Annotated in this window: 104 protein-coding genes, 3 pseudogenes and 1 CRISPR repeat array (2 of these 108 cut by a window edge); of the genes and pseudogenes, 36 read left to right on the forward strand and 71 right to left on the reverse strand. The window is 50.3% G+C overall.

All coding sequences use genetic code 11. The annotated features are described in order from the left end of the window. From CO251_RS13785 to CO251_RS13810, 6 genes are all read right to left on the reverse strand, one after another. Window positions 1-1,276, reverse strand: partial view of a peptide ABC transporter substrate-binding protein gene (locus CO251_RS13785; RefSeq protein WP_103376399.1) — the 5' portion only. Its footprint begins 452 nt before the window's first position; 1,276 of the gene's 1,728 nt are visible here — the first part of the coding sequence; it begins with the start codon at window positions 1,274-1,276; its stop codon lies beyond the left edge, outside the window. An 83-nt stretch (window positions 1,277-1,359) separates the two neighbouring features. Next, window positions 1,360-2,697, reverse strand: coding sequence for a metallopeptidase TldD-related protein (locus CO251_RS13790; RefSeq protein ID WP_103376400.1), 1,338 nt, complete (start codon window positions 2,695-2,697; stop codon window positions 1,360-1,362). Next, window positions 2,694-4,103 (reverse strand): TldD/PmbA family protein, encoded by a 1,410-nt coding sequence (locus CO251_RS13795; protein ID WP_103376401.1) that lies wholly within the window; start codon window positions 4,101-4,103, stop codon window positions 2,694-2,696. Before CO251_RS13795 ends, CO251_RS13790 begins: the two co-directional genes overlap by 4 nt. 646 nt (window positions 4,104-4,749) lie before the next feature. Then, on the reverse strand, window positions 4,750-5,250 hold the full coding sequence (locus tag CO251_RS13800; protein ID WP_146039090.1) for a GNAT family N-acetyltransferase: 501 nt from the start codon (window positions 5,248-5,250) through the stop codon (window positions 4,750-4,752). 106 nt (window positions 5,251-5,356) lie between these two features. Next, window positions 5,357-6,556 carry a CaiB/BaiF CoA-transferase family protein gene (locus tag CO251_RS13805; protein ID WP_242968616.1) on the reverse strand — a complete coding sequence of 400 codons (1,200 nt, stop codon included), beginning with the start codon at window positions 6,554-6,556 and terminating at the stop codon, window positions 5,357-5,359. Between the two features lie 4 nt (window positions 6,557-6,560). Then, window positions 6,561-8,042 carry an amino acid permease gene (locus CO251_RS13810; protein ID WP_103376403.1) on the reverse strand — a complete coding sequence of 494 codons (1,482 nt, stop codon included), beginning with the start codon at window positions 8,040-8,042 and terminating at the stop codon, window positions 6,561-6,563. Window positions 8,043-8,573: 531 nt separating this feature from the next. Here CO251_RS13810 and CO251_RS13820 point away from each other — a divergent pair. Continuing rightward, on the forward strand, window positions 8,574-9,677 hold the full coding sequence (locus tag CO251_RS13820; protein ID WP_255398173.1) for an acyltransferase: 1,104 nt from the start codon (window positions 8,574-8,576) through the stop codon (window positions 9,675-9,677). A 174-nt stretch (window positions 9,678-9,851) separates the two neighbouring features. Here CO251_RS13820 and CO251_RS13825 read toward each other — a convergent pair whose 3' ends face one another. The 8 genes from CO251_RS13825 to CO251_RS13865 form a co-directional block, all read right to left on the reverse strand. After that, on the reverse strand, window positions 9,852-10,763 hold the full coding sequence (locus tag CO251_RS13825; protein WP_242968617.1) for a GNAT family N-acetyltransferase: 912 nt from the start codon (window positions 10,761-10,763) through the stop codon (window positions 9,852-9,854). Between the two features lie 371 nt (window positions 10,764-11,134). After that, window positions 11,135-11,602, reverse strand: a complete 468-nt coding sequence (locus CO251_RS13830; protein WP_103376407.1) for a DivIVA domain-containing protein — start codon at window positions 11,600-11,602, stop codon at window positions 11,135-11,137. Between the two features lie 15 nt (window positions 11,603-11,617). Further along, window positions 11,618-11,908, reverse strand: coding sequence for a YggT family protein (locus CO251_RS13835; RefSeq protein WP_103376408.1), 291 nt, complete (start codon window positions 11,906-11,908; stop codon window positions 11,618-11,620). Beyond that, window positions 11,905-12,342: a cell division protein SepF gene (locus CO251_RS13840; RefSeq protein ID WP_103376409.1), complete on the reverse strand. Its 438-nt coding sequence runs from the start codon at window positions 12,340-12,342 to the stop codon at window positions 11,905-11,907. The genes CO251_RS13835 and CO251_RS13840 overlap by 4 nt, the downstream gene beginning before the upstream one ends. Before the next feature lie 12 nt (window positions 12,343-12,354). Further along, window positions 12,355-13,038, reverse strand: a complete 684-nt coding sequence (locus CO251_RS13845; protein ID WP_242968618.1) for a YggS family pyridoxal phosphate-dependent enzyme — start codon at window positions 13,036-13,038, stop codon at window positions 12,355-12,357. Further along, entirely contained in the window at window positions 13,023-13,820 is a 798-nt protein-coding gene (pgeF, locus tag CO251_RS13850) for a peptidoglycan editing factor PgeF (RefSeq protein ID WP_103376410.1), read from the reverse strand. The genes CO251_RS13845 and pgeF overlap by 16 nt, the downstream gene beginning before the upstream one ends. Before the next feature lie 161 nt (window positions 13,821-13,981). Further along, entirely contained in the window at window positions 13,982-14,587 is a 606-nt protein-coding gene (locus CO251_RS13855; RefSeq protein WP_103376411.1) for a spore coat protein, read from the reverse strand. Window positions 14,588-14,944: 357 nt separating this feature from the next. Then, window positions 14,945-15,244, reverse strand: a complete 300-nt coding sequence (locus CO251_RS13865; protein ID WP_146039091.1) for a helix-turn-helix domain-containing protein — start codon at window positions 15,242-15,244, stop codon at window positions 14,945-14,947. 241 nt (window positions 15,245-15,485) lie between these two features. Here CO251_RS13865 and CO251_RS17800 point away from each other — a divergent pair. Next, window positions 15,486-15,725 (forward strand): annotated as a pseudogene (locus tag CO251_RS17800) (transposase); the annotation flags it as partial. 83 nt (window positions 15,726-15,808) lie between these two features. On the opposite strand, the gene CO251_RS17930 reads toward CO251_RS17800, so the two are convergent. Next, entirely contained in the window at window positions 15,809-15,943 is a 135-nt protein-coding gene (locus tag CO251_RS17930) for a hypothetical protein (protein WP_255398176.1), read from the reverse strand. A 395-nt stretch (window positions 15,944-16,338) separates the two neighbouring features. Further along, on the reverse strand, window positions 16,339-16,740 hold the full coding sequence (locus CO251_RS18100) for a DUF3800 domain-containing protein (RefSeq protein WP_103376413.1): 402 nt from the start codon (window positions 16,738-16,740) through the stop codon (window positions 16,339-16,341). 236 nt (window positions 16,741-16,976) lie between these two features. On the opposite strand from CO251_RS18100, the gene CO251_RS13880 reads away from it, so the two are divergent. Next, on the forward strand, window positions 16,977-17,258 hold the full coding sequence (locus tag CO251_RS13880; protein ID WP_103376414.1) for a hypothetical protein: 282 nt from the start codon (window positions 16,977-16,979) through the stop codon (window positions 17,256-17,258). Window positions 17,259-17,735: 477 nt separating this feature from the next. On the opposite strand, the gene CO251_RS13885 is transcribed toward CO251_RS13880, so the two are convergent. From CO251_RS13885 to CO251_RS17550, 20 genes are all read right to left on the reverse strand, one after another. Continuing rightward, the gene (locus CO251_RS13885; RefSeq protein ID WP_103376415.1) at window positions 17,736-17,990 is read right to left on the reverse strand and encodes a YlmC/YmxH family sporulation protein; all 255 of its coding nucleotides are present in this window, start codon (window positions 17,988-17,990) and stop codon (window positions 17,736-17,738) included. A gap of 64 nt (window positions 17,991-18,054) precedes the next feature. After that, window positions 18,055-18,726, reverse strand: coding sequence for a stage II sporulation protein R (gene spoIIR / locus CO251_RS13890; RefSeq protein WP_103376416.1), 672 nt, complete (start codon window positions 18,724-18,726; stop codon window positions 18,055-18,057). Next, window positions 18,726-19,499: an RNA polymerase sporulation sigma factor SigG gene (sigG, locus tag CO251_RS13895; protein WP_103376417.1), complete on the reverse strand. Its 774-nt coding sequence runs from the start codon at window positions 19,497-19,499 to the stop codon at window positions 18,726-18,728. Before sigG ends, spoIIR begins: the two co-directional genes overlap by 1 nt. Window positions 19,500-19,634: 135 nt before the next feature. Further along, on the reverse strand, window positions 19,635-20,312 hold the full coding sequence (gene sigE, locus CO251_RS13900) for an RNA polymerase sporulation sigma factor SigE (RefSeq protein WP_242968646.1): 678 nt from the start codon (window positions 20,310-20,312) through the stop codon (window positions 19,635-19,637). Window positions 20,313-20,374: 62 nt separating this feature from the next. Continuing rightward, window positions 20,375-21,253, reverse strand: a complete 879-nt coding sequence (locus CO251_RS13905) for a sigma-E processing peptidase SpoIIGA (protein ID WP_103376419.1) — start codon at window positions 21,251-21,253, stop codon at window positions 20,375-20,377. 189 nt (window positions 21,254-21,442) lie between these two features. Further along, window positions 21,443-22,510 carry a cell division protein FtsZ gene (gene ftsZ / locus CO251_RS13910; protein ID WP_103376420.1) on the reverse strand — a complete coding sequence of 356 codons (1,068 nt, stop codon included), beginning with the start codon at window positions 22,508-22,510 and terminating at the stop codon, window positions 21,443-21,445. A 33-nt stretch (window positions 22,511-22,543) separates the two neighbouring features. After that, a complete protein-coding gene (gene ftsA, locus CO251_RS13915) occupies window positions 22,544-23,740 on the reverse strand; it encodes a cell division protein FtsA (protein WP_103376421.1) in 1,197 nt (398 codons plus the stop codon). Between the two features lie 237 nt (window positions 23,741-23,977). Next, a complete protein-coding gene (gene murA, locus CO251_RS13920) occupies window positions 23,978-25,234 on the reverse strand; it encodes a UDP-N-acetylglucosamine 1-carboxyvinyltransferase (RefSeq protein ID WP_103376422.1) in 1,257 nt (418 codons plus the stop codon). After that, window positions 25,180-26,163 (reverse strand): UDP-N-acetylmuramate dehydrogenase, encoded by a 984-nt coding sequence (gene murB, locus CO251_RS13925; RefSeq protein ID WP_103376423.1) that lies wholly within the window; start codon window positions 26,161-26,163, stop codon window positions 25,180-25,182. Before murB ends, murA begins: the two co-directional genes overlap by 55 nt. Window positions 26,164-26,168: 5 nt before the next feature. After that, window positions 26,169-27,281: an undecaprenyldiphospho-muramoylpentapeptide beta-N-acetylglucosaminyltransferase gene (murG, locus tag CO251_RS13930; protein ID WP_103376424.1), complete on the reverse strand. Its 1,113-nt coding sequence runs from the start codon at window positions 27,279-27,281 to the stop codon at window positions 26,169-26,171. A 69-nt stretch (window positions 27,282-27,350) separates the two neighbouring features. After that, window positions 27,351-28,448 (reverse strand): putative lipid II flippase FtsW, encoded by a 1,098-nt coding sequence (gene ftsW / locus CO251_RS13935; RefSeq protein WP_103376425.1) that lies wholly within the window; start codon window positions 28,446-28,448, stop codon window positions 27,351-27,353. Between the two features lie 39 nt (window positions 28,449-28,487). Then, entirely contained in the window at window positions 28,488-29,429 is a 942-nt protein-coding gene (mraY, locus tag CO251_RS13940; RefSeq protein WP_103376426.1) for a phospho-N-acetylmuramoyl-pentapeptide-transferase, read from the reverse strand. After that, window positions 29,426-30,793 (reverse strand): UDP-N-acetylmuramoyl-tripeptide--D-alanyl-D-alanine ligase, encoded by a 1,368-nt coding sequence (gene murF, locus CO251_RS13945; RefSeq protein WP_103376427.1) that lies wholly within the window; start codon window positions 30,791-30,793, stop codon window positions 29,426-29,428. Before murF ends, mraY begins: the two co-directional genes overlap by 4 nt. After that, window positions 30,790-32,271: a UDP-N-acetylmuramoyl-L-alanyl-D-glutamate--2,6-diaminopimelate ligase gene (locus CO251_RS13950; RefSeq protein ID WP_103376428.1), complete on the reverse strand. Its 1,482-nt coding sequence runs from the start codon at window positions 32,269-32,271 to the stop codon at window positions 30,790-30,792. The genes murF and CO251_RS13950 overlap by 4 nt, the downstream gene beginning before the upstream one ends. 43 nt (window positions 32,272-32,314) lie before the next feature. After that, complete coding sequence (locus CO251_RS13955) at window positions 32,315-34,411, reverse strand: penicillin-binding transpeptidase domain-containing protein (protein ID WP_103376429.1); 2,097 nt, start codon at window positions 34,409-34,411, stop codon at window positions 32,315-32,317. A gap of 77 nt (window positions 34,412-34,488) precedes the next feature. Next, window positions 34,489-36,216, reverse strand: a complete 1,728-nt coding sequence (locus CO251_RS13960) for a penicillin-binding protein 2 (RefSeq protein WP_103376430.1) — start codon at window positions 36,214-36,216, stop codon at window positions 34,489-34,491. After that, window positions 36,213-36,671: a hypothetical protein gene (locus CO251_RS13965; RefSeq protein WP_103376431.1), complete on the reverse strand. Its 459-nt coding sequence runs from the start codon at window positions 36,669-36,671 to the stop codon at window positions 36,213-36,215. The genes CO251_RS13960 and CO251_RS13965 overlap by 4 nt, the downstream gene beginning before the upstream one ends. Window positions 36,672-36,685: 14 nt before the next feature. Beyond that, window positions 36,686-37,591 (reverse strand): 16S rRNA (cytosine(1402)-N(4))-methyltransferase RsmH, encoded by a 906-nt coding sequence (rsmH, locus tag CO251_RS13970; RefSeq protein WP_103376776.1) that lies wholly within the window; start codon window positions 37,589-37,591, stop codon window positions 36,686-36,688. A 13-nt stretch (window positions 37,592-37,604) separates the two neighbouring features. Then, window positions 37,605-38,036: a division/cell wall cluster transcriptional repressor MraZ gene (gene mraZ / locus CO251_RS13975; RefSeq protein WP_103376432.1), complete on the reverse strand. Its 432-nt coding sequence runs from the start codon at window positions 38,034-38,036 to the stop codon at window positions 37,605-37,607. 439 nt (window positions 38,037-38,475) lie between these two features. Continuing rightward, entirely contained in the window at window positions 38,476-38,643 is a 168-nt protein-coding gene (locus tag CO251_RS17550; protein WP_173677115.1) for a hypothetical protein, read from the reverse strand. Between the two features lie 377 nt (window positions 38,644-39,020). Here CO251_RS17550 and CO251_RS13980 point away from each other — a divergent pair, with 377 nt between their 5' ends. From CO251_RS13980 to CO251_RS13990, 3 genes are all read left to right on the forward strand, one after another. Further along, window positions 39,021-39,260 (forward strand): hypothetical protein, encoded by a 240-nt coding sequence (locus CO251_RS13980; RefSeq protein WP_103376433.1) that lies wholly within the window; start codon window positions 39,021-39,023, stop codon window positions 39,258-39,260. Window positions 39,261-39,379: 119 nt separating this feature from the next. Then, a complete protein-coding gene (locus CO251_RS13985; protein ID WP_103376434.1) occupies window positions 39,380-39,637 on the forward strand; it encodes a hypothetical protein in 258 nt (85 codons plus the stop codon). 235 nt (window positions 39,638-39,872) lie between these two features. Next, window positions 39,873-40,100 (forward strand): helix-turn-helix transcriptional regulator, encoded by a 228-nt coding sequence (locus CO251_RS13990; RefSeq protein ID WP_146039092.1) that lies wholly within the window; start codon window positions 39,873-39,875, stop codon window positions 40,098-40,100. A gap of 722 nt (window positions 40,101-40,822) precedes the next feature. Here CO251_RS13990 and CO251_RS13995 read toward each other — a convergent pair. Both CO251_RS13995 and CO251_RS14005 read right to left on the reverse strand, forming a co-directional pair. Then, window positions 40,823-41,983, reverse strand: a complete 1,161-nt coding sequence (locus tag CO251_RS13995; RefSeq protein WP_103376436.1) for a hypothetical protein — start codon at window positions 41,981-41,983, stop codon at window positions 40,823-40,825. A gap of 741 nt (window positions 41,984-42,724) precedes the next feature. Continuing rightward, on the reverse strand, window positions 42,725-43,651 hold the full coding sequence (locus CO251_RS14005; RefSeq protein ID WP_103376438.1) for a hypothetical protein: 927 nt from the start codon (window positions 43,649-43,651) through the stop codon (window positions 42,725-42,727). Between the two features lie 646 nt (window positions 43,652-44,297). Here CO251_RS14005 and CO251_RS14010 point away from each other — a divergent pair. The 14 genes from CO251_RS14010 (at window position 44,298) to CO251_RS14070 (ending at window position 58,331) form a co-directional block, all read left to right on the forward strand. Beyond that, window positions 44,298-45,167: a hypothetical protein gene (locus tag CO251_RS14010; protein ID WP_103376439.1), complete on the forward strand. Its 870-nt coding sequence runs from the start codon at window positions 44,298-44,300 to the stop codon at window positions 45,165-45,167. Between the two features lie 43 nt (window positions 45,168-45,210). Continuing rightward, complete coding sequence (locus CO251_RS14015; RefSeq protein WP_103376440.1) at window positions 45,211-45,828, forward strand: class D sortase; 618 nt, start codon at window positions 45,211-45,213, stop codon at window positions 45,826-45,828. 82 nt (window positions 45,829-45,910) lie between these two features. Beyond that, window positions 45,911-46,447, forward strand: coding sequence for a hypothetical protein (locus CO251_RS17260; RefSeq protein WP_146039093.1), 537 nt, complete (start codon window positions 45,911-45,913; stop codon window positions 46,445-46,447). Between the two features lie 371 nt (window positions 46,448-46,818). After that, the gene (locus CO251_RS14020; RefSeq protein ID WP_103376441.1) at window positions 46,819-47,076 is read left to right on the forward strand and encodes a hypothetical protein; all 258 of its coding nucleotides are present in this window, start codon (window positions 46,819-46,821) and stop codon (window positions 47,074-47,076) included. Window positions 47,077-47,408: 332 nt separating this feature from the next. Then, entirely contained in the window at window positions 47,409-47,867 is a 459-nt protein-coding gene (locus CO251_RS14025; protein ID WP_103376442.1) for a YdcF family protein, read from the forward strand. Window positions 47,868-48,726: 859 nt separating this feature from the next. After that, entirely contained in the window at window positions 48,727-49,707 is a 981-nt protein-coding gene (locus tag CO251_RS14030) for a glycosyltransferase family 2 protein (protein WP_207654690.1), read from the forward strand. Beyond that, the gene (locus CO251_RS14035; RefSeq protein WP_158246358.1) at window positions 49,704-50,735 is read left to right on the forward strand and encodes a glycosyltransferase family 2 protein; all 1,032 of its coding nucleotides are present in this window, start codon (window positions 49,704-49,706) and stop codon (window positions 50,733-50,735) included. The genes CO251_RS14030 and CO251_RS14035 overlap by 4 nt, the downstream gene beginning before the upstream one ends. Beyond that, window positions 50,732-51,886 carry a glycosyltransferase family 4 protein gene (locus CO251_RS14040; protein ID WP_103376444.1) on the forward strand — a complete coding sequence of 385 codons (1,155 nt, stop codon included), beginning with the start codon at window positions 50,732-50,734 and terminating at the stop codon, window positions 51,884-51,886. Before CO251_RS14035 ends, CO251_RS14040 begins: the two co-directional genes overlap by 4 nt. After that, window positions 51,876-52,421: a hypothetical protein gene (locus tag CO251_RS14045; protein ID WP_103376445.1), complete on the forward strand. Its 546-nt coding sequence runs from the start codon at window positions 51,876-51,878 to the stop codon at window positions 52,419-52,421. The genes CO251_RS14040 and CO251_RS14045 overlap by 11 nt, the downstream gene beginning before the upstream one ends. Then, a complete protein-coding gene (locus CO251_RS14050) occupies window positions 52,390-53,634 on the forward strand; it encodes a hypothetical protein (RefSeq protein ID WP_103376446.1) in 1,245 nt (414 codons plus the stop codon). The genes CO251_RS14045 and CO251_RS14050 overlap by 32 nt, the downstream gene beginning before the upstream one ends. Then, entirely contained in the window at window positions 53,625-54,713 is a 1,089-nt protein-coding gene (locus CO251_RS14055) for a glycosyltransferase family 2 protein (RefSeq protein WP_158246359.1), read from the forward strand. Before CO251_RS14050 ends, CO251_RS14055 begins: the two co-directional genes overlap by 10 nt. Window positions 54,714-54,755: 42 nt before the next feature. Continuing rightward, window positions 54,756-56,249, forward strand: coding sequence for a lipopolysaccharide biosynthesis protein (locus CO251_RS14060; RefSeq protein WP_103376448.1), 1,494 nt, complete (start codon window positions 54,756-54,758; stop codon window positions 56,247-56,249). Next, a complete protein-coding gene (locus CO251_RS14065) occupies window positions 56,246-57,370 on the forward strand; it encodes a glycosyltransferase family 4 protein (RefSeq protein ID WP_103376449.1) in 1,125 nt (374 codons plus the stop codon). Before CO251_RS14060 ends, CO251_RS14065 begins: the two co-directional genes overlap by 4 nt. Continuing rightward, on the forward strand, window positions 57,363-58,331 hold the full coding sequence (locus CO251_RS14070) for a glycosyltransferase family 2 protein (RefSeq protein WP_103376450.1): 969 nt from the start codon (window positions 57,363-57,365) through the stop codon (window positions 58,329-58,331). Before CO251_RS14065 ends, CO251_RS14070 begins: the two co-directional genes overlap by 8 nt. Window positions 58,332-58,337: 6 nt before the next feature. On the opposite strand, the gene CO251_RS14075 is transcribed toward CO251_RS14070, so the two are convergent. The 4 genes from CO251_RS14075 to CO251_RS14090 all read right to left on the reverse strand — a co-directional run bounded on the left by CO251_RS14075 (window position 58,338) and on the right by CO251_RS14090 (window position 65,233). After that, window positions 58,338-60,695: a hypothetical protein gene (locus CO251_RS14075; protein WP_103376451.1), complete on the reverse strand. Its 2,358-nt coding sequence runs from the start codon at window positions 60,693-60,695 to the stop codon at window positions 58,338-58,340. Beyond that, window positions 60,692-62,569, reverse strand: a complete 1,878-nt coding sequence (gene asnB, locus CO251_RS14080; RefSeq protein ID WP_103376452.1) for an asparagine synthase (glutamine-hydrolyzing) — start codon at window positions 62,567-62,569, stop codon at window positions 60,692-60,694. The genes CO251_RS14075 and asnB overlap by 4 nt, the downstream gene beginning before the upstream one ends. Before the next feature lie 16 nt (window positions 62,570-62,585). Continuing rightward, complete coding sequence (locus CO251_RS14085; protein ID WP_103376453.1) at window positions 62,586-63,767, reverse strand: glycosyltransferase family 4 protein; 1,182 nt, start codon at window positions 63,765-63,767, stop codon at window positions 62,586-62,588. Between the two features lie 329 nt (window positions 63,768-64,096). Next, a complete protein-coding gene (locus CO251_RS14090) occupies window positions 64,097-65,233 on the reverse strand; it encodes a glycosyltransferase family 4 protein (protein WP_158246360.1) in 1,137 nt (378 codons plus the stop codon). A 270-nt stretch (window positions 65,234-65,503) separates the two neighbouring features. On the opposite strand from CO251_RS14090, the gene CO251_RS14095 reads away from it, so the two are divergent. Then, on the forward strand, window positions 65,504-66,934 hold the full coding sequence (locus CO251_RS14095; protein ID WP_207654691.1) for a hypothetical protein: 1,431 nt from the start codon (window positions 65,504-65,506) through the stop codon (window positions 66,932-66,934). 383 nt (window positions 66,935-67,317) lie between these two features. Beyond that, window positions 67,318-67,470, forward strand: a pseudogene (locus CO251_RS18105) (DapH/DapD/GlmU-related protein); the annotation flags it as partial. A 53-nt stretch (window positions 67,471-67,523) separates the two neighbouring features. Here the strand turns inward: CO251_RS18105 and CO251_RS14105 are convergent. Beyond that, window positions 67,524-68,639, reverse strand: a complete 1,116-nt coding sequence (locus CO251_RS14105; protein ID WP_103376456.1) for a glycosyltransferase family 1 protein — start codon at window positions 68,637-68,639, stop codon at window positions 67,524-67,526. Further along, window positions 68,636-69,751 carry a glycosyltransferase family 1 protein gene (locus tag CO251_RS14110; RefSeq protein WP_103376457.1) on the reverse strand — a complete coding sequence of 372 codons (1,116 nt, stop codon included), beginning with the start codon at window positions 69,749-69,751 and terminating at the stop codon, window positions 68,636-68,638. The genes CO251_RS14105 and CO251_RS14110 overlap by 4 nt, the downstream gene beginning before the upstream one ends. A gap of 124 nt (window positions 69,752-69,875) precedes the next feature. On the opposite strand from CO251_RS14110, the gene CO251_RS14115 reads away from it, so the two are divergent. Then, window positions 69,876-70,106 (forward strand): hypothetical protein, encoded by a 231-nt coding sequence (locus CO251_RS14115; RefSeq protein WP_103376458.1) that lies wholly within the window; start codon window positions 69,876-69,878, stop codon window positions 70,104-70,106. A 227-nt stretch (window positions 70,107-70,333) separates the two neighbouring features. On the opposite strand, the gene CO251_RS14120 is transcribed toward CO251_RS14115, so the two are convergent. Continuing rightward, a complete protein-coding gene (locus CO251_RS14120; protein WP_103376459.1) occupies window positions 70,334-70,783 on the reverse strand; it encodes an Rrf2 family transcriptional regulator in 450 nt (149 codons plus the stop codon). A gap of 131 nt (window positions 70,784-70,914) precedes the next feature. Here CO251_RS14120 and hmpA point away from each other — a divergent pair, with 131 nt between their 5' ends. Continuing rightward, window positions 70,915-72,132, forward strand: coding sequence for an NO-inducible flavohemoprotein (gene hmpA, locus CO251_RS14125; protein ID WP_103376460.1), 1,218 nt, complete (start codon window positions 70,915-70,917; stop codon window positions 72,130-72,132). A 357-nt stretch (window positions 72,133-72,489) separates the two neighbouring features. On the opposite strand, the gene CO251_RS14130 is transcribed toward hmpA, so the two are convergent. The 3 genes from CO251_RS14130 to CO251_RS17810 form a co-directional block, all read right to left on the reverse strand. After that, window positions 72,490-73,521 (reverse strand): phospholipase C, encoded by a 1,032-nt coding sequence (locus tag CO251_RS14130; RefSeq protein WP_103376461.1) that lies wholly within the window; start codon window positions 73,519-73,521, stop codon window positions 72,490-72,492. 291 nt (window positions 73,522-73,812) lie between these two features. Then, window positions 73,813-74,205, reverse strand: coding sequence for a hypothetical protein (locus CO251_RS17805; protein WP_242968619.1), 393 nt, complete (start codon window positions 74,203-74,205; stop codon window positions 73,813-73,815). Next, window positions 74,199-74,420 (reverse strand): hypothetical protein, encoded by a 222-nt coding sequence (locus tag CO251_RS17810; RefSeq protein WP_242968620.1) that lies wholly within the window; start codon window positions 74,418-74,420, stop codon window positions 74,199-74,201. The genes CO251_RS17805 and CO251_RS17810 overlap by 7 nt, the downstream gene beginning before the upstream one ends. A 135-nt stretch (window positions 74,421-74,555) precedes the next feature. Between CO251_RS17810 and CO251_RS14140 the strand changes: the two genes are divergently transcribed. Beyond that, window positions 74,556-76,220 carry a helix-turn-helix domain-containing protein gene (locus CO251_RS14140; protein WP_158246361.1) on the forward strand — a complete coding sequence of 555 codons (1,665 nt, stop codon included), beginning with the start codon at window positions 74,556-74,558 and terminating at the stop codon, window positions 76,218-76,220. Between the two features lie 167 nt (window positions 76,221-76,387). Here the strand turns inward: CO251_RS14140 and CO251_RS14145 are convergent, their stop codons facing one another. The 4 genes from CO251_RS14145 to CO251_RS14160 all read right to left on the reverse strand — a co-directional run bounded on the left by CO251_RS14145 (window position 76,388) and on the right by CO251_RS14160 (window position 80,272). Further along, window positions 76,388-77,200 carry a CPBP family intramembrane glutamic endopeptidase gene (locus tag CO251_RS14145; protein ID WP_103376463.1) on the reverse strand — a complete coding sequence of 271 codons (813 nt, stop codon included), beginning with the start codon at window positions 77,198-77,200 and terminating at the stop codon, window positions 76,388-76,390. Continuing rightward, window positions 77,173-78,024, reverse strand: coding sequence for a DUF1616 domain-containing protein (locus tag CO251_RS14150; protein ID WP_146039096.1), 852 nt, complete (start codon window positions 78,022-78,024; stop codon window positions 77,173-77,175). The genes CO251_RS14145 and CO251_RS14150 overlap by 28 nt, the downstream gene beginning before the upstream one ends. A 729-nt stretch (window positions 78,025-78,753) precedes the next feature. Beyond that, on the reverse strand, window positions 78,754-79,470 hold the full coding sequence (locus CO251_RS14155; protein WP_103376465.1) for a response regulator transcription factor: 717 nt from the start codon (window positions 79,468-79,470) through the stop codon (window positions 78,754-78,756). Continuing rightward, window positions 79,460-80,272 (reverse strand): sensor histidine kinase KdpD, encoded by an 813-nt coding sequence (locus tag CO251_RS14160; protein WP_103376466.1) that lies wholly within the window; start codon window positions 80,270-80,272, stop codon window positions 79,460-79,462. Before CO251_RS14160 ends, CO251_RS14155 begins: the two co-directional genes overlap by 11 nt. 168 nt (window positions 80,273-80,440) lie before the next feature. Here CO251_RS14160 and CO251_RS14165 point away from each other — a divergent pair, with 168 nt between their 5' ends. Continuing rightward, entirely contained in the window at window positions 80,441-81,664 is a 1,224-nt protein-coding gene (locus tag CO251_RS14165; RefSeq protein WP_103376467.1) for an IS256 family transposase, read from the forward strand. A gap of 525 nt (window positions 81,665-82,189) precedes the next feature. Here CO251_RS14165 and cas2 (CO251_RS14170) read toward each other — a convergent pair. Together cas2 (CO251_RS14170) and cas1 are read right to left on the reverse strand one after the other, a co-directional pair. Then, a complete protein-coding gene (gene cas2 / locus CO251_RS14170; RefSeq protein ID WP_103376468.1) occupies window positions 82,190-82,453 on the reverse strand; it encodes a CRISPR-associated endonuclease Cas2 in 264 nt (87 codons plus the stop codon). Between the two features lie 152 nt (window positions 82,454-82,605). Then, window positions 82,606-83,199 (reverse strand): CRISPR-associated endonuclease Cas1, encoded by a 594-nt coding sequence (gene cas1 / locus CO251_RS14175; RefSeq protein WP_242968621.1) that lies wholly within the window; start codon window positions 83,197-83,199, stop codon window positions 82,606-82,608. Between cas1 and CO251_RS14180 the strand changes: the two genes are divergently transcribed. Then, window positions 83,194-83,814, forward strand: coding sequence for a twin-arginine translocase subunit TatC (locus tag CO251_RS14180; protein WP_242968622.1), 621 nt, complete (start codon window positions 83,194-83,196; stop codon window positions 83,812-83,814). The genes cas1 and CO251_RS14180 overlap by 6 nt on opposite strands. A gap of 675 nt (window positions 83,815-84,489) precedes the next feature. Here CO251_RS14180 and CO251_RS14190 read toward each other — a convergent pair. From CO251_RS14190 to CO251_RS14225, 9 genes are all read right to left on the reverse strand, one after another. After that, the gene (locus tag CO251_RS14190; protein WP_103376470.1) at window positions 84,490-85,770 is read right to left on the reverse strand and encodes a Zn-dependent hydrolase; all 1,281 of its coding nucleotides are present in this window, start codon (window positions 85,768-85,770) and stop codon (window positions 84,490-84,492) included. Beyond that, window positions 85,767-87,320, reverse strand: a complete 1,554-nt coding sequence (locus CO251_RS14195) for an amidase (protein WP_103376471.1) — start codon at window positions 87,318-87,320, stop codon at window positions 85,767-85,769. Before CO251_RS14195 ends, CO251_RS14190 begins: the two co-directional genes overlap by 4 nt. A 28-nt stretch (window positions 87,321-87,348) precedes the next feature. After that, on the reverse strand, window positions 87,349-88,644 hold the full coding sequence (locus tag CO251_RS14200; RefSeq protein ID WP_103376472.1) for an amidase: 1,296 nt from the start codon (window positions 88,642-88,644) through the stop codon (window positions 87,349-87,351). Continuing rightward, on the reverse strand, window positions 88,641-88,805 hold the full coding sequence (locus CO251_RS17455) for a hypothetical protein (protein WP_158246362.1): 165 nt from the start codon (window positions 88,803-88,805) through the stop codon (window positions 88,641-88,643). The genes CO251_RS14200 and CO251_RS17455 overlap by 4 nt, the downstream gene beginning before the upstream one ends. Before the next feature lie 21 nt (window positions 88,806-88,826). Then, window positions 88,827-90,503: a cytosine permease gene (locus CO251_RS14205; RefSeq protein WP_103376473.1), complete on the reverse strand. Its 1,677-nt coding sequence runs from the start codon at window positions 90,501-90,503 to the stop codon at window positions 88,827-88,829. 321 nt (window positions 90,504-90,824) lie between these two features. Next, entirely contained in the window at window positions 90,825-91,802 is a 978-nt protein-coding gene (locus CO251_RS14210; RefSeq protein WP_146039098.1) for an ABC transporter substrate-binding protein, read from the reverse strand. 33 nt (window positions 91,803-91,835) lie between these two features. After that, window positions 91,836-92,654, reverse strand: coding sequence for an ABC transporter permease (locus tag CO251_RS14215; protein WP_242968623.1), 819 nt, complete (start codon window positions 92,652-92,654; stop codon window positions 91,836-91,838). Next, on the reverse strand, window positions 92,596-93,447 hold the full coding sequence (locus tag CO251_RS14220; RefSeq protein WP_103376475.1) for an ABC transporter ATP-binding protein: 852 nt from the start codon (window positions 93,445-93,447) through the stop codon (window positions 92,596-92,598). The genes CO251_RS14215 and CO251_RS14220 overlap by 59 nt, the downstream gene beginning before the upstream one ends. Beyond that, window positions 93,444-94,271, reverse strand: a complete 828-nt coding sequence (locus CO251_RS14225) for a carcinine hydrolase/isopenicillin-N N-acyltransferase family protein (protein ID WP_103376476.1) — start codon at window positions 94,269-94,271, stop codon at window positions 93,444-93,446. The genes CO251_RS14220 and CO251_RS14225 overlap by 4 nt, the downstream gene beginning before the upstream one ends. Window positions 94,272-94,539: 268 nt before the next feature. Here CO251_RS14225 and CO251_RS14230 point away from each other — a divergent pair, with 268 nt between their 5' ends. After that, a complete protein-coding gene (locus CO251_RS14230; RefSeq protein WP_103376477.1) occupies window positions 94,540-95,202 on the forward strand; it encodes a GntR family transcriptional regulator in 663 nt (220 codons plus the stop codon). A gap of 275 nt (window positions 95,203-95,477) precedes the next feature. On the opposite strand, the gene CO251_RS14235 is transcribed toward CO251_RS14230, so the two are convergent. From CO251_RS14235 to xylA, 7 genes are all read right to left on the reverse strand, one after another. After that, entirely contained in the window at window positions 95,478-96,449 is a 972-nt protein-coding gene (locus CO251_RS14235) for a 2-hydroxyacid dehydrogenase (protein ID WP_103376478.1), read from the reverse strand. Further along, window positions 96,446-97,498, reverse strand: coding sequence for an MFS transporter (locus tag CO251_RS14240; protein WP_242968624.1), 1,053 nt, complete (start codon window positions 97,496-97,498; stop codon window positions 96,446-96,448). Before CO251_RS14240 ends, CO251_RS14235 begins: the two co-directional genes overlap by 4 nt. Continuing rightward, window positions 97,489-97,743: a hypothetical protein gene (locus CO251_RS17815; RefSeq protein WP_242968625.1), complete on the reverse strand. Its 255-nt coding sequence runs from the start codon at window positions 97,741-97,743 to the stop codon at window positions 97,489-97,491. The genes CO251_RS14240 and CO251_RS17815 overlap by 10 nt, the downstream gene beginning before the upstream one ends. 634 nt (window positions 97,744-98,377) lie before the next feature. After that, the gene (locus tag CO251_RS14245) at window positions 98,378-99,751 is read right to left on the reverse strand and encodes an FGGY family carbohydrate kinase (protein WP_158246363.1); all 1,374 of its coding nucleotides are present in this window, start codon (window positions 99,749-99,751) and stop codon (window positions 98,378-98,380) included. A gap of 149 nt (window positions 99,752-99,900) precedes the next feature. Continuing rightward, the gene (locus CO251_RS14250; RefSeq protein WP_103376480.1) at window positions 99,901-100,809 is read right to left on the reverse strand and encodes a carbohydrate kinase family protein; all 909 of its coding nucleotides are present in this window, start codon (window positions 100,807-100,809) and stop codon (window positions 99,901-99,903) included. 386 nt (window positions 100,810-101,195) lie between these two features. Further along, window positions 101,196-102,143 (reverse strand): aldose 1-epimerase, encoded by a 948-nt coding sequence (locus tag CO251_RS14255; RefSeq protein ID WP_158246364.1) that lies wholly within the window; start codon window positions 102,141-102,143, stop codon window positions 101,196-101,198. Window positions 102,144-102,232: 89 nt separating this feature from the next. Next, complete coding sequence (gene xylA, locus CO251_RS14260) at window positions 102,233-103,366, reverse strand: xylose isomerase (RefSeq protein ID WP_103376482.1); 1,134 nt, start codon at window positions 103,364-103,366, stop codon at window positions 102,233-102,235. A 161-nt stretch (window positions 103,367-103,527) separates the two neighbouring features. Between xylA and CO251_RS14265 the strand changes: the two genes are divergently transcribed. Then, window positions 103,528-104,697 (forward strand): ROK family transcriptional regulator, encoded by a 1,170-nt coding sequence (locus CO251_RS14265; protein ID WP_103376483.1) that lies wholly within the window; start codon window positions 103,528-103,530, stop codon window positions 104,695-104,697. 580 nt (window positions 104,698-105,277) lie between these two features. Here CO251_RS14265 and CO251_RS14270 read toward each other — a convergent pair. Beyond that, window positions 105,278-106,408: pseudogene (locus CO251_RS14270) on the reverse strand (IS3 family transposase). Window positions 106,409-107,184: 776 nt separating this feature from the next. Between CO251_RS14270 and CO251_RS14280 the strand changes: the two are divergent. From CO251_RS14280 to cas2 (CO251_RS14310), 7 genes are all read left to right on the forward strand, one after another. Then, window positions 107,185-109,422, forward strand: a complete 2,238-nt coding sequence (locus tag CO251_RS14280) for a CRISPR-associated helicase/endonuclease Cas3 (protein WP_103376485.1) — start codon at window positions 107,185-107,187, stop codon at window positions 109,420-109,422. Window positions 109,423-109,507: 85 nt separating this feature from the next. After that, window positions 109,508-110,200, forward strand: coding sequence for a type I-C CRISPR-associated protein Cas5c (gene cas5c, locus CO251_RS14285; protein WP_103376486.1), 693 nt, complete (start codon window positions 109,508-109,510; stop codon window positions 110,198-110,200). A 16-nt stretch (window positions 110,201-110,216) separates the two neighbouring features. Then, complete coding sequence (gene cas8c / locus CO251_RS14290; protein WP_158246365.1) at window positions 110,217-111,962, forward strand: type I-C CRISPR-associated protein Cas8c/Csd1; 1,746 nt, start codon at window positions 110,217-110,219, stop codon at window positions 111,960-111,962. Next, window positions 111,937-112,899 carry a type I-C CRISPR-associated protein Cas7/Csd2 gene (gene cas7c / locus CO251_RS14295; RefSeq protein ID WP_103376488.1) on the forward strand — a complete coding sequence of 321 codons (963 nt, stop codon included), beginning with the start codon at window positions 111,937-111,939 and terminating at the stop codon, window positions 112,897-112,899. The genes cas8c and cas7c overlap by 26 nt, the downstream gene beginning before the upstream one ends. 6 nt (window positions 112,900-112,905) lie before the next feature. After that, window positions 112,906-113,514 (forward strand): CRISPR-associated protein Cas4, encoded by a 609-nt coding sequence (cas4, locus tag CO251_RS14300; RefSeq protein WP_103376489.1) that lies wholly within the window; start codon window positions 112,906-112,908, stop codon window positions 113,512-113,514. Then, complete coding sequence (gene cas1c, locus CO251_RS14305; RefSeq protein ID WP_103376490.1) at window positions 113,511-114,533, forward strand: type I-C CRISPR-associated endonuclease Cas1c; 1,023 nt, start codon at window positions 113,511-113,513, stop codon at window positions 114,531-114,533. Before cas4 ends, cas1c begins: the two co-directional genes overlap by 4 nt. A 12-nt stretch (window positions 114,534-114,545) precedes the next feature. Beyond that, window positions 114,546-114,836, forward strand: a complete 291-nt coding sequence (gene cas2, locus CO251_RS14310) for a CRISPR-associated endonuclease Cas2 (RefSeq protein ID WP_103376491.1) — start codon at window positions 114,546-114,548, stop codon at window positions 114,834-114,836. 191 nt (window positions 114,837-115,027) lie between these two features. Then, a CRISPR array of direct repeats spans window positions 115,028-115,343; the repeat unit is 37 nt; unit sequence GTCTCCCGGCACTAACCTGTCGGGAGTGGATTGAAAC; it runs 793 nt beyond the window's last position.

Below are 115,343 nucleotides of genomic sequence, written 5' to 3' on the forward strand. Positions count from 1 at the left end.
TGCTACTCCCAGAGTCATATTGCATATTGAAGGACAACTGCTGGCCCGCGTTGTTGGTCATGATACCGTGTACTAGATGCCACCCATTTTTCTCCAAAAGCTGCTTGCCCTTTTCTGGATCATAGGAATAGATTGGCTTAATGAGTTGCGGTGCCAAAAATGTCCTAGGGTGTAAGGGAACGGGACCGGTTCCCGGAACGCCCATGCCATTATATAGAGACTGAATGATGGCCGTTTGGTCGATACCCATTTGCATTGCCTGGCGAACAGGCAAAGAACGGAAAATATTTCCCACTTGCGGACTCTTAAAGTTCAAGATTGTCCTATCTATACTGTAACTATATGAGGTATTAAGAGTATCGTGAGGCAATTGACTACGCACACTATACATAGAAAGGGGTAGATAGCCAACCTGGACACCGCCAGTCTTTAACGCATTTACTTCAGACGTCTCTGAGGTTTGATAAGCTAGCACAAACTTGTTCACATAGGGTAAATGGCCATCATAGTGCTTATTCGGTGTAAAGGTCCACGATACATTTTGCACAGCACTGGTAAGACGGAACGGCCCATCTATCACTTTAAAAAAGTTAACATTATTCCCGTTACTCGCCAAATAACTCAATTCTAGGTTAATATTATTGGGGTAGCGATTCCACGCCTGTTCGGGTAACGGTATAAAGTCACCCAACCCGTTGTATTCAAACCATGTCTGGTTAACAGGATTGGTAAGTGTAATTTGAAATTCGTGAGTGCCCAACACCTGAAAACTTTTTATTAACTGCGGCACCCCCCCAGAATCTGCGCCAGCATATGGCCATGGGGCAGGAGCAGTGGGGGCACTCGCGGCTTTAATCAAATTCCACGTAAATTGAACATCCTCTGCGGTCACTGGTGATCCGTTAGACCATTTCCACTTTGGATTCATTTTAACCGTGTAGACCGTTCCCTCTTTGTTCCATGTAATGGCACTGGCTATACTACGCCCAAAATCGATGGTGCCGTTTGGAGCAATATGAAACAATCCTTTATACATAAGGCTCGCAGCCCATGCATCGTACAAACTGTTATAGGCCACCGGTCTCAATGGCAAATACCAGTTAATAGCAACAAGAGGACCTAACGCCTGAATAATTGTGCCACCATGCTCCGGCTTATTAACAGTCGCGGCTGGCGTACTTGTTGTTGAACTACCGCACCCTGTCATGGATAATAATCCAAGGCTCACACTAGAAACTAAAATAATAGGTGCCATGCGACGACGGAATACTTTCATGAGTAGCCTCCTCAATTAATTCAATAAATTCGGTGATTACTGCATCGTTGACCATAAGCCACCGTAGTATTCGGTGATCCCATTTAGTGCTTAAGAGTGACATCGACATCTTCGATAAGGAGGGGAGGAAGATAACCCGGAGCCCCTTGCATCATGCCTTGAGGCACCCATTGAGCATCTGCTCCTACCTCCTGCAACTGTCGACCGAGAGCGTCGAACGCATTAACACTCACAACGGCATGTTTGACGCGCCCTGTGAACTCCCCATTCTCTACGCAGTACAAATCGCTAGCATTTCCTGCTATGTCTCCCCGCATCGGATTAGTTGGCCGACCTCCAATCCAGCCGTTGAGAACTAATACCGTGGGATGTCTGCGCAACAATTGTTCCAATGTCGCTTGCCCAGTCTCTATTGATACATTGGATGGCAATGACTGGATAGGCCCCTGCAATGTACTCCGGTAGCCAAAGCCGCGTGGTTTATGTCCTAAACGACTAGAAGCGTCGCGATCCAGAATAAAATTCTGTAAAACTCCCTTATCGACGAGAGGGCATGTGCTAGAAGGTGTGCCTTCATCATCATATGGCGCTGTCCGCGGTCCATCTTTTATCCGGGCGTCACTCACGAGACTTAGCAAAGGCGAAAGAATCTGCTGACCTTTCTGATTATCCCATGGTGAAGTGCCAGCCAATAGAGCCGGGCCAGATAGTCTAGCTATCACAGGATTGAGTAGCGCCATTACAATAGGTTGAAGAAATAGTACAGGATATCGCCCGCTTTCGATGACCCTCATTTTGGAACCCCATTGGAACCGCTCATGGAGTTCGGCCAAAAGGTCTTCTATCACCGGAATGTTCTGCGCACCTATTCGGACGCTTGATATACTGTGAAAATCAGTCCCGTCGACCTGCCGTCCACCCGCTGATACTTCCCAGTAACCACGCATCCATGCAACCCTCCCACCAAGGGATGTTACAGATTGCGTAAGGAGTTCGTGATACGAAACGGTGACTGAAGGACGAAATGTTGGGTGCAGTTCTTGAAGACTAGCGTAGACTTCTTGTACTACTTGACCCATCACAGGAATCATTCTTGCATCCCACTGCGATTGAGGAAGATCTGTCTGATGCGGAAGGTCCGCTACGTCCATCGTCGTTTCCATACCGTCAAGAGAAGAGGAACGCGCGTTCTTTAGCAAGTCTTCCCAGTCGTCTGTACGGGATTCGGCTAACCCCAGTCGGCCATTCCTTATGACGCGTACGGTACGCATATGCTCGGAACCATGTCGAACGGTCGCAGTTTGTCCTCGTTGCCAAGTCATAGCCCATGTCTTTCTGGTATACTCTAGCGCCTGCCCTAAATCATCGGAATTCCAACGCAGATCTTCAATCGCCGCTGATTTTATCTTGAAATTCATCATTGGCCACGTCCTCCGACTAAACAGTGCTCAATTCGCAGTGACGGAGCATGGTGACTGACTGGAAGAGGCATCTGCCCCCCTTTGCCGCACCCTCCACCCGACTCGTAGCGAGTAAAATCACTGCCCACTGCCGTAATATTCGCGAGCGTGCTGAACACATTGCCAGTTAAGACCGCATTTCGCAGAGGTCGTGTTATGTGTCCATCCTCAATCAAATAGGCTTCTGCAGCGAGGAATGTAAACAGTTCCCCATTGGTTTGTCCTCCTAAACTGCCTTTAGCATAGATACCCTTGGTAATCCCTTGAAACAAGTCATCGAATGCTGTATCACCTGCGGCAATCACGGTATTGCGCATACGGACAATCGGAGGAAAGCGATAGTGCAGGGCTCGCGCATTCCCAGTCACGGGTTCTCCCATCCGTGCAGCCGTTTCACGGGAGTGAAGGCGTCCGACAAGAATCCCATCGCGGATAAGATCAACGTCTTGTGCCGCAACACCTTCGTCATCAACGGGCAGATATCCCCGACTACCAACGTCCCGACCCGTATCGTAAATGTGTAAGGTCCTCGGGCCAAATTGCCGTCCTAGATACATTTGCTCCAACAATCCTGCATCTCCAACTTGACCGTCCGCCTCGCTCAGATGACCAAAAGCCTCATGAGCAAATACGCCGGCCAATTGCGGATCAACAACTACAGGATAGTCCCCCCCAACTATCTCAGGCGCATCGAGCAAACTAGCTGCAGTCAGTGCCGCCTCATGAACCGCGTCCCCCAAATCTCTTGTTACACCAAAGTCGTTGGATGATCCAAAGGACACGCCCCGCTGAGCAACTCCTTGTCGATCACGAGCCACTACGACAATATTACCGCCCAAATCTAATTTCTCCTGCTCAATGGCAGTGCCGTGGTTATTCACAAACCATAAATGGCGATATCTGTCAAAATAACGCCCCATCACGGATTTGACCGTAGGATGAGCACGATGCGCAATATCGGAATACTGCTTTAGAATGGCCTCTTTATCTTCAATCGAAACAGATAGTGGATTTTCTCGAACCTGTAGTCGTTGTATCATCTGGATAGGAGAGGGCGTGGGAAGATAAGACATCAAATTCTCTTGTGGATTCCATGTAGCTAGCAATATAGCTTCCTCCACGTGGCGTTCAAGATGTTCCCATCCATCAAAATGAACAAACCCGTATGTCCCTTTGACGAGAACGCGCACATTGCCTCCCACATCGAATGTGTGTGTTTTGTGTTGGACCTGGTCATTAAGCGTATCAATCTGGGTTGTTTCGTTGATTTCAAGGCGAATCTCGAGATCATCAACCCCAGCGCGCTGCACCAGTGTTTTCAAAGTAGACAACACACCATCATCAACTACTCCATCGACCTTTGGCACGTCCCCCACCTCTTTTGAATTGTGATTATCCACGATAGTAGCAAGCTAGTTATGGTATTCCTAGTCATTTTGCCCAATATGTATTTCAATTGCTTTTACATCGAATCTTGTGATTTTAATACAGGTAATTAGAATATATTAGAAGAACTTTTGGTTGATGGTATCATTAGTACCCTCCCGGATCCCGGTGTCTTCCAAATTGGCACGGCTATCTCCTTAGTCTCTCGGCTGGAGTAAAACAGGGTACTTGATTTCCAATCTTGATTTTTCCAGTTGAAACACTATGTTCACACCAATAGCAAATCTCGAAGAGTCGGATTCCGACTTCTTTGCCATGTAAGGATCTGTCATTCTTCTCGACGATTTCTGTTCAAATGCCTTAAAACACTTGCGTAACACATAGCTCCCACACTATGTCTTCACCGCCATACATCTCTCGAACAGCCGATCTGAATATTACGAAAACGGCGGTGGGATGGTTATCAATTGTTCGTTCTGTAACCGGGAACTCCCATCACAACGCGCACCTAAGAGTCCTTCCATTTCTCCTTATCCATTGAAAACCTACGAAACATCCCCATCTGCCATTGTTCTTTCAGACCGATGGCCATCGGTCTGCTCTTAATATGAATGGGAGGCAGAACTCTCATAACCGCCTTTGATATCGGACCCAAGGTCGTCCTTGGTCGTCTACACCTGAAGCAACCCAGTCAAAGCCCATTCGCTCAAACAGCCGTTGACTTTTTATATTGTCCGTCCAAATCGTCTTGGCCCATAGCGAGGAATACCCCAACTCTCGTGCTCTGTCAATCAACAAGGCTAAGACCCGTGATCCAATGCCTCGCGATCGCCACTCCGCTTCGCCAATAACAATAGGCAGCATATCAGGGGCAAGAGCCACATCACCAATGGTCTCCCATCCGCGTACTCCTCGCACCTCAATCATGTAGAGCTCAGCATGGTCATTGAGGTATCGGTACATCCGTTCGAGCCGCGCTTGATCATACGGCAGGGCCAATGGCCCTTCAACACCGTCCAAAACCTCGCGGTCTTTATACCAATTCAGGACTTGAGGTAACCGCATGTCAGCTTCACAAAATGGGCGCAGTTGTACGATGCCGTCGGTCAGAATATGTTTTTCCGCCAACACTGACCCTCCGTCTTTGTCCTATCCGCTACCAAGCTTTTCTCCCTTATAAGGTCTTGCCTATTAAAATTGGTCCTACTGGTCAAGGGGAATTATTCCTCCAATGTTACGGCCCTTCGCGCAAGGAATGATAGAGCATCCACACCTCTTCGGTATGCTCCCCCAACTGCGGTGGACGTGTCCTAGGCAGTGACTGCGTGTCCGAAAAATCCCACGGCAATGCGATTTGTGGGACTCCCTCAAGGACGCTGATGGGCGAATGGGGTAAACTTTCTCGCCAGGCCACAGCCTCGGGCACTGTGCGCACCGGTCCGGCCGGCACGCCATGATCCTCAAGGATGGCAACCCAATCGGATACACGCCGGTGTTGGATCACGTCTTGGATAATCTGATGCAACCTGCCGCGATTTTTAACCCGGTCAGGATTTGTACGATACCGTATATCCTTTGCCCACATGGGATGTTCCAAAGCCTTAGCCAAAAACTGAAACTGCCTGTCATTGCCTACGGCAATCGCCAAATAACCGTCCGATGCCTCAAATAGTTCATACGGCGATAGCTGGGGATGCGCATTCCCCCACCGATTAGGTTCCTGGCCCGTGACTAAATGGGCCAAGCCCACATTGGCCCACCACGCGAGTTGAGCATCAAATAACGAGACGTTAAGGTGCTGCCCTTGGCCTGTACGCTCCCTATGCACAAGCGCGGACAAAATGCCTGAAAGAAGAAATAAACCCGCCGTAATGTCGGCGATGGCAATGCCCACTTTGTAAGGAGGGCCTTCTGGTGGTCCGGTTAAAGACATAATGCCCGCTCCCGCCTGCATCACAAAGTCATAGCCGGGCCTATCATCGCCCTCCGGATATCCCCGCAAGGTCGCCGTGACCAAGCGGGGATTTTTCCGGCGCAAAGCCTCCAAATCTAGCCCGTACCGGGCAAGACTACCGGGTTTAAAGTTCTCAACCACCACGTCAGCCCACTTTGTCGCTAACGTACGCACCAGGTCTTGCCCTGCAGGGTCGGTTAAATCGACGACACATGACTTCTTGTTGCGATTGGCACTTAAAAAATAAGCGGATTCGTTTCCTAAAAAGGGTGGGCCCCATTGTCTCGTCTCATCCCCCATGTCAGGCCGCTCAATTTTGATGATTGTCGCCCCCATGTCGCCCAATGCCATGGTTGCGTAAGGAGCCGCCAGTACCCTGGACAAATCGAGCACATGGATGCCATCCAAGTTTCCGGGCATGACCTCGTCCGTATTCTCACTCTCCCTCATGCAGTTTTGCGCCCAGCTGCGACCATCCAACTCATTAAAAGCCTCCTGATTGTCCGGAGTCGACCGATATCACGGACTCTTTATTCAAATGGCGCGCTTGATGAGCGGCGGGCGACAGGTAATAGACCATAAACCCGGCGACACTGATCACCGACGTAGCTAATATCACCTCGTAATCAATATACCAGGGAGCAGATGGCGTCGTGGGGCGCGCTAAATTGACAATCATCCCGATGCCGTAAATTAATGCCAAAATATTGATGGGCCAGGCCCATCCCCGCAAGGTGAAAAGGTTGTCAGCCTTGACGCCACGACTCCGGGCGATTAAGGCACCTAGCATAATCATTTGGAACGCGAGATAAATACCAACTACAGCAAAACTCGTCAAAATGGACTCGAACCGCGCGGAAAGGCTCAGCAACAAGGCAATAATCGCCGATACCCAAAGAGCATTTATAGGGGTGTGGTATTTAGGCGATACGTAGCTTAAGAAACGGTGAAAGGGGATGACCTGGTCCCTCGCGTAAGAATAAAAGACCCGAGTCGCGGCAGCCTCCACAGCCGCGCCGCATGACAAAAAGGCGACAATCACCACCCACAAAAATATTTTAGAAAAGGTCACTCCGACCGTCGCGGACAGAATGTAGGTCACAGGATTGGGCGTTTTGGCCGCATTCATGGCCAACGCCATATTCGGGGTCGCATGCAAAAAAGCAAACACCGCAAACATCGTCGTGGCCCCTCCCACGAGCAAAGCCCAAATCATCGCTTTAGGCACGCGGCGCCGCGGATCAATCACTTCCTCCGCAACGTCTGCCGCCGACTCAAATCCATAAAAGATGAAGCCTGAAAAGAGCAAAGCCAGGAAGAATACGGGCCAATAACTATGATGGCCCTGAACACCCATTGTGGTATTGACAATCGTAATGGGTTGATGGGAATAGAACAATAAAATCAAACCGATACCTAGCGTCCCCAAAACTTCCATTGCCACGCCGATATTAATCAAAATGGACAACCGGGTAATGCCCAGCATATTGATCAGGGTCTGAATCACGACCATCACTAGGGTAATGACAATCAGTTGCGACTGGGTGCCACTAATCCCCAAAGCCGACGCAATGTAAGGAGCCCCACCGTAGTCAACGGCCGTAATGGTGATGAGCAACGCCCAACCATAGAACCATCCCACAAACCATCCATACCCGCCTCCCATCAACCGGCGCGCCCATTGGTACAAAGCGCCCGCCAGGGGATATTTTGCAGCCAGCTCCGAAAAAATCAAAACGACCATCAACTGCCCCACCACAACCAGAGGAATGCCCCAAAAGAACGCGGGCCCCCCCGTCTGAAGCCCAAATCCAAACAGTGAATAGAATCCGACTACCGGTGACAGGTAGGTGAACGCGACACCGAAGTTTGAAAAAAACTTCAAGGTACGCTGCAACTCTTGTTTGTATCCAAACTGCTCTAAATGTTGTTGATCCAGGTCCATTTGGTTTGGGTTCCGTTCCATGGCTCGCCTCTTTTCTCAACGTTGATATGAAGCGTAAATGCTCATATACTAGGGCAGATTGTTTAGCAAAAGGACGCCCATGATTTGTATTTGGGTCCCTGCCAGTTTGAGACATGGCTGAAGAAGAAGGATCTCATTCTCTATGGACTCTATTCCATTGCGCTCATGAAAATCCTTTGGATTTTGTGCACTATCCTTAAAAACCCTTTGAACCAAATGCACAAGCCAGCAGGTTCCTTGTCTTCCTTCCTCGTGAATCCCCATATTGCATTGGCACCCATATCGAAACATTTTCGCAACACTTAACCCACACACTATGGCTACGGACAACTCGAGAGATCTCGATCAAGCAACATACCCATGAATGCATGAAACGTTCATGTCCAAGAACGAAAGACTCACCGCTACCTCTTTTTTTCGCCCCTTGAAAACCCAAAACCTTACCTCACGATGTGGTGTTCTTGTCCTAGGCCTTTGGCAAGGCGGACCAGTAAGGAAAAATCCTAACCATAAAAGAGGAGGAAAATCATCCTGACACGACAATCACTAGCCCCCTTAACCTCATTCCGATTCTTAGCGGTTATGTTCGTCTTTTTATGGCATATCGGGTTTTTGCGCGAATACCAAACCGGCTACGTAGGCGTTTCATTCTTTTACACATTATCGGGATTCATTCTGACCTATAATTATGTTCATCGCTTCCGCCATCCCTCTTCCGAGGCCCGCCGACAATTCTATTGGGCTCGGTTTGCCCGTATTTATCCCGTGTACGCCTTAGCCTTTCTCTGGTCGATCCCACTCACCCCGATACACGCCTATGGAAATCTGGCAACATGGATTGGTGTAGGATTGGCCAATCTCGCGCTCATTCAAAGCTACATTCCGTACTTGGCGATTGCGTTTTCTTTTGATGGAGTGGCATGGAGTCTGTCGGATGAAGCAACCTTCTACGCGATATTTCCTTGGCTCATGCAGTGGTGGAATACCTTGGGGCGACATTGGCACGCTCGGCACGTTGTGTTGGGGATGGCCATCTTATGGGGCAGTCTAGTGGCCCTATTGATTCCATATCATTCGTCATGGCAGAGTTGGATTGCCTACATTTTTCCCGGAACGCGCCTCGTGGACTTTTTCATCGGCATGGGCGCCGCCCTCGTGTTTGACCGCATTGCGTGGAATCGTCCAGGAACACATCTGCCATGGACCACCTTGGAAGTTGCCGGTCTCTTGCTTGTTGTCGGCACGATTGCCATAGGACCCTATACGGAACAATCCTTGCGCTTTAGTGCCTTGTATCTGCCAGGCTGGGCTATTCTGTTATGGATATTTGCGCACCAAAAAGGGGTGATGTCTCGGGTCTTCTCGCACGCTGCCCTTGTTCGCCTCGGCAATTGGAGTTTTGCTTTTTACATGATTCATCGTTTAGTCATGCGCACATTGCAAAAATTTAACTTGTATCACTATCATGGCCCGTTGTGGCAAGATGGCTTGGTCTTGATGACGGCTGTTGCCCTAAGTGCCCTGATCTATTACCACTATGAGGAACCGGTGCGACGGAAATTACGTCACAAATTCTCAGTCTACCCTGGCTCGTATGCACAAACCATCGCGCAGCATGCGACGAGCGCTCGGTGAAATAACGTGATGAGCGTACCTATGGCGAGCACGAAGCCTAAGACGCCGGCAAAAGTCATAGAAACACGGGTAGAAGGGCATTTGCAGCCTTTATCTATAGAGATTAGCTATAACCGGTACGGGAACACCTGCCCCTGACATATGATACTCTAGCTGGGCCGACACGGCACAATCTTATCCGAACACTTGCGCTGCTAAAGCATAGAGACCTTTTCCAAACCGTAGCGGACGGCCGTGATAAGTCATAACTGGAGGTTCTGCGACCTTGGCAAAACCCCACCGCGGCAGTTCGCAAGCGGCCCAGTCGGCGTGTTGAGCGGGCACATCGATCCGCATGGCATCCATCGTTGCCTGAGCGATTTGTGCGGTCAACTGCGTTGCGACCCCGTCGTCTCTGGCGACCACGGGACCCAGAATCCAGCTGGCAGCTCCCTTGATCCCAAGCGCATAGCCCTGGATTTGAGCGTCGTTCACAAGCATCCATCCGGCCGACGCTTGGCGCACACGGTGACGCAAAAATTCCCTGCGGTCGACCCCAAAGGCTTGTACGTCCAACGCGTTTACACGTTCGATGTCGTCCAAGCGTAGGCTAACCACATTTCCTTGGTCTATAGGCTTGTCCGCATATCCACTCAATCCCTGGCTCCGAACATACTTGTGAACCACGCTTACGACCTCAAATCCCATTTTTTCGTATAAAGACAGACCCTCTGGCGTAGACACAAGCGACACGCAGCTTCCAATCGTCATCACGCCCAAAGCGGCGGCGGTGACGTCTTTGCCCAAACCGCCTCGCCGAAAGTCTGGATGGACTATCACCATCCCCATGTGAGCCATGTCCGGTGCATACGACGCGACAGCAGCACTGGATACGAGCTCACCTGCGGCCGTTTTGTGACCAAACACGCGGCCAACGGCCAAAAGCGTGCCAATTTCGGCGACATCATAATCCCAACCTACCGCGGCCGACAATCGAACTAAGCTATTGATATCGTGGACGTCCAAAGTCTCTAATCTTAATGACAGATCCATTTTTAAATCCAGCGTTCCTCCTTGAGTAAACAGCTCTGCATCAAAGAGCCGCACCTACCGACTTACGAAGAATAGTCCTGTTAAATGTCGCTGAGGAGGACGGAAAGTGAGGTATAGACTATGGGTAAGAGAATGGATTCATTTGTTGAGTGATCAACGTTATGAGATGTTTCAAGACATCGCCAGCAATAGCATTGTTTAAACCGGTGCTCCGGGGCTAAAAGAAGCCTATGTCCATCTCTGAATCTCTTTCTGAAACCACACACACTTTTAGAGATCAAACCGCATAACCGAATCGTTCGGCAGTTGTTTGACAGAGAACAAGAGAATATGCCCTGCTACCCATGACCATTCTTTACAACACGGCTCATGGATGGTGAAGCCGGAAACTACGCTGGCCGCCCACATAGCGGCCAGCCCATTCCCTAATCACGGCTGGCCTGCAATGCCATCGGTTCCTCGGATAATAATCGCAATTGAGATTCTAATAAACTCCGCACTTGCGCCCGGTATTTTTCCGTCTCATAACGAATTTGCGCCAGTTGGCTTTCCGCGTCACGCACTTTCGCTTCAGCTCGCCGCACAATTTCCTCGGCTTTCGCTTCGGCTTCACGCACAATCAGTTCGGCTTCCTTGCGCGCCGCCGTTTTGACTTCTTCCGACGTCTGCTGCGCAATAATCAACGTATTTTGCAGCGTAGCTTCCAATTTGCGATATTGCTCAAGGCGCTCCGTCATGCCCGAGGTGTTTTCTTTCAGTTCATCGTTCTCACGAATCAATGCTTCATAATCCCGAACGATTTCGTCAAGAAATTCATTGACGTCATCTTCGTTATAACCCCGAAATCCGTGTTTAAACTCTTTATTGACAATATCTAAAGGTGTCAGTGGCATAAAATCCTCCCGCGGTTAGAACCTGGCCATATAAAGAAACAACGCCACAAGCAGGTATGACGCAATGTCCACCAAGAAAAACGCAATCAAAGGGGACAAATCGAGCATTCCCACCAGAGGCACCCTCCGCCGAATAGGGGCTAAAATGGGCTCAGTCAGCTGTGTTGAAATGTACGTCGCCTTATCCCATAGCCCCGCGGTCTTCGGAGGAAAAAACGATGACACAATCCGTATCATCAGCACAACAAAAAACACATCTTGCAGAATATGGACAGTTTCTGCTAAATGGATGAAGATGATACTCACTTAGACAGGCTCCTGGTCCACCCGGGCGCGTCATCATGATCTTCACTGGCGACTTCCACGTTGTTGGGCGTAACGAGGAAGATATTGTCTCCGACTTTGCGCAGTCCGCCATCTAACGCATAAGCAACTCCAGATAAGAAGTTTAACAAGCGCTGGCCGGCCCGTTCTTCAGCCAAATCCAGATTGACAATCACGGGACGACGCCCTTTGACCTGATCGGCAATAGCCTGGCCATCCTCTAAGGTCCTGGGATGCATCACGACCACCCGAAACCCACGCGAACCTGGCAAACTGACCAAGCCTCCCCGCTTCTTTTGGGGCACTTCATCTTCCCAGTCTGATGTCGCGGCGACTTCCTGTGTGTCAAATTCTTCATCCTGCACTTCTTCTAACCCCACAAAATTTAAGAACTTGCCTACGATTCCCGCTTTCACAAATCACCCTCCTCAATAAGTTCTTGGACCAAACAGAGCGGTTCCCAGACGGACAATCGTTGTGCCTGCCTCTAAAGCCCACTCATAATCATCCGTCATTCCCATGGATAATTCATCCAAAGGAGCCCAAGGAAATCTCTCTTCTCGACAAGTTCGCCATAATTCGCCAGTTTCCTTCATCAGTGCCCGAATTTTTTTCTTTTCGTCCAAAGTTGTGCCAACTGCTGACGGAAACAGTGCCATCATGCCGATAAATTGCAAATGCGGCCACCGATGGGCTTGTTCTAAAAACGCACGCACGTGCTGAGGAAACATTCCCGTTTTACTCGCTTCTTGTCCCGCATTGATTTCCAACATGACCGCAAGACGGTCAGTAACCCGTTGATTTAATGCCTCTGCCACCTTCTCACTATCTATACTGTCGACAGAGTCAAAAAGATCTATGGTATATTTTACCTTGTTCGTTTGAAGATGTCCAATAAGGTGCAAGGGAACCGGAGGCTTTTCGTGCCACTTATCTTTGGCTTCTTGCACCTTGTTTTCTCCGATAAGCTGGGCACCCGCCGCCACAGCGGCTAAGGCCTCCTCTCGGGTTCGCATCTTCGTGACGGCCATGAGCTTGACCCCTTCACCGGGTCGAATGGCCTCGATTTGTGCTAATACATGTTGCACACGTTCCGCTATTTCTTGAGCCATAGATATCCCCCCATGCGGCCCGTGCGGCCCGCATCGCGACGATGAGAAAAAAACTGATCCCGGTGGCAGGCCGTACATACCCCTGCAACATCAATACGGTCCGGCCGAACGCCCGCCTGCTCAAGACGCCGCCGATTCGCCGTCCACAAGTCGAGCTGGTAATGTCCTGGCTTCATGCTGGTGACCAGTGGCGCGTCAGATCCCATCGCCTCCCGAAAAGCTTGTGCCACCCGCTCATCGACTTCATAGCAACACGGACCAATGGATGGTCCAATGCCGACATGAAGATCGTGGGGGGCTATGCCTTGCTCAATCAACTGTGCAACGGCCTCCACTTGCACCCCTTGCACGGTGCCCCGCCACCCGGCATGTAACAAGCCGCCGATGGTTCCCGCCTCGTCTGCAAGAAAAATCGGAACGCAATCGGCAAACCCCATACCGAGCACAATATCAGATGAACGGGTGAGTAACCCATCGGCGCCAGGAATTGCCCCGGCGGAGGATCTGGCGCCCGCCGGGGCATCGGATTCACCGACCCAGCTAACAAGTGCCTTATGCACTTGCTCTGCCATGACAAGCTGATCTAATGAGGCGCCCAGCCATGACAAAGCCCGCGTCCGATTTTCCAAAACCGCCTGCGGTTGATCTGGCATATTGAAGGAGAGATTCAAGGTATCATAAGGCGGATCTGAGATCCCGCCTTGACGTGTTGTAAAGATGGCCTGGACTGTGTTAACTCCTAACCATTTCCAGTACGGGCCGTGATGTTCCCACTGTGCCATGGGCGCGCTCCTAAACGGTCTGATTGCGTGGACGGACACACGCCGACCCCTGCGCTTATTTTATCACGCCCTTACGGGCGAAAACATGATGCTTTCTAATCCCTTCACCAAAACAGTAGGCGGGCCGGAATCTCGACGGGAGATTCCGGCCCGTTTACCGTTTAGGAGGGCATGGGAGCGTTAGCACTAACCCAGTCTGATTCTTGACGTCCGCTCATATGAGCGGAAATAATTTGCTCGTGATTTTGGCGGAACCACTGCTCGGCATTCTCATTAGCTCCCAAGGGCACATACCAACCCTTTTGCTCCATGAATTTAAAAAATTCATAGGCAGCATCTAGGTGATACCGGGCCATTTCGGATAACGCCCGGCGAATCCCCACATGGGTGATTTCGGTCGCCGCCCAGATGCAGCGCACGGTCATGCTCTTAGAATAGTCCAATAGATCAGCCGCAATAATGCGGTCGGTAAATCCCTGACCGCTTTTCGGTTGAATAGGCGTTGGAGACTGCATGGACGCATTGCGCGGACGTCCTTTCAGTCCACCATCAAGCTGCTCGAACTTTTGATTGAGCGATTCGCCATTGGCAATATCAATCAGTTCGTTATAATGCATCTCGGCTTTGCGGCGTTCATTTTCCACCATGGATTTCAAGTCGCCATCTTGCACAAACGACAAAAAACCCGTTGCTTTCGCGATTAAGGTCGCATCCGCTGAGGCAATTTCATGTAATTGCTGATATTCCTGAGCCGTCAATTTTGGCATAGTCATCCCCCTTTATGGTGTGGTGCGGTCTTATCGTGTCCGCACTACGTAGGGTTCATGCATGTCCGTGCTCGTGGGTATCGCCATCCGCGCTAAACAATAAGGATCAAGAAATGGTTTTCGTCATGAGAATACTCTGGTTTGTACTCTAAGTTTGTACTCTGGTTTGTACTCTGGTTTGTACTCTGGTTTGTACTCTGGTTTGTACTCTGGTTTGTACTCTGGTTTGTACTCTGGTTTGTACTCTGGTTTGTACTCTGGTTTGTACTCTGGTTTGTACTCTGGTTTGTACTCTGGTTTTTATTCCGCTATCCGGTGGCCGTATTTTTGTCCTATTGGTTGTCGGGCTTTGTGTTATTAGTGCCGAGCGTTCCATGCTTCGGCTAACTCTTCGAGAGCTTTGCGCTTATGGCGATAAAAGGACGAGCGGCTAACATGAAAGTGGGTGGCTATCTGCGCCACGCTCCATTCGCGATGTAAATACGCTGCTTTCAAAAGGTCTTGGCTTTGCTTTCTTAAGGGCGGAATCGGGGGAGACGACGTCAAGAGTTGCATCAATTGCATTTGAGTGGTATCAAGGTTGTCCTTTAGACCGAGAGAGCGAATTTCCATGAAGAACTGAAGAGGATTTGCAAGGCCGCAGGGCAATCGCTTCATATCCTCGCAGGTCATCTTATGGCTGCTGACGCCGGATATAAGGAGTTCAATATAAAACCATAAGCGTCCTGTAGAAATGTGATTTCGGCGGACTTTCACGGTTGAGGAAAGAAATCGCCCTTTGGTACTGTTGATGGTGCAGACCCGATACCAGACCAAGGAAGACTTCTCAATGCGTTCTACATCGACGATTGATCAACACAAAGCGGCCGCCTAAGGTGCCGTGGTGGGAGGGGTGGAGGTGGCACAAGGCTGGCATAACATTCAATGGTTGTTTCCCAGTGGGTTGTCGGCGGGCAAGCCTATGCGGTTTGCCAATACCCGCAGCGGGTTCGAGTCCATGTGGGCCCGCCGCCCGGCCAGGCGGCGCCTCGTGATCGGGCTGGAATCCACGGGGGCCTATTGGTTGCCCCTAGCGCACCGGTTGCGCCAACAACCCGGCGTGACCGTCGTCTTGGTCAATCCCTTGCATAGGCACAAGCTCAAAGAAGTCGACGATCACGTGTTCATGAATGAACTGAACGATGACTTCCGATCGTTGGTGACGAAGCGCATCGCTTTTTTTCAGATCGCCTTTTCCTCTTCGAGATCTCGAATACGTCGCTGCAAATCACGAAGAGCTTGGTCCTCCGCTTTCCGTTTGCTGGGAATGCCCAGTTCGCGGGCCACTTGGGCCCCACTTTTGTGTTGGGTCAACACGCGTGGAACCGCTTCTTCTTTAAATGCTCGATCATATGGATTGGCCGGATTCACCTCAATTGAGAATTATTGTATCATCGTGTCTCAATTCGGGGTGTCCACAGTTTAGACTAACATCCAAGCTCGGGACATGTTCTTATGATGGACTCGCTGAAATATGACATCCATATTTTCTTCAGACCAGCCGAGTTCTACGGGCATGCCCAACCAAAGGGTCTTTCGCTTCGGTTCCCTCTCGAACGGTCTTCCGTCACCGTCATCACGTGCGCGAACATTGCAAGGTGCCTTCGTAGCGTATAAAATACAGACGAAAAAAATCGAGCAGCTCCTGGAGGAACTACTCGAATTTCTCATACTCTAATTTAGAACATAATACACTTGTTTGTCTTGGTGTGTCAATGGTGTCCAAAAGCAAAAAATTTGGATGGCATCTTATAAATTCCCCTGAGCGACTCTTCCGGACGCGGTCCTGGCACTGTCATCGTGCGTGAGACGACGATGTCATATAATTCGTCTACCCAATCTAAAAATGCAGCGTTTGTCTCATTGTCTCGATGCTCGTGATGCTGGCGGATAATCCCGGCCAGCAGATCGGCGATTTGAATACCTTCTTCGACTTTGGAGCTAACAAAAAATGCTGTTTCCACGAGTGAAGTTAATAGCCGTCCTTCTTTCGATTTAAAGAGATAATTTTTTATCCGATTGACAATAATCCGATCGTTACCTTCGTCTTGGGAATCAAATGCGACTAAACATTTTGAATCATTCTCATGAGCATATCCATTCAGTCTCTGCAATAAGAATCGATAATGGTTTGGAAGCCATCAAATTGTGATTGAAAGCCTTGTCGAGGAACATAGGCCGCAGGAAACCCGACCTTATGACCTAATTGAAAAATGGTTGCCTGTTGCTTGGTCGTGTAGGTAATCGAGGATAGACTTATCGGCGTTGATGTCGACGATGATGTTGAGGTAGACGCTTGAGTGTCAGGGCGACGACTTTTACGGCCGCGACCTCTCATAGAGGTGTATTAATGCTCATCTATAATAATTTTACCGTACAAGAATCCGGCAACGCTAATTCGTTAGGTACGGGGGGCGATCACGCAATAACGGGAACCGTCGCATTAACGATTCCTGGGTCGGGGTCACAGACACCGATCACAGGAACATGGACTACAGTTTATGGAATCATGGGAAGCGGCACACATTCATCTCTTACGTTTCAAATGAATGGCGTGCATTATATTATTGGATCTCATACTCTCTCTGAGAATCAAGTCGACCAAATTACCGGATCGGTCAGTAAAACGTGAGATAACAATCATGAATCCTCTGCCCGCGCACGGCTTTGGCAGGCAATCTGGTGAGAGGAGTACACACGTTGTTTGTACGCATAGACTAAAATCTTGGCCATGAGCTGGGGGTGATAGGGCCCCCCGCCCGGGTAGACGTGGTCAAAGACCGGTCGCTCAGTTGATCCACCGCGTCGTTGACGACGCGGACCACATGATGGACCGGAATCACATCGGACAAATCCATGGGTAAAAATCATGGATCTTGCTGATATGGCCGAAACTGGCGTGAACCTCGCGGACGATCGATACCTCCTGGGGCTCCGGCAATCCCGTCATCACTCATGCCTCTATTTGGTTCCCCAACCCAAAACCCGCCTTTCGGACACATCTTCTTCATAAGAAGATCGTACCAAAAAAGGCGGGTTTTCTTGATCTCATCCCGATTTTTGGGGCTAATTTATCGCGTGAATCTATTGCCCTTTTGGGCCAGCCCCTTTACATGTCTTGGGCGTGATATTGATCAATTTCTACCAAAATAACGTCCTCACCGATTTTGCGGATCTGATCCCAAGGGATCACCGTGTCACGCTCCCGTCCAAACAGGCCCAAAAGGTGGCTGGCACCCAAAATGACAACGGCCTTCAGGCGTCCTCCTTCTAAATCCAGCTCCAAATCGCCGATGAAACCCATTCGCCGCCCATCAACAATGTTGATAACATCCTTCGTCCGCAGTGCAGAGGTCTTTACCACCAGGCATCCCCCCGTTATACCTTATGTCGCACCGGCGGACACTAGACGAATTCCCCACTACCTCTTAAAACCAAGCCAGGAGATGATTGACAATATGGGGCAACCGCCACGAGACATGAATGGCCCCATGGGGGTGATGAGGCACGGACGGGGGTAATTTCACCGGCACAGCCGGGACCGTGACCGGATTAGCCGGTGACGTCTGCATCGCGGCAGCAGCCGGAATGGCCACCGCATTGCTCATGTCGATGAAGCACAATGAGGGAAACAACACGCACCACCAATTATGCCCGGCCCCGCGTCCTAAGACCACCAATAAGGCCTCATAGCGCCCAGCGGGCAAGACCCAGCTGCCATATGCTTTCGTAGGAAATTCTGTCGTCGTTAAGCGAACATGCGCGTGATAGGTCACATGATGAGCTGCCAACACCGCATCGGCTGCTTCCGTTACTTGGGCAATATGGTGCGATAAGATGGCTGCAGCCTGCTCTTTATCATGCACGTGGGTCAAAAGCGGATCTAAGACCGCTAGCACCCTATCGCGCACATCGAGTTTCACGGCTTGATCCACGGGGTTGTCCGAATTGGCAATGACCCGAAACCGAATGACGGGGGGCGGGGTAATCGCCTGCGTCGTCGTACCTGCCAAAGCCGTATGGCCTTGCGGTGTGACGGGCGCAATACTCCATAAAAATCCCATGGCCAGAAAACTTAGCGCAATCTGTTTCACCCACATCAGATGTACTTCCTCATGTGCGTCAACGCCGCCTTTTCCAGGCGCGACACTTGTGCTTGGCTGATGCCAATTTCGTCAGCCACTTCCATTTGCGTCTTTCCGTCAAAGAAGCGCATCGTCAAAATTAACTTTTCTCGGTCATTCAACCGCCGCATGGCTTCCCGAATAGCTAAACTTTCCAGCCAATTGCGGTCATGATTTTTTTCATCACTGATTTGGTCCATCACAAAAATCGGATCGCCGCCGTCATGATAAATGGGCTCGAACAGCGATACAGGTTCTTGAATAGCATCCAAGGCATACAGCACTTCTTCACGCGGCACACTTAATTCTTCGGCGATCTCACTAATCGTCGGCTCTTTCGAATAGCGGTGGACCAATCCATCTCGCACTTGCAAAGCTTTGTAAGCAATGTCGCGGAGCGAACGGCTGACGCGAATCGGATTGTTGTCGCGCAGATAACGCCGGATTTCCCCAATAATCATCGGCACAGCATACGTGGAAAACTTCACGTTTTGACCTAAGTCAAAGTTGTCTATGGCTTTCATAAGGCCAATGCAGCCCACTTGAAACAAGTCATCACTATGCTCGCCGCGGTTTTGAAAGCGCTGAATGACACTCAAGACTAAGCGCAGATTGCCATTAATCAGTTCATCGCGTGCGGACTCGTCACCCGCTTGCATATTTTTAAAGAGTTCTCGCATTTTGACATTGCCCAACACCGGTAATTTCGCCGTATTGACACCAGGGATTTCAACTTTATTCAGTGGCACGACCCTAACCCCTCCCCGGAGCTTTCATCCTTCATCTTCACAATGGCAGTATCACCAAACGCGAGTGAGGATATACAAAAAGCCCCGGAATTTGCCAATAATTGGCTTCCGGGGCTCGCTCGGGGCAGGATGTCGTTATTCCATGCGGTAAAATTCCTTACGCAGCCGTTTAATAATGCGCTTTTCGAGACGGGAGATATACGATTGGCTGATGCCTAATGAATCCGCCACCTCTTTTTGCGTCCGCTCGTAGCCATCCATGAGGCCAAAACGCAGTTCCATAATTCTGCGCTCGCGGGCATTGAGTTTGCTCAGTGCTCTTTTTAACATCGTGCGGTCAACTTCATCCTCTAACCGCTTATAAATAATATCGTTTTCGGTACCCAAGACGTCCGATAACAAGAGCTCATTGCCGTCCCAATCCACGTTCAAGGGCTCATCAAAAGAGACCTCAGACCGTGTCCGCGAGTTGCGGCGCAAATACATCAAAATTTCGTTTTCAATGCATTTCGAGGCATATGTGGCCAGCTTAATTTTCTTTTCCACATCAAACGTATTGACCGCCTTTATCAGTCCAATGGCCCCAATTGAAACCAAATCCTCTATCCCGATCCCGGTATTTTCAAATTTGCGGGCAATGTAGACCACAAGCCGTAAATTCCGTTCAATGAGAACAGAGCGGACACTGTCCTCGCCCGATCCCAGTAAATGCAGCAGATTAGCCTCTTCATCTCCGGTAAGGGGAGGCGGCAACGCTTCACTGGACCCGACATAATGAACTTCCGGGTTGGCTTCTTCCAGCCCGAGCAGCATCAAGAGCTGCACTCTCACCCGTATTAGCCATGAGGCCTTGGGTTTTGGTTGCCATTGTGCAATCATGCACCCACCCCTTCTTGATTTATGGTAATAATACAGTCAGGCGAAACTAAGGCACGGTAGGAATGGTCACTCGACACACTTTGAGGCGTAAACGCCAACGCAACCGGCTGCAATCGGTACCATCGGCCTTGAAATTGTCCCTTGGCCTCCTCAAGTGCCACCACCGGCAAAATGCCGGTGCCACCGATGGATTGATAAAAAACGGTACCGAGCCGCCCTTGCCATTTACTTGGCACCGGGTCTTGTCGGCCGGACGCACAGGCCGTCACCCATGCCAGGACTTCCGGAGGCAGCCATTCAATGGCCTGGCTGATTTCCATAACAATGACGGGCCGGCGCAAAACCGGGTCACGCATCTGGTTGCCAGAATCCCATAAACACGGAAGAGTCAGCGTACTCCCATTCAGTGTCACAGACACCTCGCCTTTTTGCGCCTGTCCAAGATATTGGCGCATCCGGGGGCGAGGAATTAAAAGGCCCATGCCCCACAGAACAGTCGGGACACTGAGCCCCAACAGCAGCCAGTGAGGAATGCCGGGAAGCCACTGACCCAGCCATGTCAAGATAACCAGCGCAATACCGCCAGCCAACACCGTTACGCCCGCGAAAATCAGATAGGCCCGGGCCCAAAGCCGCCAAGGAAACCGCGGCACGGCAAGCCACAGCATCCCTAAGGGCCACAAGATGAGGAGCTCCCATGGCACCGCATAGAGATTTTGCTGGAGTAACACCCACAATGTCGGCAACGTCCCCACTACGGCCCCTAAGCCGAGGCGCCAGCGCCGGGGCTTTCGGTCCATCAACACTATGGTCAGCCGCAATAACGACCAGTCCATCGCATAACTCACTACGAGCGTGCCCACCGCGCTGACCATAGGCTCATCCCCTTTCCGTCTTCACCTCGACCTATCTGATGGATATGCCGCAGATGAGCCGGGTATGTCTGACACCTGCTATTCTAAAAAGCAAAGGGTGCAAAGCATGTCATTTCCGTTGGGGTGTCCCAGAAAGTTGCCGACAAAAAAACCGCCTCTTGTCTAAGAGGCGGAATCGATGCTGAGGTGCTAGTTACGACGCCGTAAAAAGGCTGGAATATCAAGGTCATCATTGTTGGCAAAGGGCTTAATTTCCACTTCCTCGCGTTCACGCAACTCCGGATCGGGTCTGGGCACCATGCGATCGCCCGAGAAGCCTGTCGCAATCACCGTCACACGTACCTCGTCTTTCAACGTCTCGTCAATCACCGCGCCGAAGATGATATTGGCTTCGGGATCTGCGGCTTGAATGACAATTTCCGCCGCCTCATTCACTTCAAAAAGCGCTAAGTCGCTGCCGCCTGTGATATTCAGCAACACTCCGCGTGCGCCATCGATGCTGGTTTCGAGCAAAGGACTCGAAATTGCCGCTTTAGCAGCCGCGGCGGCTCGGTTTTCGCCTTGGCTGACCCCTACACCCATCAGCGCTGAACCCATTTCCGACATGATGGTCTTGACATCAGCAAAGTCCAAGTTAATGAGACCCGGCACCGCAATCAAGTCGGAAATGCCCTGAACCCCTTGACGCAAGACGTCGTCGGCGATGCGGAAGGCTTCCATAATCGACGTACGTTTCTCGACCACTTGCAACAACCGGTCATTGGGTATCGTGATTAACGTATCCACCTTGGCCTTCAATGTGGCTGCGCCCTTTTCGGCGAAATTTTGCCGCCTGCGGCCTTCAAACGTAAAAGGCTTGGTGACGACCCCCACCGCTAACGCGCCGACTTCTTTGGCGACTTCCGCGACAATCGGCGCAGCTCCGGTGCCCGTTCCACCGCCCATCCCGGCCGTAATAAAGACCATGTCTGCCCCTTTGAGCGCATCCGCAATCATTTCCCGACTTTCCTCGGCCGCTTTCGATCCAATATCCGGATTCGCCCCCGCTCCCAGCCCCTTGGTCAGTTTGGTGCCAATTTGCAAGCGGGTCGGCGCCATCGACAACGCAAGCGCCTGCGCGTCCGTATTAATCGCAATGAACTCGACCCCTTTAAGGCCCGCATGAATCATCCGGTTGACCGCATTCGTCCCGCCCCCGCCGACTCCGACCACCTTAATAACCGCAAAATTTTCATCCGACTGATCAAATTCCAGCATGCAAAATCCTCCCTGTCTGACGCATCCGCTCAGTTATTTCCACAAATTAACCCAAAATTGTACCACTCGTTGCCATGGTGACTCCACGGTGCGTGACTGTTCATGTGAAGCCATGGCCTTTGCCACCCCAACCACCGTGGCGTAGCCAGGACTGCGTGACAGATCGGACAATCCGCCAAGGCCTATAGGCGTTCCAAGACGCACGGGCCATCCCCAACGTGTTTCCAGATATGGGCCCAACCCTTTGAGCAACGCGCCACCGCCTGTCATCACCACCCCCGCAGCAGGGCCTTTGGTCCATTCAATACGCTGCAAGTGCTGCTCGACATAATCGGTCCACTCATCGACCCGGGCGGCGACAATTTCTTGCATTTCTTTAATGGGAATCAGCTTCACCGACTGTCCGCTCACCGCCCGCACTTCCAGCGTCCCTTCGCGTTCCGACGCCACAGCTGCATGCTCCAGTTTGAGCCTTTCAGCTTGCGTCGCGACGACGCCCAAGCCAACGGACAAGTCTGAGGTGATAGACTCGCCCCCTAAAGGGATGACGCCAAAGTACTCCAGTTGGCCTGAACGGTAAACAGATACTCCGGTAGTGCCACCCCCAACATCAAGATGCACCACACCGACTTGCTTTTCTTCCGCGCTCAGCACCGCTAATGCTGACGCCTCCGGAGCGGGAATGAGTTCTAAAGGTTGAAGTCCAGCCATGTTGACCACATGGCGCAAATTGCGAATAACAGTCGACAATCCCGTGACCACAAACACGTCCGCCTCTAGGGTGTGAGCGACCATGCCTTGGGGATCGGCGACGCCGCGAAACCCATCTACGGCTATACCCCGCCGAATGACACGCACCACCTCACGGCCGGCCCCAAGCTCCACATGGGCGGCGCGTTCCAGTACACGCTGCATGTCTTCGTCGCGAATAACCCCTGATTTCAACGAAACTTTGGCCTGTCCCGGTGTGATGGTGAGGTGATCGCCATTAATGGCCACAGCCGCCTGCGTAAGGTCGCTCCCCGCCATGCTGTTCGCACGGTTAGCCGCATCGCGAATCGCTAAGGCGACGCGCTCCACCTCAAAAACCAACCCGCGACGCATCCCGACAACAGGCGTCGCGGCAATCCCCAATACGGCCAATTCGCCATCAGGCCTCGCCTCAGCCACCAATGCGGAAACTTTTGTCGTTCCAACATCTAGTGCGAGCATTAGTTGGCGTTTAGGCACATCACACCTCCGGTCGCATGATCGACAACCCTGCTCTCTTTCTTTTCTCGCTGTGGCGTCGATATTCCTGCATTAATTGAGAAGAATTGTGTAATTTTAACGGGCCACCGCAGGGCGGCTCGTCCGAGTCGACCCGGTCCCCAATGGCTGCTATGAAGATTCTTTTGCTCTTCAAATATATCTTAGCAGGTCTTGGGCATATCATGTAACAATACCACCAATTTCCACAGCAGAAGCTCAGCGAGCTTGAATGCTGGCCCCCAAAGCCGAAAGGCGCACATCTAACTGTTCATAACCGCGTTCAATAATTTCGCGTCCAGCAATCACGCTTTCGCCCTCCGCCTTCAAGGCCCCAATCACCAAAGCTGCTCCCGCCCGCAAGTCGGGCGCGGTCACATAGGCCCCATGCAAGGGATGGCCCCCATAAATAAGGGCAACGCGCTGGTCTGCAATAATCTGCGCGCCCATTCGGCGCAACTGAGCCGCATGGCCCAAACGGTTCTCAAAGACGCGTTCAGTGACTAAATGGACGCCGGGTACGGCCAGCAGAAAACTCATAAATTGGGGCTGACAGTCCGTTGCAAAACCAGGGTAGGGAGCCGTGGCGACCGATACCGGAATCGGCTTAAAACGCCCCTCACTGACAATGTGAACGGTATCCGCATCAATTTCTTCAACCATCACCCCAATGTCTTGCAAGCGGCCCCACAACCCGGGCAAATGGTCCACCAGACAGTTTTTCACCGTGATATCGCCCCCCACCGCGGCCGTACTCAACACAAACGTTGCCGCCTCAATACGGTCGCCGATGACGGTATGCTCAGCGCCTTTAAGCATCGAGGCGCCGCTAATCCGAATGTCCGGTGTGCCTGCTCCCCGCACCGTAGCCCCTAGGCGTTCAAGAAACTGGGCTAAGTCGACAATCTCGGGTTCCATCGCCGCATTACGAATCCGGGTTTCTCCTTCGGCCAGCGCTGCGGCCATCAGCACGTTCTCCGTGGCGCCGACACTGGGGAAGGGAAAATGCACTTCATTCCCCACCAGCTTTTTGGCGCGAAGCACAGTGCGTCCGCCCTCGTCGTGCACTGTGGCACCTAAAGATGTTAAGCCGTATAAGTGCAAATCAATGGGCCGGTCGCCTATGGCACAGCCCCCCGGCTGCGTAGCCTCCGCAGCTCCTAATTTGGCTAATAACGGTCCTAAAAGAAAAATCGACGCGCGCATTTCTTGCATTAATTCCGCAGGCACCACATAGCTATTAAGAGTCCTTGGATCCACAAAGACGTCACGTCCCGCCTTCTCTACGGTCATGCCCAAGGACCGTAGCACGGCAATCATCACATGAATGTCCCGCAAGTCCGGGACGTCATGCAAAATGACGGGTTCCGTGGCCAGTACCGTCGCAGCTAAAATCGGCAATGCGGCGTTCTTGGCCCCGTTTATTCGCACGGTTCCGTTAAGCCTTTTCCCGCCTCGCACCACAAATTCTCCCATGTTGCCTCAAATCCTCCCTCTCCTGGCCCAATCCAACGCACTTCTGGGCGCAATTGGACCGCATAGCGCGCATAGACCTCATGGCGCAAGCGCCGCATAAGACCAAGGACATCATGGGCCGTCGCGTGTCCCCGGTTCACAATAAAGTTGGCATGCACCTGCGACACCTCGGCATCTCCAAGACGCCACCCTTTCGCTCCCAAGGACTCTATGAGGCGTCCTGCATAATCATTGGGAGGATTTTTAAACACACTCCCCGCATTGGGATCACCGACGGGTTGCGTCCTTTTGCGGTACTCCATGTGGTGCCGCATGGTGCTCAAAATCTCTCCCGGCTCTTTGGGCGTCAGCTCGATTTGAGCTTCCAAGGCAATCCACTTTTGGCGCATAAACGCGCTTGACCGGTACGCAAAATCGGCTTCGGTCGACGAAATCGAGCGCACCCCGACCTCAGGCTCCCAGACCACAAGCTGGCGCACGACATCCTTCATTTCGGTCCCATGCGCTCCCGCGTTCATGACTAAAGCCCCACCTAAGGTGCCAGGAATACTGACCGCAAATTCCATTCCGCCCAAACCCGCCTGATGCGCGCGGTGAGCGAGTTTCGTCAATAATACGCCCGCGCCCGCGATCAATTGATCTCCCTTTGTGTCCACGTAGCGCAAAGCGCGCGAGGGAGACAGAACAACCGCGTCTAAGCCTTGGTCAGAGACCAAGACGTTCGTGCCTTGCCCTAAAACAAAATAGGGAACAGCTTCGCGGTGAACCCAGTCGAGCGCTCGCACCAATGCCTCTTGGTTCGGAGGCTGTAGATAAATCGCGGCGGGTCCGCCAATCCGGAAGGACGTATGCCGAGCCAACGGCTCCTCTTGCTGCACAGCCCCTACGTCTAGTCTACGCAACTCTTGGGCCACACGTTCCGCATCCAATGGCGTTACCTCCTTCCGTGGCGGGCGGCTGTGGTAATTGTCTCCACAATTTTCTGGGCCGCCGTATCATCTTGTATCGCACGTAATGCTTGGGCCATAGCCTGACGCTGCTCAGGCTGACTCAGCACCATGGTCAACACCTCTTGGCCCCTAAGGGCCAACTCAGGTTCTTTCAACACCAAGCCCGCGTGCCGTTGCGCAATGACTTCCGCATTTTTGGTTTGGTGATCTTCCGCCACATGCGGAGACGGCACCAAAATCGGCGGCAATCCAAAGGCCACGCAATCGGCAATAGTCATAGCCCCAGCTCTACCAAAAAACACATCAGATACTCGGTAGGATTTTTGAATCTCATAAAAGTATTCGACAATCCGCACCTGTTTTGGGTCCAACTGCTCGGGATTTTGCGCCACGCGGTTCATGATGTCTTGATAATACCGTTTGCCCGTGGCCCAAAGCAGGGTCCATTCGGGATGCTTTGCCAATACCGGCAAAAACTCCCATAAAAAGTCATTCAACGCTTGGGCTCCTTGACTTCCGCCCGTGGCCATCAGAACAGTTTGATCCGGCGCAATGCCCATAGCTTCGCGCAAGGCGTCTTTGCTTTCTTGCACCGCAATCACCACCGGATTGCTAGCCACAACAAAATGCGTGCCCCGTTTAAAATATTGTTGGGCTTCTTCAAAAGGCACGATCACCCGAAAGGCACGCGGCCCTAAGAGCCGGTTGGTCAGTCCAGGCCATGCATTTTGTTCTTGCAAGACTAATGGCACCCGGCGCAGCACGGCCGCCAAGCCCACAGGTCCCGAAACATAACCGCCCGTGCCCACCACCACATCAGGACGAAACGAACGGATATACCGCAAGGACTCGTTCAAGCCGCGCACGGCACTCAGCGCCCCTTGGGCCTTGCCCGCGATCCCTTTGACCAACAGCCCCCGCGCATGAATCGTTGCAAACGGAATGCCGCGGGCCGGCACTAAATCCTTTTCAAGTCCATGATCGGTTCCAATATATAAAACGTCCAGCGTTTTGACACGAGCACGCACCGCGTCAATAATCGCCAAGGCAGGATAAATATGGCCCCCGCTGCCGCCGCCCGCAATCAGCATCCGCATGTCCTACGACCACTCCCATACAAATTGTTGCCTACACTTTGTCGTCCGTTCTCCAGCGTATGTTTCCCGTTACGCAGCGTGCTTACTAATATTTAACAGAACCCCAACGCCCGCCATGCTTAACACAAGCGACGATCCCCCGTAGCTGATAAAGGGCAAGGTAATTCCCGTCACCGGCAACGTCGCGGTCACCACGCCCATATTAATCGCGGCCTGAATGGCAATCATAGTGGTTAAGCCCGTTGCCAATAAGCTGGAATACATATCGGGTGCCCGCATGGCAATGCGGAAACCTCGCCAAGCCACCATCATGAACAAGAGCACCACGGTCAAGGTCCCTAATAAGCCGAGTTCCTCCCCTAAAATCGCAAAAATAAAGTCCGTGAAGGCTTCTGGGAGATAGCCCAAGGCTTGACGAGAATACCCCAGCCCCACCCCTAAAACCCCGCCGGAACCTAACGCCAATAGCGCTTGAATGGTGTGAAAACCCTCCCCTAAGGGGTGCTTCCATGGATCCATAAACGCCAGTAAACGCTGTCTGCGGTAAGGTTCGGCAATCATGGCCCAAGCCAAAATGGGCACGGCCGCCCCAGTCAACTCGAGCAAATGGCGTTTTTTAACCCCCGCCACAAACAGCATGACAAAAAAGGTCCCGGCCGTCGCAATCGTCGTGCCCAAGTCAGGCTCGGCCAAAATCAAGACAAAAACAACCGACGCCAAGAGGATATGAGGCATCACGCCACGCCAAAAATCGTCCAAATCTTGACGGTGCAAACTAAAAAGACGGGCAAAGAGGAAAATCATAGCCAACTTCGCGAGCTCAGAGGGCTGAATTTGCAAAGAGCCCACCCCGAGCCAGCGCCGGGCCCCGTTGATATCAATGCCGACATGAGGAATCAACACGGCAACCAATAACAGCACCGAGAGCATAAAGCCCGGAAAAATTAGCTTCGTATAGCGCCAGTAGTCAATCCGGGTCGTGGCAATCATGGCAATAATACCAATCACGGCCCATACCAGCTGGTGTTCCACGTAATAATAGGGATTTCCAAACTGTTTGAACGAGACGGACGCGCTCGCGGAAAACACGACGACAGTGCCAATGGCTAATAAACCCGCAACCCCCGCTAACAAAAGATAGTCGATACGCCGTCTTTCCTCATTCATGCCATAACCTCCTTGCAGACCATCCCATCGTGCCGTGTGCTACCACCAAGCCAACAGCGCGCCAACAGCGGCTACGACCCAAAAGACCGCAACCACCCGCTCTTCCGGCCAGCCGCCCAACTCAAAGTGATGATGCAAAGGACTCATGCGAAAAACCCGTTTACCTGTTAGACGAAAACTTAACACTTGAATAATCACCGATAAGGTTTCAATTACGAAGAGCAACCCAATGAGCGGCAACAGCAGGGTCGTGCGCGACACAATCGCGGTCCCCGCCAACGCTGCCCCTAGGGCCAAAGACCCGGTATCGCCCATGAAGACGCGCGCTGGGTGCACATTATAGCGTAAAAAGCCCACGAGGGCGCCAATGAGCGTCAGGGAGACCAAAGCAATTACGGGTTCGTGATGCATAACGCCCCAGAAGGCAAAAAAGGCCATGGTAATTGCGGCCGCACCAGCGGCTAAGCCATCTAAGCCATCGGTCAAGTTTACGGCATTTCCGCTTCCTAAGATCGCCAACACCGAAAGCGGTCCAAAAAAGACGCCGGAGGGTAAGACGCCCCAGTGAAAAGGCAAAACATACGTACCTGCCGCGTGAAAACGCGCCCCGGCCAACCACGTAAACGCCACCGCAAACAGGACTTGGAATAGCAGCTTTTCTCGGGCTTTAAGGCCCAAAGGTCTCTTAAAGACGACTTTCAGCATATCGTCGGCCAGGCCAATCAATCCATAAGACCAAATCAATGCCACCAGTGCCCACGCTTCCAAGCTATGCGGAGCAAAAATCGCAACCGCAATGGGCAACGGCACCAGAAACAAGAGCCCCCCCATTGTCGGCGTGCCTTGTTTTTTCAAGTGGCTCTGCGGGCCGACATCGCGCACGGTTTGGCCAAATTTCAAACGGTGCAGCACGGGAATAAACACCGGCCCTAAGATAAATGCCACCAAAAATGCGAAGAGCCCCGCGTATGCTTGGTTCAATGCGGTCCCCCCCACTGTTCAAGACGTTGGTGTAAGGTCTCGAACATCATTCCGTGAGAGGCCTTTAAGAGCATCACGTCACCCGCTTGCAAATGCTGAATTAACCAATCATAGGCATGATCAAGGTCAGGAACCCACACCGCTTGGGATCCTAACGCCTGAGCACCCTGCGCGATCTTTTGTGATCTAGGGCCCACTGCCAGCACAATGTCCGCCCGGCGTGCAGCTTCTTGCCCGACCTGCTCATGGCCTTGCTCTTCTAAAACGCCTAGCTCCAACATGTCGCCTAACACGGCGATTTTGCGCCCGGTGGCCGGCTGATGTGCCAAAACGTCTAATGCCATGGTCATGGACAAAGGGCTGGCGTTGTAATAATCGGCTAGCACTGTCAGGGTCCCGAGCGGAACCGTCTGCAACCGGCCACTGGTGGGCGGTACGCTTTCCAACCCACGCACCGCTTCCTCGGGCGTTAATCCGACCGCTATGGCCGCCAAAAAGGCCGCCGCCACGTTGTGGCCATGATGGGCTCCGAGATAGGGAATGGTGAGTGACAAGCGGTTGCGGCGAAATTCCAGCGTGATTAGAGTACCATGAGGTGTCAATACGGCCTCTTTCACCACACAGTCGCCGCCTTGGCGCCCATACCAGAGAATCTGATTATTGGGAATTGTTGAGGCAAGAGCGCGAAAACGGTCATCATCATAATTGAGCACCGCTATTCCGCCAGGGCGCAGGCCCAGCAAAATCTCGCCCTTGGCTCGCTGGATATTGTCCATGCTGCCCAGTGTTTCCATATGATTAGGCCCGATATTGGTAATGATCGCGACCTGTGGCGGCATGATCTGCGTCAAAGCCGCAATTTCGCCTAAGGCCCGCATGCCCATTTCCGCCACGAAGTGCGTGATATCGGGGTCGCTACGAAAATATGACATTGGCAACCCAATCGCTGTATTGTAGTTGCCATGGGATTTTCCGGTCGCAAATTTTGCCCCTAAAGCTGCTGCCGTTAATTCTTTCACACTGGTCTTGCCCACACTTCCGGTCACAGCGACCACAACCGTTCCTTTGGCATCCACCGTTTGGCGCGTCATCGTCCCCATGGCGTCTAGCGGCGATGGCACCACCAACGCAGGACCCTGGAGGGGTTGAAAAGAGGCCTCTACCATCGCCACGCCGCCCTTGGCCCAAACATCGGGAACAAACTTATGCCCATCCGTGTGAGCCCCCGGCAAGGCGACAAAAAGGGCGCCAGGCTTGACGTTGCGGCTATCAACGGTCAAGTCGGTCATGGTCTTGGTGAGATCGACCCCATGCGCCACGGCTCCGGACGCTTTGGTCACCTCGTCATAGGTCAAGGCCATCATGGCTTTTTAATCTCCCGCAAGGCTTGACGTGCAATTTCTCGGTCATCGAAATGGATTGTGCCATCTCGGTAAATTTGATAGGTTTCGTGGCCTTTGCCTAAGATGAAAATCACGTCACCGGGCTGGCCTTTTTGCAGCGCCAAACGAATGGCCCGTTCCCGGTCCAACTCCACTTCAAACGGCGTCTGCGTCGGTTTGAGACCATCGGCAATTTGATTAATGATATCCATTGGATCTTCCGACCGGGGATTGTCGGCCGTCAGTACAACCCAGTCCGCGTAGCGCCCTGCTGCTTCCCCCATCAACGCGCGTTTACCACGGTCTCGGTCACCACCGGCGCCAAACAGGACCCCAATCGACCCCACAGTAAATTCCCGTGCGGTTTTTAAGACGTTTTCCATGCCATCTGGAGTATGCGCATAATCCACAATGACGGTAAAAGGCTGGCCTTCATCGATACGCTCAAAGCGGCCCGGAACACCCGGATAACGCGCTAACGCCTCGGCCATCTGCCGGGGCGATAAGCCGTAGACATAGCCGACGGCCATCGCGGCTAACGCATTGAGGACGTTGAACCGCCCTGTCATATTGAACTCCACCGCTTGCCGTTCCCCATTGGGGAACGACGCCACAAACTGTACGCCCCGGCTACCTACAGTGACCATGCTGCCCATAATGTCGGCCCCTTCGGTCAAACCATAGGTCAGGACAGGCACCGGCGACATCGGAATCAAGCGTTTGCCGTAGTCATCATCGATGTTGATAATGGCCGCTTTCGGACCCGTTTTGGAGGAAGCCCCTAAGTGCCGAAACAACAGGGCTTTGGCTTGAAAGTACGACTCAAAATCTTTGTGAAAGTCTAAGTGGTCTTGCGTTAAATTAGTAAATACGCCGACATCGTATTGCACTTGGTCGACACGCGAAAGGACTAAGGCATGGGAGGATACCTCCATTACCGCAGCCCGCATACCACGGTCCACCATATGACGCAAGAGACTTTGCAAATCAGGCGATTCAGGCGTCGTCCGACTCACCTTATACGTGTCTTGGCCCATTAATGTGTATAGTGTGCCGGTCAGTCCGGTCGGGATGTCATTGGCCTCGAGCAGAGCGCGCACAATGTGTGTCGTCGTCGTTTTGCCATTGGTCCCGGTGACCCCGATCATCGCTAAGCGTGCGGAGGGACTGCCATAAAACTTATCCGCAATCAAGGCCATGGCCCGCCTCGCATTAGGCACCACCACCCCGGATTTGCCAGCCGGAATAGCTTCCGCCCGCTCCACGACAAAGGCTGTCGCACCCCGGTTCGCTGCTTCTTGACAAAATAGATGACCGTCTGTGCGAAATCCCGGAATCGCACAAAACACATTATTGGCTTCGACATGGCGCGAATCGTATGCGATGCCTGTGACCTCCACTGCCGTATTCCCCACCGGGGTTCCATCCGGAACCACCTTGATTAGTTCACTCCAAATCATGCCGAAGCCTCCTACGTCATTTCCCCATGGCGTGAGCCCTTACTCACCCAAGCCAAATCTCCACCACGGACCCCGCCCTTACTTCGGTGCCTTTCGGCGGGTTTTGCCGCCGGACCACGCCAGATCCCTTATTGCGCGCCTTGACATTAATGCCCAAGACCCACGCCAAACGCGCTGCACTCTGGGCGTTTAACCCCTCAAACTGTGGTACTGCCACCCATTCTAAGTAAATACGGCTAGCGTCCCCTAATTTTAACTGGAGTATTGTGCCCGCGGGTCGGTACCCTCCATATTCAATGGATTGGTCCACCACCACACGGCCTCGCCCTTCAAATTGTACCGGAAAACCAAACGCTGCGGCATCTTGTAGTGCGGTTTCTGGGTCCAAATTTACCAAGCTCGGCACCATCGCCGGCTCCCCTTTTGGCGGGGGCTTAATGGGCTCCGTAGGCGGCAATTTTAAGTACCGAAAAATATTACGCACCAACTGTCCAAAAATTGGCGCCGCGACTTGGCCTCCATAGAACGCCCCCACGGGTTCATCCACATTGACAATCACCGCAACCTCAGGATTGGGCACCGGACCAAACCCAATAAAGGAGGCAATATATACCCCTTTTTCTGTGCGGCCGTTGATGACTTTTTGTGCGGTACCAGTTTTTCCCGCTATCTTATAGCCCGGAACCTGTGCCAGTTTTCCGGTGCCTTCGCTGACAACCCCTACCATCATGCTTTGCACCGTTTTGGCAACATTCTCTGACACCACTCGGCGGACAACTTGTGCATCCATCTCTTTTATCACATGCCCATTGGGAGCCAAAATCCTGCGCACAATATGCGGTTTAAGCAAGACCCCATCATTAGCGATGGCGCTTATGGCATTCAGCAAGGCGATAGGGGTCACCGTCAGGGTCTGCCCAAAGGCCATAATCGCTAAATCGAGAGCGGTCACGCGCTTCATCGCCGGAAAGATGCCCAGCGCTTCGCCCGGTAAGTCAATATGAGTGCGGCCTTTGAGCCCAAATTTGTCAAGATACTCGTAAAACTTATCCACCCCAAGCCCTAATCCCAATTCCATAAATCCTACGTTGCAGGAATTTCTCACCACTAAAGCCAAATTTTCCGCCCCGTGCCCTTGAGGCCGCCAGCAATTCACCCGCCGTCCTAACACATTTTTGAATCCCGGGCAAAAAAATTGGGAATTTACGGAGGCCGTGCCTTCTTCCAAGGCTGCAGCCAAGGTCACTGGCTTGAAAATCGAGCCGGGCGGAATCGCATCCGACACCGATAGCACCCGGTAATTCTTCGGACTATAGTCCCGAAAATGATTGGGATTCATCGAAGGGCGTTGGGCCATGGCCAAAATTCCACCGGTTTTGGGATGCATCACGACAATGCTCACCGATTTGCCCTGCGTGTGAATCATGGCCTGCTCGCAGGCCCGCTCGGCCATCCATTGAATATGATCGTCTAAACTAAGCTCTACGGTATCCCCCTGTACGGACGGAATGACACGCGTCTGCGCAAACGCCACCGACTGGCCCGTAACGTCAAACTCTTCTTGAATGCTACCGGGCTTGCCCGTGAGATATTTATCATAGATTAATTCAATCCCGGCCAACCCTTGATTGTCAATGCCAGTAAATCCCAAGACCGGTCCCGCCAATTCCCCTTGCGGATAGTAGCGCGCCGTTTCGGTAATCAAGTGGACGCCCGGTAGCGCCGCTAGTTGGGACCGCAAGGCATCAAGTTCTGTGGGCGCGATGCGCCGTTTAATCCACACAAATCCTTGCCTACGACTCAAGCGCCGTTTGACGGTTTGCGGCGAGAGTTGAAGCAACGTTGAGAGCAATATCGTTTCTTGGGTGCGATGTTTGCGGGTCTGAACCGGTATGGCATACACGGAATAGGCATGATGACTGCCTGCTAACAAGTGTCCATTACGGTCGACAATGTTGCCCCTAAAAGGTGCCAAGGGCACCCCCCGGAAATGAATTTGGTCGGCCCGCTCTTTGAGTGAAGCGGCTTGCAAGCCTTGGATGTCCGTTAAACGGCCTAGTAGCAAAACATCGTACAAGCCGACAAGCAGCATGACCACAAAGGTCCGCCGTTTGATTGTCAAAGTAGGCTTGTTGGTCATTATTTGTGAGCCTCCTCGCCACGTCCTTAGGCTTGGCTACTCACAATATCTATGCCCTCACCCTTGGGGTCAGAACGCTACTTTGTTTTGACAAACGGCTGCGAGCCGTTGACAGGACCGGCATAGGGTTTGATCTTCCAGTACTTAAACATATAGGAGGCAATATGCTTCCACACCGGAGCCGACACCTGATCGCCATAGAACAATTTGCCGATGGGGCGATTAATCATGACTAACATAATGAACTTAGGATGCGGGACGGGGCCAAATCCCATATATGACGACACAAAGAGTGTGTTGGAAGTCCGGCCGTTGACAATCTTCTGCGCAGTCCCGGTCTTCCCTCCAATCACGTAACCGGGCACTTGGGCCGGCACACCGGTGCCTTGGGTGGCTTCGAGGACCATCATGTGTTCAATTTCTTTAGCCACTTGCACGGAATCCGGGCGCGATTCCACCCTTGGTTTAAACGTTTTCAAGACTTTTCCGGACGGAGACAAAATCGCTTTCACAATGTGCGGCTGCATCATCGTGCCGTGGTTGGGAATCGTCGAATCGGCGGTAATCATTTGCATAGGTGTGACGGCCATGCCTTGTCCAAACCCAATGGTGGCCAAATCCACGGCATTCACATTCTGTTCCGGAATCCACACCCCGCTCGAATCGCCAGGCAGTCCCACATTGCTCGGATGATCAAACCCAAACATCTTAATATAATGATACATTTCACTGACCCCGACTTTGAGCGCCACATCCATAAAGACTTGGTCTGATGAGACTTCGAGTCCGCGCGTTAAGGTAATCCAGCCCCAGCCCACTGGATTCCAGTCGTCGATACGCACGCCATCCACAATTTTATAACCCACGGTATCAAACATACTATTGGGGGTAAAAAGCCCCAGTCCCAGTCCTGCCGACGCCGTCACAGGTTTAAAAATGGATCCAGGCGGCACCGGATCTTGAACAGCATAGTCCGTCATCTGCAACGGAGTCGCAGAATAGTAGTTGTTGGGATTGAAATTGGGCCAATTGGCCAAGGCCAAAACGGATCCGGTGTGCGGATTCAACACGATGACGGTGCCATTTAACGCGTGCGCCCGTTTGACGCCCCACTTTAACCATTTTTGCGCATCCGCTTCAATATTGGCGTCAATGGTCAGCTGAACCGTATCGCCTGGTTGCGGAGCTTTGTAGGCTTCTTGCCACTGGGGCAGTGGATTGCCGGCTGCATCCGTTTGCACTACCCAATAACCCGGATGACCGGACAAGATGCTGTTGTCCTCGTATTCAATACCCGCTAAACCCTTGCCATTAGCGCCCACCATGCCAATCACTTGAGAGGCCAAAGTCCCATTAGGATATTCTTGTCCTGTACTTTGCACTACGCTAATTCCGGTGAGGTTCAAGGCTTGAATCTTCTGTGCCACCGAAGCTGGTACCGAGCGGTCTAATAACGCATACCAGGAGTTGTCGCTCAGCACCTTGCGTAGAAGCGTAGAAGAAAACGGCAGATAGCGAGCCAAAATCTTGGCCGTTTGTGCGGGATGGTTCACATACTTCGGTGCGGCAACAATTTGATAGGTCGGCACGTCCATCGCCAAAACTGTGCCGTTGCGGTCCACAATTTTCCCACGGGCCGCTGGCAAAATAATTTTATGCACATGGATATTGCGAGCATAGCTCTGCAAATCACTCGCATCGGCGACCTGAATAATGACGAACCTGACGACCAATATCACCATGAAAATGGCCGTAAAAAGCAACGTCCATAGCGCGCGATGCTGCACGGCTTTGCGAGTATTCATGCTCGGGTAACAGCCTCCCGCAAATGGATAATCCATTGGCTCACTAACTGAGGCCAGGTCGCATAGCGCGGCACTTGATGCGCGACAGACCTTTTGGGAGCCGGTGTTTGAGTTTTGGGCACCACCATCGTCAGATGCAGACGTGAGGCGTCAGCCGCCAAGGCCCGGGGAGAGGTCAGGTCGGTCACGGTTAAACTCAGCACCTGCTGTTGGCGATGGAGCTGAGTGTATTGCGATTCTAATCGATCTACCTGATATCCCATGACCATTACATGAATCGCGAGAATGGACGCGATCATGCCCGCGCCCCATAAGGCACTGATCCACAATACGGTCCTGACCCAAGGTTTGCGCTGCACTTTGGGCTTGGGTTGCTTGCGCGGGCGCAGTTTCTTCTCCCATTGGCGCGCAAGATTTCCCTCGTTGTATTGGTTCCATGGGTCGCGGTCAATCATTGATCATATCCCCCTTATTTCGTGCCATCCATTGATTCCCGTTCAAACGCCCGCAATTTCGCCGAGCGAGCGCGCTGGTTGACATCTGTTTCGTCCTCATGCGGACTAATGGGATGACGTGTGAGCACCTTTCCGTGGCGCTCTTGTCCCCATTGCCGAAATGTATGCTTGACGATGCGGTCTTCGAGCGAATGAAACGAGATGACCACAATGCGTCCTTGTGGCGCTGCCCAGTGCAAAGCCGCCTCCAAGCCTTCTTCTAATGCCCCAAGTTCGTCGTTAACCCATATCCGCAAGGCCTGAAATGTACGGCGCGCCGGATGACCTCCCGTCCGCCTGGCCGCTGCAGGAATGGCCGCTTTAATCAATTCCACCAACTGCCCCGTGGTGCGGATCGGCTCTTTAGCCCGCGCCCGGACGATAAAATCCGCGATGCGGACCGCCCAGCGCTCCTCTCCCCACACTTGCAAAGCATGCGCAATTTCCTCTTTCGACTTCATGTTCACTAAACGAAATGCCGTCACCGGGTTGTCGGGATTCATACGCATATCCAAAGCGGTATCGTACTGGTAGCTAAAGCCACGTTCGGGGTTATCCAGTTGGGGAGATGATACCCCTAAATCAAAGAGAAAGCCGGCAATCCGCCCTCGCAATTCTGGATCTAAAATGGTTGACAAGTCCCGAAAATTGCCATGAACAAAGGTCACACGACTTTGGAATGGGGCTAGTGTTTCTTGGGCTGCCGCTAAAGCCATGGGATCTTGGTCCACCGCAATTAAGCGGGCGCCGGGATACGATTCCAGCAAACGGAGGCTATGGCCTCCAGCACCTGTTGTCGCATCGACATAGAGACCCCGGACGTCATGCACCCAGTATTGAAGGGCTTCTTCTGCTAACACGGAGACATGGGCAAATGACATCAAATCACCTCGGCTAAAATCCAAAGTCCACCATTTTTTCTGCAATTTCCTCATACGAGGTTTGCGCTTCTGCCTGATAGCCTTCCCAACGTTCGCGCGCCCACAACTCCACGCGCGTACTGACACCCACCAATACCACTTCTTTTTCAATACCCGCATGCTCCCGCAAACGCGGTGGAATCACGACACGAAACTGCTTATCCACTTCCACGTCTTGGGCCCCCGCTAAAAACAACCGAGCAAACGCCCGGGCGTTAGCGTTGGTCATGGGCAATGACTTGAGCCGCTCTTCCATCTTGCCCCATTCTTCCATCGGATACAGGAAGAGACATCCGTCTAACCCTTTGGTTATCACAAAATGAGTCTGCAGATCGTCGCGCAATCGAGAAGGGATCGTGACCCGGCCTTTGTCATCTAAGGAGTGTTCATACTCTCCCATCAGCATGGTCCAATCCCCCCTTTTCATCCACTCCGCTCCACTTCATTCCACTTTTCCAATTCGCTATGGGTTGCCGCATTCCTGCTTTTTTTTAAAAAACTTTTACTGCCATAAATTGGGTTCAAGCGACGGATTGTCCTCCCCTTTTCACCCAAGGGGTTAGAACCTTGAAAGGGCGTGACTAAATGCCCCGGAAAAGAACGCATGACCGGGGACAACTTCGTCCTTGATCGCAGCAATATCACAGCCTTGCCATAAGGCGCAGAACCTTCCCGAATATCGCAAGCCGAGGCGATGGAATTCGCGGCCTTTTTCCCCTACTCGTTCCGAAAAGACATAAGGCCACAATCAAGAAAATGGGAACCGCATCCATTGATTGAAGAGAGAAGAAGAGAATCCACAAAGAAGACATGGCCTTTAACGGCTCTTTAGCACGGGGATAAGATCAGGGCTTTTTAAAAAAGCGCAGGTAAAAAGCCGCAAACACCATCACAAGTCCAATGTTTGCGGTAAGGCGTTCCCAAAAATAATGTCTGAAAAAGACGATATCGACGCTTACCACGACACCGATTAGCAACATGACATAGAGCACGACCGAGATATTCTTCAGCATGACCATCACCTATACTTCTATTATAGCTACCGGTTCACCCACGTGGCACAGAATTCACGAGGCTTCTGAAAGGCAGTATTGTTGTATTCCTATAGCCTTTAGGCGACACCCCATCTCCTATCCCCTAAGGCGAGGGCTTACTGCTGGATTATGACGAGAAAGAGCACTGACAACCTTGACTTTACGAATATTCAATAGGAAATTGTTGACTAAATTCCCACAAATTATGTAAGGATCTTTTGTCTATTTTTTACTATTATTGTCTGGAAGTGGCGCCATTCGAATAGTTCCGGAAATTCGGCTTCCTTCGGAAATCGGCTTACGGTGCAATGCGTTTTCGCCCTTTAATCTACCCCATCGAAAGGAATGCGTCCCTCGTGAACGTATCGTGGTCAGATTTCGCGCTACGCGATCTTAAACAATTTTCTGCACCTGAAGCGAAGGCACTTAAGATACAAATTGAAGATATTCTAAAGTTCTTACCGTTAGACGCTGGCGAAACGGTCCATATACCATATGACAACGATTATATCGTAATCTGCCACCGTTATGCTCATCCTGCGGTCACCTCCGTGTTGCGAATTCTTTTTTACGAAGACGTGGTGGACTACCTCTAAACCACCACGGAACCATGGTGGTTAAAGAATCTGAACATGATTCCCGGGGGAAGTAATTTGTGTAGGATTCCTGTATCACTTACCTGCTAGTCTAATACTTAGAAAGGGGAGAACATTCTATGACGATACTAACCGACGATTCGAGCTACGAGTTGAGCGTTTTAATTGATCAATGGCTAGGTGAACTAAGATCCTCTGGGTTTGATGAGGAGGCGCTACAAGCCGTAGCCGACAGGCTAGGCAAATGGGCCGCCAATGGCTGGCAGTACTGCCAAGAAGACGTGAAAGCGACGGTCTTACAGAACTTTGTCAATTGGGCTCACGCGCGGGATATTGAGTTTGCATGGCTTTCTCGTCCCAGGACAAACCCTCAATAACTAACCCTTATCGTAACATCCCCACACATCCTTGACACCGGGAAACGATGAACTCATTCATCGTTTCCCGGTGGTCTTTGCTTTGCTGCCAACTAAAGCAAACGCGAGCCCGTTATGTATAGAGCCCTGACGCTTGACGTACGATATCAGTCAAGAGGCAATACCTACAAGGAATGTCGCCCATAGGACGACATTCCTTGTATGGCCAACACTTTGCAGAGAAAAGAGACGGCATATGGCTACACTACGACTCGACGTCGCGCGCGTGAGGCAATTCATGGAAGAACGCGGCCTCAATGAACGCGATTTAGCAGCGGAAATGGACATCGCCTATTCATACCTAAATCGCCTTTTAAGAGGCAAACGCGGGCTTGGGGTCCATGCAATAGCAGGATTTCTTCGGGCGGGACTCCAATGGGAGGATATTTTCACGGTGGTTGATGACGTCAACGACATTCCTTAGACGGGGGCCCCTGAGAAAATTCCAATGAATAAGCAAGGGCATAGCCCGTTGGTCGCATAAGGCATTGAATAGTCTGATGTCTATGGTATTCGATGGTGAGCCATTGCGTCATCCTCCCGAAGATACTGTGGTTTTGGCCGCTTACCAATCTACCAAGGGTAGCGTAATGGCTTATAAAGCTTTAATCCATCTTTACAATTAATACTGGGCTCTACTCCAATCCACAGCGTATCTGCGGATTTTAAATAAAAATTTGTCACCGTTCCAGTGGATATAAGTTCTAAATTGTGGACACTTCGACCCGACACCAGAGGTGAATACAATGGCCAAGCTATATAATGGGTAATTTTACGCGCACGCGGTTCATCGCGTTTTCACCTAACAAAAAGTGGCGACCCAGTGCCCCGTGCCTGCCCGCGCACAGAGCATTCCCAGTACGACCTTATATGCGTGGCCCCACCCATAAAGGGGACCCTGCGTCGAAAACGGAAAAACCAACGATACTATCAGATTTTGTCTTATGCAATTGACCGTCCAAACGCGCCTCCTATCTTAATGTTTTTTGTGAATTCCTCCTATCTTAATGTTTTTTGTGAATTCTCTTGTTCTCGTTGGTTTTTGTGAAATTCCGGGACTTCTGCGACCATCTAAACTCGACGAACGACTTTACGAAGCCTACCGAAAACTTTGCAGGGTCTTAAATTCAAGGGATCGATATCCCACTACTGAAACCACCAATGGTGAGTAAATAGCACACCGCCGTAGAAAGCGGTAACCGCAAATCCCAATATCGTTAATCGCATAATCCACGGAGACCATTGCGTTAATCCCAAATACATCGGGAAATAGACACTTGCAATACGCACTGTGCTATGTAGTGGCCAACCCGCATACATAAAGCTTAACGACACCAATATGCCTATTACACCATAGACTTTAAATGCCAACTGTTCTACAGTAGCAACACGTAACTTCACGACGCCGACAGTTCCTAGAATAAAGGCTGTTGTACAGAGCCATAACGCGAGTCTCAGCGGTACAATTCCGTGGTGAAAACTAAAAGGTAATCCATCAATCCATTGCACACCAGGTACAGTCCAGGTGCCCTTCCAAATTGCGATTCCCTGCATAGTCACAAACAACAAAGGATCGTGAAAACGAACTCCCAAAAAAGAACCATAGGATACTAGGCCCAAGGCAGCTCCAACTCCCCAAGCCAAATTTCTTAAAAAGCCCTTTCTATCCCCGTTCAATAAAGCCATCACGCAAGCAATCAGCGGGAAAATACCAACTAAAATGCCCGTCGCTTGAGTCGTTGCAGCGAGCCCTCCCAGAATGGATGCTACTCCGTACCGTCCCCTATGGGCTAATTCTACAGAAGCAAGAGTAAAAAACAGCGTCCAAGGCTCAGCATACAATGTTGCATAGTAAATGGCTGCAGGATTGAATGCCAACAACGTTAACCCACCAAAAACCACTGCAGGGCTTGGGTCAAACCTTTTAATAATTCTCTCAAAAAAGAAAAGGGAAGCAGCAAATGCTCCTTGCGTTGCAACCAACGCCCCCCACGGTGAGAACAAATGAATGAGAACAGGCACAAATGGAAAAAATGCTGTCGCTGCTAAATGAGGATCACCAGACACTTTTGGCAAATGAGCATAACCGTATTTCCCTATGTTGATATACCAAAGACTATCCCATTGAAAAAGCCCATGTGCCTGCCGATAGTATGCAGTTGTATTTCGGAGATACGACAAGGGCGCGTACTTATATGGAAACAATAAAGGCAACCAAACCAAAAACTCATGCATACCAAATAACCCAATCCATAGACCACGGTCTTTTCTTCTTATGACAACAGGCCGAGAAATGCTGATAGACATTCGCCCACATCCTATCGGTTTTGTTTCGGAGAAGTAACATTTAGAAATATTAAAATCAAGCTTGCAGCGAGATAATTTAATCAAGCGCTTTGTCAATCATGACTTTAGCCTCTATTGCCTAGCAGCCGCGATTTTCCGCCTAATGCCAATATAATAATTTTCATTAAAGCAAGACCAAAGAAAACCATCCAGCTCCGTTGATGGCCAAAAACTTTTGAAAACATTAACCCATGATTTGTCGAAATTGGATCGAGATGAATGGCGTGAAAGATCGCGAACCAAACTCCCGTGGTAAGGTAGTATAGGGAAAGCATAATGGTGGCAATGTGACTTAGCCGTGATGTCTGACTAAAATATTTGTAAACATTCCAATGCCTCATAGCAAAGAAATTAGAAATATACGACTTAATCTGAAGATCCCCACATTTGAAGAACATCATAATAAGGAGCAGTGCAATAGAATAAACAATTAAAAATAATTCCCGTCTCCATGCGGATACTAGCTTATACAGATTATCATTGGTTATACCTTTCATGTCTATTGTCCTTTCATTATTTTAAGCCTAAAGACAAGTGATTAGCTAGAATTTATACATTCGGAACACCATCTTACATCGACTACCTGTATATCCAACTAAAAGATTCTTAAGCAATGAGCATTACTCAACACAAACGCTATCCTTTCCGACTACCGGCAAACGGGAAGCCTCTCCCGTCTGCCGATAACAAGTTAAGCCCTCGTCATTGTTGTGTATAGGTTTGCTCTGGCGACGCCACAAAGTTCGCATTACTCATCTCGAATAACACGGTGACGGTATAAGTACCGGCCGCAAGGGTTGACGGAGGTAAAAACGAGGCGGTTTGCGTGCTGGCGTTATAGTCAGACAGCGGGATGTTTTCACTCGCCACAAGAGACCCATTTTGATCGAAACTGGCCGTAATCGCGATAGGGGTCGTGCTGATATTGGCAGCCTTCGGTACCTTGGCTTCAATAGCTGGTTGACTCTGGGTCGTCCCTACCGCGCTATAGCCCGCACCTTGGGCATCATCTATCGCATCAGGCATCTTGGCATAGGCGATATACCGATAGACGCCTGTCTGTGCAGCCGTAAAGGTAAAATGGTTCGCACTTGAATAGTTGCCGCTGGCCTTCCACACCCCACTCGGCGTCTCATACCAAAATTGATATAAAACCGGAGAAATATTGGTGGCTTGGGCACTCAGAGTGATAGCCTGTCCTTCATTGATAGACGCCGGGCCCGTGACCGTGACGGCACTATTCACAAAGGTACTGACAACAGGTACCGTCCCTTCAGGCGTTGTATTAATTGGATGGAGGTATTGTCCTTTGGGGGCAGCATACACCGTCATCAAGTAGCTCCCCTTGGTGAGATTGCGCAAGGTTACCGTACGCGACGGTGACCAATTTTGCGCCACCCGCCATGTATTGTCTTGTTCAACCCAAAATTGATATTCCACATTAGGAATGTTTGTAGAAGTCGCTGTAAAGGTATCGCTGCCCCCAAGGGCGGGAGCGCGCTCCGTTTCGGTAATCGATACGGTGCCGGCAGGCGCCGCAAACACCGAGCTTGCGGGAAACAACGCCATACCGGTGAATACGGCGCCGATCATAAGCCGAGACAACGTCTTCATATTCTTTGTTCGCACCAATAAACCTCCTTAATCAGTGAAGTAATGAGTGAAGTGCTGTTACCAGTTCAGAAACGGCTAGGACACAGGCTCATATCATTAGTCGGGTATAGCCTTCGCTGATAAAGCAAATCAACGCTATGGCATCAACTTTTTGACAATCCCATTACAGCTTTTTCAACCCATCAGGTGTTATAAAATGCCCCACCTCATGCGCCAAATAATGAAATACCCGCCTTACCATCCATTGCCCAAATTTTTCCTTCCTCTGCCTATCATACCCTGAATCTGTGCCCACGGTTGTTCCTTCGGCGACAAAATTTGGTAATTTATTTTTTCCTCTATGTGTATAACGTTAGGAAGCTAGGATGAACACTTTATTCCTTATTATAGGTATCTCCCGTTTATTGCCAAGAAAATCTTGCCATCTTTGGAATATTTACGCAGTATATCCTCCTAGTTGTGGCATAATAAAGGACGTACACCAAGCGCAATGACCAACACGCCCGAGTAGGGATGCAACATTTCGACAAACGTAATCTGTCATTCTATGGTAATTTGAAGACGAGTATTGATCCAATGTGAGTAGACGGCATACGAAAATTTTACGGTCATCGCAGAAGAACTTACGAGAAGACATACTGCATATGCTAGGAGGAGAACGATGAAACCATGGCACGCATTAGCCCCTGCGGCGCTTGCATTGTCCTTATTACTGCCGCAATCGCCTGCAACGGCCTTTCATGTCCCGAGATCACCCAAGCCCCTTAACACGGTATACGCGGCCTCCCTCTTGCCTTCACCGGTGAACCTTGGGGCTGTTGCGTTAGCGACGGTTTCCTCTGGCCCTACGATTCAGGTCACGATAAATGGTGCCCCACAGCAATTAGCGCTACCGAGCAATCTTAAGGAAAACACCACTTACACGATTCAATTATTTACGGTAGTCAACGGGGAACCTGTTGTCTTGCCCCCAGTGTCATTTTATATCAATACCGCAGGTAACGTCGTCAACACCCCTGCACCATCTGAGCCAACACAGTCCGCTGCCGTACGATTGGAAGACGCCTTACATAACTTACAAATTGCCCACGTCAGCATGCTCTTTGCCTATTTGGAATCCATCCAACTGACGCCTTTTCAAGTCGCCCAGATTAAGGAAAATGCTGCCGCCTTACCGGGCTTGTTTGGCAACGTCAGCAACCCTAACCAATTGACTCTGGCACAAAAAGAAGCGGCGGTCAATTTGTTTGTCACGAGTGCCCATGACGCTGACTTAACCGTTGTGCCGGTGTTGGCCACAGGCCAAAAGGTGAACCTGTTGACGTATACCGCGGTACCAGGTGATCCGTTAGAAATTGACCTCGACAGCGAGCAAGGACAAACACTTGCCGTCATTCAACCCGAGTATTACGATGTGGCCACCCCTTACTTGGAATCGTTCATCAACAACGTGGCGATTGCGGCCAGCGCCGCGTATCAGTTGGAGCACAGTGGACAATTCGTGGAAATTCCCCACGGCCAGTTGCCATGACCATAAGCGGATGCTACTACACACTTAGCTGCCAGGGGGAAACATGCGGCGGTTAGTGAGAGTCTTCGTTGGCATTGTTACCGGCATTTTAGCGCTTGTGGTCGTCATGGGCATTGCGGGTACGGCATTGTTTGGCTGGACTACGGTAAAAGAAACGGTCTTATTAGCGGATACCCTGCTATTCCCTTACCGACCCGCGCACTTTCACTACCGCAAACTCCCTGGCGATTGGTCGACTCTTCCTGGTCCCGGGGCACCCCTTGGCACGCTAGTGATTCCGGCTATCGGCATAAAGGCTCCAACGGTTCAAGGGACCACCTTTTCCCAATTACGGGTTGCAGTCGGCCACTATGCCGCAAGCCCGTTGCCTGGCCAACCCGGAAACGTGGTTTTTAGCACCTTGGGTCTGCGAACGGTGCGTAATTTGGATGCTATCCGGCCAGGCGACCGCATCATTTTTCGTAGTCGATACGGTGCCTTTGTGTACCGGGTGACCAAGATGGAAATTGTGCCCCAATCTGATCCCAACATTATCGTTCCCACTACAGTATCACAACTGACTTTAACGAGTGGGTATCCGTTTGTGGTTCACGACCTTCATCCAACCAAACAGCTTATTGTATGGGCGACGCCGGTATCTGTACCGCAGTCGAACGGTTAGTAGAATAAAATCGTGCGTCGTTGCCAGAAGGCCATGCCCAGTGCCGTTCGGGTCTCGGCATCAAAGGCTCAAGGAGGTTCTCATGACAATTCACTGGAAACTTTTTTTTATATTCCCCATCGTTGTATTGACAACCGCGTGCGGCGTTCATTCAGCAAGCCCAGCCCCGTCACAGTTTCATCATCATCGGGACACGCACGGTCATCAACCTAGCCGGGCTAAATACCATCACAAACATCAAGTAAGCGTGAAGTCGCCTTCCTCCACGCAAAGTCCTGTTATTTTGAGTACGTCGTCATCGAAGAGCGCCATTCCGCCGATCGTCTCCCGCCCTACTCCTCAACAAAGAACATCCGACAAACGAGCAATACTTGTCGTTGCACCACCGCCATCAGCACCTAAAGGCTCGCCCTCCGCAATGACAGTGAGCTTTGATCAAAACGCGCATTTAATTCAGTCTGCGAATATTACCCCAAGTAGTTTCGATAGACATGCCGATAACGTTACCTTTGTTCCCCCTACGCACCTCAAGCCGGGTAAGTACACCGTGATTGTCCTTTTTGAATATGCTAATGGCACCTTTTTCTCTTCATCCCCCAAGGCCTTCGTCAATCCTTAGACGAACTAGCAGAGACGGCCACCAAATATTGGCCCATATTCTTCGCTTTTCGGCCAAAGACGGGTTTTTGCGGAATGTCCCGACCTGATTTCAAATTGGACAGCCAAAATGAGCAAGATTACCACAACCCCTATGCCACCCACTCCATCGTAAATTTGCCATCCATATGGTCACTTTGTTGTATTGCCGCTCTGCAGGCCTAACGACCGCAGTGTATCGGCTTCATACCCGTCTGCAGGTCCTGGAACAAGAAATACCAACCATCCCAGCTTAATCAACCACACTCTTCGTCCATAAGTTTGACAAACATTTGTATAGGATCCTTGTAACGGTTACCTGCTAGTCTAGTATCTAGAAAGGGGAGAACATTAATGATGATTTTAACCGACGATTCCAGCCAAGAAATAGGCGTGTTAATTGATAAGTGGCTAACCGAACTTAAAGCCGACGGCTTCGATCCCGCCGCGTTGCAAGCCGTGGCCGAGCGCTTGGGCATTTGGGCCGCGCACGACTGGCAATATTGCCAAGAAGATGTCCAAGCCACTGTACTCCAGAACTTTGTTAACTGGGCCCATGCGCAAGGGATTGAGTTCGCGTGGCTTTCACGCCCTCGCACCAATCCCCACTAACAACACGGGATAACAATCTCTTAATCCCTTTGGTTTTGGGAGTGGGTATATCCATTGCCAATTGATAATCGACCGCAGGAGAGAGCGGACACAGCTCAAGTCTGTGTCCGCTCTCTCAACTTTGTTCACAGACTTATGCCCGCATCTTTCCATTTGACTTCATTGCTGGGAGCAGTCTCGAACATCTCCAGCGTGACTTGTCCTTATCAACAATTATTTCTATGCCGTATGTTCATGGGTTCATTCGCCAAGCAGCTCGCCACTTGGCGAGGCTGCCTCCAGTTATGATAGAGTACCCACAGTGGCCGAAGTAGAAGGAGTGTTGGGAATTCGTGAACATTGACAGTATAGTCATTTTAGGAGGCCCTGAACTAGAACGCCGAATCCGTCAAGGGGTAGCCACCGCCAAGCAACATCCCTCAGCCAGTGTGTTACTGTCAGGCACCCCACAAGAAACGATGTCGATGCGGCGCATGGTGCAAGATCAATTAGGAGATGGATGGTTGATCATTGAAGATGGGACCTCCTGGAGTACGGTCGATAATGCCGTGTGGACGCGGGGTATCTGTGAGGAGAGACACTTCATGCACCTCGCTGTGGTAACTTCCGAATGGCATATGCCACGAACCCAAGCTATTTTCCGTTGGGCTTTTTCTCAGTCGCCTACGCAAATCATCTTTATCCCCGCGAAAAGCTTTGATCCGCGTATTCGCACATGGCGCCTGTTAGAATTAGGCAAGTGGGCGCTCTTTTGTGCATCCAGCCGAAATGACAAAGAGTCAGCACCCTAAACTCTCCCCATTGTCCCCACAGCTAAGTGCTACGCGCCGACGTCATATCGTTGGCAATTGTCCCACCTGTACTCTGACGATTCAAGACGTTCAGCCCATATTTCGTGTCTCTCTCTTTACGAGCTTGTCACCTATCCTACAATTTTCAAATCCCAGAAGGTTTGATCAGCCAATGAAAGTGATTTTCGACAATGGCACACAATAACAGCGGACGCACCGTGTACCTCGTTGGCACAACATGCCACAAAGAACAATGTTACGCCGAATTCATCTCCTCAAATGGTTTCAAATATCCCGATAAACCGTCACAATTCGATGTCACAACGTTCTTTCACAGCATTCACATGATACCACGGTTAGGACTGCCTTCTTTTGAGATATAGAGTATCTTTTTACCATTAATGGTAATACGAGGTACATAGTCGTATATTCACGTTGGGTTCGAAAAATTGCTTGAGCTCAACCAGCTAATTGGCCCTGTCACAACACCAGCTGGAAGAACCTCTTTGTCGTGAAGGCACAAAGAATCGACATCTATTTGAACCACCAATCGACAGCAACAAATGTTTCCTTATGTTACCATTAGCAATATCAGGCAGTTAATTCCTGTAAATTACGTGGTGCCTAGGCCTTAAAATGCCGCTCAACCTTGATAAACAACAGACAAGGAGAATTAGCTACTAAGTCACACGGACAAGCTCTACTTTTGACCTTGTAGATTCCAAGGCTTTATGGGTACGTGAAGCACTGAGGTTTCCAAGGAATATTTCATGCAGTGGTAAAGCCGCTATCACCATTCGCATATGGATTTCATCTAATCGCTGTCGTCTCGGGTTCAGAAAGAAAAGAGGACATCCAAGTGCTTAATGTGAATTCAGAAAACCATGCACTGTCGAATACGGTTGCAGTAATTCCTGCGTATAATGAAGAACGTTTTATTGCTAGTGTTGTGTTTCTCACAAAACAATATGCTGCCACCGTGATTGTGGTGGACGACGGATCCACCGATCATACCGCTTATCTAGCCGAAGAGGCTGGAGCTCATGTGATTACTATTGAGCACGGAGGCAAAGCAGCGGCCTTGTCCGCAGGCTTTAATTATGCGATGAACCTAAACCCCCTCGTAGTCGTCACGTTAGATGGCGATGCGCAACATGATCCGGCGGATATTCCTTTGGTAGCCGCTCCTATCTTGGACGGTTCGGCTGACGTGGTTGTCGGTTCTCGCTTTCTTAATCGTCAAAGTCAAATCCCGGCTTGGCGTCAGGTCGGTCAACACGCATTGACCTACGTGACCAATACGGTCAGTGGCGTCTCCCTCACCGATTCGCAAAGCGGATTTCGTGCCTTTTCCCCGCATGCACTAAGAAACTTAAGGCTGCGCAGCGAGCATTTATCAGTTGAATCGGAAATGCAATTTGAGATTCGTACCCACGCACTGAAAGTCTGTGAGGTCGGCATCAGCGTTCAATATCTTGACAAAATGAAACGGAATCCGATTCGGCATGGTCTGCAAGTATTAGACACCATTTTGGGCATTATTTCCCGCAAACATCCGCTTTTGGTGTTCGCGTTGCCTGGCGTTCTATTAGCATGCATTGGACTGACCACGGAATGGGTCGTTTTGCGAACGATTGACGTCCGGCACATCTTGCTCATGGGGCATGCGATTTATGGCGGTTTCTTATTATTGGCTGGACTCGTTCTTGTCATCACCGGAGTGATTCTGCATAGTCTTGAATCCATCGTGGCGCGCATTCGTCAAGAGGTCGCGACCAATCCCCGTCATGCTTCGGCGAGTGATTCGTCATCTTCGTTGCAAGGAGGATCGTCTCTGTGACCTTGTTCCCGACGTTATCCGTAATTCTTGTGTCCTATCACAGCCGACACGACCTGGAACAGTGTTTACCGTCTCTTACCTGTTCGTCGCCCATGGAAGTTATTATCGTAGATAACGACCCGCAAGACGGCACCAGCCAATGGCTGTCCGCCGCTTACCCTGACATTCACGTCATAGCCTCGTCAAATTCCGGTTATGGGGCGGCGTGTAATCTCGGTATGAAACATGCACGCGGCCAATTTTGGTGCGTGTTAAATCCCGATACTCTTTTGTATCCGGGCGCGCTAGATACCCTGCTGGAAACGTCCATTGCTCACCCCGACGCCTTAATCACCCCTGCTCTTTTGCAACCGTCGGGCATTGTTAACGCCTATGGCAACACCATGCACATTACGGGCATTACAACCTGTGACCATTTTGGCGATGCTTGGACGGATTCGCCCCGATTTTATTCACCGCTCTTAGCCTCCGGAGCTGCTATCATGGCCCCGCGCAAGGTATGGGAACAATTAGGAGGTTTTGATCCCTCATATTTTCTCTACATGGAAGATGCCGATCTATCACTTCGCGCGCGACTGCAGGGCTTAACTGTGATTTGTGATACCCATGCGCGCATCATGCATGATTACACCCTAAATCTCACCGCCGAGAAATTTTACTGGCTAGAACGCAACCGCTGGCGCACGCTTTTAACCACGTATTCCACGCGTACGCTCATCACGTTGACAATCCCTTTGATCGCAACAGAGATCGCGACCTGGGTGTATGCTCTGCTCAAAGGACCGCAATATGTTTCGGCCCATCTCCGAGTCTATCTTTGGCTGTTCCGTCACCATGCGGTATGGCGCGTAAAACGTGCGGTGGTGCAGCGTTCGCGCACCATATCCGACGCCACTCTCCTGACCGAAATGGAGACCGCCTATCCCTTGAACCAACTGATATCTGCCCGGTGGCTAGCACACCACCTGAGCCGTTGGTCCGCGCGGTTCTTTGGTTGGTTTGGCGGAAAGAAGGTGGCATTGCGGTGAAAGTCGCCCACATCGCCGCCACATTTCCTCCGTATATGGCCGGAACGGGCAATGTCGCGTATAACCAAGCCCTTGTCCTTCATGAAAGAGGCTACGACGTTACGGTGTTTACAGCGGAACCTTCTAGCGGCCTTACAAACGCCCAAGAGGTACCGTTTGAAGTGCGATATCTGCCCGCTGTCTTTCGTTTGGGCAATGCCCCCTTGACGCCAAGTCTGTTACATGTCCTGCGTGGGTTTGATCTTATTCACTTGCATTATCCCTATATTTTCGGGGCTGAACTGACACTGGCTGCAGCCAAGCGGTATCGCATCCCTTATGTGATCACCTATCACAACCAACTGCTCCAACCAGGCTCGTGGAAACAAAGACTATTCTCCTTATATAACCGCCTGATGGAGCCCATCATTCTTAAAAACAGTGCGGCGATTATGGCTGTCAGCTTGGACCACTTTCAAAGTTTGCACCTGCGTAATACTCACCAGGTGGTGGTTGAGGTACCCAATGGAGTCGACACAGCCTTGTTTCATCCTCTCGACAAAATCGCCTGCCGGACCCAATTAGGGTGGCCGTTAGACCGCCCCATCGTGCTGTTTGTGGGGGCGCTTGACTCAGCTCACCGCTTTAAAAACGTGCCGGTGTTGATAGAGGCGGTCAAGCAGGCCTCGAGTGAGACCGATATTTTCACGTTTGTCATTGGCACGGGAGACCTGCAAAGTGCATATGCTGCAACGGCTCCTAAAAATGTTCATTTTTTGGGCCATATCGATAACCTTTTGCAATATTACAATGCCGCTGACATCACGGTCTTGCCGTCCTCCACGCCTGAATCCTTTGGCCTAGTTCTCGTCGAGTCGATGGCGTGCGGAACCCCCGTCATTGCTACGGACTTGCCAGGGGTACGAACGGTTGTAGCACCAGGACACACGGGACTGATTGTGCCTCCACGAGATGTTGACGCTTTAACCGAGGCGCTGCTCACGTTGTTTCGAGATACCGCTCGGTTAACAGAATATGGCCATAACAGTCGGCACTGGGTGGAGCAAAAATACTCCTGGGCGACCGCCGTCGATGCCCTAGAACATGTCTATCAACAGGTCAATACACGTTGGGGTCACGGCATATCGCAGGAGGTGCCCTATGCAGGTTAACATTATTCCAGCCTCTCACCCCTGGCCCCAGATGAGCCGTGGAGCGATGGAAGAATCGTGGCAGCGCATTTTGGACTTCGTATTTGCTGATGCCATGGATCAAGCACTGCAGTCGCTCACCATCTACTGGCCGCGTACTGAATTAGATAATGAAGGAATTGCCTTGCGTAGCGCCTTTCTACCCTCTACGCATTCTGGAGCCACGGGCGCTTTGTGGATCGGAAATACTTTAAGCGACACGCTATCAGGATTTTCTCGCATTTATTGGCTCCATCAAAAAAAGGCGCCGCGTGGATTCATTACCACATTAACATCCGTCAAAGAGTATGCCATTTGGACCCATACGTCGAGATGGTGGGGGCTGGGAGTGCGACTCGCTGACCTAATTCACGCCACGAGCCTACGCGATCGGTGCATGAGCCGTTCACAAGCCCACTTTGTTGCGACACATGCCTCATCCGCCCAATTGTATTTGCACATTTACAACGTCCAGGAGGTGTCACATGTCCAACCGCTTGCCGCAAGCCCTCGCTAATCTGGATGCGTGGTTGCAAACTATGCGCCAACCTGGCGGTTATGGAGGCCCTGTGGCCCATTGGTGGCGCGACCAATTTGTCTATACAGGACCGGGCCTCGATTGGCGCTACGAAGGCATTCTTATAGGATACAGTGAGCTATGGGACAAAACCCACGAGGTGCAGTGGTTAGTGCGTATTAAGCAAGCAGCAGAAGATCTGAAATCAGGGCAGCTGCCGGACGGCAGCTACCGCATGAGTCGCTTTGAGCAAAACCCAGGCACACTCGGCACGCCACACGAAGCGGCGGCTTCGATGGGCCTGCTTATGGCCATGGATCGCACGGGCGATCTCACCCTACTAGATACGGCTCGAGCCAATCTTGACAACCTGATTCACCGTTTATGGGATCCTACCAGCCATGGTTTTACTGACAAGCCCGGTGTTCCAGGGCGGGTGCCTAATAAGCTTGCGACGTTCAGTCAAGCCCTTTGCCTGTTGGCGCGTCTCACGCAAGACGACCAATATCTCGAATACGCCAAGATCGCCATCGATGACGTGTTGCGGTTTCAAATTGACCGCGGACGTTTTCAAGGCGCTGTTCACCAATATGCACCAGATAACCAGCATGGCGATCATAGGCTTTTTCCGTACTACAACGCCCGCTGCATCGAGCCCCTACTCACTGCATCCAAGGTATTTTCGGATTCCACTTATAGCCAAGCCGCTTCCGAAATTACGAAGTTTTTGCGGCACACCATGGCAGATGATAGTAGTTGGCCCCAAATTGTCTATACCTCTGGGCGCCGTATGGATTATCCCAAATGGTTAGCGGGTACGGCCGACATCCTTTATGCCTTTCACCGCATGGGACAGCCATTGCCGGACCGTGCGCTAGATCGTCTTTTGGCCAGTCAATTGCCTTCAGGAGCATTTCCGACAGCCGTAGGGTTTAATCGTAAAACTCACCGGCATGCTCCATTAGATCCGCCCGATTACCGGGATCTCATGCCTGTGGTGGGCTGGAATGACAAGGTGCTGAGGTTACTTGCGGCATTGTTGCCCCCCGAGACAACCTTACCCCCGCCTAATGTTCAGTCCTATTCACGACCAGCACGTATTGCTGCAAAGGATACCGTGTTTACTGAAACCAATCAGATGTTTCAATATGACAGTCATTATGCCGTCTCTAAATCGGCACCATGGGCGAAGGGAGAAAGACTATGGGGATAGCGCTCGCCGTCATGCTGATTGTTGTGTTTGCGTCCTTTCACCTCTACCGTAGGATCCGGCCTTCTAAAGTCATGCCAGTATTTCCGCTACCCGCGTTGCCAAGGTACACACCACGGGTCTCATTTCTTGTACCAGCATGGAATGATGGACCGCATATTGTCGACTTTGTTGCCTATTACAAACAATTAACGTATCCCGACAAAGAACTGATTTTGTGTGTCGGTGGAAATGACCGCAGCGAGGCGATGGCACGGTCTTTGGCGGACTCTGATATCCACGTCATCACCCAGCATGCTGGAGAAGGCAAGCAAGTAGCTTTGCGCCACAGTTATTCGGTCTCGTCTGGCGACATCATTTATCTAACCGACATCGACTGCCGGTTGCAAGATGACACGGTCAACAACTTATTAGGCACAATGCTGAATAACGGGTATCAAGCGGTCACGGGAGCATCGAAGCCGCTCAAAGAACAAGAACTTGAACCGTTTGTGCAAATACAGTGGGCCATTGATCAATATTTAGCTCCGCATCTAACCAGTTCCACTTCCGGACTCTTAGGCCGCAACGCAGCGGTTATGCGACATGCCTTAAATGCGGTTAACGCGTTTAATGAAGATGTCGCCGCCGGCACTGATTACTTCTTAGCCAAGAAGCTCTTAGCCCATGGCTTTCAAATTTATTATGTGCCCGGATATCCCGTGGCCACAGAGTATCCGGATTCTATACCCGTGTACATTCACAAGCAGGCACGCTGGATCCGAAATGTGTTCGTGCTAGGCCGGCAGTTTCATAATCATAGCGAGGTCTTCAGCGCTTTAAAGACCCTTTTGCTCCCTGTTGTGACAGCGGCATTGTTGCTAACCAGCATCATCCTAGCTTCGGCCCATAGTCCCATATTTTGGCCCACAGCGACGACTGCTCTGTTATCCGTTTTACACCCGTATCTTAATCGCAGATGGTATCTGAAACAAGCTGGACTTAAAATCTCAGGTCCCTCGCCTTGGCTCCATTGGTACGCCGATATGCGAGCCGCTATGCGAGCCACATGGCAGATTTTACGAAACAAGGTTGTGTGGTAACGTTCACCGGCCAAAGACATCCATAACACGAGACGGAGAGCAATGGAAAAAGTAGCTGCGCTTAAAATAGAATCGTTATCGGTCATTGCAAAAGATTGGGTTCGGTATATCCCGACGTCGATTATTCCCGCCGTCTTCGCTGTCATTGCATCAGCCATCTTTACCCGAATGTTCCCGCCCAAGGTCTATGGCCTTTATAGTTTAGCCTTAGCTCTCTCTGTGCCGTTTATCAACGTATTTTCTCAACCAGTATCACAGCCAATAGGGCGGTTTTATTACGAATACCGAGCGTTAAATCAACTCGACGCCTTCTATCACACAGCGGGAGGACTTTTGTTTAGAGCCTTAATCATCTTGTTATCCGTCGAATTGATTGCGGGCTTCGTGTTAAGCCTGATAGACATGAAGGACGTTGGGCTGATCATCGCCCTTATGCTCTATATTCCCTTACAGCTCCTCATGTCCGCCACACAACCCATTCTCGTTGCCAGTTTTCAAACACGCCATTATCAAATTGTCAGGCTATCCACAACCTTTTTGAGTGTCTTACTCCCGCTTGGGCTCATTGCCTTATGGGGCCGTCACATTAGCTTTATCCTATGGGGTAATGTTTTAGGATTAAGTGCGTTCCTCCCCATCGTGTTGAAATGGACGGGCATTCACCTTAACATCAAGGTAGACAAATACTCGCTTACCATCGTGCAATCCACCTTGAAGCGCTTTTTACACTATGGCTTGCCGTTCATTCCTTGGTTTTTAGCAGATTCTACGCTTTCCATAGGCGATCGCTATATTCTTGCTTGGATGCACGGACCAGCGACGGTCGCCATTTACGCCATCAGCTATGCGCTGGCTCAGCAGGGCGTGGGACTAATTTCCGGTCCCTTTATCACGGCCAGTTGGCCACGTATCTTAGAGCACTGGAAAACGGACGGTCGAGAGAGCACCATAAAATTTCTTAGGAATCTGACATCAATCTACTTTATGTTGTCCGGACTGGTGGTGGGTCTGCTGTTTGTCATAAGCAAACCCTTGATGGAAATCCTTGTCGCCAAGGCATATGTATCTGGCCATGTCATTATTGGACCAGTAGCCATAGGTGTCGCTCTTTGGGGGGTATCGATGATAGGGCATAAATCCATGGAGCTTACAGAGAGGAACTCTCTGATGGTCTGGGATGCGGGTATAGCAGCTATCCTCAACATTCTCCTGAACCTTTGGTGGGTTCCCCACTACGGCATCACGGGAGCAGCCTATGCGACAATGGTCAGTTATTTCATCTACACTGCTCTCATTTGGTTTCAAAGTCACAAGGGTTTGACTTGGCAAGTCCCCCTCCCCACGTTGGTATTTCTTCTTGTGCTGTCCAGCGTTGGTTGGGAGGTAACACATGCCGTAACCCTAGCCCTTTCATCGCCCTTTGAATCGCTTATTGCCTCTTCCATTGTATACACAGGATTATATGCTACCGGATTGTGGCTCTGGCTGAAATCAAGAGCTCGTTTGCTTACGACAGTGCTCAGGAGTGAACCATGAAAATTACATTTGTATTGCCCGCTTATCCCACTAAACCGATTGGCGGATTCCGCATTGTGTATCTCTACGCCAACTACTTAGCCGCACATGGTCATAGCGTTACCGTTGTGCATGCCCTCAAGTATGGTCCTCTCGATTTCCCCACCCCGTCATGGCCCAGGCCTGTTCGCCTTGTGTGGCGACGATTTCTTTATCGATTGAAGTCTCATATCGTGCCTCCAATCAGATGGCAACCGATTCATCCAAAAGTCCACCTCGTGTTCGCGCCAGGCGATCCCGATGAATCATTTATCCCAGATGGGGACGCCGTTTTCGCGACGTTCTGGTGGACGGCACACTACATTCATGGTTATTCTCGGTCAAAAGGTCGAAAATACTATTTAATCCAAGGGTGGGAAACGTTTGCTGGGGTATCTTCTTTGATAATTGAAAAGACCTGGCTATTGCCTCTAAAGAAAATAGTCATTGCACGTTGGTTGATGGAAAAGGGCGAGAGTATCGGCGCGAAGGACATGTACTATATCCCGAATGGCATTGACTTGAATGTTTTTAAGGTAACACGTCCAATTCAAAATCGAACACCTAGCATATTAACCTTGTATCATACCAGCAAGTGGAAAGGGGTTTACGATGCAATAGCAGCTCTCCAACGCGTTCATGAACGTTATCCCGATGTCCCCGTTACGATGTTTGGAACAACCATGCCTACGGAGGCACTTCCTAAGTGGATTAACTTTGTTTGCAATCCACCCATTGAAAAATTGGTTAATTTATATAATTCTCATAGCATTTATCTGGCAGCTAGTTTAATCGAAGGATGGGGGTTGCCTCCGGCGGAAGCCATGGCTTGTGGATGTACTGTCGTCGCCACTGACATCGGCGGATTTCGGGAATATGTAGTTCCTAACGTGACAGGCTTACTCAGTCCTGTTTCAGACCCCAATATGTTATATGCTAACTTGGCTCAGCTAATTGAGAACAAGGATTATCGCATTGCCCTTCAACGAGCAGCCCATGAGCATATACAGCAATTCTCTCTTGAGGCAATGGGCTCACACCTGCTACACCTTTTAAACCAACAGATATCTGATAAAAACGAAAAGGAGAAGACTCATGGCTAAAAATCCTAGCGTGGCCATTTTAACCGCGACCTATAATCAAGAACAGTATATTCGTGAATGTATCGATAGCGTCTTAGCTCAAACTTATCCCTATTGGCATCTCTTTATCCTTAATGACGGCTCTACTGATGCTACCTCACAAATAGCGCATGAATATGCCGCCCGCGATAGCAGAATCACAGTAATGGACTTTGAACACGAGGGCATGCTAACCCTTGCTAAAAGGTATAACACAGCCCTTACGCAAAGTACTGATGATTTTGTTGCTATTTTAGATGGAGACGATTTTTGGCCACCAAATAAGTTACAAATTCAAGTCGGTGCCCACTCGAAGAGTGATGTTGCTCTTAGTTTTGGAAACGTGTTGGAAATAGCTGAACCTCATAAAACAGAAATGTTTTCTGCAGATACGAGAACATTTCTGAAATGTGCCGATCCATATACAACATTAATCCCCTATCTTGAATCACGATTTTCCGTTTTGCCCGTTTCCACACTTTTAAGACGAAATGCATTAGATAGAATTGGCGGCTTTCAACAGCCCTCATACTTGCCACTATGTGACTATCCAACATGGTTGCTTCTGGGCACAAAAGGCATGATGTACATTGACAATATCCTGGGCTATTGGCGCCACAACCCAAACCAAACAACATGGGTTCAAGCACGACAAACCGCTTATGGAATGTTCAAATACGAAAGGGAGTTTGTAGAACAGCAGCAACTTCCAGTGGACCTATTTAGCAAATCCCGTACGAGATATCTCGCAGACGCAAGCTATCGCTCGGCCGTATTATCATGGAAAAGTGGTAATACTCAAGAAGCATACGAAGCGCTAAAGGAACTCTTTATGTTTCGTAGATTTCAGAACATCGATATGCTATTTAAGTTTTTCCTTGTTGTGGCATGGAATACACTGCGGTCAACACAACATTCTGCGTCTTCAGAGAGACAATCATAATACGCATTAATGGGTAGTTTTACGACGTCCGTGTAACGATGTTCTGGTACTGATTATACGGGTCCATCCTAGCGAAACAAGCCCAGCAATACCGAGGCCCAACAAGCCGATAACCCATGCCCAAAATTCCGATGTGCGATTACCGAGCACATAAAGATAAGCATTGGCCAGTCTGTGATCGGGTAGAACACTTTCGTCATCGCGGTATATCATTTTACCGTTGTCTGTAATATCCACTTCTACTTGTGAACCGACTGGAAACTTTATGTAGCGAATAAACGACATCCGCACAGATACGACGGACGTGGCAGGAACAACTTCAGTTATACCATTTACCTTGAGCTGTATATGGGATCGCAGTGCAATTCCCGAGTGGTTGGATATTGTCACCTTTACCTTATAAGGTTGTCCTGCATACAAAACCCCCGTATGCCCTATTTGGACATGTGCTGTAAAGTCTGGTATTGCCCCAGCGGTCGCTGACCATGCCTGCTTTTTAATGTTATACATTACAATATAGTGACCAGGCTTTAAGTTAAAGGTCTTCGTCAATGGCCCATGGGTCGTGTTGTTACCCGGTTTGACCCACAAATCCGCTCGAAACGCCCCTTGGCTAATCTGCACATGACTAAACGTTGCTGATGACAATACTGTAGACGTCCCACGCACACTAGTGATCCAGCTCTGTAAATCCCATGGATTCCTACCGGTCTCATAGGGCTTAACCTGGCTCACAAACTTTTCCCACGTTGTCTTGTTGGTTGGAACGGGTACCATCGAAACAACAGGGTCCAATGAGTACGGTAGAAGGTCGACTCTGCCTCGACCCGCATAGATTAGGAAGTGCCCCACACTATAGAGCTGTGACATTATCGCCCATGTTTTCTTGTGACGCGTTTCCCGCAACCACCCGTCAAACACATGACCACCATTCAGATCTTCGAATCTTAAAACAGAATTGTGTCCTAAGTTCTCGACGCCTTGCGTAGCGTTCCATAAGTGCACTAAGTTATCAATTCGATTAATATACAACCGAGGTTTTTGCAGATAGGCTGCGTTGGTATCTACCCTATAGCCTTTTGGCAACGCTTCGCTCGAAACGCGTGTTAATGTGTCGCTGTTTACCAGATAGGGATGTGATAGATAAGGAGGGACTTGATTAGTTAAGCCATCTAACCACGGCCAAACGCTGTCCGCACTCGATCCAGAATCGAAATAAATCCCTTCCGAACCAGAATACCCATTCATTGCTTGCACAAAACTAACATAAGGCCATTTTTTAGATACCACCCACTGGCCATACGTATGTGGATTAGGAGCATATACCCGAACCGATCCGATTCTGTAAGCATGATTAAATCCGTAAAAACCTTGCACCTCCAGACTATATCTCCAGAGATCGGGATTTTCCATTTTCCATGACATTCGGAAATATGATTGTTGCCGTTCTACATGTTCAGGCGCATAGGGATCGTGTTTCGGAAATTGCTGAGCACGAATAACTTCTTGCGCATAACGCGACTGTGAATAGCCATAAAATGCAAAGGGAGACTCAAAATCCACAAACGGTGGATATGTTAGAGAGTTGAATCGATACATCCCTGCTTCCTCAAATCCTACAAATGGAAATTGCAAAATAATATTGGTGTTAAGGTCAAAGTAAAGAGGACTCGGATTTTCTACAAACCAATTTATATTTTTATCCTCACCAAACCCGAGGTAAGGGAACTCCGGCCAAAAAGGTTTTTGGACATGAAATACTGGTGCATTGGGAAGTCGAACAGTTCCTTCAAATCGCGGTACCCCGTATCCGACACTTTTCTTAGCTATTAAGCTACCAGACTGCCACTGCGGAACCCCAGGGATGTATTCCCCAACCCGTGTTGTCCATAATAATTTTTTGTCTTGAAACTGATTGACCACCAGATCGTAATTGGTTTTCCCCCTAGTAATCCAATAACCAGAGCGAGTTTGCAGCGTATAGGCCATGACTAAATGATGATGGCCTTGTGTATCTTGCATCGTCATAATCCTCGCTAGTTCACGACCACGGCCAAGCAGAGAAAACTTTACTTCCATCTTAATATTGGAAGGAGTGTTGATTGAAAATATATATTGGTCAGTAGTTGTATTACCATTTTTAGACCACACTCGGTGAGTCCATGGAACTGCTTTTCCGTTTGATGATAAGATATTTACCCAAATAACATGACCATCAACGACGCCAATCTTATGAAAGCCACTAGCCTTTGCGTAAGCGAGAGGCCCTAGCGCAACGAACCAAAGTCCTAAAACAATTAGACTAACAGATAGTCTCTTAAGATGCATGGCAACGTTTAACCTTTCGTTCACGTTCTGGCTCACAATGACACCTCATAGTGAGCCATCCACGAATCTAAGACCATTAAGGCCCATAGCTGATGCGCTTCTTGTGCCGTTTTTGTGTCACGACTTAGCCATTCGTGCCACGGGTTTTTATCCGATAATTCCCATACACGCCTGCGCAGTGGCTTTAATGGCCCATTAATCCAATGCGTCAATGGAGCCTGAAAAGTTTGTTTCTGACGTTCTGTAACTTGAACCGGCAACTCTTTCCGGAACGCTTCTCGAAGAATTACTTTTCCCTGCGTTTTGGACATCTTATCGGTTTGGCATAATCTCATGCCTATATTTACAACTTCAAGGTCTTGAAACGGTACCCGCGCTTCTACAGATTGAGACATCGTAGCTTTATCCAATCTTAAATTATAATGGTCGGCAACGTGAGTACCCAATTCTAAGCGCGCAAGGCGTTCGACATTGGACAAACTGTCGTCAACTTGGGGCCACGTGAGATCTTGACCTTTAGCTTCGGCGAGGTTTTGCACCCACAAAATGATTTCTTCCGGTGCAAGACCTAACCAACCCGCAATCGTATAGACATCAAATAGCACGGAGCCAATGATCCAAAACCTATCCGATACAGACTTACGCCACACAGACGATGCCCCAAGCAGATTTCTTTTAAATTCCCGGGTCAGAACAGGTATATATGCAGACATTTTAGCAACAGGACCAAAAAACGGTATTGCATTTAACGCATCACCCTTGATAACGGCAAAATAACTCCGATATCCATGAAATATTTCATCAGCCCCGTCTCCCGTAAGGACCACCTTAATACCTTGATTGCGGGCCGCTTGGCTTAATAATATTTGGCCAATAAAATTAGGTTCGGCAATGGGCTCGTCTAGGGCTTTTATATAATATTCCCAGTGAGTGGTAAACGTAGCGGGGCTCAGTTGCACCGTAGTATGCCGCCAACCCAATCCACGGCTATACTGTTCTGCGAGAAAAGCATCAGAATTAGCTTCTGGACTTGATTCCGAATAGCTCAAGCCAAATGATTGGTATGACCCATGGCTAGCCATTAATGACGCTATAACTGTCGAGTCTATTCCTCCACTCAAGAAAACTCCAACGGGAGCATCGCTTAATAATTGACGCTCAACCGCTGATGAAAGAATTTCTCGTAACAAGCTCACACGGTTATTAAAATTTGACGGAAGATCAGTGGATTCTCGCCACAATAACGAAACAATACGACGAGAGCGTATTGGTTCCTCGCAACTACCCCCGAATATCAAAACTTCGCCTGGCTCAAGTTTATATACACCGTCGATTAAAGACCACGGGGAAGGTACATAACCAAACAACAAATAAAATACCAACCCTTTTATAGACACACTATTCGACCGTCCGACTGTCATTGCTTTTAATTCGGACGAAAACGATATTCCCGACTCATCGCGAGAATAATATAAAGGCTTTACACCCATTGGATCTCTTGCGAGCATTAACGTTTGTGTAGCGATGTTCCATAGTGCAATACTGTAAACACCATTCAAACGCGATAAAGTTTGTTCAACGCCCCATTGCGCAAAAGCTCTAACGATAGTTTCCGTATCTGAAGAAGACATCCACGATACAGAAGCTCCTAAACTTCTTCGAATTTCTTTGTGATTGTAAATTTCACCATTAAAGGCTAAAACATAGTTTTGATATGTCATGGGCTGATTGCCTGCTATGCTCAAATCTTGAATACTCAAACGTTTCGTCACAACACGATATTGACCAAAATCAACAACCTGCTCAAAATGCCCAGTTTGGTCCGGACCGCGATGTTCTATTAAATCGCCCATAGAAGCGACCCGCTGAACACTATCCATCCGGCCCAATACTCCTGCAAAACCGCACAATTCTATACCCTCCTGACTAGGACTTATCGAGAAGATTATGGTAAAAGCGAATCAGTTCATCAGCTGCACTCCGCCACGTAAACATCTCAGCCTTTCGACGACAATGCCTCCTCATTTCTTCGTATAAAGTTTGATCCAGTACAATCTTTCTCATTGCCGCGGCTAATTCATCAACATCATTCGATTTCACAAGAATACCTGTGTGCGAATCAATGATTTCAGGAATACCTCCTACTCGAGAAGCAATTACAGGCTTACCTGCTGAAAGACTTTCTAAAATGACTAAAGAAAATGCTTCATTCCAAATTGATGGAACAACCAAGACATTTGATTCGTTATAAACAAATTGCATTAAGTCAGCATTAACTGGGCCCAAATAATGTACTCGTCCCATTTTCTCCGCATTCCGTAGCAACGTCCTTATAGATATCTCATATGAGTCTGGTAACACTTTACCTAAAGCTCCATCCCATAGTTCCGCCCCTCCCGCCAATACTAAATGAATGCTTGGCAATTCTTCAACAAGTCGCAAAAAGCTTTGTGCTAAAATATGCACTCCTTTTGCCTCGGAAAAGGCGCCGGCGAATAGGAAAATGAAAGCATCGACACTCACTCCGATCCGTTGCCGAAAAGTATAGGGCCTCCCTTCGTCCGCATCGCAATATGTTAGTGGCCTCACACCATTCGGCACGGTAATGAGAGGCCATAATATTCCACCCATACCTTCTTTAATGCGGCTCGCTATATATCGACTGACTGCAACGCCCCCATCTCCATGACGCGCAATTATTTTCCACTCACTTGGCCCCAATAAAGAGTCTTCATTCAAAGGGTCTGCATGAAAATGCAGCACCTTTGACCGGGCACGAAGAAATTTCATGTAATAGTACAAATGAGCATGTAAGACATCGTAATCATTCGTGATTAAATAGCGCGCTAATGGTAGATGTTGCCGAAAGTCATATGAGTTATTTCTCATTGTAAATTTTGCCCATCTTGTATATTTTAAGGAAACAAGTTGAATGTCTTGCCATTTAACTTGCCAATTTTCTTGCCCGGCTGCTCCCACAGTGACGTCATTTCCCAGTTCACGTTCAGCTAGAGCCAATTCCAATGCTGCTTTTACAACTCCACTAACGGCAGACGTACTTGGATTTTGAGGTAGATTACTTGTTCCAATCCAATGAAGTATTTTCACTGAGATGTTGTCCCATCCTTATTTGTTCGTCTCAGTGGTGGATAACTTGGTCAAAGATTGCAACGAGCCACTGGACCTCGTCGAACTATTTCGTCCATCACTTTGAAGCATGATTAATTGGTGGCCATCGTTACCGAAAAGGGTCTCTCATCCTCGCAACGCGATCGAAGAACGAGTCGCCTTGCCTATAAGCCCTGTAACCCAAGGAACCTATAAACCGGCGAGATACAGGCTCTCCCACGGTCACTTTATCCACGCCCTTGCCCTAGACCGTCTTTCTTCTTTCTATTGGTGTCTATTGGTGTCAATCTGCTTGACTTGTCCATCACCTAGGCATCACCCCGCGAAAGAACAAATTCATAGGTTTCTAAATATTGCTGAGCTATAGGGCCCCAATCCATATGGACCAATGCCACGTTTCTTGAATTATTGGATAGCACTTCGTACACGCTCTTATTCATGGTAAGCCACTCTATTTGTTCAACCATTAGGCTCACAGAGCCCTCAGGATACAAGTACCCATTTGCGCCATTTATAACGTAATCTTCTAATCCGCAACCGTGGAAAGCCAATACAGGTATTCCCATTGCAAGGGCTTCCAGAGCGGTTCGTGGTGGGGCTCCAGCTTCTCTAGTAATAATCAACAAATGAGCCTTTTTATATTCAGCTATAAGACTTGTAGGTTGTAATGTGTTCTTAAACTGCACACGCCTATTATCAATTTGTGCCTGCAAACAACGCTCTAAATCATTTCGCAAACTCCCATCGCCCACAATTGTCAAAGAATAGTCAATCCGTTTCTTTTCTAATAAAGCAATCACATTAATCAAATGTTCTGGATTATTTTCCATTTCCAACCGTCCGACATATAGTAGGTTAAGTGTATTCGACCACACCTTTCTGGGGTTGGGTTCGTTAACCAATTCCGTCCCTAATTTGATAACTTGAATATTTTCATTTCTAGCTCCAGTACGGGTCCACCAGTATGCCATATTTTTAGATGTCGCCACAATCATAGATGCGTTACGGACCGCTAAAAAGGAAACCAAATTGTAGAATAAAGCAGAAATGAAGTCTAGTTTAAATTTAGACGCCTGACGTTGTTTAATATTTCCTGATGTTGTAAATATTACAGGAAAATGCAACCTTGAGCTACAAACCCCCGCAGAAAATGCATCCGAGGTATGGACTATATCCGGATGTATTGAATGTCTCCTTAACATTTTAAGTGCCCTCAACACCTGATTTATCTTTGTAAACCCATTCTGATCTGGATGAGAAATAGACTGGAACGTAATCAGGGTAAGATTACAATGATAAAATAGTTGATGGGAGTATGGTCCAACAATAACAACCTTGACGTCTAGCAATACAAGCCTTTTAGCTAAAGACCATATTATGTCACTATGCCCACTACGACCGGGCCTTTTGGGATCTACTATAGTATCTATGAATACTACTGTCACGATGTAATACACATCCCTTTTCTAGTTAAATTACGGGACTAACATTCCTGAGCCACGTTTACCTATCCACTATTATGTATTACTGTTATTTTAAACCAATATTCCAAAAGAAGGAAATAGAAAATGGCGCTTTCGACGAGCAGGTCCCACAGATTAAAAGTATGGTTATTGCTAGAGTTATCAGTTTTGTATTCTGCATACTTCGTCCTCCGCTTCGGAGGACTCTGGACTGAAAATGACACTGCAGTGTTTACTCAAGTGACTGCACGTATGCTTTCTGCCCAGTCCGTCCTCTTTCCTGGACAATATAGCCATGGGTTTGGCTATCCGACGTGGCTCGGCTCTCTCTCTTTGTTGACGGGCCTTTCAGTTCCGGTGATGAACACCATTGTTATGCCCTTTATCGCTATGCTGCTTTTCACGATTGCGGCCTATATCGCATACCGAACATTTCTTAACTCGGATAAACTGGCCGCACTTTCTGTCCTTCTTATCTTTGCCATTCCCGACGTCATGTTCACTCTATTACGCGGCAATCACGAAAAGCTCAATATCGTATTGATGCTGTGGGCGCTCGTGGTTCTCTTCCGAGCCTTCCGTGCCGTTCAACAAGGGTCAATGCGCGAGTCCGCGGTGTGGATCGGCTTGTTTTATGTATTCGTGTTCACGAACGCGACCGTCAATGATTATTTTGCTTCAACATTTGCCGTTGCCGCTAGCCTGACTTTGATAGGCGGATGGATCTTATTACGGCTAAATACCCCTGCCACGATACAATACCGCCCGCAAATTGTTCGGCTCGGCAGCTACGTTATCGGGTCATGGCTATTGGTGTGGTGGGTCATGCTTTATGTGTTTCCCCCGGCAGGTCATGACTTTGCCTTAGCACATACGGCACTTAACAAAATCGTTGACCTTTTTCTCACATTGCATACGTCGAGTAATCCTTACAGTGCGCCCGCATCGCAATGGGCGGGCAAACTCGATCAAATATTAGTCGCCTCTTTCCGGTGGGTTCTTTCCGTGGTGTCGATCGTTATTTGGGGTTATGCCCTTTGGAAAATGATTTGGCGCAAGCACACTTGGTCCTTTGAACACCTATTTCTCTTGGCGCTCTACGGCGCGTTTGGTTTCCTTGTAGCGCTTGCCATTCCTTTAGATTTCACCGGCATGAATGCCGGCACCAACCTTGAGGTGCGCAATTTTCCCTACTATGCCCTCATGGCGTCTCCCGTGTTAGTATGGGGCCTCATTCCCCGCCTAGAAACGCTTAAGACCACCTTGCGCCCGTGGGTCACAACCAGCTCCGCTATCGTCTTGGCGGTCTTTGTTCTCATTGGCTTGTTCAAGAGTACGTTAGATCCTGTCATTTCAAACCAATGGATGTTCTACACACCAACAGAACGTCAGGCTCTTTCTGCCTTTAATCATCATAGCCGCTCTGAGACCATATGGACGGGTCCTGATAACCGGCTGGTCTATGCAGATATGATGTGGCATTTTCGTAATCGTGGTGACAATACCGTCACAGGTTTTCAATTTAGCCAAGCCGATCGAGACTTGCTTATTTCTCCGGAGGTCATCGCCAGCAGTCTTGTCGAACAAAAACCCGTACCCCCATACCTCAATCAAAACCGAATATATGATAACGGGTCAGCTCAAATCTATCGGTTGCGGCCTCAAACACCCTTTGAAAATTAAGCAATAAACTTCGGCCTTAAGGAGATAAAGACAAACGATGCTCCAAGACAATTTGCGAAATGTTTACCGATTCTTTCGTGGATGGCGGTGGTGGAAAATAAAGATTTAGTTCGAGGCTGCACGGTAGTACCATTAAAACTGGAATAGGAAGCTATATCCTGTCTCCTTCGGTATCCATTCGCGTTCAACCCGGCGCACGTCTTGTTTTGGGACGCGATGTTTGTTTACGCTCATACACGTCGATTCACGTGTTACAGAGTGTTGAAATCGGTGATGACACCCTCATTGCTGAAATGGTTACAATTCGCGACCATGACCACAATATTCTAATAGATGACCCGAAACCGTATAGACGCCAAGGCTTTGTATCGGCCCCTATTCGGATTGGCCAAAATGTATGGATAGGTAATAAGGTCACAATCACCAAAGGTATCAATATTGGAGACAATAGTTTCGTAGCAGCTAACGCAGTGGTTACTAAGGATGTTGAGCCCAATGTGGTCGTAGGAGGTGTCCCAGCCCGTATTATTAAAAAGCTAAGGGATTAGCTATCCCTTGAACCCTATCATTTCATATCACAAACACATCACTATCGCTCGTGGTAGACTGCCCACGTCTTAACCGCTACGGAATGCCACGTAAGACTCTCGATGTCCCGCAGCCCACGCCTGGCGAAATCGTCGCGAAGGGATTGGTCCGCAAGGATTTGTTGCAAACCTTTTGCGAGATGGGCGACATCGTTAGGGCTGACGAAGAATGCTGCATCTGTAGCGATTTCTCGAAACACCGGAATGTCACTGGCCACCACTGGCACTCCACTGGCCATAGCTTCTAAAATAGGCAGGCCAAATCCTTCAGCTGTAGACACAAAAACAAAGGCGGTAGCGTTAGCAAGAAGACTGGGTTTGTCTTCTGGATGTACGTAACCTAATATCTTGACCCTATCTCCTAGCTTCAGATCGTCTATGACTTTATCTAAACCGGCCTGATCACGTTGTTGCCATCGCCCCCCCAAGTACAACGACAGGTCGGGATAGTCTGAAGCAACAAGACGAAACGCTTCAAGAAGGCGCGGCAAATTTTTGTGGGGCTCGGCACTCCCTAAATACAGCAAATAAGGCGGATGATTGCCATAAAGGCCATGGCCTTTATGGCGTGGCGATAAGCTGTCGGTATCGACACCATGAGGAATCACGGAAATTTTCTGGGCATCAAGGCCTAATTTCACAATAGCGTCTTGTTTCACCTGTTCACTTATCGCAATCACATGGGTGGCAGCCGGTAATTTCTCGTAATAATAAGTTCTCCAGCGCCAAGCACTTAACCGTTGTGACAAATTCCCATGCCTCGTTTGTGTTTGGAGTCCGGTTAAATCATGCAACGTTGCCACCACCGGAACATCACGCAGGGAAACCAACCCATTAAAATCGGTCGCATGAAAGATTTGGGGATGACTTTTTTTCACGACCTGACGAATCGCCCACTCATTGTATAACCAATAGACCTGAGCAGGACGGTGGGGACGATACACCGCATGGACAGGTGCCACCCACTCGGGTAACAACCTCTGATCTTGTGTCGCCACAAAGAAAGCGCACGATGGCCCCGCTAACCGCGTTAGTTCGCGGGTTAAGTAGTAAACATAGGTCCCCACCCCCCGTACACGATGTTCGGATTGCAACGGCGTCGCATCGATGAGGATCATGACGCTTGGCCCTTCATGATGCGGCGATACACCCAAACGGTCTCTTTGGCCGTCTGCGCCCAGGAATATTGGCTCGCGCGGTGGTACCCTGCACCGGCCAGATGCTGACGCAAAGCGGTATCAGATAGAAGACGCCGCATCGCACCAACCCAGGCTAACGTGTCCGAAGGAGACGCATAAAGTCCCGTGTCCTGAATGATTTCAGGTAGTGAGGAGACGGGTGACGCAATGACAGGAGTGCCATGGGCCATCGCTTCTAGCGCCGGAAGGCCAAATCCTTCATAATACGAGGGAACCAACACGCCAGTTGCATTCGCATACAAACGATGAAGCGTCTCATCATTGACGTGGCCGACGAACTTCAGACCAGGCTCTGCAATCCTCCCCGTCCCCTGCGGCGGCTGCCCTGTCACGATTAGTTCCACTAACTCACCGCTTTGTCTCATTAACCGCAAGGCTTCGATGACGCGGGTCACATTCTTTCGCGGATGGTTCGCACCAACAACCAGAAAGTAAGGACCTGACACACCGAAGGTCTTTTGGATATTCGGCAGGTCTTGCCGCCATATCTGAAGAGCGTTTGGCGTGGGCACTCGCGTGCCCAGAGGCGTGACCACAATGTGACTATGAGAAATTTGCGCATACCGCATCAAATCAGCCTTAGCACTCTCGCTCACGGTTAATACCGCATCAGCCGTCCACCGTGCCAAAGGCACGGTCGTCCGGTATACCACCTTACCCAACAATGGATAGTACTGGGGGTAAATATAGGGAATCGCATCGTGAATCGTAACCACGCGTCTATATCGGCCGGGAAAAGCAAAAGGGGCGATACCGCAGGGATCATGAATGATATCCAAATGATACCGCCTAGCGGTCGTTGCTAGCGCCACAGACCCTGCAATGATCACCCCTGGCAACAAAGCTAAGCGAGGCATGGGGATTACCGGAAAATCGCGGTACCATTCCAAAGGTGAATGGGGATAAGGGTTTAGCAAGATAATCTGGATATCTGGATATTGCGCTTTTAAGGCGTAACTCAAATGCATCGCATACTGCCCAATGCCCGTAAGCTGATCTTTCATACCGTACGTAAAGAGCCCAACTTTCATAATGATCTCCAATAGTTCCCAGTCATTTTTTAGTAGAATTTGGTTAATTATACCCTAAACCCTTGGTCTTTGGATGGCATCTGTGTATAATGAACCTATTAAGTGTTGAGGGAGTGGGTTTCCCATGATGGTGGTGGTAGCAGCCACAACGGCTGCGGCAGGCTCCAATATTCGCGTGCTCGGCGAGCTCGCTCTTGTCTTTCTGTTATTGGCTATTGTCTCCCGGGAAATTCTGTCTTCGTCAACCATGGCGTCGGCGATGGAACTACGCCGGGGTCTGACTATTCTTATCGCTCCATTAAGTCTGGCCGTCGCGGTCGTGCTCTTTCAACAAATCAGCGTGTTCTTTCATTAAGATAAGATAACCGGCCTCATGAGATGTCGTGCTACTCATGAGGCTTTTTTATTTCGTAAAAAGTCACTCTCCCTCTTGGGCATCTGATATGCGTTTCGCTCCCTAAGGTCATTATTTCCCAGGAACTCTTCTCAAATCTCACTTCATCGTCGCCGTCAACTTCCCAATAGTAACCCGTTTGACTTGGGGATGAGCACTTCGCGCATACCCCACCGTTCTTTGAATTTTTAAGGACTTTTGATCTCCAGCCGAAATAAGCCTTGCAGTGCATCCCGATTAACGACGAGATCCGCCAGAGTGTAGGTATCCAGCACACCCAGATAGGACTGCAAAGCTTGGTTGAGAACAGCTTTTAAGCGGCACACGGGACTTAACACACAAAATCCCTGTTCTGCATCAAAGCATTCAACAATATTCCAATTTTCTTCAGTTTGCCGTACCAACCATCCCAGATTGATTGCTTCAGGCGGCAGTGCTAAACGTATACCCCCATGGCGGCCGCGTACTGTTTCTAATAACCCTAAGTTACCCAGTTTATGAACTACCTTCACGAGATGATTATTCGAGATGCGATACGCTGTGGCCACCTCTTGAACGTTCGTCAATCGATTTTCGGGTTGCGTCGCCACATAAATGAGCACTCTTAAGGAATAATCGGTAAAAAGCGTCAGATTCACAAAACGTCTTCCCTTCTACTTAATACCTATATATCGTTTTTAAATATGTATTTTATATATATCTTTTCCGGTTCAAATGAACTATAATCATCGACGAGGTTATTTTAGACTAGTTATTAGGAGGTTCCTCTATGCTTTCGCAAACCACTAAAGACATAATTAAATCAACCGTCCCCGTCCTCGAAATGCATGGCGAACACATTACCACGCGGTTTTATGAGCGTTTATTTGACAATGAACCATCTATGCTCGATATCTTTAATCAAACCAACCAACGCAGAGGTCAACAACAAACTGCGTTGGCCAATGCCTTATATGCCGCCGCCTTGCATATTGACCACATTGAAGACATTTTACCAGTTGTCCGACAGGTTGGACACAAACACCGTGGGCTCGGGGTCAAGCCTGAGCATTACCCAATTATCGGCGAGAACCTCCTAGCCGCTATGAAAGAAGTCTTAGGGGATGCCGCGACCGACGACATCATTGGGGCGTGGGCTCAAGCCTATGAGATGATCGCAGGCGCTTTTATTGATGTGGAACAAGCTATGTACACCCAAGCGGCGACCCAAGTTGGTGGATGGGACGGCTTCCGCCCTTTTATCGTCAAGAAAAAAGTCCAAGAAAGCGACGTCATCACGTCCTTTTATCTTGAGCCCCAAGATGGGGGTGCCATCGCCACGTATGAACCCGGACAATACCTCACCCTCAAAGTTAACATTCCAGGCTTAGCCCATACCCAACGTCGCCATTACAGCCTCTCGGGCCAACCGGGTCAATCTTACTACCGCATTAGCGTGAAACGCGAAGAGGCTCACGACGGATGGCCCGATGGTTTGGTCTCAACCTACCTGCACAGGCAAGTACATGTGGGCGATATCATAGAAGTGGCGGCTCCAGCTGGTGACTTCACGCTCGATGTTACCACTCCTCGGCCTATTGTCTTCTTAAGTGGTGGTGTCGGCATGACTCCATTGCTGAGTATGCTTCATTCCTTACTAGCGTATGACCCCGAGCACGAGGTGACCTATGTGCATGCAGCCTTGCATGGCCGGGTGCATGCCTTTCAAACGGAAATGGAGTCCCTAGCATCAACACATCCGTCACTTCGCTACGCCATTGTGTATGAAAACCCCGAGAAAGAAGATACGGAGCGGGCGCACTTTCTGAGAGCCGGACGCATTGACGCCCCCTTATTATCGACCCTGATTGCCCCCGAATCCGAGTTCTACATCTGCGGCCCCCAACCCTTTATGCAAGCCATGGTCACCGCCCTAAGCCAGTTGAACGTCTCACCAGATCAGATTCACTATGAGTTCTTCGGCCCCCAAAGAAGCCTAACCGCCTAGGTAGAACGCGAGAAAAGCCCTGTCTCGCACCTATCCGCTCAGCTTGCTTGTTTTCCTTGTGACCAAGTTCGCCGCCCGTTAATGCAAAAACGACGGGCGGCTTTCGTTTGTCCTCGAGCTGTGTTTGTCAGTGCGTCCACGACTCACTGCTGTGAGCACAAAGTTTTAGAGCAAATGTTAGCCAGCGAAACAACAGGACAGAAAACACAATAAGGACCCTGCACCGTCTATGACGACCATTTCGTTCGACTAAGGGGTCCCCCTTAACTTCTCTGTTCGACATGCACCCATAACGCGAACCGCGCACTACATACCCACGAGGCCGCCACCTCTTCGAGCTTCAACCACTTGTTTTGGTCACCAAGCGGCCGCCAAGCTGGTCATATGTTTCGTGCGCTCGCCCAACAACGGCAAATCATATTGCTCTTCGATCATGCGAAGCACCGAGGTATGATCGAAGACGGTATGGTCAATTCGTGACCTCAAACGGCCCGACAATAAGATAGCCGGCACTCGAATGCCTGGCCCAAAGTCATCGACCAGTTTCGGTGCGACGTGGTCATAATAGCCACCGGCTTCATCAAAATTAAGCACCATGAGGGTATTCTTCCAGTCCGGGGACTTCGCCAAATGTCGAACAATCGACACAGCTTGTTGCATACTCACAGAAATAGGAGTAGGCGGATGACCACTAGTCCATAAGCCCGGCGCAATAAACACCACCTCGGGCAAACAGCGCTTTGAAACGTCTTCATAAAAGCGGGACAACGGCAAAATATGGGAGGATAGTACCGGATCATCTATAAAACGGGGAAACCACAGTAATGGACAGAAATACAGCGCTTTCGCCAAAGCACGCGACAGCAGGTTTGGCCGATATCCGTTTACATAATACGCCCAAGTAATCCCCTTGTCATTGAGCTGATCAAAAACAGTGACTTGATTAAAGGTTAGGCGGCTGCCAAGTGGGGGGTCATTGCGGCATCCGGCGCTGGTTCCGGAAATTAGATAGAGTCGATTGGGCAATGTCGGACCTAAGACGGATGCATGATATTGGTCTGAGAGGATCCCTTGTCGCGCCAACCAAAGATATCCTGTGATCCACCCTTCCGGAAAATAGCCCATGGTCATGGGGCCGCCGACCTTTACAAAACCGTTCATTTTTCCGTCATTCCATTCGGCATGGATCGCATCCCATGAATGCGGGGGATTGGTCCAGTACAGCGCGCAATCATCATGCGAATAAGGAAACGGAGCTATGGGACGTCCCCGAGGATTAGGCATTAAGACGCCCGTTGGAGTTCCATCGGCACCAGGATAATGCCCGAACATTTGATCAAACGAATGATTCTCCTGCGTCAGAACGACAATATGGCGCCACGGGACCATTGGGATTTCACCTCACCGTATTCTATTCACGCCTCGTCTGCATGTGAAGAATGAACGAATGCATGAGGACGGTTATCGAAAATTCACGTCTCTTTTATTCAAAGAGATTTCCCACACATCTCCCCTGCTCAAATTTACGTATGTGGTAATGTTTCCACTGGGACACGGCGACATAGGACGTTTAAAAGGGGCCTCAATGGCCCCTAGTCGCATACACTGTGTTCTTTAAAGTCCAGCCCCGTTGACAGCACCCCTTGGTCCCTTCATGCAATATACAGCAATCTGAACAACCTAGGCTAAGTAGGCGTTTTCAATCATCGTACGCGCGTCATTCACATGTTCAGCCAGCCGTTCATACGGCTTACGCAGCTGCCCTGTTTCTACCTCATAGACATAACTGTGGATACTAACGTGCGCGGGAATAAAAGGATGGTTGCGTAAGAAGTTTACTTGCGCCGCCGAAATAGCATCAACGTCATCGAACATCTTTATCCACCGCCCAAAGGCCTCCGGGTCGGTTAACGTCAGTTCGGGTAGTGAGGGATCAAGTGCCACATGCTCTAAACTGCCAACTTTTTCCCTCATTGCTTGCACCAACACCTCGGTTTTGGCCGACATCATGCCACATTCGGTATGATTAACGATAATAATTTCTTCTGTTCCGAAAAAGTTGGTCGTCAACATCGCCGAACGAAGCACGTCGTCGGTGTGACTACTCCGCCCGCATTGCGAAAAATATGAGCATCTCCTTGTGCAATACCTAAAGCCTCCTCGACCGGCAATCGCTCATCCATACACGCCACAACAAATAACCGGCGGTTATTCGGAATTCCGCGTTGTCGACGCAATACCCAATCCGTATGCGCATGAATTTGTTGGTCCAAAGCTTCGTACAGCATTGTCATCCCCCTTTTACTTTTTAGTAACGCATATATAATGGTACTAGTTATTTACTACCATTTCATTGACGATATGGAGCAGAAATTCAGTCAATTTTTGTCTTAATGGTCAAAGGTTTGGAAAGGACGTGGCTGATGACACTGCGTGAAGAATTTATAGAGCGTGTTCTCTCCAATGCATCACCTGGCTTGTCTGAGGAGATGCAAATGATCGAAACCGCCCACCACATCGCGCTATGGGTTCAACAATGGATTACCGATAACCACTTACCCGTCAATACCTTACCTCATGCGGTACAAGCGGTTGCGAAATTCAAGCAAGCCGTTGGCGCCAAAGTTCATGTAATAGGGGATAACGATCAAGTGACCTTGCATATCGACACTTGTCCTATTGCTAGCTTAAGCCGCGCCAATCCTCGTTTGTGTTTTTTAACCTGCCACATTTTGGGCACGACTGCCGCTCTAACCGATCAGCCCACGTGGGTGCGAGTCGAAACAACATGGGCCCTTGACGATCAACCCTGCCGATTAGTGGTAGCGACACAATCACCACTGACTCCTGTGACCATGTCCTACGCTGCACCGACCCTTTATCCCCCCAACCCTCTTGCTTTTTGGGAACGCACGGAAAAATTTTCGACATCCCCTCTGCCCCCTGAATTGTCCTCTCTCTTTACCAATGCACCCTGCACCGTAACCGAGTTGTTAGAATCATTAGAAGCGCGACTAAAAGCATCCGTGTGGCTAGAAGAACACCATGGATCGGTGTGGGGATCACCTGCCAACGAAACGGATGTCACGCTGAGCCACGCAGTGTTTTGGCGCAATCAACGCGTTGGTCGCCTCTTTATACAACCCCAAACACCCCATCATCGGGATCTGGCACGATGGCTTCCGATGTTAGCCCGAATCGTCGCGATGACTTGGGCTGAAACGCAAGTGCTCCCCGTTAGTTGGGACGAAAGTCAGCAGCTGTTAAAGATTTTGTTAAGCCCGGTATCCGTGGATAAAGCGGAGGTATTAGACCGCTGGAATTATTTCACTCAGCTTTCTTCACTCTGTCCTGCGCGCGTTGTTGTGTGGCTTTCCTCCCACGCGAACCATGAAGAGCGTGAGGAGACTCTGTTGCGATTACAGCAATATGCGCGTCTAAACACTTCACATGCTCCCGTGTTGGTCGGCTTATTTCAGGACGTTTGGGTCGGATTAATGCCATCTCCATTCACCCCCGCCTTAATTGCTCCTTGGACTGCGGTAATCCGGCAAGGCCTCACGGTCCCTATAGGCATTGGTATCAGCCAAGACGTCGCCCATCTCGACGATTTTCCTCATGCGTTTGACGAAGCGTTAGAGTCCGCAAGATTTGCATTCGCACAGAGAATCAGCACACCGTTGGCCTTGTCCCAAATTCCCGGACTTCGCCTTCTCCCCTACCACCGAAAAATCCCGGCATTTAAAGCGTATTGCCTAAAATTATTCCAGCCCCTGTCTCAAGAAGATGACCTGCATCATAGCGAACTGCTTACCACATTAAAAACTTATATCGCATCGCAAATGTCCATTAAAGAAGCCAGCGCCCGGCTATACATTCATCCTGGCACCTTAAAATATCGGCTTAAACAAATTGAAGCGCTTACCGGATGGAATATTCATGATCCCTTATCCTTGTGGGAAATTTTGACGGGCCTCATCGTATCCGACCAGCTGTCATGGGACGGGCTTGCGTCTTTCAATGCATCAGCGGTTGGCCCTCATGGTTCAAGGCCGCAAGAGACCTCCTCGGTCCCAGACCCGCCTTGAGGTAGCCCTGGGGCAATGTTCTCACCAAAGTTTACACAAATATCATGAAACAGGCTCGGCGCCACAGAAGCTTCCTCCTGCGATTTTTGGGGTTTGCGAGACCGCATATAAGGGCGCGGCTTTCAGTGCGTCCGGACGACTTGTCATAAAAGCAGAAGCTGAACCACTTATTTCATCATAAACGGCACAATTAAGAACAAGACAATATTGGCCAAGCCGTGCCCCAAAATGGTAGGGTAAATGGATCCGGTTTTTTCTCGCATCCAGCCCCATGCCAGCCCGACGATAAAGACGAAGAGGACATCTGGCCCAGAGTGCCAACCAATGTGTAACAAGCCCCACGCCAATGCCACATAGATAATCCCCTGCCAATAATGTAAGAGAGGCAGGCTATAATGCTGCAATAAGCCGCGGAAGAGAAGCTCCTCAGATAATCCGGTAAACACAATCAGCAAAATGGATGGTAATAGCGCCTGCCCCCACGTCAAGTGGGTAATCAGGGCCGCGGGATGAATGAGACGGCTTTCCAGCAACCCTAGAAAGGGCGAGGTGACCACAGTGATAATGACGAGGCTCCAGTGCTTTGGCCACACCATGCCCACGTCTTGCCACGACAATTGAAACACCCGCTTGGCCGTAAGAGCTGCTCCCAACAAAGGCGTTTCCGCCAACACGTAGTACCAAACGCCCGGCAATGTCTTCGAGGAAATCGCAAAACTGACAATCCGAACCAACGGCAAGATGGCTAACACCCAAAAGAATTGGCGCTTAAGAGCGTTTTGTTCTGTTGTGGCGCGGTAAACAATAATGGCTGCTAAAATCGCATGAAGCCATATGCCCACCAGCGGAGCGATGATATCCGAGACAATCTCTGCAAGCCCCAGCGCTATGACGTAACCCCAGAGTTCGGCGACTGGCCCCATCGTAAAACCGCGCTTGCTACGCGTACGCCTTAAGGCGTAATTCGGTATGTGATCCATAGCCGGCGAAAAAGCCCTCCCTTCTCCTGCAGAAGGCGAAATTCCACATGCATGCGTCCTGGTTCGCGTGATGGCAAGACAATTAACTGGCTCCAATGCCCATGAGCAGACACCTTCACCGTTTCTTTGCGAATAACGGACGCATTAGCAATCTCTTGTAGCTGAAACACTTCGACGCGGGCATGAGGATTGGAGACATTGAGTCGCATAGGGTACTTTTGGCCAACAGGTATCTCATAGGGAAAGCCAGCCAGTTGTCCTTGGGGCGAGGTAATCGAAAAGGCCACGGTGCGGTCGGCTAAGGTCCGGCTCACGACGATCCCCGTCATCAGAACCAGTGCGGCCACTCCACCCACAACCCCAAACACACGCCAGTCCTTCCAGCTCCATCCCCCACGCTCCGAACGGAGCCCATGCCCATGTTGCCGAACCCAGAAATTACTCACCGCCAATACCATAGTTACGATGAGCAGCAATAGCATCACGTGAGAAGCTGTAAAAGGAAACTGAACGAGTGCCATGAGTAACCCCATCACAATGAGCAAAACAATATTCATGGCCAACGACAATCCAACTCGTTCAAGCCGAGAGATTTTCTGCGACGGGATTAAGAGCTCCATAATTAAATAGCCTGGCACGAACAACCCCAATACGAGGCCCAGCATAACGCGGATGGGTTCTAGGAAAGGAACGGCGTATGTGCCCCATAATCCAAGAGCTGCCACCACGCTCCCTATCAAATCCACGTGGGCCCATGGCGTCTTTGGGGATGGATGGCGCTTAACACGTCTTAACAAACGATCGTCTATGTGTTTCGCATTCATATCAGAAAACTTCAATCGCGTCTTAGCTCCCTTGGGGGTAAGAACAGGCACTTTCACAAAACCCCATGCATTCGCGTATTCCTACAAAAAATTCCCCTGCTCTTGAACTTGATCCCACGAGACACATTTACCAAAAGATCCATATCCTTACTATAACAAAATATGAGACGACCTTTCCTCGTTTTCTGTCGCCTATCACATGCCATCTTTTCTCAAAGACCGTGTTCCCCACCCGTGCCATTAGCCCGGCATCTCACTTTAGGCTTCAAAAACTTTTTGCTACTCGCGTGAAAGTTCCCCAAATGACTCAGCAGTATATCAAAGGGCATAGTCTTAGAAGCCCCTACCAGCCAAAACAACAGCTCGACCAATGTTGCAAAGCCAATTAACGGCTTATACCGCGCAGTATTAAGTGTGCGGAAGTTATAGAGCAGAAATGGGATATAGCCGCTGACGTGACCATTACCTCCTCATATCTTGTTGGCTGCCATAAGGTCAACATGGATGAGGGAACATGCCATAGCCGGATTTCGCTAGCTTGTGGGACGATATCTTTTTACGATTATCGATCACCAGGGCAACACGAATACTTACTAACGTTGTTTTCACACCCACAGAGACTTAGGCTTACGGCCTAGGGTGTATTTGGTCAACCATAAGACGGGGAGCGGTTCCCTCCGCAGATTGTACGGCCTTCTTGGTCTGGTGATTATGAGTGTATCGAGAGGCTTACACCGGACATTCTTTATTGGAGAGCATATAGCCAATGCCTGGCTTTGTCACAATATACATTTTAGCCGACTGTCCGATTTTCTTTCGCAATCGACTGACGGTCACGTGTAGGATACTATAATTCCCTTCATACTCCGAGCCCCATACTTGGCGTAACAACGTATCGGCCACAATCACGCGGTTGACATGTTTCGCTAAAAGCAGCAAGACCCCATATTCTGTCTTCGACAACGAAATCGTCATATCTCCGACCAGAACTTGCGGGTTATCGGTAAATATTTTGAGACAGCCAATTGTCAAGGGAGCGGTAGGCATATCGCTACGGTGGCGGCGAATCACGGCCGCCATTCGTGCACACAATTCCTCCATCGCGTACGGCTTGACAATAAAGTCATCTGCCCCTATGCCCAGCGCCTTGACCCGGTCTTCGACTTGATCGCGGGCCGAAATCACAATGACGGGTACACCCGATTGCTCACGCAACGCGTGCAATACGTCATAACCGGACAACCGGGGCAACATCAGATCTAACAAAACAATATCCGGATCAAATGTGGCGGCCTCGGCTAATGCCTCTTCCCCCGTACTGTAACATTGCACTTGATATCCTAAAGGCTCTAAATTAATGCGTAAAAGGCGTTGGGATCGAAACTCATCTTCCACGACCATAATCCGCGACAATGCTGTGCACGCTTTAAAGTCTTCAACAGACATGGCCATCCTCTCCCTCGGGCTCGTAATGCGTCACACTGGTACCATTGTTGAACGGCAGGCACAATTCAAACGTTGTGAGCCGGCGCGAGATGTCATCAACCAAAGCCAATGTACCATGATGCGATTCCGCTAAGCCACGAGCCACGGCCAAGCCGAGTCCCATGCCGCCGCCTGAACGCTCACTGCCGCGGAAAAACGGCTCAAAAATATTCTCGCGAAATTGCTCTGGGACCCTCTCCCCATCGTTGGTGACCCGCACGACCACAAATTGTTGACGACACGTCACCGTTACCGCCACCACCTGATTACAATGTGCGGTCGCATTGGCCAACAAATTATTAAAGATTTGCCGCAGGCGCAAAGGATCGGCCGTAATAATGGGAATAGTTTCTTCATCGGCGTGAAATTCGATGCGGCGCTCATTTTGCTGCCATAGCCTTAGACACTGACGGACTTCGTGGACGATGTCGACCGATTCCGGAGACAACGTCAAGGATCCTGTTTGAAGTCGCGTCAATGTCAATAAATCTTCAATAATACCCTGGAGATGGACAGCGGAGTCACTCAAAATACTTAACATTTCTTGTAAGTCCGAGTCGGACTGAGGTGCCTTGCGCATTACGGTGTCGACAGCTCCCAGCATTAAATGCAGCGGTGTTTTGAGTTCGTGGGTTACAATGGCTAAAAAAGCTCGCTGCGTCACTTGCGCCTGATTCAGTCTCTGATTAGTTTCCCGTAAGGTTTGATTGCTTTTCTCAATTTGTTCCACCAATTCCTTCTGGTGGGTAATCTCACGGTGCATCACCGCCCAGTAATGGACATCCTCTGATAGCCGAACGGGAAAGACATGTTAATGTCCAATTGTGTGGTGTAAATAGGGGTTAGATGTTTGCCAGATTTTGTCTGGACAACAGACCATCCCATTCGGCTTCCTAGAGATTGTCAAGATCACAAAGGAGGTCCGAATGGGATGACTACCCCTACTGTGCCATTACTCGATTTGCTACGCAAGGCCGGTGTCGAAGACACCGATTTCCTGCGCGAGGCGGTGGAATGGTTTTTGCAGCAATTGATGGAAGCCGAGGTCACGCAACAGATTGGGGCGGGTCCGCATGAGCGGACCGGGGCCCGGACGAACAGCCGGAACGGCCATCGGCCGCGGACCTGGGAGACCCGCGTAGGCGCGGTGCAGCTGGCGATTCCCAAGTTGCGGCAAGGGACCTACTATCCCGAGTTCCTGGAACCCCGCCGCCGCAGTGAGCATGCGCTCGTGGCCGTCATTCAAGAGGCGTATGTGCACGGCGTGAGCACCCGCAAAGTGGATCAACGGGTGCAATCGTTAGGGATGACCGGCATCAGTAAGTCGCAGGTGTCGCAGTTATGCCAGGGCCTCGACGAGCGGGTCACCCGGTTTAAGCAGCGGCCCTTGGAGGGCACATATCCGTACGTCTGGCTGGATGCCAAATATCTCAAAGTGCGGGACGGCGATCGCGTGGTGAGTATGGCCTTCGTGGTGGCGACGGGTGTCGCCCAGTCGGGCGACCGGGAGATCTTGGGCTTTGATATCGGCCTGAGCGAAGACGCCGCGTTTTGGACGGCGTTTCTGCGGGACTTGGTGGCACGGGGCCTGCGGGGTGTGCAACTGGTCATCAGCGATGCGCACACGGGGCTGCAAGCGGCCATTCGCCAGGGGCTGCAGGGGACGAGCTGGCAACGGTGCCGTGTACACTTCATGCGCAATCTCCTGGCTCACGTCCCGAAGCAAGCCCAAACGATGGTCTCCGCGCTCGTGCGCACGATCTTTGCCCAACCGGATCAGCCCAAAGCCCGCGAAGAATTGGGGCGCGTCGCGGACCATCTCGCGGAGCGATTTCCCCAGGCCGCCGCGTTGTTAGCCGACGCGGAAGACGAGGTGTTGGCCTACATGGGGTTCCCCCACGAACATTGGAAGCAGATGGCGTCCACGAACCCCTTAGAGCGGCTGAATCGGGAAATTGGCCGCCGGGCCGATGTGGTGGGCATCTTTCCGAACCGCGCCGCGGCGTTGCGGCTCGTGGGAGCGGTGTTGATGGAGTACAACGACGAATGGGCCGCGTTCCCGCGGCGGTACTTCAGCCAAACGTCGATGGCCAAACTGGAAGCCGGCGCAGACGCGCCGGAAGAGTTGCGGGATTCCCAGATGCAACTCGCTTAGCGGGTCACTAGGAGGCCGGAGCTTTTACACCACTTGACAGGACATGATCTGTCGAAATACTCGCCCCAGCAACAACGTCCTTCCATTATTTTTAAGGCCCAAAATGACGATCACACAAAATGCCAACAACTCTATTCGAGAAAATCGAAATTAGCAGGCTTACCGTATTGAGTGGAAATTTCCGGAGAAGGATTTGGAGTGTTAGGTCGGCTACGGACTCTGGAGACGAGAATTTAACACACGAAAACTGCTTGCTTTCAATTCCTCATAGGTAGGCTACGAACTTCACCATCACGGTCGAAATTCTTCGTTTTACATTGTTTCAATTCCTCATAGGTAGGCTACGAACCCATTTTGCGCTGATATAGCTTGACTTGTCAACGAAAGGTTTCTCCAGCAAGGGATCCAATATTTTAGTGCTTAGACGCTAACCCTTGTCAGCAAAGGCTGAGAAGCAATCATGATATGTCGTCGATCGACGGCACTTTTTGCGCTACTGGAGATCGACGACAAAAAACCCAGCCGTTAAAAAATAAATCCTTCCTCGACCTTAGGGCTCCCGAGTGTAATCCTTTCTGAATAACGCAAGGTGGCCCATGTGTACATAATGATATAGTCTTCCTTTTTATTAATTATCCGACCCAATTCTTTCTGCAAAGCTTTGAACTTGCCTTCTGTCAGTTCGCCTTCAAATACCGAGTTTTGCACCCAATTGAGGTACTTACGACAGATTTTTAGGATCTTTGGATCGCGTTTTACCCCCGCATCATAGACCAGAATCACAAACATCGCCGTTCACCTACCATTGAGCCACAAATGGCTCGTAATCGTGGTCTCCCATGAAATGCTTTTCCAGCTTATATAACTCCATACGAATGAGCCGCCGATATGACACCAGCCGTTTGGATTGGCGATGGCGAATGACGGCTCGGAGCCTTTCGTCATAAGCTTCTACATTCTTTACGAGCACGATCTGACATCATAATGCCGCCTTGATTCTTATTGAAGTCCTTCAAGGTGATAACTTTCTTACCAACTAATGTAAAAATTAATCGATCTACCACTATCGGTTTAAAAATTTCTGCCACATCGAGATTCAGAGAAAATCGGCGCTGATTGCTGGTGTGCAAATAACCTAAGCGAGGATCAAGATGCGTTTTATAAATTTCTCCCATAACAGATGTATACATTAGCGAATTCCCAAAGCTGATTAGAGCATTGAGTTGATTGGCCGGAGGCCTGCGCGTCCTCGTGCCAAACACAAACCCAGATCCCTCCAAAATTGCGTCAAAGGCCTGATAATAATGCTCGCGAATATTTCCTTCAATGGCCATCAACTCCGGAATCGTTGCTACCAGGTCCGTTCGCTGTTCCAATTTGGCAATTTCGTCAATCGGATGAGCCATCTCTTTACCTCGATTGCCATAATATCGAAGCACGCGCAGTATATTCGCCGCAGCACCTTGCACAAAAGCACGGGCAAGCGTGAAGCGCCCGGAATTATTCTCGCCATTTTTTGGAAGCAGTTGTTGCAAGACATTTTGTGGCCGTGGTCTTGGACTCATATTCCCAATGTACACGGTGGTTTAACACACCCTGCCCTGTTAACGCTGTCGCCCACGGAACCCTTTTTTACCGTAATCAATGTCGTATTAACCGTCGCGTTGCTGTTGACATCTCCCGTATGGATGTATGAAATATGGATGTATCTGAATCCCATTCTTCCCCCTGCCCACCGGCGCTGGGTGGGATGGGCGCTATTTACGGCTCTTATACTCTTTTGGATCGGTGTGGCCTTTACTTTTGCCATTCTAATTCCCGCCTCATTGCGCTTCTTAATGACATTTGCGGCATCCGTATTCACAGAGTCATTACGCGCCGGTCCGTATCTAAGTTTTGTGACGACTTTTTCCCTTGCCTTCGGTGTGCTATTTACGGTACCGGCGTGGCTTGGAATTACTGTCAAACTAGGATGGTTGCGTATTGAACAGCTTCGCCGCGGACGCCGATTCGCTCTGTTTGCCAGCGCGGTTCTCGCTGCCGCCATCGTTCCATCACAAGACCCTCTGACCTTGATGGCCGCTATTCTTCCGGTTTACGGACTCTATGAAATAACGATTCAATTGAGTCGGTGGATTCGTCCTCTGTAATAAAGCCCTAAACTCATGTCCTCATCAAAATACATCGCAGAAACTCATATGTGGCCTACGATAAAGGCGGTGACTTAGCTCTTCAATTTAACAGTCACCGCTTTATCGATGCCCAAGAAGTCAAGATCCCGTACTTGAACCTTCCCCCTCGTTAATGTTAATTGGGTGGTGTACATAGGAATCACCGCACCGCGAACGCGGTTCCAAGAAACAAGCGTAGCGAATCTTTTACGTATGATGTCCCCATCACGCCCCATCTTGACACACCCGACGCATGGAATTCTGTCCTCGTCTGTGTGCTCTCAGCCACATTTTGTGACCATTTTAAGGTTTTGCCGCGACGCGAACGGTATTTTACGGATCCGCAGATGGCGCACCTCCGAGATGCTGGACCCTCTTTATAACTTTATGGGTTGCATCAATCCTTGGGCAAGCGCCACGCACTGGGTATTCACGCCTCCCGCCACAAAACTCGAATACACGGGAAGAAAACTAGCGGAGATATTTTCCCCGGATGCAAGCGAGACGCTCCACACTGCCGTTCGGGCTGGGCCTCTTATTTGCCGGTGGGCTTAAGCGGAGGTCAAGTGTCCTACGATGAGCATAGACGGATTGGTCTATACTCATCCAATTCTGCTTATGTCTACCCTACTGCGTCTCGTCATATTAACACCTCTACGGGAGTGCATCGGCTTTGATCACGCTCCTTAACAGCACATCCACCCCCCGTTCGAGGTCCATGGGGTCTGTCCATTCCTCGGGCGTATGACTAAGACCCTTGTAACTCGGCACAAAAATCATTGCTGTAGGTACCCGCGGCGCTAATGCCATGGCATCATGTCCAGCCCAACTGGCCATATGCTGAAATGAATATCCACCGTCGCGCGCCGCGTCCGACACTATAGATTGCAGCACCGGATCAAACGCAATCGGTTGCGAGGAATCCGTTGTTCCGGCTAACACCGCATGATCATCCACCCTAGTGATCTCCGCATTGAAGCCTGCCCGTTGGGCAATGCGTTCCACGTCCCCATGAACCATGTCCAGCACTTCTTGAGCAAGACTCGCATCGTCCGATCGCAAGTCCAACGTCCAGATAATGTCCGGTGGCACGGCATTAATTAAATGGGAATGCACATCGACTTGTCCTACAGTCGCCGCAATCCGCGGATACGGGTATCCATGATTCGCTTGGTGAATGGTGGTCATAAGATTATGCCATACCTCAGCGGTTGCAAAAATAGGATCCGCCCGGTCGGCTCCACTATAAGCCGCATGAACCCGTATTCCACGCATGGTAAACCGTTCGCGAAACTGCACATTAATTCCCGACACCACCCCGATATGGCAGTGATTTCTTTCCAGGATTGGACCTTGCTCGATATGGAGTTCGAGATACGCTGCCATTCGTGATAAATGATTTGTTGCCTCCATCTTCTCCACACTGTAACCGGCTTGAAGAGCAGCCTCCGCCAAAGAGGTACCTTGTCGATCAATTTTGTCAGAGAACTGCGCCACTGGCGTGGCCCCCGAATAAATCCGGCTCCCGAAAAGGGTAGTCCCAAAGCGCGCACCCTCTTCATCATTCCACGCCACTAGTTCGATATTATGCCGTGGACGATAATGGTCGGCCTTGAGTTGCTGGATAACCCGCATCGCTCCGATGACCCCAAGTGCGCCGTCAAAACGTCCGCCGTTCGGAACACTGTCGCGGTGTGAGCCGATAACAATGCTGCGGTCAGCATCGACATCCCACACAGCCCACAGATTATTTGCTGTGTCTCTAGAGACCTGAAGACCTACGGCGGTCAGGGTGTCCGTCAGCAACAACACGACTTGTTCATCTTCATATGTCCATGGCAGGCGCGTGACTCCTCCCTTAGACGTTGGCACACTAAACCGGGCAAGGCTCTCCAAATCGTGAAGAATCGTGGCTCCGGAAACTGTTCTGTTCATTGTTCTTGCCCTAATTTCACGGCCTCGGGAGGAGAGGGCGGGCTTGATACTTGGCGTGCAAAAGCGTCCGCAAATCGCAAGAGCGTCGCCTCATCCCCATACTTGCCCACAATCATCATGCCCACCGGCAATCCATCGATCAGACCACATGGCAATGTCATGGCAGGATGCCCACTCACATCAAAAGGAGCGGTATTCACCACCATTTCAAATGCCTTGTTCAATTGTTCCGCTATGGGGTCATCCTTACCGGGAAGCAGTGTTGCGGTCATCGGCAGAGTCGGCATCACAAGCAAGTCCACGTCCTCTAACGCTTTATCATAGGCACGGCGCAGTTCCCCTGCCAAATTCTGCGCCATGGCGTAATACTTCCCATAGGTATGTTCTTCCATGTACGACGCTACCAGTAACAACTGCTTGACCGTCGCCGGCAAAGCTGCTGCATTTTGGCGCCATGCTTTCGCCCAGTAGGACATAAGTTCTGGCGAATAACGCCCTTTCCAACCGTACCCTGATGCATTGCCCTTCATCATCACGGCCCATGTGCCTTCCACAGCAATCGCATTCCACACGAGCATAGCCTGACGATGCCAAGGAATCGAAACAGATGCGATGCTAACGCCCTTTGACTCCAAGCTTTCCGAGACACCCCATACCATATCGTCCACACGCGGATCAGACTGCGGCCATCCAAATCCCTCTTTTACGACCCCAAGACGAAAGCCTCTTAATTCCTGGCCTAGAGCCGCCATATAGTCACCAGACGATGCAAAGGTGACGCCTTTCTGGCGTGGATCATTCCCATCAGGTCCGGCTATCACCTCAAGAAGACGAGCGACATCGGGAACCGTTCGGGCCATGGGCCCTAAATGGTCCAAACTGGGTTCAATAGGAAATGCTCCAGTATACGGCACAAGTCCCCATGTCGGTTTTAGACCAAAGACCCCACACCATGCGGCGGGAATGCGTATGGAGCCCCCTTGATCACCGCCGATTGCCATATCCACTTCACCCGTGGCAAGCAATACGGCACTGCCACTCGAAGAGCCTCCTGAAGACCTAATGGGATCATAGGGGTTACGCACAGGCCCTGTATCACTAGTGAAGCTACTGCCCGAAAAACAAAGATTCTCACAGACCGATTGACCAACGATCGTACCGCCTGCACCAAGAATGCGTTGGACAACCGTTGCATCCTCCCTTGGACGAAAGTCTGCCATAAGGGATGTGCCATTACTGAGCGGAATACCCGCGACGGCGACATTGTCCTTAATAACGACGCGTTTCCCGACGAGTAGTCCGGTCTTAGCGCCAACAATTTCTCCTTTCCAGTACCACGCTCCCAGCGGATTATCTTGAGGATCCACCAGATGCCCTTCTCGCCCTTCGTTAAATGAGCTTTCTTTTTCTTGACTTAACGTTTCCAGTTGCACGTAGCCATCAAAAGATGGCTGAAGCGCGCTGAAATATTGACCTAATTCCTCATCGCTTAGCTGCAATCCCAGACTCTGAGCAATCTCCTTAAAATCTTTGAACTCCGGACCCTTCATAATCTATCGCTCCTCCTGTTATCACGTGTTATGCAACCGGACTCAGAAAAGGCCCGCGAACCTGTTCCCATTGCTGTGCTAATGCCAACAAACGATGCTCTTGTCCCCAAGGCGCTACAAATTGGATTCCCACAGGCAGTTCGCGCCCTTGGGGCATCAAAGGTACGGAGATGGCGGGCAAACCTGAGAAATTAAAGGGTGAGGTCAACTGCGTAAGGACATTACGCGTTGAGGGTTCTGCGATAAGCGGCGCCTCAATACTGACGGTTGGCAGCATCAAGAAGTCAAAACGCTCAAATAAAGCCTGGTACTCTGCCATGGCCATAGAACGCAGTCGCAGGCTATTCACATAGTCCACGCCCGAAAAACGTCGTCCCGCTTCCAACAAGATGCGGACGTCGGTTCCATATTGTTCGGGATATTTTTCTAACCACTCGTGGTGATAACTCGCTCCCTCTACGCGGGATAAAATAAACGCCGCGCCCAATCCTGGCTCCCATAACGGTAAGACGGTCTCCTCAGTATGGTAGCCGAGATGTGTGACCATTCTAATAGCTTCAATCATGCCTTGACGTACCGCGTCATCGAGCAAAGACTCAATCGACGATAGGACGACACCCACACGCGACGGCGACAGACGGCTGCTATCCAACACGTTGGGATCCCAAACCCGGAATACCTCGGTCATGTCCGTCACCGTTTTGGTTAAAAAACCGACATGGTCCAAGGACCAACTGAGCGGAACAACCCCTTCGCAAGATAATCGCCCATACGTCGGCTTCAATCCCACCACACCACACAATGCGGCGGGAATGCGAATCGAGCCGGCCGTATCACTACCCAATCCGACTATCGCCATCCCAGCCGCCACTGCCGCAGCCGACCCGCCGCTCGAGCCTCCCGCAATCCGTTCGGTATCCCACGGATTGCGGGTCGCCCCGAAATGAGGATTGATGGTAGTCGCGCCCATAGCAAATTCGTGGGTGTTGGTCTTGCCCATGACAAGGCAACCGGCTTCACGCAGCTGGGCCACAACCACCGCATCCGCCTTTGGAATCTCCTCAAGAAAGGCACTACCGGCGGTAGTCGGGTAACCTTCTACGTCAAAAATATCTTTGATGGCCACAGGGATGCCGGATAGAGGACCCATACGGACCTCAACGGGTGGCACCGGTTCTATCACCGTAAAAGCATTCAGTACAGGATTGCGATCGACGATTTGCTCATGATAGACCGTAAAAATCTCATTGACACTCAACTCTTTTTCGCCAACAGCATCTAATATCTCACGAAGAGATAAATTGGTTATATCTGCCTTCATCATAAGACGCTCTCTTTCTGCGTTGTCGATGGCAACACAACGTGCACAGCAGGCAGTACATCACGCGGGATCGATAACGTGGCGAACATTTCTACGACACTTTGCCACACCACAGTCGCTTGGTCTGCAATTACCGCATCTAAGTCGGCGTGCTTCTTAACCATCGTAACGTTCGCTCCTCTCTTTTATTCGTCGACCACCGCTTCTTCACCAAACTTGATATGCAAGCCGGCTCCTTGCGGTAATTTGCACATGTCGTGACAGGCTGACTCCAAGGTGCAACAAAGGGAGCAGATGGAGCCCTCATGAAATGGGCAATTAGCCATGTCGGGTTGTTCAAAATCAAAACCGCAACTGACACAGGTGGATTGACTCGTTGTTCTCGCCAGCTCTAGTTCTTCGGTAATCTCCTTTTCTGCGTCGCTTTCACGGGCAATGTAGTACTTACCCTTCGTCATAATGGCGATAAGCGGAGCGGCTATCATCGCCACAACCAACGACAGATAGGAGGAAAATGCTGCCAGAGCCGTTCCAAACAGACCGAAATAAGCGGCTAAAGAGATGACGGAGGCGATAATCATCGCGCCAAATCCTACAGGATTAAAGTTGTAGAGATGGGCTCGCCTGAATTCCACAACGGGTGGACTAATTTTCAAAAGACCTTTGTTAATCACTAAATCTGCCACGACCGCCCCAATCCATGCCACGGCGACATTAGAATAAAACCCTAACACCTTATCAATCGCCCCGAAAATGCCCATTTCCATAATCAACAGCCCAATGCCTAGTTGAAACATCAACCAGACAACCCGGCCGGGGTGACGATGTAACGTGCGCGAGAAGAAATTCGACCATGACAAAGATCCGGAATAGGCATTCGTCACGTTAATTTTCAATTGCGAGAGAACCACCAAAATCGTGGCAATGGTTAATGCCGTGCCCACGTTAGGAATAACACTGTGAAAAGCCTGCGTGAACATCACCACCGGCACATCCGCTTGCGATGCCAACCCCTTGCCAACGACAAAGGATGTAAAAAACTGGCCTAAGATATTCTGGGGGGTGCTAATGAGAATCCAACCCGGGCCAGCTAAAACCAATGCCCAAAGCCAAGCGGTACGATTCGACTTGGTTTGATCGGGCATAAACCGGAGATAGTCGGCTTGCTCCCCGATTTGAGCGACCAGGGACATCATCACTCCTCCTGCCGTAGCCGCAAGCAACCACGAAAAATGTGGTCCTGATGCGGAATGGCCTCCAAAATGAGTCCATGCACTAATAGCCCCAGGGTTATGGGCAAATACAGCCCATAATGCAAAGGCAATGAGAATAACCCACAAGGGTTGGGTCCACGCCTGAAACTTCGAGAGCAGTGTCATTCCAAACATCACAAGCGGAATGATAATGAGGACCGCAACGAGATAACTCCACGCCACACTAATGTGAAAGAAATCCGAGATAGCTTGGCCCATAATAGCGCCCTCAAGTGAAAAATAGATAAAGGTAAATGACGCATAAATCAGGGACGTCACCGTAGACCCAAGATACCCAAATCCGGCGCCACGGGTGAGAAGATCCATATCAATATGGTTTTTGCCAATATAATAAGCAATGGGTAATGCCGTTAAAAAGGTAATCAAGGACACTCCAATGACTGCCCACAAGGCGTTGGCGAAGCCAAAAACCAAAATCAGGGACCCACCAATAGCATAACTGGCCATAGCGGTCTGACCGCCTAGGGCAGAAATAAGAACAGCCCATGGAGACCATTTTCGAAAGGACGATGGCGCATATCGTAACGCATAGTCTTCCATAATCGGATTGTTGACCAAGTTTCCAAAGGTTCTTTTTGTTGCCATCATTTAGCCCTCCTTGTAAAGTTCGTGATCTCGTTAGCCGCATTGGCAGGTGAATTTATCAAAAAGGTCGTGAAAGGGACCTTCGCCTTGGGGTATGGAATGCCACGGGGTATTGCACCTAAGAAGTGAACATCAGAAACAAGAGAACGGGGTACGATTTACTGGACTGGCCTAACAACGTGGGCAAGGTAACGACGAACGATAATCTGAAATTCTTCTTGGTTTTAGCTGAGGTAGAATATTGCTCACCACAGCCTACTACTACCGTACACAGTTTTCTGCGCGATTTCTTGTTAAAATTGCCAACTAACACGATAACATCGTTTATTTGGCATTGCGCGCAAACTTTGTATTCACAATGTCTGCATACGACACCTGTCCGGGATGGATATTTCCCAGAAATTCTTGTAGCTCAAGAGCGTTATGGAATTCGCTTGGCGTTATGACGGGACTAGTAGCGTAGACCTTATCACGAATCATCCGCAGAACCCCCGCTTTGACAACGGATGGCGGAAGTGTCGGGAACTCTTTTATCGCAATTTGTATCGTCCCTTGGGGATGCTGGGCAATGTACCGAAGACTTTTGTCGATACCGTCGACAAATTCTTGCACGACCCGAGGGTGTTTCGCCATAAAGGCCCGACTCGTATCAATACTCGAGAACGCGTAATCGGATTGGTATTGATGCGCAAAGGAATAGACGACTTTTAATCCCTGAGCGACGGCTTCTTCCACGGTAGGTTCGTAAACTACACCATACTGCGCCTTACCTGCTAAAACTGGCGCAGCTTCGGTCCCTAACTCCACAAACTCCAAATTAGCTTTCATGTGTTTTTGCTTCAATGCCCGTTGAAGCAAATAGGTACTGGTGGAAGGCGGAATCGCAGTCGCAATATTTTGTCCCGCTAAGTTGCTAAAAGACCCCTTTTGATGGCCAACAATCCATACGGGTACTCCATTAACAACCCCCGCAACAGGCACCACGGAAGCCCCCTTAATATCTGACAATGTTGCGATCATGGGGTCCTGCAAGGAAAACTGTGCTGAGCCCGAGATAACGGACGCAACGGCGTTGGCACCGCTATTGCTCGTAACTTTAGTTACTTGTAACCCTTCTGAAGCAAAGTACCCTTTGTCCATCGCAACATAAAGAGGTAAATACAATAAGGATTGAAACGCTTGAGCAATAACGACCTTCGTACCTGCAGAAGCGCTGGCTTCTGCTTTGGCGGACGACGCACCACATCCGGATAATAGTACCGTGGCCCCTAGAAGTCCCATCAGCCGTTTAGGTCTTATCACAATGAATCATCCCCCTCAATTAGTTAAGCGCACTTACCAGGGGCGACCTCGAATAACGAGGCGTTCGACGACCGCAACCCCGCCGTACAAGACCAACGCCATCAGCGATAAGACTAAGACGCCCACCCAGACAACATTTAATTCGAACAAATTCCCGGCGACAAACACAGCATGGCCTAATCCCGCCTGGGACGCGATAAACTCCCCGATAACGGCTCCTACCAAAGCCAGCCCTACGTTAATACGCATCGCATTAACGACCCACGGCATACTTCCGGGCAGAATCAAATGAAGGAACACTTGTCGTCGGTTCGCACCAAACGCCCATAACAAGCGTTCAAAATCCCGGTCAAGTTCCATGGCGCCTTGATAGGCAGCGAGCAACGCAACAACAACAGTCGACGCGAACGCCAAGAGAATCTTCGATTGAATGCCGGTACCAAACCAAATAATAATCAAGGGCGCCAGAGCAATCTTCGGAATACCATTGAACACCACGGCAAATGGCTGAAATACCTTCGACGTTCCTGTCCAATACCAAAATGAGTAGCCAATTATCGTACCTCCCACAGTACCCAAAACGAAACCACTGAGCGTTTCAATCGCGGTAATTTGAATATCGGTTTGAAGGCTCCCCGCACTCCACATTGACCGGGCGCTTTGCCAAATCAACATCGGGCTGCCGGTCAAAAAGCCATTGACCCAGTGACGCCATACAGCAATTTGCCACAGTACTAATACGATCCCCACAATGAGGACCTGCCATCCGAGGCTTTTAACGGTCGATGCGTGTCTATTGAAAATTCGTGGCTTGGAGGGATTGCTGATCTCTATTTTCTGTTTCACTGCCACTAGCGCTCATCCTCCCTGCAATCTCCATCTGAAGACCTAACTCCTGCCACAAGATATCAAAATACGTGTGATATTCGGGAGCCTTACGCGCCTCCCATGGCGTCCTAGTCTCGGAGATTGTAAGACGAATCTCGTGAATGGCTTTGACATGCGCCGGACGGTGACTCAAAACAATGACCCTATCTGCAAGTGAAATAGCCTCCCCTATATCATGAGTCACCAACATCATCGTTCGGTGTTCACGACGATTAATCTCAAGTAACTCATTTTCGAGTAATAACCGTGTTTGATAATCAAGTGCGGAAAATGGCTCATCGAGCAAAATGAGTGAAGGCTCAATCATCAACGTCCGAATCAGCGCGGCACGCTGCCGCATGCCACCAGACAACTGGTTCGGATAAGCATGTGCATAGCCTTCTAGTCCATAACGCCTTAAGTATTCGTGCGCCCGTTCGATGTGGCGACGGTCACGACGAGAGTGTATATCCAGCCCGAGCAATACGTTGTCCAATATGGTTCGCCAAGGAAACAGGAGATCCTTTTGCAACATATAGCCAAGTTTGTCTCGTTGAGCATTATCTGCGGATCCGTCGAGCAAGATGGTACCTTGTTGCACCGGCATAAATCGCGCAAGGAGGTTGAACAGGGTTGTCTTGCCCGCACCGCTCGGTCCCACTATGCAAACAAATGAACCTTTGGGAACACTAAAGGATATATCTTGCAGAATTTCCGTGTATTGTCCGCGGTTAAAATAGCCATGATGGAGACCACTTACCTGTAACGCTGCTGTCATACGCTAATCTCCAGTGGCGCCATATCTTCCCACAACAACGAACATGGATTGGAACGGGTAAACAGCATCCGGTAGTTCATCACATCAAAAATGACTGCCGTTACCGTAGAGATCGGCTCACTGCGAGAGTAGCGAGCTCCTGGCACATCATAATCATGAACACAAATAGGAGGATTTAGCGCATCGCCGTGGCTACTCAAAAATTCTTTGATAGCGTTAATAGCGTCAGATTTCGTCTGTTGGTGATTCGTTCTTCCAAACGTTTCGGCCAGTGAATAACGCCCAAAGCGATCAAATTGAATCTCGGGTGAAAGAAGCTTTTGTTCCTCCTGAGCCAACAAGACGCCGTTGTTCGCGCGCACCAAATAATTTCCTGCGCCCTCTTGAAATCGAATTTGTCCTTGATAATATTCGACCACCCCTATTGTGCCGTGGTGATCCGCTAACAAGAAGTTACCTCCAACGTTGCTTGGAAATTGCTGAAAGTATTGTGATAAAAACTGATATCCTTCCTGAACCGTGGTACACTCCGCCAACATCGATGCATTGGCCAAACCTCGGTTATCTCCCACCCATCCCGATTCCTGCGGGCCACCATTGGAATCGGGCATGCATGTATCCAGATATGAAAGGACAGAACATAACCCTTGCGAATTTAATCCTGAATTAATTCCCAGCTGAACAGTAATCCCTACGGCTAAAGCGCGCATGCCCGAAGGGAAAGAGACTTCTGCATGCCATGTGCCAGCAGGAGCAGCATCCAACGTCTTAAACCCCAACAACCACTCTTTATCCGTCCCTTTCAATATACCTGTCGTACACATTAGAGCCACCCCCTTGACATATTTTGTATCCAATATAGAGGGAATATATCATGAAATTTACACTAATGTAATGGGTTGGTCCGCATATTTATCGCTTTTGTAAAAGTTCACAATAATATCTAACAGTTTTTCGACACGACATTTTTCCTTTACTTTTAAGGATTTTGACAAGATTTGTTCTCTCTTCCCGTTGCGCAGTATGCAACCGTTACTTATAATTCATTCAGACATAATTGGATACAATAATTTAAGATGATGGAGGCTCTTAATGACAAAAAACCATCTTGTTGACACGGCCGTGCGAAATTTACGCGAAGTGATTTTGAGTGGCGAACTGCCGCCGGGCATGCACCTTATTCAGGAAGAACTTGCCGAACGATTCGGGATTAGCAGAACCCCTTTGCGGGAAGCATTGCGAATTTTAGAAAAAGAAGGATTCCTCGTCGTTTCTCCTACCCAAGGCATGACTGTCTTACCTATCACCTATGAAAATGTTCGAGATTATTACGTTGTTCGCGAGGTCCTCGACGGGGCCGCTGCAAGGCTTGCCGCCCAAAAATGTACGGCTAGCCATATTGCAGAACTTCACGAAATACTAAACCACATGGAAAACACTATTGAGCCTTGGTCTCCGAGCGAATGGTTGAATCATAATCTCGCTTTTCATCAACTCATTACGGTCATAGCAGATAACATGCCGCTACGTCATCATTTAGAAGAAGTCATTAACATTTCTGCACGCCTGTTCTTTCCCACTATCCAAATCCAGTTGCAAAGAGCACAACATGCTCTACAAGAGCATCGACTGATTGTGAATGCCCTAGCAGAACATGACGCAATTCGCGCCGAATCCTTGGCAAGACATCATATTGCCACCGCACTCGAACTTTTATCTATATCCCGTTCACCACTTCTTGTTGCCGGGGACTAGCACTCAAATGATGACTTCCTAAAGATAAACCCACAGATTGATAGATGATGCAATCTTGCCTGTGTCCCCACCGGCACCAAAAATCTTTCACAAATAAAATGTTGGCAGCTAAGCAGTAGCCACCTTCTTATCCTTATACGGACTCACCAACTAGTGATCCAGAAATATTATGGGCTCATGAGGAACCTGGACCCCAGCCGTTTCTTCCCGGCATGTAATTTTTCGAACGACTGGGGTCGCCCCTCAGCACTACCTGCAATCCAATACCATAATTCTTACGGTCTTCTTGTCCATCTTTCGGTATTAACGCCGTTCTGCGCGATACCTAGGAGACCCTTTTCAACATTTGCGACTGCATCGCGAGTCATCTCAAACCGGGCCTCTAGAGTCTGGGTTCCGGTGTGCGGCGACAATATGATCGACGAGAGTTGACGGAGCTCGGAAGAGACATGCGGTTCGTGTTCGAAAACGTCTAACGCTGCGCCTTGAATACGTCTATCGGTCAAGCAACGCACGAGAGCACTTTCATCCACACAAGGCCCTCGGCTGATATTGACCAAGTAAGCAGTGGGTTTCATGCAATTCAACTCGCGCTCCCCAATAAGATGATACGTCTCGTGGGTGAGTGGCGTGAGAACCACAACAAAGTCTGCCTGACTCAAGAGCTCAGACAAGGTATGATAACCTGGATGTCCTTCAAGACTTCCATGCTTTCGCGTATAAATTACCTGAAAACCTACGGCACGCAATATTTCCTCGAGCCGTTGCGCTACTTTACCATATCCGACCAACCCAACTATTTGACTGTTGGCATTGTGTGTCAGATCCTGATTGAGAAATCCCGGATTGGGCGATTCGTCCGTAAGGACCTCTCTCATAGCTTGATCATGCGGAACGATGTGGCGCATCAAAGCCATAATCAATGTGAGACCGAGCTCTGCCGTTGCTGCGACAACCGCCTCCGGTGTATGCGTGACAAGAATGCCCAGGTCTGAGGCCGATGCGACATCGATATAGTCATAGCCTGTGCCGTATGTGGAAACTACAATGAGCGACGTCATAGCTTCCAAACGGTCTCGAGTCAATGGATAATTGGGTGCGGTAATAAATCCTTGGATTTCTGATAAGCGCTTTTGCGCAGGTTCACCGAACGCCCACGCATAGGGTGACTCTTCTAAGGACGGCCAGCCAGGAAACTTGCTGAGAGCCTGACATTGAAAATGTGGAAGTGCTTTTATTGTCGTCATAGAGTCACTTCCGATAAGGGACCACGTGCGTTAGGAGGGGTCTGCGCGGCACCGGTTCTCTTTACCCGCACCAACATCGTAAGAATTGCTGAAATGACTAGACACAGCGCCATAAATAAAAATCCATCGTTAGGCGAGCCGGTTGCTGCGGACAAATAACCTACAAAGTAGGTACCCACAAACGAGCCTAATGCGCCCATGCTGTTTATCATTGCCATAGATTCTCCCGATGCAGAACGAGGAATGATATCAGGAACGATCGCAAAATATGGCCCATAGGGTGCATACATGCATCCCCCTGCGACCACGAGTAACAACATTGCCCAGACGAAGTGGTGCACGCCCACGGCAAACGAGGCATACATCGCCACTCCCCCAATCATTAGAAAGGGCCATACATATGCCTTGCGATTAAGACTTCTATCAGCGAAAAAGGAAGCCCCCAGCATGAGTATAATCGCGAGTAAATAGGGAATCGCGCTGATAAGACCTGTCAGACCAATGCCAAGGCCTGACGCAGCCTTAACTATAGAAGGTAGCCATAGAATAAAGCCATAAATACCCGCACTCCACAGAAAATATTGACCTGCTAACAATAAAACATCCCGCGACTTGAAAGCATTCCAGTAATTCACCGGATGCGCAAACGCATTCTGCTCCGCGTTCAATCGTTGTTCAAATACATCGCGTTGACTCTTTGGCAACCACGTTGCCTCCTCGGGTGTATCTTGGACAAGCGCCAACCAAACAAATGCCATGATGATGGACGGAATGCCTTCCAAGACAAACATGACCTGCCACCCCACCGCCGCGATGAGAAAGCCAGACACTACAGACATCCACAACACTGTGACGGGGTTACCCAAAATCAACAACGTATTAGCTCTGGCTCGCTCCGGTTTTAGAAACCAGTGGGTATTGAAAACTAAGAGAGATGGGAACAACACACTTTCGACCGCCCCTAAAAGCAGTCGATCGATAATAAGCCATGTTACATTAGGCAGTAATCCTGTTAAAGACGCTAATATCCCCCAGAGAATCAGCCCCAAAAGATTATTCGTTTGGCACTTTTCGTTTCCGCATAATGCGCGCCTGGAATTTGAAAGAAAAAATAGCCCAGAAAGAACATCGCTCCTAAAAGCGCCGTGGATCCTGCGGTAATATGAAGCGTTTTTGATAGCCCCGCAGCGGCCCCGAAGCCAAAGTTTGCTCGGTCGACGTACGCCAAACTGTAAACAATAAAGATTATGGGGATGAGTCGCACCCAACGCTGGCGGGCTCCTGTTGCCTCCATACCGTATCCATCTCCTTATTGGTTTGTCGCGTAGCTAATGTTCGGATTCAGCCTCCCTATGGTTTCTTCCACTTGCGTGCTCGCACAATGGTTCGGTCGGAGGCGATTGTTTGCGCATTGAAAACCAACCGCCCTCAACATAGACCTTTTATGGCGTAAGTGCTGTAGAAGCGCGGGCAAGAATTTGGGCCATAAACCGTACTTGACCGACCGGCGTACGCGGGTGCATCAACATCTCAGCCGCTTCTCTTCCAATTTCTTCCGTTGGCTGACGAATGGCCGTAACCCCTCCCAAAATATATGAAGCCCAGTTTAATATAATAGTGCGACTAATTATTTCTTTCTACTCTGCAAAACATTCTTCCTTCTTCCGGTGTATTTGATCCGGTTCTATAATTCCCATAGAATGACTCAGGCGCACACCTCCGGCGGACTGCAGTGCCGTCTCGTAGACCAGGGCAAGGAGATCTTGTAACCACAAGATCCCTGCCGCAATTGCCCTTCGCGACAAATGAAGTAATTTATCACACTCTGAAATTCAGCCACTGCTAAAAGGTTCGATTTTTTGCGGTGGCCATGCCGGAATATTTCGCACAGCTAAGCGAGCGGGGGCTATGAACTTCTTTCGATGATGCTAGGATTTTTGATACGCAACAAGAATCGACACCCTCTCAAGGGTTCGTTCATACAGTGACGAATGGGATGGATGGTAGTAGCGTTGTATCACCGGAGTTGTAAGACCCTTTTCTGAACGAGCAAGGTCGATCGCCCCCATAAGTGATGCGTCTTGAGCATCGACGAGCGACAACGGACGACTCAGCGAATCCGAAAGAAATTGCGCTAAAAATGGCCTGTCAAGAAGACCAGAACCAATGCGGAGATCTTCTAGCGGAACCCCTTGGTGTTCGAGAGTTTGAAGCCCTCTGAAGTACATAGCGGCTATGGACAAGAGCGCCGATCCTAACATATGGTCCCGTCCATGTAATGGGGTTAGACCACGCCATTCGGCGTGGAGATCTTCACGCCACCACGGCGACCTTTCACCGTATAAATAAGGGATCGCCACCGGCAAGGGCTCCCCACGACGGACGGTATCAATCCCCCTGTGAAGAACCTCATCGACCGAAAGGGAAAATAGGTTCGCAACCCACGATAAGTAATTGCCGATATTGGAAAAGGCAGAACCGACGAGATACCCTCGGGTTGGTCCCATGGTATAGCAGAAGAGCTCAGGCGAATCCACTGTATATGCTGACGTCGTGCGTAGCGCTCCACTGGTCCCCATCGCTAATACCCCCACCCCTCCATCTGGGGCAATACCCAAATGAACATGAGCAGTCGCAGCATCATTGCCGCCGAGCACAACTTCGAATTGACCGGTGGTATCAGGAATGGCCAACGTCACAGGATGCAATTCAGGAAGGTCACGCGCAGACACATCCGCATAGTGCAATGCAAGAGGACACCAATCCCCGTTGAGTCCTAGAAAACCACTGGCCGCAGCCGTAGAGTAGTCGGTTTGCCACCGGTTGGTGAGGCGAAATACGAGGTAATCTTTGAGCGATACGGGTCGTGCGGACTTCGGCAGCGTGGAGCGCAGGTGAATCCACTTGACCAGTGGTGACATGGCGTGTAAGGGAACGCCTGTTTGCCGCTTTAAATCCCCCGCCACATCTTGCTTGCGCAGATGTTCTGCCGCAGGAAACGCGCATGAGTCCATCCAAGTCAGGCTCTGGGTCAAAGGATTGCCCTCGCTGTCCACTACCAGCAACGTGTGCATTGCACAAGAAAAGCTCAGACGTTGAATGTTCCACCGGACCCTGGCATCTTTTAAGACTTCGACAATCCGGTCATATACCCAAAGGGGGTTTTGTTCGGAATGACACCCATCCGTTCTTACTCCCGATGGCATCTGATTTTGTGCCAGAATAATTTGGCCAGATAAGTCGGTAACAACCCACTTCAAATGGGTTGTGCCAAGGTCAAAGGCGATAAGAGCGCGCTCCATATCCAACCTCCTAGCCATTCCCTAACGTCTAGTATGACGGACCTCTAGAGGCCCCACAAGTGTTAGAACTACACTCCCACCGAGAAAAACTTCATTATCTGATATCAACGAATCTCAGGGCTCTGTTATCGCCTTAACACCCTCAGTCTCTATGGCGTTACCCACCCACTTAGTACCTCGTCTTTGGTTGGCAAGGCCGGCCCTGCCCCCAAGCGACTCACAACTAACGAACCCGCCTTTAACGCCAGCATACAGGCCGCTTCATACGACAGGTTCTGGCGGAATACTGCCCACGTCCATACAGCTGTAACCGAATCCCCCGCGCCCGTTGGATCAACGACATCCACGGGAAGGGCCGGAAATTCTAGCCGTGGTTGCTGCCTTTGAAACAACCACAGGCCCCTAGCACCTAAAGTCACCAAGCACGCCTCGAGCCTCGGATTTTGTGCAAATAAAGCGGCTGCCGCATCGTCCCACGCATTCTCTGGCGCTTGAGTCATCATGGCAAATTCTGACTCATTGGGCGTCAAAAAGGTCGCGAGGTTGAGCAGTGCGGGCGGCAGATTATCAGCAGGGGCTGGATTCAGCACAACACGACCGCCGGCACTGACGACCTGCGACGCTGCCCACAAGGACACATCCCACGGTAACTCGCCTTGCAAGATCAACGTATCAACCGACAACCAGTCGTATGCCAATGCCTGTAAGTCAGAAACCGACACCTCTTCATTGACACCGGGCACATGAAAAATAAAATGACGGTCAGGCAACTGAATCGGTACAGCATAAGCTGTATTTTTGGATCCTGTGATAATCCTTAGCGTTAAATGAGCGTCGGAGAGGCGGTCTTTCATCCATTGCCCTAAGGGATCCTCCCCAAGGACGGTAATCAGTGTCACATCTTCTCCCAAACGCGCAAGCTGAATGGCTTGATTGACACCCTTACCGCCAACCGTCATATCGCTCTTAGTCACGCGGGCTGTTTCCCCATCTACCGGCATGTGGTCATAAGCCAATGGCATGTCGACTACCGCACTCCCCAACACAACCATACTCATCCAGCTGTCCACCTTTCATATTGATTACTCAAATTCACAACACATCCACTATTGACAACAGCACCTTGTTTTGACATTTTCGAACCCATTAACCTCGTTACTTTTATTACTACAGGCATTCCGTTTCCGACATCAACAAAAATTCTTTCTCATCCACATCTCTCGTCTTAATTTATTAGGAACGAGTCAAACAGATAGAATGTTCGTTCAATATCGCTTATGGTGCAGTCATCTCATTTTTACCTAAAGTATCCCAAAGGCAAAAAGCCTTTGGGATACTTTAAATCTACAGCAGAACGACATCATACGAAGAGGAAAAAGATTGATATATTGTATCTAACCGCGAACACCCTGATCGATCAATAAACGAACATTTGTAACGAATTCTACTGCGCATTAGCCAGAATACGATACTCAAACACCTTTTCCTCACCTGAATCTAAGCCACTCATTCCGCTGATAGCCTGGTCTACGGACAAATTGGGTGCGTTGTGTGTCCACGTACATGGCTCAACGCAGATGAATGGACTGTTTAACGAGGGCCGGAAGATCGTCAACTGACGAAATTGTGCATCGGGTTGCCAAATAAATTCGAAAGCCGACTCGGCACCTCGCATGAATACCGCGGTATCAACGTCGTCATCGAGGCGGTAACAGGCATCAGCCACTACGGACGTGGCTAATCGTCCAACGGGTAAACCTCGCAACGATGATAAATGGGGAAGAAATGTTCCGTTGGGCATCAGTGCCGTAGTCATGGCCCACTCTCGCCCACGAGGAATCAGTACCTCCCAATCCTGTTCTTGCAAGTTCCAAGTCGTATGAAATCCTATGCCGAATGGCACGCTCATTGATCCCGTATTTTTCGCCGTCACCCGAATTAGGAGCTCTGGGCCACGCAACGCATATTCCACACCAACATTCAAGCGAGACCCCATATACCACGCCAAGTCAGCAGTGCCTTGCGCGCCTAGCGTCAACCACAAATGTGTCGCGCTCACGTCGACAACCCGCCATGGCCGATTCCAAACAAACCCATGAAGGTGATTCGGTCCAGCCGTGTCATTCTGAGGCCAGTGGTAATGAGTCCCGTTCCAGGTAAACTGTCCTTCTGCAATCCGGCCAGGGGGGATTAAAATGGGAATACCAAATAAGAATGGCTCATCTTCCCATGCTTTCTGGTGACTCGGCACGCGGAGCAATTCCCAATTCAACGGCTTGAAGCGCAACGACAGAATCTGTCCTCCCAGCGCCGGGGCAATAAGGCAGGCCCAATAGGGATTCTCCAAACTAATAACGTCAATGTCTCCAATATGGTGCGTGACCTTCTCCACAGCTAAGTGGCCCTCCAATTCCGCTACGTGACGCAATGATGTCGTAATTCTCTGTGCGCTTGTGCTTGGCTAAGTTAGCCTACCGCCCCTTATCTTAGCCCCAAGAGTAACTCGGTCACAAGCTGGTCAAGCTTTTCATACGCATAGCCGCGTTCGCGCCAGTATGCCAAACTTGAGCTATCCACAACAGCAGGCCCCGTTTCATTTAACTCCCGAATGCGCGCTAAAACTCCAGAGATTTCCGCATCCGCATGAAATTGACGCACTTTTTCCCGGTATCCTAGGTAGCTGCGCATAGAGCCACGCGCAAATTCCCAGACGCCTTCAGCATCTTCTGTGCGGTAGGGATGCGCATCAAAATGGAGAGGCCCATCGTATCCGCTGTCTTCAAGTAGTTTAACGATATAAAACGCGCCCTTGATATCATCGGACCCGAAGCGCAAATCTTGGTCAAAACGGGCAATCCGCTGATCATTAAGATCAATATGAAATAACTTATTTTGGTCAATGGCCTGGGCAATCTCGTGTACTGGATTCAAACCCGCCATTTTGGCATGCGCAATTTCGGGGTTGACTCCGACAAGTTCCGCATCATCGAGAGTTCCAATAAACGATAACATCGATCCGACCGTCGGCAAATAAATATCACCGCGCGGTTCGTTAGGCTTCGGTTCCAAAGCAATGCGCATATCGTAGCGCTGATTACGAATATGTTCGGTTAGTGTATTAATTCCTTCCCGGTACCACGCTAGCGCATCACGGGGATCTTTCGCTCCATCGACTTCCGCTCCTTCGCGTCCACCCCACAAAACAAAAATGTGCGCTCCTAACTCCCGCCCTAAATCGATCGCCCGTTTGGCTTTGTCTATCGCAAAACGCCTTACGGCTGGAGCTGAGGAGGTAAAGGCTCCATCTTTAAATATCGGATCATAAAACAAGTTCACGGTGACCATCGGTACAACCATGCCGAATTCGTCTAATGTCTGGCGAAATTCGTTCACAATCCGGTCTCTTTCAGCGGAAGTTGCCTCCATGGGAATAAGGTCATTATCATGAAGTGTAATACCATAAGCCCCCAGCTTACTTAATTCCCTAACAATCGTTGTGGGCGCAAGTGTATCTCTAACAGCATCACCAAATGGATCTCGCCCTCGGTTGCCAACAGTCCACAAGCCAAAAGTAAAATGATCATGTCTTTGCGGAGCCAACTTATCAGTCGCCATAATAAAGTCTTCCTCCTTAATTAATTCGGATTGTGTTCATTTTATCAGATATTTTGACTCAAAGCTAAAAGATTTCGCAATATTTTCATCATAAATTTGGCATGGCCATTATGCTGTGATACTCTGATACCTATAATCTACAGGTCAAGGAGCTCGCTTCTATGCCAATTTCTGTGGCGCGCCACAGTTTAATGCGCCAAATGAACGATATTGCGGTTCTTACCGTTGTTCGTCAAAATGGTCCCACCTCACGTCGCCGCATCGCTGAAATTTTAGGGCTAACAAAATCGACCGTTACCGTGGCGACCCAACGTTTATTACAAAAGCATATCCTAACTGAAGTAGGGTCAGTCAGTGCAGGACCCGGCCATCCCGAACGATTGCTCGATATTAATCCCACCGGTGGTTTCATTATTGGCGCCGCCATCGACGTCGGTAGCTACCACGTCATCTTGTTTGACTTGCAAGCCCGTATTATACGGCAAACCATTGGCTACTACGATTTATCGAGTCCTCCAGAAAAAGTCCTCGAGTCGATTGGCCAAGATGCCGCCGCCTTCCGCCAAGATATTGACCAAAGACGCTACTTGGGATTTGGGATATCCATTCCCGGCATCATCTCCACAGCGGGTGATGTGATTTATGCGCCTAATATTCGCTGGACCAACGTCCCCATGCGCGACTTTTTTGTTCAACTCTTTGGGGAGCCTGTGTTCATTGTGAACGATGCCAATGCGGGAGCCGTAGGCGAATACTTTTTTGGCGAAGCGCAACATAGCGAACTCTTGCTCTATCTCTCACTGGGTATGGGCATTGGCGGAGGTGCGGTTGTTGAAGGCAACCTCATGCAAGGTGCGACGGGCGCGGGCACTGAAGTCGGCCACATGGTTATTGTTGAGAACGGCCCGCTGTGTCGTTGCGGACGTCACGGTTGTTTTGAAGCTATGGCCTCTGTACGCGCGTTAACCGAACGCGCCATGCGCACGGCCGATGTCAGGCAGTGGATTGAACTCGATCACATCCTCACTAGCTTCGCCGCAGGCGAAGACTGGGCGGTTCGAGCTGTCGAAGAAACGTTGACATATTTGAAAATCGGCCTCGCGAATGTGGCGAATATTTATGATCCCGACATGATTATTCTGGGCGGCCCATTATCCCATTTAGGGGAATTTCTTCGACATGAAATTGACGAAGCAGTCAATGCTCGGGGGATTGCCGAAGGACGCCGCCAAATTGCTGTGCAAACCACGAGCCTAGGCGACCTAACCAGTGTCTTTGGCGCCGGCGCCATGGTGTTACATACCGCCATTGAAACGCGTGTCGAAGCGTAGCGTAACTGAGATGGCACAAATTTTTGCTGATGAGACTGATGCTGTAGCAATTCTGGCTACCCATAAACTACGCGCGGCCCTCCGGTATCGATGAACCCTTCAAATCGCATGGAGTTCGGCAACCATTGTCCGTGCCAACTTTGTCCGCGAATCTTGAACCCTTCATATAGCCCGACTCTGCGGCATTGTGATAATAGGAGCATCTCACTTCCGTAACGCGCGGATTGCGCTCTAAAAACCATTGAGCGATAACTGGGACCTCGTGATGTCCAGAAATCGCCTCCCCTTTAGCTAGACCGGCAGAATTATATCGGTTTGTTGGGTCAAACAGCATATCATGCGCACTGCCTTGTCCCAAGAAGGCCACCACTTTTTCGGGTAGTTTCCGAAAACGATCCGTTTGCGTCGATATTTGACAGTAAGGTGGACCCCATTGTCAAGACAGATTTTTGACCCTCAAAGTGTGAGACTGGCCTTCTTTCTGTTGATCATGATTGGGACTTTACCCTCCGGTTTGGTGCGGGCTGAAACAGCCCGCACCAAACCGGAAACCCAGCCCGTAGGGCTGTCGAGGAGGGATTCAATCTCGGGGCCCCCTCCCGGCAAAGGGTGGAAGGGGCGTATACCAGGCCGCGGGTGGCGCGTGTAGCCTAAGGATTGATGCAGCCGGTGATCGTGATAGAACGTAAAGTATCGGCTCAAGCCTGATCGCGCTTCCCGTGGTGAACGGTCATCGTGTAGATAGACTTCTTCATACTTCACGTTGCGCCACAGCCGTTCCGTCAACACATGGTCCAACGCCCGCCCTATACTGTCCATATTGATTTGTACCTCCTTGGCCAACAACAAGGCCGTGTATTGGGGGCTGGTCAAAGGGCTGCCTTGATCATGATTCCCAATGGTCGGAGTGGCAATGGACAACGCCCGCTTATCGGCCGTGAGCACAAAGGGCCATGCCAAGGTTTCGGAGAGTTCCCAGGCCACCACGAATCGCGAATACCCATCCAAAATGGCCACTAAATAAAGCCAACCATGCACTAACCGGATAAACGTGATGTCAATTCCCCATACGTGATTGGGGTACGCCGGCGTGACACCGTTCAATAAATACGGGCACACCGGGTGCTGGTCTGGGGACCCGGCGCGAGCCCCCAAATCCCCATCGCCCGCAGATCGCGCTGCACGCGCTTACGGTTCATGGCGTAACCCTCCTGGTTCAACGGGGCCGTCATCCGTCGGGATCCGTAAAAGGGCCGATCGGTGTCAATGTCCTCGATGCGATGCTTGAGGGCGATCTCGTCGGCATCCGGCCCGACGGGCCGGTCATAGAGGTTCGAGCGGTTGAGGCTTAACAACGCGGCTAGTGTCGTCCACGGCAGAGTATTCGCTCCCCAAACCAGCAAGATAATCCGTTCATCGCGGGTCAGGGTTGAGGCCAGATTTTTTTGAGCCACTCGACCTGGGTGGTCGGTTTGCCGATTTCCGCATAGAGTGCGGTCAGTTGTTCCTCATGGGCTTGAGTTTGCTGTTTGAGCGCCTGCGATTCCGCAAACAGCTGCGGGAAATTGTCCAGGGCCTGGCGTTTCCCTCGATGCCACAGCCCGGGATGAATGCCCTAGTCGGCAATCTGCGTGACCGTTTTTTCTTCCTGGAGCATTTCAAGCACCACGTGGCTTTTGAAGGGGGCCGAATGCCGTGTTTGTTTCGCCATCGTGTGTCCCGTGTAACACTTAAGGGCCTCCCCAATGGTCTAGTTTTTGGGGACCACTATACGTCACCATCGTGGGGTCCGTGCGTTTGCCGAATGAAACACGCCTGCTTAATGAACTCGCGTTCTTCTAGGGTCACGGTATATATTTTCGGTTTCTTGTTCTCTGAACCCAATGGTTTCCCGAGACCTTTTCGTTCCTGCCAATATCTCCCTATCCCATCCGTGGGACCGACGTCGACTCAACTCGGTTAAATATTGGGCAAGACTCTGGGCTTCCGTAATCGCTGAGCCCGTGTTTGCTGCTACAAGGCGCCTCCACTCATCATAGAAGTAAGTGTACTGCCGATGTATTTTTTTTATAAATTCTGCTGTGTCACTTATCGTAAACCCTCCGATTATTGCTTCGCCACTGCTTCTCCCGTTCGTCGAATTTGGCGTGGTGTTTGAGAATGATGATGTGAACATCACTCGTTCCCCCTTTTCAACTTCCGTACATTAAGACTCTCACTGCGACACTCAAGCCGGCGTTAACCTGCTGAACCCGAGCGGGTTTAAACTCCGATCCACCACCTGTATTAACAGGATGCCTATTACGTAAAGCGCCCAAAATGCGAGACTAGCGCATAATTCCCCGCTTTACTTCCCGATCTACCAGACTGTTGACACTTTTCTTAGCCTATAATTCGAGAATTATTTGTTATCGTCCCCCTTAAACCGACATATTATGGTAAATTTATAATAATGAAAACACTAACGCGTTTCTGCAGGGCATCATAATGGAAAAATGGCTGGCGCATTCAGCCCCCACCGGGGGCCAATCCCAATCCCTTTCGGACCACTTGCGGACGGTGAGCCAAATGGCCTCTAGTTTTGCGGCTCCACTTGGCTTTTCGGAGGAAGCCGCCCTCGCGGGAATACTCCATGATTGCGGAAAATACGGTGAAAAGTTCCAGGCACGATTAAAAGGCAAAGCTCAGCATATTGATCACTGGTCATTCGGCGCATGGAAAGCAGTGCATTTGCATGCTATTGGCGCCGCTCTAGCCATTCAAGGCCACCATGTGGGCCTCGATGTGCTATCTACGTCGAAAATGCGTGAAAACATGGACCCAAACATCTTAATGACACATCATCCGTTATCATTAACACTTTCAGAGGCCTCCTTCGAAACCGTTATGCAGCGATTCGAGAGTGATGGGCTCCAAGCTTTGCCGCCCCGAACGACTGTCGTGCCGAATCCACTGCCGGCACCCAACGCTTCGCTCAACATGATGCTGGATGTGCGCATGCTCTATTCCTGTCTTGTTGATGCCGATTTCTTAGATACCGAAGCGCACTTTCACCAGGATGCCGATGGGCATAAAGTTTTCCGACAAGCAGGCCCAGCTCTCCATCCTGAGCAAGCATTAAGCCTTGTCATGCAACGCTTAGCGTCATTAGAGAGTGCAGGGATTTCATCGGCCCTTCAGCAAATTCGCCACGAAGTATGGACCCAAGCTCTACAAGCGGGGAACGAACCGGATGGCTTTCGCACCCTGACCGCGCCGACCGGTGCGGGTAAGACGCTGGCCATGTTGGCATACGCTTTGCAACAAGCCTCCGTGCAACACAAAGACCGCATTATTGTGGTATTGCCCTATCTCACGATTATCGAACAGACCGCCAAAATATACCGAGATCTCTTTGCGATGTTTGGCTCCCGCTATATCGTTGAACACCACAGTTTAGCGGACTATGGCGACACGGCCTCGCTAGAAGGCTCTGCCCGGCTCCTCGCTGAAAACTGGGATGCCCCCATCATCATAACCACCACTGTGCAATTATTTGAATCCCTGTTCAGTAATCGCCCGAGCCGCTGTCGAAAACTGCATAACCTAGCAAACAGCGTGATCCTCCTGGACGAAGTCCAAAGCCTTCCTCTTTCCTTGGCGATTCCCATCGTGGCAAATCTGAGTGCCCTGAGTCAGCGTTACCACACGACGGTCGTGTTTGCTACCGCAACCCAGCCGGCATTTGATAATTTGTCTGATGGTTATGCGCAAATCAGCCAAACGCCGTGCCAATTTCGCGAGATTATTAATAATCCCCCGGAATTGTTTGCGAAAGTTCACCGTTTTCATACGGAATTTCGGGAAGCTCCGCAGTCATGGGCCCATCTTGCCGAAGAAATGCTGCAACAGCCCGCGTGTTTAGCCATGGTCAATCTCAAGCAGCACGCGGCCGCATTAGCGGCGGCAGTGGCTGAGCAGAAAACAGACGAGCTGCCTCTCTTTCATCTGAGCACCAATATGTGCCCGGCTCACCGCACCGACACCTTGGCGGCAATCAAGAAGTCTTTGGAGGGGGATGGATGCCGTGTGGTGGCCACCCAATGCATCGAAGCGGGAGTTGATGTGGATTTCCCCACGGTGTACCGGGCCTGGGCCCCCGCCGATAGCTTGGCCCAAGCGGCCGGCCGCTGCAATCGCGAGGGAAGTCTACCCGATCCGGGGCGGTTTATTGTCTTCCAGCCGCCAGAAGACCGCTATCCCCCAGGGATTTACCAGCAAGCCACGAGTATTACGCGCGCCATGTACCGTGAAGGGATTCTCGATTTGCACCATCCCGATAGTTTTTCACAGTACTGGCGGCGTTTGTACGAGATGAACCGACCTGGAGAAACCTATCGCGCGTTGCTCCAAGAAATACGCTCCTTGGACTTTCCGGCTGTGGACCGTGACTACCGCCTCATCGACCGCACCACCTTGAGCGTGCTGGTTCCCTACCACTCGAGTTCTTTTGAAGAGTTGGCCACTGATGTGCGCGTCAAGGGATTTTCGCAGGACTGGGTAAGGCGCGCACAGTCCTTTAGCGTCAATATCTACCGGCCGCGGGAAGAAGATCCTATATGGGAGAAACTGGAGCCGATTTATGCGCGCCACGAGAAAACCTCATGGTATATCTATCTCGCGGCAAACGATTACAGCCCGATTTTTGGCCTCATGCCAACCCAATCGGATGTCTTGATTTCATAATCGGTCCGTGCGGAAAAATGTCTGATAGGCTGCCGCTGTGCCATTAGGACAATCTATTAGCGGAAGCCATTAAGGAGAGGTTGCTATGCTTACAATTGAAGTTTGGGGGGATTTGGGGTGCTTCACCCGACCCGAAACGAAAGTGGAACGCATGAGTTACCCTGTCATTACTCCCTCCGCTGCCCGCGGTATCATGGAGGCCATTTACTGGAAACCGGAGTTTCAGTGGGTGATCGACCGCATTGAGGTGCTGAGTGAACCGCGCTATATTACCTTACGGCGCAATGAAGTAAAAGACCGCGTCCCCAGCGAACGAACCATAGTCCAGTGGATGGCCGGCACGCATGCCATCGAGCCATTGTGGGCCGATGGCACTAAAGATGACATGGGAAGTGACCAAAAAGGCCGTACGCAACGCCAAACCGTCGCCTTGCGCTCTCCACACTACCGCCTGTCTGGGCATATCGAACCATGGCCCGGATATGAACCACAGCTCAGGAAGTACGAAGCCCAATTTCTTCGGCGGGCCCGCAAGGGTCAGTGCATTTACCAGCCTTATTTGGGATGCCGAGAATTTCCTGCGTATTTTCAGGTCCCGGACAACCTCAACGAACCGGCACCCATAGACATCACCGCCGATTGGGGTCTTATGCTGTATGATGTGTTTTCTCGCCACACCCCGGGCCATTCCTATTCCGAACCCGAGATCCAGGTATTCCCCTGCCGCATTGAGTCTGGCGTGATCAATGTCCCGCATTATACGCATTTGTCTGATTAGCGAAGGGAGAAGGACCATGCTGCAAGCTTTAGTCACCTATGCCCAGCAGCAAGGATTGCTGGTGCAAAGAGGATACACCCCGAAAGATGTCCGTTGGGCTATTGACATCACAGTGGATGGCACATTTTTGGGACTGATTGAATTAGGAAATCCGGAACAAAAGCGAAACCCCGGCATTCGCTTTAACCGCGCTCCTGACTTAGCCCAAAACGAGATGATTGCCGGAGGAGTAACCCGCAGCCATTTTCTCATTGGCACCTTATCGGTGGTCATTCCCTTGGGATCTGAGGACACCCTACCCAAGAATGCGGCAAAACATGCCTATTTTGTGGAGTTGTTATCCGAGGCATCTGCGGTCTTGCCTTCTCTTCAGGCCGCTGTGACATTTTTTAACGACCCCCAGCAGACTGCCTTGCTCGTTGATGCCGCGCGACAACAAAATGCGGGGATGACCGACAAAGCGACAGTCCGTATTGCTGGTAAGTTTCCCGTGGAAGATCCGCGCTGGTATCCATGGTGGGATGCCTTTCGCGGTCGTTTGACGGGGCCTAACGATTCTTCCGCTGTCTGTCTCGTGACGGGTCGGAGGGGCCCTGTGACTCTCACCCATCCCAAAGTCACAGGATTATCCTCTGTCGGAGGAGCCTCCACCGGCAGCGTGTTGGTCAGCTTTGACAAACCCGCCTTTGCCTCATACGGTCTCGTGCAAGGGGCCAATGCCGCCATGCTTGAGGAGGTCGCCGTCGGGTATACGCAAGCACTGGCCCAGCTGATTAGCAACGCTCCGAGATTTGGTGATATTAAAGTGTTGCACTGGTTCGCACAGCGGTTACCCGATCACGCAGATCCTTTTGCCTTTCTTGAAATGCCCGAAGAGCGCGCCCAGCAAGAGGCTCAGGACGAAGGAGTCCGCGCCCTATCTGCCGTTCGCTTAGGCACTCCGCCTGCTGCGTTTTCCGGCAACCGGTTTTATGCCGTGCTGGTCTCAGCAGTGTCTGCGCGCATCATGATCCGCGGGTGGTATGAGGGTACCTACGCAACCCTCCAACATCACATCGCTGAGTGGTTTGACGATATAAGAATTGTTTCAGCCGAAGGATTATTGGCGAGAACGCCCGCATTCTGGAAGATTCTCGCAGATCTTACGGCGGAGCAGCGGGATTTACCCGCACCATTTGTGAAGGCGTTGTGGGAAGCCGCTGTATTTCTCCGTCCTATTCCCCGCCAAGCCGTTCAAATGGCCTTGGTCCGCATACGCCAATCGGTGCTGGGTACCTCTACATCAGTGCCGGTTTATGCCTATGGTGTATTGAAAGCATTTCTCATACGACAAAATCGAGAGGGGCGCAACATGACACAAGCACTGGATGAGGAACGACCAGAGGCAGCATATCATGCCGGACGTCTTTTGGCTGTGATGGGACGGCTGCAGAATGCCGCGAATCCCGGAGTCAATTCCGATGTGGTAACGCGGTTTTATAATGCGGCCAGCACCAATCCGGCTCTCACATTTGGCCGGCTCAATTCTCTTTCACGTTACCATTTAAACAAGCTAGAAAGCAGCCGCCTGCGCTTTTGGTTCGAAGGACAACTGGCCCAAGTGATGGCGCATATTCGCGACTTCCCCACCACGCTCACCTTAAATGATCAGAGTCTATTTGCTCTGGGGTATTATCATCAACTGGCATATTATCGTAGCAAAACCCACCAAAACAGTGAAAGGGCGGAACAACACGATGACAACACTTCAGAATCGCTATGATTTCTTATTTTTGTTTGATGTGGAAAATGGCAATCCCAACGGAGATCCGGACGCGGGAAACGCCCCGCGCTTGGACCCTGAAGACATGCATGGCCTGGTTTCGGATGTCGCCATTAAACGGCGTCTGCGCAACTACGTTCAGATCGCGCGAGATAATCGGCGGCCCTACGCCATTTTTATTGAACACGCCACCAACCTGAACACCGAAATTCTGCGCGCGCATGAAGAAACAGGGAGCGTGACCGTCAAGGGCGCCGCGAAAGAACGGGTACGCCAAGCCCGCGACTGGATGTGCCAGAATTTTTATGATGTGCGGGCATTTGGAGCGGTGATGAGCACTGGTGCGAATGCCGGACAAGTTCGGGGCCCCGTGCAGATCGCTTTCTCCCGCTCTCTTGACCCTATTCTTCCTCTGGACCTGTCAATAACTCGCATGGCGGTCGCCGATGCCGTGCCTGGCGCCAAAAATGTCTCTGATATGGAGAAGTGGGAGAATGAGCAACCCGAAGACAAGTTACGCACGATGGGGCGCAAATCGCTTGTTCCTTACGGATTGTACCTCGGCAAGGGATTTGTCAGTGCCCATTTAGCCGATCCGGCTACCGGGGGAACCGGATTCAGCGAAGAAGATTTGCAATTGCTTTGGGAGGCCGTAGGGTCCATGTTCGAGCAAGATCGCTCAGCCAGCAAGGGCATTATGACCACGCGCAAGCTCATCGTCTTCAAGCATGTCGGGACGGACACCGATCCCGTGCAACGCGCCCGGCAAGCGCGCCTAGGGTGCGCGCCAGCGCAGAATTTGTTGGAACTTGGGCGCGTTGTCTCGGTCAAGAAAAAACCCGGGGTAAATTATCCCCGGGCCTACTCAGACTATCTCGTGGAGGTTGATCCGAGTCGCGTTCCCATGGGTGTTGAAATGCTTTTCCCCATGGAATAACGTCTGATGAAAACACTCGTGACGATCTCCTCCTTAAATCAGTATGCTTACTGCCCACGACGCTGTGCGCTGATTTATCAGGAGCAAATCTTTGAGGATAACCTGTACACGACCGAAGGCACAGATTTGCATCAGCACGTGGACGAAGTCGGTTCCCACGCAGAAAGTGTTCCGGTCGAAACATCTCTGCGCTTGTGGAGCAAAAAATTAGGGTTGACCGGTATTGCCGATGTCGTAGAGTGGCATGACCATGTTCCCTATCCCGTAGAGTATAAGCGCGGCAAACGGCATAAGTGGATCAATGACGATCTGCAGTTATGCGCACAGGCCTTATGTCTCGAAGAGATGCTGGGGATGGCCGTACCGCGCGGAGCTATTTACCACGCCAAAAGCCGCAGACGCCGGGAAGTCATTGTGACGGAAGCATTGCGCGAGCAGACGCGCCGTACGGTTGAGACCATCCGGCAACTGATCTTGGCTCGGCATTTGCCTCCCCCCACCGAGCGCCGCGAACGGTGTGTAGGCTGCTCCTTGGAGGATCAGTGTATGCCAACACTTTATGGCTCGACGACGATGCTCCTAGAGGACATGCTGAAGGAGGATCATGATAGGTGATTTTGGAAAATACGCTTTACTTAACCACGCCAGGCTCGTATGCACATTTGGACCACGAGACAATCATCGTCGAAGCCGACCACGTCGTGCTGATTCGGGTTCCTCTGCACCATCTTGGGGCTATCGTAGCCTATGGTAATGTTCTCGTCAGCCCCTATCTCATTCACCGTTTGGCCCAAGACGGGAAGTCCCTCAGTTGGATGACCGAGTATGGCGCGTTCCGCGGACGATTGCAGGGACCGAGCTCAGGAAATGTTTTGCTGCGAGTGGCCCAGCAAACCGCTGCTCGCCAACAAAGCCTTGAAATCGCAAGGATGTTTGTGGCGGGCAAGATTCACAATCAGCGGCAGGTCCTTGTTCGAGGAGGGCGCGACGCGGGCACTGAAGGTCAACGGCGCCAGTTGCTCAAAGCGGTACGCGCCGTAACCGCAATCGGCCGGAACGTTTCCCGATTTACTACCGTGAATGCTCTACGTGGGCTAGAAGGCATCATTGGGCGACAATATTTTCGCGCTTTCCCTGCGCTTATCCGCCAAGACGATGCGGCATGGACCTTCACCGGAAGAAATCGGCGGCCACCCAAAGACCCAATCAACGCATTGCTATCTTTTGGGTATGCCATGCTGACACAGGAGTGTCAGAGCGCTTGTGAGGTTGTAGGGTTGGACCCTCAAATAGGATTTTTGCACGTCTTGCGCCCGGGCCGCCCCGCCCTGGCGCTGGACTTGATGGAAGAATTTCGTGCGCATGTCGTCGACCGCTTAGTTTTGTCTGTCGTCAATCGACGTCAAATCACCGCAGAGGATTTTCTCTATCGGCCTGGTGGCTCTGTTGTGCTTCAAGAGAAAGGACGCAAAACATTTATCATGGCCTACCAAAAAAGGAAGCAGGAGGAAATTCATCATGAATTATTGAAACAAAATGTGCCAATAGGGTTGTTACCGATATATCAAGCCAAAATCCTTGCACGTTTTCTTCGCGGAGATCTATCCAGTTACCAACCCTTTCTCTTTCGATAGGAGGAGTGCACCATGGACATTATTGTTGCGTATGACATTGCTACGGAATCTCCTATGGGACGAAAACGCCTAAGGAAAGTGGCGCAGCTATGTTTGAATTATGGGCAACGCGTACAATACTCGATTTTCGAGTGCCGGGTCAGCGAAATAGAGCTGCACAAGCTCAAAACTTCACTCTTAGACGTGATTAGTCCTCGCGAAGACAACGTTAGAATATACCGATTGTCCGGACCGCATGATGAGTGTGTCTGGTCCAAGGGAATCAACCGGTACGTAGATTTCGATAATCCGCTCATTTTTTAGGTTCTAACGGGTGTGGTGTATAGTGCGCGAACCTATAGTGACCGTGGATTTTATGGAAGGTTCGCGCCTCTTGATGCGAAAGGGAAGAGACCTATATGACACCAAAACACTTAGGATTAAGAGGCCCCATTTTTGACGTTCGCGCATTACTAGGCAATAACGCAGACTACGGGCGACTTTCACGGCCCAGTGTCTCCCGGCACTAACCTGTCGGGAGTGGATTGAAACCATGAAGTCTATCAACAGCAGTCCGCTACGGACTTGTCTCCCGGCACTAACCTGTCGGGAGTGGATTGAAACCCTTTATGAAGCCATTACGATATTCCTATCCACATGGTCTCCCGGCACTAACCTGTCGGGAGTGGATTGAAACCTGCTGAACAAAGAGATAATGGACAGCGTCCCGGCGTCTCCCGGCACTAACCTGTCGGGAGTGGATTGAAACATTGGATTGACAAAAATCTAGGCAGTTTATTTGTCTCCCGGCACTAACCTGTCGGGAGTGGA

It is taken from the genome of Sulfobacillus sp. hq2 (assembly GCF_002903155.1).
GTDB classification, from domain to species: Bacteria; Bacillota; Sulfobacillia; order Sulfobacillales; family Sulfobacillaceae; genus Sulfobacillus; species Sulfobacillus thermotolerans.

What these genes read in the sequence shown, in the direction of transcription:
- CO251_RS13790 (WP_103376400.1), bottom strand. Translation starts at nt 2,697, where the DNA reads ATGATGAATTTCAAGATAAAATCAGCGGCGATTGAAGATCTGCGTTGG.
- CO251_RS13810 (WP_103376403.1), bottom strand. Translation starts at nt 8,042, where the DNA reads ATGGAACGGAACCCAAACCAAATGGACCTGGATCAACAACATTTAGAG.
- CO251_RS13830 (WP_103376407.1), bottom strand. Translation starts at nt 11,602, where the DNA reads ATGCCACTGACACCTTTAGATATTGTCAATAAAGAGTTTAAACACGGA.
- CO251_RS13845 (WP_242968618.1), bottom strand. Translation starts at nt 13,038, where the DNA reads ATGGCTCAAGAAATAGCGGAACGTGTGCAACATGTATTAGCACAAATC.
- pgeF (WP_103376410.1), bottom strand. Translation starts at nt 13,820, where the DNA reads ATGGCACAGTGGGAACATCACGGCCCGTACTGGAAATGGTTAGGAGTT.
- CO251_RS13855 (WP_103376411.1), bottom strand. Translation starts at nt 14,587, where the DNA reads ATGCCAAAATTGACGGCTCAGGAATATCAGCAATTACATGAAATTGCC.
- CO251_RS13865 (WP_146039091.1), bottom strand. Translation starts at nt 15,244, where the DNA reads ATGAAGCGATTGCCCTGCGGCCTTGCAAATCCTCTTCAGTTCTTCATG.
- CO251_RS13880 (WP_103376414.1), top strand. Translation starts at nt 16,977, where the DNA reads ATGCTCATCTATAATAATTTTACCGTACAAGAATCCGGCAACGCTAAT.
- spoIIR (WP_103376416.1), bottom strand. Translation starts at nt 18,726, where the DNA reads ATGTGGGTGAAACAGATTGCGCTAAGTTTTCTGGCCATGGGATTTTTA.
- sigE (WP_242968646.1), bottom strand. Translation starts at nt 20,312, where the DNA reads ATGCTGCTCGGGCTGGAAGAAGCCAACCCGGAAGTTCATTATGTCGGG.
- CO251_RS13905 (WP_103376419.1), bottom strand. Translation starts at nt 21,253, where the DNA reads ATGGTCAGCGCGGTGGGCACGCTCGTAGTGAGTTATGCGATGGACTGG.
- ftsZ (WP_103376420.1), bottom strand. Translation starts at nt 22,510, where the DNA reads ATGCTGGAATTTGATCAGTCGGATGAAAATTTTGCGGTTATTAAGGTG.
- murA (WP_103376422.1), bottom strand. Translation starts at nt 25,234, where the DNA reads ATGGGAGAATTTGTGGTGCGAGGCGGGAAAAGGCTTAACGGAACCGTG.
- murG (WP_103376424.1), bottom strand. Translation starts at nt 27,281, where the DNA reads ATGCGGATGCTGATTGCGGGCGGCGGCAGCGGGGGCCATATTTATCCT.
- ftsW (WP_103376425.1), bottom strand. Translation starts at nt 28,448, where the DNA reads ATGAATGAGGAAAGACGGCGTATCGACTATCTTTTGTTAGCGGGGGTT.
- murF (WP_103376427.1), bottom strand. Translation starts at nt 30,793, where the DNA reads ATGATGGCCTTGACCTATGACGAGGTGACCAAAGCGTCCGGAGCCGTG.
- CO251_RS13950 (WP_103376428.1), bottom strand. Translation starts at nt 32,271, where the DNA reads ATGATTTGGAGTGAACTAATCAAGGTGGTTCCGGATGGAACCCCGGTG.
- CO251_RS13955 (WP_103376429.1), bottom strand. Translation starts at nt 34,411, where the DNA reads ATGACCAACAAGCCTACTTTGACAATCAAACGGCGGACCTTTGTGGTC.
- CO251_RS13960 (WP_103376430.1), bottom strand. Translation starts at nt 36,216, where the DNA reads ATGAATACTCGCAAAGCCGTGCAGCATCGCGCGCTATGGACGTTGCTT.
- CO251_RS13965 (WP_103376431.1), bottom strand. Translation starts at nt 36,671, where the DNA reads ATGATTGACCGCGACCCATGGAACCAATACAACGAGGGAAATCTTGCG.
- rsmH (WP_103376776.1), bottom strand. Translation starts at nt 37,591, where the DNA reads ATGTCATTTGCCCATGTCTCCGTGTTAGCAGAAGAAGCCCTTCAATAC.
- mraZ (WP_103376432.1), bottom strand. Translation starts at nt 38,036, where the DNA reads ATGCTGATGGGAGAGTATGAACACTCCTTAGATGACAAAGGCCGGGTC.
- CO251_RS17550 (WP_173677115.1), bottom strand. Translation starts at nt 38,643, where the DNA reads ATGCTGAAGAATATCTCGGTCGTGCTCTATGTCATGTTGCTAATCGGT.
- CO251_RS13985 (WP_103376434.1), top strand. Translation starts at nt 39,380, where the DNA reads ATGACGATACTAACCGACGATTCGAGCTACGAGTTGAGCGTTTTAATT.
- CO251_RS13990 (WP_146039092.1), top strand. Translation starts at nt 39,873, where the DNA reads ATGGCTACACTACGACTCGACGTCGCGCGCGTGAGGCAATTCATGGAA.
- CO251_RS13995 (WP_103376436.1), bottom strand. Translation starts at nt 41,983, where the DNA reads ATGTCTATCAGCATTTCTCGGCCTGTTGTCATAAGAAGAAAAGACCGT.
- CO251_RS14010 (WP_103376439.1), top strand. Translation starts at nt 44,298, where the DNA reads ATGAAACCATGGCACGCATTAGCCCCTGCGGCGCTTGCATTGTCCTTA.
- CO251_RS14015 (WP_103376440.1), top strand. Translation starts at nt 45,211, where the DNA reads ATGCGGCGGTTAGTGAGAGTCTTCGTTGGCATTGTTACCGGCATTTTA.
- CO251_RS17260 (WP_146039093.1), top strand. Translation starts at nt 45,911, where the DNA reads ATGACAATTCACTGGAAACTTTTTTTTATATTCCCCATCGTTGTATTG.
- CO251_RS14020 (WP_103376441.1), top strand. Translation starts at nt 46,819, where the DNA reads ATGATGATTTTAACCGACGATTCCAGCCAAGAAATAGGCGTGTTAATT.
- CO251_RS14045 (WP_103376445.1), top strand. Translation starts at nt 51,876, where the DNA reads ATGCAGGTTAACATTATTCCAGCCTCTCACCCCTGGCCCCAGATGAGC.
- CO251_RS14050 (WP_103376446.1), top strand. Translation starts at nt 52,390, where the DNA reads ATGTCCAACCGCTTGCCGCAAGCCCTCGCTAATCTGGATGCGTGGTTG.
- CO251_RS14055 (WP_158246359.1), top strand. Translation starts at nt 53,625, where the DNA reads ATGGGGATAGCGCTCGCCGTCATGCTGATTGTTGTGTTTGCGTCCTTT.
- CO251_RS14060 (WP_103376448.1), top strand. Translation starts at nt 54,756, where the DNA reads ATGGAAAAAGTAGCTGCGCTTAAAATAGAATCGTTATCGGTCATTGCA.
- CO251_RS14065 (WP_103376449.1), top strand. Translation starts at nt 56,246, where the DNA reads ATGAAAATTACATTTGTATTGCCCGCTTATCCCACTAAACCGATTGGC.
- CO251_RS14070 (WP_103376450.1), top strand. Translation starts at nt 57,363, where the DNA reads ATGGCTAAAAATCCTAGCGTGGCCATTTTAACCGCGACCTATAATCAA.
- CO251_RS14095 (WP_207654691.1), top strand. Translation starts at nt 65,504, where the DNA reads ATGCTTTCTGCCCAGTCCGTCCTCTTTCCTGGACAATATAGCCATGGG.
- CO251_RS14105 (WP_103376456.1), bottom strand. Translation starts at nt 68,639, where the DNA reads ATGATCCTCATCGATGCGACGCCGTTGCAATCCGAACATCGTGTACGG.
- CO251_RS14110 (WP_103376457.1), bottom strand. Translation starts at nt 69,751, where the DNA reads ATGAAAGTTGGGCTCTTTACGTACGGTATGAAAGATCAGCTTACGGGC.
- CO251_RS14115 (WP_103376458.1), top strand. Translation starts at nt 69,876, where the DNA reads ATGATGGTGGTGGTAGCAGCCACAACGGCTGCGGCAGGCTCCAATATT.
- hmpA (WP_103376460.1), top strand. Translation starts at nt 70,915, where the DNA reads ATGCTTTCGCAAACCACTAAAGACATAATTAAATCAACCGTCCCCGTC.
- CO251_RS14130 (WP_103376461.1), bottom strand. Translation starts at nt 73,521, where the DNA reads ATGGTCCCGTGGCGCCATATTGTCGTTCTGACGCAGGAGAATCATTCG.
- CO251_RS17805 (WP_242968619.1), bottom strand. Translation starts at nt 74,205, where the DNA reads ATGTTGACGACCAACTTTTTCGGAACAGAAGAAATTATTATCGTTAAT.
- CO251_RS17810 (WP_242968620.1), bottom strand. Translation starts at nt 74,420, where the DNA reads ATGCTGTACGAAGCTTTGGACCAACAAATTCATGCGCATACGGATTGG.
- CO251_RS14140 (WP_158246361.1), top strand. Translation starts at nt 74,556, where the DNA reads ATGACACTGCGTGAAGAATTTATAGAGCGTGTTCTCTCCAATGCATCA.
- CO251_RS14145 (WP_103376463.1), bottom strand. Translation starts at nt 77,200, where the DNA reads ATGGATCACATACCGAATTACGCCTTAAGGCGTACGCGTAGCAAGCGC.
- CO251_RS14150 (WP_146039096.1), bottom strand. Translation starts at nt 78,024, where the DNA reads ATGAATGCGAAACACATAGACGATCGTTTGTTAAGACGTGTTAAGCGC.
- CO251_RS14155 (WP_103376465.1), bottom strand. Translation starts at nt 79,470, where the DNA reads ATGTCTGTTGAAGACTTTAAAGCGTGCACAGCATTGTCGCGGATTATG.
- CO251_RS14160 (WP_103376466.1), bottom strand. Translation starts at nt 80,272, where the DNA reads ATGCACCGTGAGATTACCCACCAGAAGGAATTGGTGGAACAAATTGAG.
- CO251_RS14165 (WP_103376467.1), top strand. Translation starts at nt 80,441, where the DNA reads ATGACTACCCCTACTGTGCCATTACTCGATTTGCTACGCAAGGCCGGT.
- cas2 (WP_103376468.1), bottom strand. Translation starts at nt 82,453, where the DNA reads ATGTTTGTGATTCTGGTCTATGATGCGGGGGTAAAACGCGATCCAAAG.
- CO251_RS14190 (WP_103376470.1), bottom strand. Translation starts at nt 85,770, where the DNA reads ATGAACAGAACAGTTTCCGGAGCCACGATTCTTCACGATTTGGAGAGC.
- CO251_RS14195 (WP_103376471.1), bottom strand. Translation starts at nt 87,320, where the DNA reads ATGAAGGGTCCGGAGTTCAAAGATTTTAAGGAGATTGCTCAGAGTCTG.
- CO251_RS14200 (WP_103376472.1), bottom strand. Translation starts at nt 88,644, where the DNA reads ATGATGAAGGCAGATATAACCAATTTATCTCTTCGTGAGATATTAGAT.
- CO251_RS17455 (WP_158246362.1), bottom strand. Translation starts at nt 88,805, where the DNA reads ATGGTTAAGAAGCACGCCGACTTAGATGCGGTAATTGCAGACCAAGCG.
- CO251_RS14205 (WP_103376473.1), bottom strand. Translation starts at nt 90,503, where the DNA reads ATGATGGCAACAAAAAGAACCTTTGGAAACTTGGTCAACAATCCGATT.
- CO251_RS14220 (WP_103376475.1), bottom strand. Translation starts at nt 93,447, where the DNA reads ATGACAGCAGCGTTACAGGTAAGTGGTCTCCATCATGGCTATTTTAAC.
- CO251_RS14225 (WP_103376476.1), bottom strand. Translation starts at nt 94,271, where the DNA reads ATGTGTACGACAGGTATATTGAAAGGGACGGATAAAGAGTGGTTGTTG.
- CO251_RS14230 (WP_103376477.1), top strand. Translation starts at nt 94,540, where the DNA reads ATGACAAAAAACCATCTTGTTGACACGGCCGTGCGAAATTTACGCGAA.
- CO251_RS14235 (WP_103376478.1), bottom strand. Translation starts at nt 96,449, where the DNA reads ATGACGACAATAAAAGCACTTCCACATTTTCAATGTCAGGCTCTCAGC.
- CO251_RS17815 (WP_242968625.1), bottom strand. Translation starts at nt 97,743, where the DNA reads ATGGAGGCAACAGGAGCCCGCCAGCGTTGGGTGCGACTCATCCCCATA.
- CO251_RS14245 (WP_158246363.1), bottom strand. Translation starts at nt 99,751, where the DNA reads ATGGAGCGCGCTCTTATCGCCTTTGACCTTGGCACAACCCATTTGAAG.
- CO251_RS14250 (WP_103376480.1), bottom strand. Translation starts at nt 100,809, where the DNA reads ATGAGTATGGTTGTGTTGGGGAGTGCGGTAGTCGACATGCCATTGGCT.
- xylA (WP_103376482.1), bottom strand. Translation starts at nt 103,366, where the DNA reads ATGGCGACTGATAAGTTGGCTCCGCAAAGACATGATCATTTTACTTTT.
- CO251_RS14265 (WP_103376483.1), top strand. Translation starts at nt 103,528, where the DNA reads ATGCCAATTTCTGTGGCGCGCCACAGTTTAATGCGCCAAATGAACGAT.
- CO251_RS14280 (WP_103376485.1), top strand. Translation starts at nt 107,185, where the DNA reads ATGGAAAAATGGCTGGCGCATTCAGCCCCCACCGGGGGCCAATCCCAA.
- cas5c (WP_103376486.1), top strand. Translation starts at nt 109,508, where the DNA reads ATGCTTACAATTGAAGTTTGGGGGGATTTGGGGTGCTTCACCCGACCC.
- cas8c (WP_158246365.1), top strand. Translation starts at nt 110,217, where the DNA reads ATGCTGCAAGCTTTAGTCACCTATGCCCAGCAGCAAGGATTGCTGGTG.
- cas7c (WP_103376488.1), top strand. Translation starts at nt 111,937, where the DNA reads ATGACAACACTTCAGAATCGCTATGATTTCTTATTTTTGTTTGATGTG.
- cas4 (WP_103376489.1), top strand. Translation starts at nt 112,906, where the DNA reads ATGAAAACACTCGTGACGATCTCCTCCTTAAATCAGTATGCTTACTGC.
- cas2 (WP_103376491.1), top strand. Translation starts at nt 114,546, where the DNA reads ATGGACATTATTGTTGCGTATGACATTGCTACGGAATCTCCTATGGGA.